The 115343-nt window shown below is 44.4% G+C and carries 103 protein-coding genes, 4 tRNA genes and 2 pseudogenes (1 of these 109 running past the window's edge); 90 read left to right on the top strand and 19 right to left on the bottom strand.

Going from position 1 to position 115343, the window contains the following annotated elements:
- On the bottom strand, positions 1-2508 hold the 5' portion of the coding sequence (locus DWY57_RS14050) for a hypothetical protein (protein ID WP_119961947.1). 765 nt of this gene lie to the left of the window's left edge; the window shows 2508 of its 3273 coding nt (coding positions 1-2508); its start codon is at positions 2506-2508; its stop codon lies beyond the left edge, outside the window.
- Between the two features lie 228 nt (positions 2509-2736).
- On the opposite strand from DWY57_RS14050, the gene DWY57_RS21555 reads away from it, so the two are divergent.
- Positions 2737-2868: a hypothetical protein gene (locus DWY57_RS21555; RefSeq protein ID WP_279387036.1), complete on the top strand. Its 132-nt coding sequence runs from the start codon at positions 2737-2739 to the stop codon at positions 2866-2868.
- Positions 2869-2985: 117 nt separating this feature from the next.
- On the opposite strand, the gene DWY57_RS14045 is transcribed toward DWY57_RS21555, so the two are convergent.
- Positions 2986-3933 carry a site-specific integrase gene (locus tag DWY57_RS14045; RefSeq protein WP_117599752.1) on the bottom strand — a complete coding sequence of 316 codons (948 nt, stop codon included), beginning with the start codon at positions 3931-3933 and terminating at the stop codon, positions 2986-2988.
- A 334-nt stretch (positions 3934-4267) separates the two neighbouring features.
- Here DWY57_RS14045 and DWY57_RS14040 point away from each other — a divergent pair, with 334 nt between their 5' ends.
- Positions 4268-7435 carry a hypothetical protein gene (locus tag DWY57_RS14040; RefSeq protein WP_119961946.1) on the top strand — a complete coding sequence of 1056 codons (3168 nt, stop codon included), beginning with the start codon at positions 4268-4270 and terminating at the stop codon, positions 7433-7435.
- 81 nt (positions 7436-7516) lie between these two features.
- A complete protein-coding gene (locus DWY57_RS14035; protein WP_008661937.1) occupies positions 7517-7858 on the top strand; it encodes a hypothetical protein in 342 nt (113 codons plus the stop codon).
- 153 nt (positions 7859-8011) lie between these two features.
- Here the strand turns inward: DWY57_RS14035 and DWY57_RS21100 are convergent, their stop codons facing one another.
- Positions 8012-8164, bottom strand: a complete 153-nt coding sequence (locus tag DWY57_RS21100; RefSeq protein ID WP_158562867.1) for a hypothetical protein — start codon at positions 8162-8164, stop codon at positions 8012-8014.
- Positions 8165-8639: 475 nt separating this feature from the next.
- Between DWY57_RS21100 and DWY57_RS14030 the strand changes: the two genes are divergently transcribed.
- Positions 8640-9593: a site-specific integrase gene (locus tag DWY57_RS14030; RefSeq protein ID WP_117967188.1), complete on the top strand. Its 954-nt coding sequence runs from the start codon at positions 8640-8642 to the stop codon at positions 9591-9593.
- Positions 9594-9957: 364 nt separating this feature from the next.
- Positions 9958-12651: a hypothetical protein gene (locus DWY57_RS14020; protein WP_243634689.1), complete on the top strand. Its 2694-nt coding sequence runs from the start codon at positions 9958-9960 to the stop codon at positions 12649-12651.
- Between the two features lie 216 nt (positions 12652-12867).
- On the opposite strand, the gene DWY57_RS14015 is transcribed toward DWY57_RS14020, so the two are convergent.
- Entirely contained in the window at positions 12868-13491 is a 624-nt protein-coding gene (locus DWY57_RS14015) for an HU family DNA-binding protein (protein ID WP_117967131.1), read from the bottom strand.
- Positions 13492-13494: 3 nt separating this feature from the next.
- Positions 13495-13641, bottom strand: a complete 147-nt coding sequence (locus tag DWY57_RS21095) for a hypothetical protein (RefSeq protein WP_155517626.1) — start codon at positions 13639-13641, stop codon at positions 13495-13497.
- Between the two features lie 250 nt (positions 13642-13891).
- Here DWY57_RS21095 and DWY57_RS14010 point away from each other — a divergent pair, with 250 nt between their 5' ends.
- Positions 13892-15982, top strand: a complete 2091-nt coding sequence (locus tag DWY57_RS14010) for a BT4734/BF3469 family protein (protein ID WP_119961944.1) — start codon at positions 13892-13894, stop codon at positions 15980-15982.
- Here DWY57_RS14010 and DWY57_RS14005 read toward each other — a convergent pair.
- The 6 genes from DWY57_RS14005 to DWY57_RS13980 all read right to left on the bottom strand — a co-directional run bounded on the left by DWY57_RS14005 (position 15979) and on the right by DWY57_RS13980 (position 26780).
- A complete protein-coding gene (locus DWY57_RS14005) occupies positions 15979-16440 on the bottom strand; it encodes a low molecular weight protein-tyrosine-phosphatase (protein WP_005825832.1) in 462 nt (153 codons plus the stop codon). The genes DWY57_RS14010 and DWY57_RS14005 overlap by 4 nt on opposite strands.
- Before the next feature lie 21 nt (positions 16441-16461).
- The gene (gene priA, locus DWY57_RS14000) at positions 16462-18927 is read right to left on the bottom strand and encodes a primosomal protein N' (protein WP_119961943.1); all 2466 of its coding nucleotides are present in this window, start codon (positions 18925-18927) and stop codon (positions 16462-16464) included.
- Positions 18928-19389: 462 nt separating this feature from the next.
- Positions 19390-22419, bottom strand: a complete 3030-nt coding sequence (locus DWY57_RS13995; protein ID WP_119961942.1) for a cell surface protein — start codon at positions 22417-22419, stop codon at positions 19390-19392.
- Between the two features lie 434 nt (positions 22420-22853).
- A complete protein-coding gene (locus DWY57_RS13990; RefSeq protein WP_119961941.1) occupies positions 22854-23807 on the bottom strand; it encodes a site-specific integrase in 954 nt (317 codons plus the stop codon).
- Positions 23808-23940: 133 nt separating this feature from the next.
- The gene (locus tag DWY57_RS13985; RefSeq protein WP_117600992.1) at positions 23941-24714 is read right to left on the bottom strand and encodes a hypothetical protein; all 774 of its coding nucleotides are present in this window, start codon (positions 24712-24714) and stop codon (positions 23941-23943) included.
- Between the two features lie 5 nt (positions 24715-24719).
- Positions 24720-26780, bottom strand: a complete 2061-nt coding sequence (locus DWY57_RS13980) for an HDIG domain-containing metalloprotein (RefSeq protein ID WP_117600993.1) — start codon at positions 26778-26780, stop codon at positions 24720-24722.
- A 97-nt stretch (positions 26781-26877) separates the two neighbouring features.
- On the opposite strand from DWY57_RS13980, the gene gltX reads away from it, so the two are divergent.
- Positions 26878-28404 carry a glutamate--tRNA ligase gene (gene gltX / locus DWY57_RS13975; RefSeq protein WP_119961940.1) on the top strand — a complete coding sequence of 509 codons (1527 nt, stop codon included), beginning with the start codon at positions 26878-26880 and terminating at the stop codon, positions 28402-28404.
- A 31-nt stretch (positions 28405-28435) separates the two neighbouring features.
- The gene (locus tag DWY57_RS13970) at positions 28436-29656 is read left to right on the top strand and encodes a glycosyltransferase N-terminal domain-containing protein (protein WP_117600995.1); all 1221 of its coding nucleotides are present in this window, start codon (positions 28436-28438) and stop codon (positions 29654-29656) included.
- Positions 29657-29745: 89 nt separating this feature from the next.
- On the opposite strand, the gene DWY57_RS13965 is transcribed toward DWY57_RS13970, so the two are convergent.
- Together DWY57_RS13965 and DWY57_RS13960 are read right to left on the bottom strand one after the other, a co-directional pair.
- The gene (locus DWY57_RS13965) at positions 29746-30258 is read right to left on the bottom strand and encodes a gamma carbonic anhydrase family protein (RefSeq protein ID WP_117600996.1); all 513 of its coding nucleotides are present in this window, start codon (positions 30256-30258) and stop codon (positions 29746-29748) included.
- Positions 30259-30261: 3 nt separating this feature from the next.
- Positions 30262-32055, bottom strand: a complete 1794-nt coding sequence (locus tag DWY57_RS13960) for an aminopeptidase P family protein (RefSeq protein ID WP_117600997.1) — start codon at positions 32053-32055, stop codon at positions 30262-30264.
- Positions 32056-32334: 279 nt separating this feature from the next.
- Between DWY57_RS13960 and rpsU the strand changes: the two genes are divergently transcribed.
- The 51 genes from rpsU (at position 32335) to DWY57_RS13700 (ending at position 66934) form a co-directional block, all read left to right on the top strand.
- On the top strand, positions 32335-32526 hold the full coding sequence (rpsU, locus tag DWY57_RS13955; protein ID WP_005825735.1) for a 30S ribosomal protein S21: 192 nt from the start codon (positions 32335-32337) through the stop codon (positions 32524-32526).
- 73 nt (positions 32527-32599) lie between these two features.
- Entirely contained in the window at positions 32600-33484 is an 885-nt protein-coding gene (locus tag DWY57_RS13950) for a tyrosine recombinase XerC (protein ID WP_117966499.1), read from the top strand.
- Between the two features lie 18 nt (positions 33485-33502).
- On the top strand, positions 33503-33802 hold the full coding sequence (raiA, locus tag DWY57_RS13945; protein ID WP_117600999.1) for a ribosome-associated translation inhibitor RaiA: 300 nt from the start codon (positions 33503-33505) through the stop codon (positions 33800-33802).
- Between the two features lie 93 nt (positions 33803-33895).
- Positions 33896-33969, top strand: a tRNA-Thr gene (locus DWY57_RS13940).
- Between the two features lie 124 nt (positions 33970-34093).
- A tRNA-Tyr gene (locus tag DWY57_RS13935) sits at positions 34094-34176 on the top strand.
- Between the two features lie 17 nt (positions 34177-34193).
- A tRNA-Thr gene (locus DWY57_RS13930) sits at positions 34194-34265 on the top strand.
- 50 nt (positions 34266-34315) lie between these two features.
- A complete protein-coding gene (tuf, locus tag DWY57_RS13925) occupies positions 34316-35500 on the top strand; it encodes an elongation factor Tu (protein WP_117601000.1) in 1185 nt (394 codons plus the stop codon).
- 56 nt (positions 35501-35556) lie between these two features.
- A tRNA-Trp gene (locus DWY57_RS13920) sits at positions 35557-35629 on the top strand.
- A 215-nt stretch (positions 35630-35844) separates the two neighbouring features.
- Complete coding sequence (gene nusG, locus DWY57_RS13910; protein WP_005825724.1) at positions 35845-36387, top strand: transcription termination/antitermination protein NusG; 543 nt, start codon at positions 35845-35847, stop codon at positions 36385-36387.
- 57 nt (positions 36388-36444) lie between these two features.
- Positions 36445-36888 (top strand): 50S ribosomal protein L11, encoded by a 444-nt coding sequence (gene rplK, locus DWY57_RS13905; protein WP_005825722.1) that lies wholly within the window; start codon positions 36445-36447, stop codon positions 36886-36888.
- A gap of 15 nt (positions 36889-36903) precedes the next feature.
- Positions 36904-37602: a 50S ribosomal protein L1 gene (gene rplA / locus DWY57_RS13900; protein WP_005825721.1), complete on the top strand. Its 699-nt coding sequence runs from the start codon at positions 36904-36906 to the stop codon at positions 37600-37602.
- 15 nt (positions 37603-37617) lie between these two features.
- On the top strand, positions 37618-38139 hold the full coding sequence (gene rplJ / locus DWY57_RS13895) for a 50S ribosomal protein L10 (RefSeq protein WP_005825719.1): 522 nt from the start codon (positions 37618-37620) through the stop codon (positions 38137-38139).
- A gap of 61 nt (positions 38140-38200) precedes the next feature.
- Positions 38201-38578 (top strand): 50S ribosomal protein L7/L12, encoded by a 378-nt coding sequence (gene rplL / locus DWY57_RS13890; RefSeq protein WP_004291279.1) that lies wholly within the window; start codon positions 38201-38203, stop codon positions 38576-38578.
- Positions 38579-38683: 105 nt separating this feature from the next.
- Positions 38684-42496, top strand: coding sequence for a DNA-directed RNA polymerase subunit beta (gene rpoB / locus DWY57_RS13885; RefSeq protein ID WP_119961939.1), 3813 nt, complete (start codon positions 38684-38686; stop codon positions 42494-42496).
- Between the two features lie 108 nt (positions 42497-42604).
- Positions 42605-46900 carry a DNA-directed RNA polymerase subunit beta' gene (gene rpoC / locus DWY57_RS13880; RefSeq protein WP_117601002.1) on the top strand — a complete coding sequence of 1432 codons (4296 nt, stop codon included), beginning with the start codon at positions 42605-42607 and terminating at the stop codon, positions 46898-46900.
- Positions 46901-47171: 271 nt separating this feature from the next.
- Entirely contained in the window at positions 47172-47483 is a 312-nt protein-coding gene (locus tag DWY57_RS13875; protein ID WP_117601003.1) for a DUF3467 domain-containing protein, read from the top strand.
- A 117-nt stretch (positions 47484-47600) separates the two neighbouring features.
- Positions 47601-48002, top strand: coding sequence for a 30S ribosomal protein S12 (gene rpsL / locus DWY57_RS13870; protein ID WP_005825712.1), 402 nt, complete (start codon positions 47601-47603; stop codon positions 48000-48002).
- Positions 48003-48158: 156 nt separating this feature from the next.
- Complete coding sequence (gene rpsG, locus DWY57_RS13865) at positions 48159-48635, top strand: 30S ribosomal protein S7 (RefSeq protein ID WP_005825710.1); 477 nt, start codon at positions 48159-48161, stop codon at positions 48633-48635.
- 57 nt (positions 48636-48692) lie between these two features.
- Entirely contained in the window at positions 48693-50810 is a 2118-nt protein-coding gene (gene fusA, locus DWY57_RS13860; RefSeq protein ID WP_117601004.1) for an elongation factor G, read from the top strand.
- A gap of 87 nt (positions 50811-50897) precedes the next feature.
- Entirely contained in the window at positions 50898-51203 is a 306-nt protein-coding gene (rpsJ, locus tag DWY57_RS13855; protein WP_004291244.1) for a 30S ribosomal protein S10, read from the top strand.
- Between the two features lie 19 nt (positions 51204-51222).
- Positions 51223-51840, top strand: coding sequence for a 50S ribosomal protein L3 (gene rplC, locus DWY57_RS13850; protein ID WP_117601005.1), 618 nt, complete (start codon positions 51223-51225; stop codon positions 51838-51840).
- On the top strand, positions 51840-52466 hold the full coding sequence (gene rplD / locus DWY57_RS13845; protein ID WP_005825707.1) for a 50S ribosomal protein L4: 627 nt from the start codon (positions 51840-51842) through the stop codon (positions 52464-52466). The genes rplC and rplD overlap by 1 nt, the downstream gene beginning before the upstream one ends.
- Before the next feature lie 16 nt (positions 52467-52482).
- Positions 52483-52776 (top strand): 50S ribosomal protein L23, encoded by a 294-nt coding sequence (gene rplW, locus DWY57_RS13840; protein WP_005825706.1) that lies wholly within the window; start codon positions 52483-52485, stop codon positions 52774-52776.
- 5 nt (positions 52777-52781) lie between these two features.
- The gene (rplB, locus tag DWY57_RS13835) at positions 52782-53606 is read left to right on the top strand and encodes a 50S ribosomal protein L2 (RefSeq protein WP_117601006.1); all 825 of its coding nucleotides are present in this window, start codon (positions 52782-52784) and stop codon (positions 53604-53606) included.
- A gap of 20 nt (positions 53607-53626) precedes the next feature.
- Positions 53627-53896, top strand: a complete 270-nt coding sequence (rpsS, locus tag DWY57_RS13830; protein WP_002558070.1) for a 30S ribosomal protein S19 — start codon at positions 53627-53629, stop codon at positions 53894-53896.
- Positions 53897-53932: 36 nt separating this feature from the next.
- Positions 53933-54343, top strand: a complete 411-nt coding sequence (gene rplV / locus DWY57_RS13825) for a 50S ribosomal protein L22 (protein WP_004291236.1) — start codon at positions 53933-53935, stop codon at positions 54341-54343.
- Positions 54344-54348: 5 nt separating this feature from the next.
- Complete coding sequence (gene rpsC / locus DWY57_RS13820; protein ID WP_004291235.1) at positions 54349-55080, top strand: 30S ribosomal protein S3; 732 nt, start codon at positions 54349-54351, stop codon at positions 55078-55080.
- Between the two features lie 21 nt (positions 55081-55101).
- On the top strand, positions 55102-55536 hold the full coding sequence (rplP, locus tag DWY57_RS13815; protein WP_004291234.1) for a 50S ribosomal protein L16: 435 nt from the start codon (positions 55102-55104) through the stop codon (positions 55534-55536).
- Between the two features lie 5 nt (positions 55537-55541).
- A complete protein-coding gene (gene rpmC, locus DWY57_RS13810; protein WP_117601007.1) occupies positions 55542-55739 on the top strand; it encodes a 50S ribosomal protein L29 in 198 nt (65 codons plus the stop codon).
- Entirely contained in the window at positions 55736-56005 is a 270-nt protein-coding gene (gene rpsQ, locus DWY57_RS13805; RefSeq protein WP_005825701.1) for a 30S ribosomal protein S17, read from the top strand. Before rpmC ends, rpsQ begins: the two co-directional genes overlap by 4 nt.
- A gap of 2 nt (positions 56006-56007) precedes the next feature.
- Positions 56008-56373: a 50S ribosomal protein L14 gene (gene rplN, locus DWY57_RS13800; protein WP_005825700.1), complete on the top strand. Its 366-nt coding sequence runs from the start codon at positions 56008-56010 to the stop codon at positions 56371-56373.
- A gap of 20 nt (positions 56374-56393) precedes the next feature.
- A complete protein-coding gene (gene rplX, locus DWY57_RS13795) occupies positions 56394-56714 on the top strand; it encodes a 50S ribosomal protein L24 (protein ID WP_117601008.1) in 321 nt (106 codons plus the stop codon).
- Positions 56714-57271, top strand: a complete 558-nt coding sequence (rplE, locus tag DWY57_RS13790) for a 50S ribosomal protein L5 (protein ID WP_117601009.1) — start codon at positions 56714-56716, stop codon at positions 57269-57271. The genes rplX and rplE overlap by 1 nt, the downstream gene beginning before the upstream one ends.
- Before the next feature lie 4 nt (positions 57272-57275).
- A complete protein-coding gene (gene rpsN / locus DWY57_RS13785) occupies positions 57276-57575 on the top strand; it encodes a 30S ribosomal protein S14 (RefSeq protein ID WP_005825697.1) in 300 nt (99 codons plus the stop codon).
- Positions 57576-57630: 55 nt separating this feature from the next.
- Positions 57631-58026: a 30S ribosomal protein S8 gene (gene rpsH / locus DWY57_RS13780; RefSeq protein WP_004291226.1), complete on the top strand. Its 396-nt coding sequence runs from the start codon at positions 57631-57633 to the stop codon at positions 58024-58026.
- A 15-nt stretch (positions 58027-58041) separates the two neighbouring features.
- Entirely contained in the window at positions 58042-58611 is a 570-nt protein-coding gene (gene rplF, locus DWY57_RS13775) for a 50S ribosomal protein L6 (protein ID WP_005825696.1), read from the top strand.
- Between the two features lie 20 nt (positions 58612-58631).
- A complete protein-coding gene (gene rplR / locus DWY57_RS13770; RefSeq protein ID WP_005656518.1) occupies positions 58632-58976 on the top strand; it encodes a 50S ribosomal protein L18 in 345 nt (114 codons plus the stop codon).
- Positions 58977-58981: 5 nt separating this feature from the next.
- Positions 58982-59500, top strand: coding sequence for a 30S ribosomal protein S5 (rpsE, locus tag DWY57_RS13765; protein ID WP_005825693.1), 519 nt, complete (start codon positions 58982-58984; stop codon positions 59498-59500).
- A gap of 11 nt (positions 59501-59511) precedes the next feature.
- The gene (rpmD, locus tag DWY57_RS13760) at positions 59512-59688 is read left to right on the top strand and encodes a 50S ribosomal protein L30 (RefSeq protein WP_004291222.1); all 177 of its coding nucleotides are present in this window, start codon (positions 59512-59514) and stop codon (positions 59686-59688) included.
- A 30-nt stretch (positions 59689-59718) separates the two neighbouring features.
- On the top strand, positions 59719-60165 hold the full coding sequence (gene rplO / locus DWY57_RS13755) for a 50S ribosomal protein L15 (RefSeq protein ID WP_005825692.1): 447 nt from the start codon (positions 59719-59721) through the stop codon (positions 60163-60165).
- Between the two features lie 4 nt (positions 60166-60169).
- Positions 60170-61513 (top strand): preprotein translocase subunit SecY, encoded by a 1344-nt coding sequence (gene secY, locus DWY57_RS13750; RefSeq protein WP_005825690.1) that lies wholly within the window; start codon positions 60170-60172, stop codon positions 61511-61513.
- Positions 61514-61526: 13 nt separating this feature from the next.
- Positions 61527-62327: a type I methionyl aminopeptidase gene (map, locus tag DWY57_RS13745; RefSeq protein ID WP_117601010.1), complete on the top strand. Its 801-nt coding sequence runs from the start codon at positions 61527-61529 to the stop codon at positions 62325-62327.
- Between the two features lie 9 nt (positions 62328-62336).
- On the top strand, positions 62337-62555 hold the full coding sequence (gene infA / locus DWY57_RS13740; RefSeq protein ID WP_002558052.1) for a translation initiation factor IF-1: 219 nt from the start codon (positions 62337-62339) through the stop codon (positions 62553-62555).
- 9 nt (positions 62556-62564) lie between these two features.
- Complete coding sequence (ykgO, locus tag DWY57_RS13735; RefSeq protein WP_002558051.1) at positions 62565-62681, top strand: type B 50S ribosomal protein L36; 117 nt, start codon at positions 62565-62567, stop codon at positions 62679-62681.
- A gap of 34 nt (positions 62682-62715) precedes the next feature.
- On the top strand, positions 62716-63096 hold the full coding sequence (rpsM, locus tag DWY57_RS13730) for a 30S ribosomal protein S13 (protein ID WP_005941839.1): 381 nt from the start codon (positions 62716-62718) through the stop codon (positions 63094-63096).
- Between the two features lie 11 nt (positions 63097-63107).
- Positions 63108-63497 carry a 30S ribosomal protein S11 gene (rpsK, locus tag DWY57_RS13725; protein WP_002558049.1) on the top strand — a complete coding sequence of 130 codons (390 nt, stop codon included), beginning with the start codon at positions 63108-63110 and terminating at the stop codon, positions 63495-63497.
- A 117-nt stretch (positions 63498-63614) separates the two neighbouring features.
- Positions 63615-64220, top strand: coding sequence for a 30S ribosomal protein S4 (gene rpsD, locus DWY57_RS13720; RefSeq protein ID WP_005825685.1), 606 nt, complete (start codon positions 63615-63617; stop codon positions 64218-64220).
- 11 nt (positions 64221-64231) lie between these two features.
- Entirely contained in the window at positions 64232-65224 is a 993-nt protein-coding gene (locus tag DWY57_RS13715; RefSeq protein ID WP_117601011.1) for a DNA-directed RNA polymerase subunit alpha, read from the top strand.
- A 3-nt stretch (positions 65225-65227) separates the two neighbouring features.
- A complete protein-coding gene (rplQ, locus tag DWY57_RS13710) occupies positions 65228-65731 on the top strand; it encodes a 50S ribosomal protein L17 (protein WP_117601012.1) in 504 nt (167 codons plus the stop codon).
- Between the two features lie 140 nt (positions 65732-65871).
- Entirely contained in the window at positions 65872-66285 is a 414-nt protein-coding gene (locus tag DWY57_RS13705; RefSeq protein ID WP_117601013.1) for a hypothetical protein, read from the top strand.
- A 109-nt stretch (positions 66286-66394) separates the two neighbouring features.
- A complete protein-coding gene (locus tag DWY57_RS13700) occupies positions 66395-66934 on the top strand; it encodes a hypothetical protein (protein ID WP_005833536.1) in 540 nt (179 codons plus the stop codon).
- A 40-nt stretch (positions 66935-66974) separates the two neighbouring features.
- Here the strand turns inward: DWY57_RS13700 and DWY57_RS13695 are convergent, their stop codons facing one another.
- Positions 66975-68873 carry a MutS family DNA mismatch repair protein gene (locus tag DWY57_RS13695; protein WP_009037299.1) on the bottom strand — a complete coding sequence of 633 codons (1899 nt, stop codon included), beginning with the start codon at positions 68871-68873 and terminating at the stop codon, positions 66975-66977.
- A 126-nt stretch (positions 68874-68999) separates the two neighbouring features.
- On the opposite strand from DWY57_RS13695, the gene DWY57_RS13690 reads away from it, so the two are divergent.
- Entirely contained in the window at positions 69000-69644 is a 645-nt protein-coding gene (locus tag DWY57_RS13690) for a DUF6563 family protein (RefSeq protein WP_034532588.1), read from the top strand.
- 11 nt (positions 69645-69655) lie between these two features.
- Positions 69656-70108, top strand: coding sequence for a DUF6078 family protein (locus DWY57_RS13685; protein WP_009037297.1), 453 nt, complete (start codon positions 69656-69658; stop codon positions 70106-70108).
- Between the two features lie 229 nt (positions 70109-70337).
- Here the strand turns inward: DWY57_RS13685 and DWY57_RS13680 are convergent, their stop codons facing one another.
- Together DWY57_RS13680 and DWY57_RS13675 are read right to left on the bottom strand one after the other, a co-directional pair.
- Entirely contained in the window at positions 70338-70958 is a 621-nt protein-coding gene (locus DWY57_RS13680; RefSeq protein ID WP_119961938.1) for a lysine exporter LysO family protein, read from the bottom strand.
- The gene (locus DWY57_RS13675; RefSeq protein WP_117601015.1) at positions 70955-71233 is read right to left on the bottom strand and encodes a LysO family transporter; all 279 of its coding nucleotides are present in this window, start codon (positions 71231-71233) and stop codon (positions 70955-70957) included. Before DWY57_RS13675 ends, DWY57_RS13680 begins: the two co-directional genes overlap by 4 nt.
- 549 nt (positions 71234-71782) lie before the next feature.
- Here DWY57_RS13675 and DWY57_RS13670 point away from each other — a divergent pair.
- Together DWY57_RS13670 and DWY57_RS13665 are read left to right on the top strand one after the other, a co-directional pair.
- The gene (locus DWY57_RS13670) at positions 71783-72451 is read left to right on the top strand and encodes a vitamin B12 dependent-methionine synthase activation domain-containing protein (protein ID WP_117601016.1); all 669 of its coding nucleotides are present in this window, start codon (positions 71783-71785) and stop codon (positions 72449-72451) included.
- A 13-nt stretch (positions 72452-72464) separates the two neighbouring features.
- Positions 72465-73964: an ASKHA domain-containing protein gene (locus DWY57_RS13665; protein ID WP_165853610.1), complete on the top strand. Its 1500-nt coding sequence runs from the start codon at positions 72465-72467 to the stop codon at positions 73962-73964.
- Between the two features lie 6 nt (positions 73965-73970).
- On the opposite strand, the gene DWY57_RS13660 is transcribed toward DWY57_RS13665, so the two are convergent.
- Positions 73971-74867 (bottom strand): AraC family transcriptional regulator, encoded by an 897-nt coding sequence (locus tag DWY57_RS13660; RefSeq protein WP_119961937.1) that lies wholly within the window; start codon positions 74865-74867, stop codon positions 73971-73973.
- Between the two features lie 128 nt (positions 74868-74995).
- Between DWY57_RS13660 and DWY57_RS13655 the strand changes: the two genes are divergently transcribed.
- The 24 genes from DWY57_RS13655 to DWY57_RS13540 all read left to right on the top strand — a co-directional run bounded on the left by DWY57_RS13655 (position 74996) and on the right by DWY57_RS13540 (position 110504).
- On the top strand, positions 74996-76087 hold the full coding sequence (locus DWY57_RS13655; RefSeq protein ID WP_119961936.1) for a uroporphyrinogen decarboxylase family protein: 1092 nt from the start codon (positions 74996-74998) through the stop codon (positions 76085-76087).
- Between the two features lie 34 nt (positions 76088-76121).
- Positions 76122-79136, top strand: coding sequence for a TonB-dependent receptor (locus DWY57_RS13650; protein WP_165853609.1), 3015 nt, complete (start codon positions 76122-76124; stop codon positions 79134-79136).
- A gap of 12 nt (positions 79137-79148) precedes the next feature.
- Positions 79149-80666, top strand: a complete 1518-nt coding sequence (locus DWY57_RS13645; protein ID WP_207214629.1) for a RagB/SusD family nutrient uptake outer membrane protein — start codon at positions 79149-79151, stop codon at positions 80664-80666.
- A gap of 17 nt (positions 80667-80683) precedes the next feature.
- Positions 80684-83602: a hypothetical protein gene (locus DWY57_RS13640; RefSeq protein WP_119961935.1), complete on the top strand. Its 2919-nt coding sequence runs from the start codon at positions 80684-80686 to the stop codon at positions 83600-83602.
- 86 nt (positions 83603-83688) lie between these two features.
- Complete coding sequence (locus DWY57_RS13635) at positions 83689-86055, top strand: hypothetical protein (protein ID WP_119961934.1); 2367 nt, start codon at positions 83689-83691, stop codon at positions 86053-86055.
- Positions 86056-86133: 78 nt separating this feature from the next.
- Positions 86134-86565, top strand: a complete 432-nt coding sequence (locus DWY57_RS13630) for a hypothetical protein (protein WP_119961933.1) — start codon at positions 86134-86136, stop codon at positions 86563-86565.
- Positions 86566-86652: 87 nt separating this feature from the next.
- On the top strand, positions 86653-88224 hold the full coding sequence (locus tag DWY57_RS13625; RefSeq protein ID WP_117601023.1) for a sodium/solute symporter: 1572 nt from the start codon (positions 86653-86655) through the stop codon (positions 88222-88224).
- A 20-nt stretch (positions 88225-88244) separates the two neighbouring features.
- Complete coding sequence (locus DWY57_RS13620; RefSeq protein ID WP_117601024.1) at positions 88245-88913, top strand: corrinoid protein; 669 nt, start codon at positions 88245-88247, stop codon at positions 88911-88913.
- A gap of 20 nt (positions 88914-88933) precedes the next feature.
- Positions 88934-89938, top strand: coding sequence for a uroporphyrinogen decarboxylase family protein (locus DWY57_RS13615; protein ID WP_117601025.1), 1005 nt, complete (start codon positions 88934-88936; stop codon positions 89936-89938).
- Complete coding sequence (locus tag DWY57_RS13610) at positions 89935-91791, top strand: glycoside hydrolase family 97 protein (RefSeq protein ID WP_117601026.1); 1857 nt, start codon at positions 89935-89937, stop codon at positions 91789-91791. The genes DWY57_RS13615 and DWY57_RS13610 overlap by 4 nt, the downstream gene beginning before the upstream one ends.
- Positions 91792-92404: 613 nt before the next feature.
- Positions 92405-93064: a lipocalin family protein gene (locus tag DWY57_RS13605; protein WP_119961932.1), complete on the top strand. Its 660-nt coding sequence runs from the start codon at positions 92405-92407 to the stop codon at positions 93062-93064.
- 137 nt (positions 93065-93201) lie between these two features.
- Entirely contained in the window at positions 93202-95184 is a 1983-nt protein-coding gene (locus tag DWY57_RS13600) for a urocanate hydratase (protein WP_061412542.1), read from the top strand.
- A gap of 147 nt (positions 95185-95331) precedes the next feature.
- Positions 95332-96222 carry a glutamate formimidoyltransferase gene (gene ftcD / locus DWY57_RS13595; protein ID WP_035450371.1) on the top strand — a complete coding sequence of 297 codons (891 nt, stop codon included), beginning with the start codon at positions 95332-95334 and terminating at the stop codon, positions 96220-96222.
- Positions 96223-96285: 63 nt separating this feature from the next.
- Entirely contained in the window at positions 96286-97539 is a 1254-nt protein-coding gene (gene hutI, locus DWY57_RS13590) for an imidazolonepropionase (RefSeq protein ID WP_117601028.1), read from the top strand.
- A 50-nt stretch (positions 97540-97589) separates the two neighbouring features.
- Positions 97590-98219 (top strand): cyclodeaminase/cyclohydrolase family protein, encoded by a 630-nt coding sequence (locus DWY57_RS13585; RefSeq protein ID WP_117601029.1) that lies wholly within the window; start codon positions 97590-97592, stop codon positions 98217-98219.
- On the top strand, positions 98216-99712 hold the full coding sequence (gene hutH, locus DWY57_RS13580; protein ID WP_117601030.1) for a histidine ammonia-lyase: 1497 nt from the start codon (positions 98216-98218) through the stop codon (positions 99710-99712). The genes DWY57_RS13585 and hutH overlap by 4 nt, the downstream gene beginning before the upstream one ends.
- Positions 99713-99867: 155 nt before the next feature.
- Positions 99868-100530 carry a TetR/AcrR family transcriptional regulator gene (locus DWY57_RS13575; RefSeq protein ID WP_117601031.1) on the top strand — a complete coding sequence of 221 codons (663 nt, stop codon included), beginning with the start codon at positions 99868-99870 and terminating at the stop codon, positions 100528-100530.
- A gap of 27 nt (positions 100531-100557) precedes the next feature.
- Positions 100558-101916: a TolC family protein gene (locus DWY57_RS13570; protein WP_117601032.1), complete on the top strand. Its 1359-nt coding sequence runs from the start codon at positions 100558-100560 to the stop codon at positions 101914-101916.
- Positions 101917-101953: 37 nt separating this feature from the next.
- Entirely contained in the window at positions 101954-102970 is a 1017-nt protein-coding gene (locus DWY57_RS13565; protein ID WP_117601041.1) for an efflux RND transporter periplasmic adaptor subunit, read from the top strand.
- A 102-nt stretch (positions 102971-103072) separates the two neighbouring features.
- Positions 103073-106243 carry an efflux RND transporter permease subunit gene (locus tag DWY57_RS13560; protein ID WP_119961931.1) on the top strand — a complete coding sequence of 1057 codons (3171 nt, stop codon included), beginning with the start codon at positions 103073-103075 and terminating at the stop codon, positions 106241-106243.
- A 51-nt stretch (positions 106244-106294) separates the two neighbouring features.
- Entirely contained in the window at positions 106295-106588 is a 294-nt protein-coding gene (locus tag DWY57_RS13555) for a PG0541 family transporter-associated protein (RefSeq protein WP_005825638.1), read from the top strand.
- 122 nt (positions 106589-106710) lie between these two features.
- Complete coding sequence (locus tag DWY57_RS13550; protein ID WP_117601034.1) at positions 106711-108090, top strand: SGNH/GDSL hydrolase family protein; 1380 nt, start codon at positions 106711-106713, stop codon at positions 108088-108090.
- The gene (locus DWY57_RS13545) at positions 108038-109009 is read left to right on the top strand and encodes an SGNH/GDSL hydrolase family protein (protein ID WP_242496947.1); all 972 of its coding nucleotides are present in this window, start codon (positions 108038-108040) and stop codon (positions 109007-109009) included. The genes DWY57_RS13550 and DWY57_RS13545 overlap by 53 nt, the downstream gene beginning before the upstream one ends.
- Positions 108996-110504: an MBOAT family protein gene (locus tag DWY57_RS13540; protein ID WP_117601036.1), complete on the top strand. Its 1509-nt coding sequence runs from the start codon at positions 108996-108998 to the stop codon at positions 110502-110504. The genes DWY57_RS13545 and DWY57_RS13540 overlap by 14 nt, the downstream gene beginning before the upstream one ends.
- Here the strand turns inward: DWY57_RS13540 and DWY57_RS13535 are convergent, their stop codons facing one another.
- Together DWY57_RS13535 and DWY57_RS21350 are read right to left on the bottom strand one after the other, a co-directional pair.
- On the bottom strand, positions 110505-112172 hold the full coding sequence (locus DWY57_RS13535) for a beta-N-acetylhexosaminidase (RefSeq protein ID WP_117601037.1): 1668 nt from the start codon (positions 112170-112172) through the stop codon (positions 110505-110507).
- Between the two features lie 84 nt (positions 112173-112256).
- Positions 112257-112379 (bottom strand): annotated as a pseudogene (locus tag DWY57_RS21350) (AraC family transcriptional regulator); the annotation flags it as partial.
- Here DWY57_RS21350 and DWY57_RS13525 point away from each other — a divergent pair.
- The 3 genes and pseudogenes from DWY57_RS13525 to DWY57_RS13510 all read left to right on the top strand — a co-directional run bounded on the left by DWY57_RS13525 (position 112352) and on the right by DWY57_RS13510 (position 115329).
- Positions 112352-113571 (top strand): annotated as a pseudogene (locus DWY57_RS13525) (TolC family protein). The pseudogenes DWY57_RS21350 and DWY57_RS13525 overlap by 28 nt on opposite strands.
- A gap of 185 nt (positions 113572-113756) precedes the next feature.
- On the top strand, positions 113757-114476 hold the full coding sequence (locus DWY57_RS13520) for an SGNH/GDSL hydrolase family protein (RefSeq protein ID WP_117601038.1): 720 nt from the start codon (positions 113757-113759) through the stop codon (positions 114474-114476).
- Between the two features lie 244 nt (positions 114477-114720).
- The gene (locus DWY57_RS13510) at positions 114721-115329 is read left to right on the top strand and encodes an HU family DNA-binding protein (RefSeq protein WP_117601039.1); all 609 of its coding nucleotides are present in this window, start codon (positions 114721-114723) and stop codon (positions 115327-115329) included.
- The last annotated feature ends 14 nt before the right edge of the window (positions 115330-115343 follow it).

The following is a 115343-nucleotide window of genomic DNA, read 5'->3' as shown; positions in this document are numbered from 1 at the left end:
GATAGTGGCAGCCAAATCGTTAGATTGTATATAATCATTAATTCCTGCATCCGTTCTACCGATGTTGCTGTTGTCACCTACAACTTCGTCTTTTGCTGTACCTTTAGTCTTATACCACAATTGAGTTTGGTCATCGCTTGTGACAAAGTCTTTCAAATGCGGATAAGTAGTCAGGTCTTTCATACGTGTTTCGTCAAAGATAAACTTAACCTCTGCACACTCACGAATATACTGGATGAATTGGGCCAAGTTGGCTGGTTTTTCTTTGGTCGGTTTATATACAAAGCCATTAACCAAGTGAGCTTCGATGTGGCTATAGTCTTTAAGCTCACAACCGTCTGGAGTACCCGGATATACATGCGGGTCTTTCTGTGTTCCACCGTCATTTGCAGTAGTGTAAACAATCGGATTCACATTGAAGACACCTTCGCCCTTACCATTCTTCCAGAAAGTACCTTGGTATGCAAACTTCTGTGCAGGAACAACAATTGTCTGCTTGATGTCATCATTCAAACCAGTTCCGTCAACGTACTTAACATCAATTTCAAATGTAGAAGCATAAGTCTTGTTTGCAGCATTGTAAGCCAATGTACCAACAGTCTTCGGATTCATAGCCCAAACCAAGTTGAAAGAAGTATTGTCCTCAGCATCCTGCAAGAAACCGAATACAAGTTCTTTGTTGTTATTGATGAGTTCACCGCCGTCTTTACCAACTTTATTTGCTCCTTCTTCCCAGTCATTCAAAGCATCTGTAGACTCTGCCAATGTGCTGAGGTCAATCTTCTTACCATCTTTTCTAAGTTCAAGGATTTCGATGTCCTTGTAGATGCTATGGAACTGAGTTTTACTCATACTCTGTCCACCATCGAACTTAACCATATGATAGATCTTCTCGTTCATTTCCTTAGAGAACAGCTGCTGGAACATGTCATGACAAGTTACAGTGTCGTTCGGGAATGTGATAGCAGCAATAGTCTGATCCTTTTCACCAGTCCAACAGATCTTAATGTAGCGAACTGCAATCATGTTACCGTTATTCTTATCCCACAACTCTGCGCGAATGATAGGCTCACGACCGATAGAAGTTTTGGAATATTCGTTGTCTCCCAACTCTACGTCATAAACTTCAGACTTCAGAGTATAACCATCAGACAAGATACGGCCGAATTCCTGCTCGTCTGTCTTGCGGTCACCCTGTAGATATTTGGCTTTTGCCAAAGCAAAACGGAACTCCAGACCATAGTCGGAGTAGTTGCTCAATTCCTTGTGGCTACCATGTTCGTTTTCTGCATAAGTATAGCATACTGTTACCAGTGTTCTCAAATCAAGCGGTTCGTCATATGCTTGTTTAACATCAACCAATACATCATTACCTGATTTGTACAAGCAGATAGAGTCATGATAGTGTACATACTTACCATCTTGTGTTTCATCAGCAAAGTTACCAATGATAGCTTTGTTAAAGTCAATCTTCTTGTTAGCCAGATAAGGGAATACTGTAGATTCTTCGATACGGCTGTATTCAGAACTTACATATACTTCTTCACCAGCCTTCTTTTCGTCATCAGTCAGGTTCTTGTCAGCAATAGGAGCTTTCAAGGAAGCCATCCAGAATGTCTCAAGCTTATCTGCTCCATGTGCTTCACCTGATGTACCGATATTTTCGTTCAGATATTCTTTATTCTTCTTATATTGTACAGTCAAAACACCGCCATCAACAGTATAATCAACAACTTCGAGAGGGGCATTCTCCAGAATTTCCGGAGTAGACTTAGTTACATTTTGAGATTTGATACCTTCGAACAACGGAAGTTTAATATCATCTTTCAACACACCGATGCTTGGACTCATCTTATAGCTTACCTCATTCTTTTCTGTAGAAATATTAAGAGTTTTGGCATTAGCTACAGCTTTATGGTCTACCATAGGCGTACGGGGATGATTTCCCGGTACCACATCATTCTGATGATCTGTTACAGCGGCATAAACCTGCGGAGTATACTGCAATGACAGTAATTCAATAGAAGGGATACCATTGATGTGTGTAGTCGGAATCAGTGTGAGGCTTGTCAAACGATGACCAATCAAGGTCATCACTTCTACGCTCAATTTTTCAACCTTAGTTGCGAGTTCCTTCAAATCTGCATCGGAGATGAAATCTTTCTGTAATTCTGCCTTCAGATCTGCAATCTTTTTGTCTACAGCATCCAGAGAAGCCAACTTGTCGATTTGCTTCTGTAGAGCTGCATCAGCATCCTCCAAAGCTTTCTTCAAGGCTGCAATGTCTTCAGAAGAAGCCCCACCTTGTCCTGCTTTGTCCAGTGCTTCTTGTGCTGCTGTTTTAGCATTAGAAGCTTCAGTTTTGGCTTCAGCGATAGAAGTCTCCAAAGTACTTACTTTAGAGTTCAATTCATCAAGTGAAGCTTTCTTGTCCAATTGTCCCTGCAAGTCCTTGATGTCGTCATCATAGTCCTTACAAGACGTGAAAGTTCCTGCAGTACCAGCCATTAAGACACTGAACAAGAATATACTTATGTTTATAATTGAAAACTTTAAATTTATAAATTTTAAAAAATAAAGAGTGAATAATCTCGCATATTTGGTATTACTTTCTCTTATTTTTTTTGTTAAAATTTTCCGTTACTTCGCAGGTAACGGGAATCTATATTTAATCAATTATATAAAAAGATGTTTAATACAGTTTCGATACATCTATAATTGTTTATAATATTTTAAATGAATAAAGATAAGGAGGGGCTTATAGGTGGAATTCTTATAATAGGACTAAGAAATAAGATTGAGGTGAAAGAGACTCAAAAGGTTTGCAAGGCAGGGGAAAATATAAAGTCTTATTTTGTAGTACTTTGACATAAGAAAAGGTGGCTGAGAAACAAACAAGGCGATCCTTCCCTTCAAGAGAAGTCTCTTGCGGGAGGAATAAATAAGTACATATTTAGACTATTCTATCAATAAAAAGCAAAAAAACTATGCCGACATTCCATTGCTTTTCACAAAAGAAATTACCTTCTCATTTGCCTCATCAATCTTCTTGTCGTTGAAGGGTTTGAGATAGGTTTCAGTAACATTTATCGATGAGTGTCCCATCGCTTCGGAAATAATTCCAGGGTGAATCTCGCAATAATATGCCATTGTAGCCCATGTGTGTCTTGCCGAATACGAGCTAAGATGTGAACTCATGTTTAAATGTGTTTTTAAAGTTGATAACTGATAGTTAAAACGTCTCAGAGCTGATTGATACTCTTTATAAGCCGCTTCGGTACCCTCCTTGCTATGTAATATTGGAAATAAATAAGGTGAGTTTTCGTCCTTATTGGACACCATGCGTACCAACTGCAAGGCTTCAGGGGACAGAAGTACCCGCAAGGTGTGACCAGTTTTTCTTCTACGATAGGATAATACGTTACCTTGCAAGTCTTTCTTACGCAAAAAAGCCAAATCGACAAACGGAAGACCACGCATCATAAACATAAACACGAATAGCATTTTTGCTTTTTGAAGTCTCGAGGAGGGAATCCTTTTGGACAAATCCATCTCTGTCTCGCAAACTAAAGCTCCTATATCCGAAGCTTCCAATGCTCTTTTCTTGTCCGCTTTAGTTCCCGTATACACATGTTCAAACAACCTGGGAATATAACGGACATATCGTAAATCTACAGCTCGGTTATAAGCCGAACGGATGACTTTCATATAGGTGGAAACGGTATTCCAACTACAATCCCGTTGGCGCAGGTACATTTCAAAACGTTTTAAAACCACTGAATTCAGTTTGCGCAGATGCAAATTCTGATAGTTGTTGAATACGGAAAACACATTCAATGTGGATTGGTAAATATGGGCTGTTCCCCATCTTCCATTTTTCCGAAGCTCTCCAATAATAGTTGACAGCATTTCTTGTAAGGTAATCTCTTTCATCTTCAATTTTAATTATACAATTCTTATTTATAATATGTATAAGGGTAACTCCTCTGTAATACAGAACACACGTACAAATACGCTAATAGCTGGGGCAACAACAATTCCATTAACAAAAAAGTGCGCTTAAATGCAGATTTTTCGATTAATTATAAAAAAACAGCATTATTATTTGCTCATTTATAGAAAAACGATTATGTTTGCACGGAAAATTCCTCCGTTACCTGCGAAGTAACGGAAAATTTTAACAAAAAAAATAAGAGAAAGTAATACCAAATATGCGAGATTATTCACTTTTTATTTTTTTAAATTTATAAATTTAAAGTTTTCAATTATGAACAAAAAGTTTCTAAGTGTGATCCTGTTCAGTGCCTTAATGGCTGGTACTGCAGGAACGTTCACGTCTTGTAAGGACTATGATGATGACATCAAGGACTTGCAGGGACAACTGGACAAGAAAGCTTCACTTGATGAATTGAACTCTAAAGTAAGTGCTTTGGAGACTTCTATCGCTGAAGCCAAAACTGAAGCTTCTAATGCTAAAACAGCAGCACAAGAAGCACTGGACAAAGCTAAAGAAGCATTGGACAAAGCAGGACAAGGTGGATCTTCTTCTGAAGAAATTGCAGCCTTAAAAGCCGCTCTGGAGAAAGCGCAGGCAGACTTGCAGAAGCAAATTGACAAAATGGCCTCATTGGAGACTGTGGACAAGAAAATTGCAGATTTAAAGAAAGAGCTTGAAGGAGGCTTCGTTACAGACGAAAAATTACAAGCTTTGGCTGCAAAGGTTGATGCCCTGACCGCTGAGGTGGTTAAATTGATTGGACACCGTCTGACTAGTCTAGCTCTGATCCCGACTCAGCATATCAACGGTATTGCTGCTATGACTTTTACCACTTTGCAGTATACTCCTCAGAAGTATGAGGCAATGCCTACACATACGTCTGATCCTTCGGGCCACACTAACCGTCCTGTGTTAGACCACAAAGATGCCGGTACAGCCCGTTACATCGCTACTGAGAAGAATAAGGCTTATTTCCATGTAAGCCCGAGTGTAGGTGTTCGTACTCAAGATATCCTGACTCCGTCATTTGACTGCATCAAGTCTGAAAATATAATGACAAAGAATGCTGACGGTACAACAATTACAAACAATAGCCCGATCGAAGTTACAGGTCACAATATTGACAAGGAAGGTGTACTGGAAGTTACATTCAAAAAACATTCTGATTTCTTAGGTCAACAGCTCTCTACCACTAAGGAAGGCAATAAGGAGAAATTCTATATGGCTTCTTTGAAAGCTCCTATTTCTGCAGAAAACTATACAGAAGACGAAGCTAAGGATGTTGAAGCTGGTACTATTGATGGCGTTTATGTAAACTCTGAATATGCTCGTATTGAAGAGCTTATCAAATTGCCGTATTTGGCTAACAGCAGAACTGATTTTGGAAAAACCATAACAGGTGAATTCGCAGACGAAATACAGAATGATGGAAACGGTGATTTCTATGTTCACTATCATGACTCAGTATGTCTGTATGAATCAAATGCAAATGCTTTAGTTGACTATTACCAAGCTTATGACCAACCTCTTGATTTAAAGAAATTGGTAAAAGTTTGTGTTAGTGACAAAGCCAATGATCATGCCGCACATGAGGATTTGGTAGACTACAAGGACTATGGTCTGACATTCCGTTTCCGTCTGGCAGAAGCCGCTTATATTCCTGAAAACGACAATGACAACAAGACTGACCAACAAAAATTTGCAGAAATCGATTCTCCGATGAATGGTAAAATGTCTGCTAAAGTATATGACATCTCTGGATCTGCAACAGCCGTAGGTCGTGAGCCTATTGTTTGCGTAGAATTGATCGACTCTGTAAATGGCAATGCATTGGTTGCTCAACGTTACTTGAAGGTTAAATGGACAATGGAAGGAAAAGAACTGGCAGTTCCGTTCAACCCGGTATTGTTCTCTTGTAAAGTTAAGAACCTTGTCGATACAGAAATGATGAATACCATGATTTACGACAAGGCTAAAGAAGGTGGTATGACAAAGAACGAATTCCATGCTATCTATACTGAATTCATTGTAGGTGAGGGAGCTGGTACAGCTAAAGATTTGAAAGATCCGGAAGAAGGCGTTGAGTCTCACAATATTTTGTGGACATTAAACGAAGAAGATCTTGGTGTGTTCTGGCCTGGTCAGCAAGAGAAGACGTTCACGAAGACTGTTATCTACAAAGATCCTAAGGGTATCAATGCTGATATTACCGTTGTGATGACAAGAACTGTCTATATGCCTGCTTTAAATGTATGGGGCCACATGGGTACATACTGGAAAGGTGAAAAGGAATATAAGATATTCAACATCAACCCGATCGTTTATGGAACCAAAGAATCTAATCCGGCATGGAATGTTGTTGACGGTACTAACCCGACATGTAACATCTATACTGACTTGTTGAACGGTTTCTTGGATGACAGAGGTGTGAAACCTACTGAAGGTGCTGCTGGCGCTATCTATTATACAGATAAGAATGTAGCTAATACGAAGTTCTATTATCCTGCTTTTGGTCCGATGCAACCTGACCACACTATGCTTGAAAATGCTAACGGCATTTACTATGCAGAAGAAGGCGTAAGATTCGTATTCGATAAGGCAAGAATCGCCAACTATACTTATATTTGGAACGATGGTACTGAAGTGAAGGCTGAGTTGAGAAACAATGATACAGAATTGTGGATTAAGGGAGAATTAGCAGCAACAATCGTAAATCACAAGGCTAACCTTTTGAACGCAGACGAGCTGACGTACAACATCAAGTTGCAAGAAGCTGTTCCTGATCATGCTGTTACAGATTTCACTAATCAACCGACAGAAGCTGCTAAGGCATTGGTTGGTAAGATGGTTCCCATCAACTTGGTTGCTGATCTCTGCAATAATGCAAAGAATGTAGGCATTGTTAAGCAATACGAAGCAAATATTATTGAGCCGTTGCAAGTTAAGAAGGGCGAAATCGACAACTTCGTTGACGCCAAGAACGAAGGTAGCTCAATTGATGTAACTGGTGCATTCACTTACTACTCTTGGAATGACAACAAGCAGATTGTGGAAAACACAACTGGTCTGCCAAAAGCATTGTATGACTTCTATCAAGTAAGAGAAGCTGTTTGGCCGTTGAAGGCTGGTTCTGACAATATTCTGGATGTTACTAAGATCAAGACTAACTTGAAACTGACTGACGGTAACTTGGAACCAGAAGAAGGTTATACAAATGGTAAGTTGCCTGCAAACATTGAAATCAGATATGAAGAAAAAGATATCGATGGTGACGGTGACAAAGAAAAAGTCTTGACTTATTACAACTATAGCGGTACTCCGGTTAACAAAGCTTATAAGCTGTTTATCCCGGTTGAATACGGTTATAAGTGGAAAACTCTCATCAATGTTTATGAGATTACTGTAGCTCCTAACTCTGGAACTCCTGGTACACGATAAGTAAAGATCGTTAGATACTGATATATTAAAGGGTATTCCTTAATGGGATACCCTTTATTGATTAAATAAAAACAGATGAAGATGAAAAGATTTATTTATTCTTCAATGCTCTTGATGGGTATCTGTGTGTTAGTAGCCTGTACCGGAAAAAGCAGTAGCCATCCCTTTGGCGGCACTTTTTTTACGGAAGAAGGAGTACGCTTTGAACTTAAAGCGGATTCAACCACACTTATCCAGTTTAACGACTCGCTGACTTATGAAGGTACTTGGCAAGTCTGTAAAAGTGCAGATAATTTGGAATATGCTACAATTGAGTTTGCCGGATATCCTGCTTACTATTTCCTGAAAGACGGGAAGCTCTATCGTAGTGAACGGGAAATGCGCAATGACGTATTGGGCAGAAGAATCAATTACCCAAAATGATATAAGCTAGATATTCCATACTAGAAACGGCTATTTCCATTTTCCTTCTTAGGAAAACGGAAATAGCCATCTTTGTATATATCGACAAGAAAGAAAGGAGCATCCAGTTCATACTCTTCGTTGCGTATCACATATCTTGTTGCCCAAGCAGCTTTAAACTGCCAAAGGCAGTACTTGGAGAATCAATGCCGACACCTTGTAGAAAAGGAAGACTGGAACCCTCATCTCTACAGCTAAGCCTATCAATACCTTCTTGTCTGTTTCATCCATTGACGGCTGAAATGAAACTTCTATGCCATCTGTCATGGATTGGTTGAAATGGTGGGAATAAAATGAAAGTGAGTGATGAGATACTCCAGGCGTTCCATAGGATATTGCTGAAGCATAATCCACAATAATCGTGCGGCAAAGTCGGCAGTGCCTGTTACCAACTGCAGGTTCAACTGAAAAACGGGACGTGACAATCCTTTCGTTACTTTGGTCTTGCCGAAACGTCGTGGACTAATAAATATCAGGCGATTTTCACTTGCAAGTATCTCTCTTACTCTTCCCTATTCCGCTACTCTATCCGTAAAGTATTCACCGTCTACAATGGTACTGAATTTAAATGGATTATTCATATTGCGATTTTTTTTCAATGCGACTTTTTTCGCAAATATAAGAAATATATTTGGGGGCATTCTGAAAGACTGGCTAAAATGAAAAATACATTATAAGCTTCTGTTTTTCTTCATTTTATTGTATATACTTGTAAGATAAACTCTTTATAAATAAATTGGAAATGAGCAGAAATGAAATTACCTTACAAGAAATGTTCTCCTCAGTCATCGGGGAACTCCGGGAAGGCGGCAGATGGGGGACAGCACACATCTACCAATCAGCGATGAATGCATTCTCGGCATTCACCAAATGGCAACCAATGCCCATGCGCAAGCTGAGCCCAACCGTACTGAAGAGGTTCGAAAACTACCTCAGGCAGAGGAACTGCAGTTGGAACACCGTGTCCACCTACATCAAGACGGTACGCTCGGTGTATCATCGGGCGGTGGACAGAAAGTACATACGGTATGTACCCAGACTGTTCGAGCATGTGTATACCGGCACACGGGCAGACAAGAAGAAGGCGCTCAAGGCATCCGACATCAGCAGCCTGGTAAGGGAGACGGAAAGGAGCCTGCAAGGAGGGACGCTCCCAAACGCACAGCAGAGAACAAGGATTTTCTTCGTACTCATGTTCATGCTCAGGGGCATACCCTTTGTGGACCTGGCGTACCTGCACAAAAGGGACCTGCAGGGGAATGTACTGTCTTACAGAAGGCGGAAGACGGGACGGGCACTGACCGTGTCACTCACACCCGAAGCCATGCAGATGGTCAGGATGGTGGCGGACAGGAACCCCGACTCCCCCTATCTGTTTCCCATCCTGCAGAGCGAGGAAGGTACGGAAGCCGCATACCGGGAATACCAGTCGGCACTCAGGGCATTCAACCAGCGTTTGGCAGTACTCAGACAGTGTCTGGGAATGCAGTCGGCACTCAGCACCTATGCGGCCAGACATACCTGGGCCACAATGGCTTACCATTGCGAGATACACCCCGGAATCATATCGGAAGCCATGGGGCACTCCTCCATTACGGTGACGGAAACCTATCTGAAGCCTTTCAGCAACAGAAAGATTGACGAGGCCAATCAAAGGGTAATTTCTTTTGTAAGAAGTGGAGCGTGTATGGTGTAAAAGACGTTACTTCTTTTGATAGGATAGAATAGATTTGTCGCACATTTTCCGGAATCTTCAAACAGAGTTTTGAGGAACGGAATGGTGCTGTCTTTACGGAGCTCACATCGGTTCTATCAATATGCTATTATTCAACCTTTTGAGCTAAAAAATACACACTTCCATTTTTTGAAGACCTCATTTCATTACTTTCCCATTGTCACTTTTCTGGACTTCCAATCCTCTTTCCAATATCCCAACGAACAGATTTTTACTATTCTGGACAAGCCCCACCTATTTTCTCCTTATTCCCTGATTATTAACGAAATTAACAAGATTTCATTACCTGCGAAGTAACGGAAAAAATCATGTAATCAACAGCTATGTGAAAGGGAATGAAAATGAGAGATTATTCACTTTTTTATTTTTTAAATTTATAAATTTAAAGTTTTCAATTATGAACAAGAAGTTTCTAAGTGTGATCCTGTTCAGTGCCTTAATGGTTGGTACTGCAGGAACTTTCACGTCTTGTAAGGACTATGATGATGACATTGATCAGATCAACGATGAGTTGACTGGTATCAAGGCTTCAATCAGCGACTTACAGGCAAAAGTGGGCGATGGTAAGTTTGTTACCAACGTTGTGAAAAATGGTGATGGTATTACAATCACTTGGAGTGATAATACTACTAGCACCATTGGAACCATTAAAGGCGATAAAGGGGATAAGGGTGATGCTGCTACAATCACCATCGATCCAGTTACTAAAAATTTCATCATCAACAACGAAGATACCGGTATTTGCTCTGAAGGTAAGAATGGAGTAAATGGCATCAATGCTAAAGCTCCTTCTATCAGTAAGGAAACCGGTAATTGGGTGACTTACGAATGGGATGCTGAAAAGAATGACTATGTCGGCACTGATACTGGCATTTCTGCCATGGGAGCAAGTACTTATGTCGTAGATAAGACCAGCTATTGGGAACTGCACGTTGCAACAAGTGAAAATGGTGAAGGCGAACCTGCTGTCATCAAATTACCCAAAGCCGCATCTATTACAAGCTTGAAAGCGGTTTCTATTAATGACGGTAAGATTGAAGCTGCTAATGTTACAATGAGCTATGGTAAGGCATTGGGTGCTGATGTGAAATTTAATAATGTAACATATAAGAAAGACGCTATTTTGCTTTCACAGACTAGTACATTAAGTGCTATTGTAAATCCTCAGGATGCCGATGCCACTAAATATGCTTATGTTTTGTCCGATTCAAAAGGTAATATGCCTTTCAAGGTGACTAATCCGGTAGCTAACATGACTGAAGATGCATTGACTCGTGCAGCTTCAGTGAACAAGGGTGTATTCGATATGACTGTAGAGTATCTTTCTACAGCAAATTGTGGTAAATCTGCAGGAACTTATGCTTTAACGACTGAAACTGCCGATGGTTTGGTCGCTTCCACATATGATGTAAAAGTGACAGAAAAGGCTGTTAGTGCAATTTCTGTAACTAGCCTGAAAGCTCTTTCTGTTGACATCAATAAGGAACTTGATTTAATCGGATGCTTCAAAAATACTGCTGTTGCTACTGTTGATGGTACTGCTGTTGCCGATTTGACTCCTTATATCGTTGATTACTATTTTGAAATTGCCGATAAGACTGCTGCAGCAAATCTTGGTGCAACTATATCTGGAAATACGATTAAGGCTGAAAAGGCTGGTAGTCTTAATATTAAAGTAAATTATCTGTTAGTAAATGGAACTGTTGCAGAAGCTGCAACTGCCAAGACTATTACAGTAACCTTTAAATATGTTGCTCCTTCAACAACTTTAGGTGATGTAGAATGGACAGTAAATAAAACTAATGCTGATTTCTTCTTGCCATTGGGTGATATTCAAGCAGCTTTGGCTGGTTCAACTGACACTGACCTGCCTTCTGTTGCAAAGGTTGGAAGCATTACTTGGGCAGACGGCAAGGCTCTTACTGAAAAGACAATCACAGTAAACGGTGTGAAATATGGTAAGGATGGAACTGCATTCGATGAAAGCTGGATTACAACAATTGATGCAAGCACTCTTTATGTTAAAAACAGTGCAGGTCAATATGTTTCAGCGGCTGGCTCTAAGATTCAGACCCCGTTGTACATCAAGTTCAGTTTCGATTACACTAAAGCATTCCCAGCAGAAGAAAGCTATCAAATTGTATTGGGCTTGAAGAAGAAGGGAGCCACAGTAAACGCCTTTGAAATTCCTGTTAAGGTTACTATCAAGTCTCCGGCTGAGTCAGCTGTAACTCCGTTCAGCAGACTGTCTGCTTACTTCGTTGGTGACAACGCTGTAGCTTACGGTTCAGCAGATGGTACAGATGTTACTTATAACTTGTTCAAGCTGTACAAAGACATGGGTGCTGAAAAGACCAATGTAGCGTTTACTGAAACGCTTCACGAAATTGATGGACACACTTGTACACCATGGATTACAACAACCGGTGTTGCGGGTGATATCAGCGTTAAGGTATACGACAATGCTCAGAATGCAGACAACAGAGACAATGTTTACTCAACTCGTGAAATCCAGGCTGCTTACACTGTATTCGGCAACGTTCACATCGCTAAGATTGTAGATAAATTCAACTTGACAGTTAAGTCTGAAATCAAGGAAGGTGCCTTGGAAGCTACTGCAGCTGCAAATGCTTCTGGCAATGGTGTTAGTCCTATCAAGGTTAGCTTGAAGAACATCACTGCTAAGGATGTTTACGGAGAGGCTTATAACTTGACTCAGATGTATAAGAAATCAGGTGCTAATTATGTAGCGGATACAACTGAGCCTATGGATAGTAGAATCCAAAGCGTGAGAGTTGTTTTGGCTGATGACAATGCCAAAGAATATCTGGCTATTGAAGACCATAGTGGAAGTCAGTTTGCTCCGACTGAGACTGATGCTTACTCTTACTTCTCAGTAGTGAAGAAGAGCGCAGAAACTGCATTGCAGAACGATGTTCCATGTAAGGTTTCTCTCGTTGTACTTGATAAGTGGGGTGCTACCACAACCACTACTGTAACAATTACTTTGAAGAAGTAAGATATATAGTACATAGATAGACTTGAGGGTATTCCGATAAAACGGAATGCCCTCTTTTTTTCTCCAGAAATTTATTTTCCATCACTTTGCTTCCACACTTCCACCCACCTCCTGCATCCCCCTATCCATCGGCATTTGAGCTGCTGTGGAAGCAACAAAAAAGGTGGAAGCAAATTTTGCTTCCACCTACTCAAAACGCTATAGTTTTACCGTAACCTACTCGTCTCTACCATAATACCCCGTGCAAGGTACATAAATCGGTTGGTTGAGTTTTCCTGCATTCTCGAGTTTGCCTTCGCTGCGAAGCAGGCGAATATGAAGCTGTGCCGTAGAGCGCATCATTCCGCAGAGGCTCTGAAAATCACTGCGCGTAAGGAACTGATGCGTAGAGAAGTAGCTCGTCAGCCGCCTGTCAATCTCCTTGTCACTCAGTTTTTGGGAATGCTCATTCAGCCCCAGTGGTTTAGCTTTGATAGCGCCTATCTCATTCTTCAGTACCTGGTCGGCACGAAACTTGATGCCCTTCAGCTTAATCTTGGTGGTTTTACGTTTGGTCGCAGCGGTCACCGGCTCCGTGCTAGTCAGTACGGGATGAAAGTAACCGATACCGTCCAGATGCACCTGCCGCCCCTCGGCAAGGTCTTCCCCCATGACGTGCGACAAGGCATCCAGCACCGCCGAAACATCAGTCTTCGTCAACGAACAGCGTTCCTGAATCCGACGTCTCAGTTCGGCAGTACTGGTAGAGCCGTTCAAGCGGATGCGCGGATGAAGTATCTTTTCTTCCCGCTGTTTGTCTTTAGGTTCCGGGAGCTCATACCAATCGAATAAAATTGCCATAGTTCAATGTCTTTTAAGTTGTTGTACAATACGTTCGCGCCCTATGCGGAATAGGTGCGGGTTACGTACTTCATCCGTAAAAGCTTTGGGAAGAGAAACGCCTAACGACCATGAACAGCTCTGCTTACGGTCGTCAAGCGATTGCTTCATGGCCGTAAGCAGAGCTGTTCATGGTCGTTAGGCGTCATCTATTCCCTATACAAAAGTAGACAAACAAAGGGAGAAAAACAAAGGAATGCCTATGTTTTAAAAAAGAAATCCAAAGGTTTCCGATACCACGCTGTATAGTTTGTGGAAGCAGGGATTTATTTAATAATTATTCTACTGAATACTTGTTTTCCGCCTTCTGATATCGTATCTTTACGAGAATTATATTTACTTAAACAAGCTGACAAACAGAATGAAAATTACCTTGATTAGAGCAGAAAAAGAGAGCGGAAAGGAAGCCCTCAGCACCCTGGAAGTGGATGCACTGATTAAAAAACTGAAAACCGAAACCAAAGCCGGACATGTATCGACCCTCCGGGCCATCCTTCCTCAACTGGAGGGTACTTGCGCCCAATACGAACATATAGACAAACTGCCACGCATCTACCCTGCCGTGGAATATAGCCGTACGCAAGAGGGAGAACGGCAGATGAAGAACTATAACGGACTCGTACAACTGGAAGTAAACCGTCTGTCGGGCATTGCCGAAGCGGAATATGTAAAGCGACAAGCCGCCCTGCTGCCACAGACCTTTGCCGCTTTCTGCGGTTCCAGCGGACGGAGTGCCAAGATATGGGTATTGTTTGCCCTGCCCGACGGCACAACGCCGAAGCGGGAGAGCGATGCCGCCTTGTTTCATGCCCACGCCTACCGTATGGCGGTGAAGTGCTACCAGCCCTTATTGCCGTTTGCCATTACATTGAAAGAACCTTCCCTTACACAGAGTTGCCGCATGACTCTGGATGGATATCCTTACTACAATCCTGCCGCTGTGCCTTTCTGCTTGGAACAACCCCTCGGCATGCCCGAGGAAGAGAACTTCCGGCAACGAAAACTCGCAGAAAAGAACCCGCTGTTGCGGCTGCATCCGGACAGTAAAGCCTCGGACACCTTCGCCATACTCTTCGAATCGGCCCTTGACCGTGCATTTCGCGAATTGGACGGCTGGAAACGGGACGAGGATTTACGGATACTGCTGGTGCCTCTGGCCGAACATTGTTTCAAGGCAGGCATCCCCGAAGAGGAAGTAGTCCGCCAGACATTGATGCACTATTACCGGGAAGCGGATGAATTCATTGTTCGTCAAACGATTCATAACCTATATCAAGAGCTTAAAGGCTTCGGGAAAAAGAGCAGTCTGACGCAAGAGCAGGAGAGCGTTTTCCGGCTGGAAGAGTTTATGGGCCGCCGGTATGAGTTCCGCTACAACACCGTTCTGGATGATTTGGAATACCGTCAGCGCGACTCCGTCCATTTCTATTTCAAGCCTGCTGACCAGCGTGCCCGCAGTACGGTCTCCATGAATGCCCTGAAGGAGGGTATCCGCGTATGGGACCGCGACATCAACCGTTTCCTTACTTCAGACCATGTGCCACTCTATAATCCCGTCGAAGAATACCTTTACGATACCGGCCGCTGGGACGGGAAAGACCGCATCCGGGCGTTGGCTGACCTCGTCCCGTGCCACAATCCTCATTGGCGGGAGTTGTTCTACCGCTGGTTCCTAGGCATGGTGGCACACTGGCGTGGAATGGACCGGCAACACGGAAACAATACTTCTCCTCTGCTTGTCGGTTCCCAAGGGTTCCGGAAATCCACCTTTTGCCGCATTTTGCTGCCACCGGAGCTGCGTTTCGGCTATACGGACAGCATTGACTTCAAGAGCAGGCAGGAAGCGGAACGCAGCCTGGGACGCTTTCTGCTCGTCAACATCGACGAGTTCGACCAAATCAACATCAACCAGCAGGGCTTTCTGAAGCATCTGCTGCAGAAACCGGTTGCCAACCTGCGCAAACCCTACGGCAGCACCATCCGGGAGATGCGGCGGTATGCCTCCTTCATCGGCACCAGCAACCAGAAGGACTTGTTGTCAGACCCCAGTGGCAGCCGCCGTTTCATCTGCATTGAGGTCACCGGCCCCATTGATACGAATGTCACCATCAACTACCGCCAGCTCTATGCACAAGCTCTGAATGCCGTAGCCAAAGGTGAGCGCTACTGGCTGGATGATGCCGATGAAGCCATCTTGAAGCGGACGAACCGGGAATTTGAACAGCTCACCCCACTGGAACAACTCTTCCACAGCCATTTCCGTGCGGCAGAAGAGGATGAGGAGGGGCAATGGATGATGCCCATGCAGATTCTTTCCGCCTTGCAGACAAAGACGCGGGACCGTCTGGCAATCAACAAGGTTGCCGTATTCGGGCGGACGCTCAAGAAGCTTGAAATACCGAACAAGAAGTCACGGCAGGGGACACTGTATCATGTAATGCCGCTGGATTAAATGCTCTGCAGTAACCCGGCACAAGCATCCTCCAGAATGTCCAGCACATACTCAAAACCTTCGGAACCGCCGTAGTAGGGGTCCGGTACATGGTCGGCATGGGTAAACTTTGTACAGTATTCCGTCATGCGGTGTATCTTGCTCCATTCGGCGGTTGAAGGGGCGCGGTCTTTCAGGTCGTCGATGTTGCGGTCGTCCATACCGATAATCAGGTCGAAGTTGTAAAAATCCTCGGTACGTACGGGGCGCGAAAGATGCGTCAGATTGTATCCACGGCGGGCAGCATGGGCACGCATCCGGCTGTCCGGCAGTTCGCCCTGGTGATAAGACAGAATGCCTGCAGAATCGATTAAAAACTCATCCGCACGTCCGGCTTCTTCTACCAGATGCTTCATGACTCCCTCTGCCGAGGAGGAACGGCAAATGTTGCCAAGGCAAACGAAAAGTATCTTCTTCATATTTCTATAGTTACGAGTTATTTACATCGGGTCTACATCATAATACACTATCAGCGACTTGAAGCGGTCTTCCGCTACCATCTCCTTTTGCACCTGGACGAGCAGTTCGCGGGCACGGGCCATCGGGGCATTGGTTTCTATCTTCAAGACAATCTTTCGGATGAACAGGGTCTGTACGCGTGCTACGGGCGGCTTGTCCGGTCCCAGTACCCGGTTGCCAAAGACGGTGCGGAGCTTGGCGGCCATAGTCTGTGCCATGAGGTCGAGCAGGGTCTCGTTCCGGTTCTTCAGGTAGACATACACCAGGCGGTAGTAGGGCGGGTAGTGGAACATCTGGCGTTCGGCAAGCTGCCCGCCTACCATGGCTTCGTAGTCGTTGGCAATGACTTGCGGGATGATGGGATGGTCGATGCTTTTGGTTTGTAGCACCACCCTGCCGCGCTTGTTCTTCCGTCCGGCGCGTCCGGCAACCTGCGCCATCAGCTGGAAGGCGCGCTCGTAGGCGCGGAAGTCGGGATAGTTCAGCATGGTGTCGGCATTGAGTATGCCCACAATGCTGACGTGGTCGAAGTCCAGACCCTTGGACACCATTTGTGTGCCTATCAGGATGTCCGTCTTGCCTTGCTGGAAATCGGAGATGATGCGCTCGTAAGCGGTACGGGTGCGGGTGGTGTCCAAGTCCATACGGGCTACTCGAGCGTCGGGGAAAAGGGCTTTGATGTCATCTTCTATTTTCTCCGTGCCGAAGCCGCGGTTGCGCAGGTCAGTGCCCTCGCAGGCGGGGCAGATGCGGGGCAGTTGGTAGGTGTAGCCACAGTAGTGGCAGGTCAGTTGGTTCAGCCCCTTGTGGTAGGTGAGGCTGACGTCGCAGTTCTTGCACTTGGGTACCCAGCCGCAGGTGTTGCACTCTATCATGGGGGCGAAGCCGCGGCGGTTCTGAAAGAGGATGACTTGTTCTTTCTGTTCCAGCGCTTCGCGGATGTATTGCAGGAGCAGTGGAGAGAATGGACCTTTCATCATCTTCTTGCGGTGCAGTTCCTTAATGTCTACGGGGATAATCTCCGGCAGTTGTATCTCTTTATAGCGTTCTTTCAGTTCCACGAGGCCATACTTACCGGATGTGGCATTGTGCCAAGTCTCTACAGAAGGGGTTGCCGTACCCAACAGAGTTTTGGCGCCGTACATGGAGGCGAGTACAATGGCTGCATTGCGAGCATGATAGCGAGGGGCGGGGTCTTGCTGCTTGTAGGTGTTTTCGTGCTCCTCGTCCACAATCACGAGACCGAGGTTGCGGAAAGGAAGGAAGACGGAGGAGCGGACGCCGAGAATAATGTCATAGTCTGCTTCCGACAGCTGCTTCTGCCAGATTTCCACCCGTTCGGCATCGGGGAACTTGGAGTGATAGATGCCCAGTCGGGAGCCGAATACGCGTTGCAGGCGCTCTGTGATTTGTGCAGTGAGAGCTATTTCGGGCAGGAGATAGAGCACTTGCTTTCCTTGCCGGATGGTTTCTTCTATCAGATGAATATAGACTTCGGTCTTGCCGCTTGCCGTGACGCCATGCAGCAGGCAGACGTTCTTGCTTTGAAAATTCTCTAAGATGGAGTGATAAGCGCGTTGCTGGTGCTCGTTCAGCGGGTTGACGGGGATGACTTCTTTGAGGAGTGTTTTGTCTATGCGGCCTATTTCCTGCTGGTAGACTTCGAATACACCACGGTCCACAAGACCGTTGAATACGGCAGGGATGGCGGAGGTGCGTTGCAGCAGTTCGGCTTTGGAGACTTCTTTTATATCTCGTCCGCTGAGGTAGCCGGAGAGTTCCAGGTACTTCATCAGCAGGTCCAGTTGCTTGGGGGCACGGCGCTGCAACTCGTCGAAGAAGATGTGCAGGCGGTGTTCGTTGCGGGCGGCAGTGGTAAGGCGCACTCGGTTTTCGGTCTTAGGCTTATAGGTACGGCGCAATTCTTCCTTTACGAAGATGGCCTCTTTGTCGAGCAGTGACTTGATGACAGAAAGTATGTTCTTGATGCCGGTCTCTTTCTCCAGTTTCGTCACGCATTGCTCCGGGTCGGCAGAGAGCATATCCAGTATCTTCTGTTCCTTCTCCGGCAGGCGGACGTCGGACTCGAAATCGGGGTTGTACTCTACGATTGTTTCGCTTTCCAGCTTCAGGCCGGAGGGTAGGGCGGCTTTGTAGACGTCTCCTTGTGTGCAGAGGTAGTAGTCGGAGAGCCATTCCCAGAACTTGAACTGCCGCGGGAGCAGTATGGGGCGGGCATCCAGCAAGGCGGACACTTCCTTTACTTCGTATTCGGTGGGGGCACAATAGTGCACGTTGCGCACGATGGCTGTATAGTATTTCTTCCGTCCGAATGGCACTACCACCCGGCAACCGGTCTGCACTTCATCCGCCCACTCGTCGGGCAGGGAGTAGGTGAAGCAGCTGTGCAAAGGCAAAGGCAATATGACGTCGGCAAACTTTTTCATCGCGGGGACAAAGATAGTGGAAAGTGGAGGGAGAATGAAATGAACGGGGGCATTTTTTATGCTGAGGAGGGGGAGGAGGCTGTTGTGGATTTGGGATGAAGATAAGGGGGGATATGGGTATTGCAGATTTTATGGGTAGGATGGGTGTAGAAGTATGGGGAAACTGGTGCAAGTGTTTTATAAACTTTGTTCGATGTATTAAAATAAGAATGAGTTAGTTATGGTAAAACTATGGCGTCTTGAATAGGTGGAAGCAAATTTTGCTTCCACTTTTGGGAGTTACTTCCACAGCGGGGTAAATGCCGATGGACAGGGGGATGCAGGAGGTGGGTGGAAGTGTGGAAGCAAAGTAGGGAGAAAAAAGTAGGAGAAAACAAAATTGTTTTCTCCTACCCTCATAAAGTACGGAAGCTTATTTTTTCAGTTAGGCTTCTCTTTCATCAATTACTAAGAATGAAAAAATTATTTCTTAATAACGAAGTATGGATATTCCTCAGGATTTTCGTGTCCGAAGAAGTCTACCATTGTGAACTTCAAGGTTGCAATAACATCAGAAGTCGGTGGATTTTGTCCCAATCTTGAAACAAATACAAATTCTTGAGTAACCGCATCAAATGTTACAGTAAAGTATTCGTCATCCACATTGTTAGAAGCCAAGTGGCATTCTTTGATATTTGCAGCAACAAAAGTAGGCGCGTAATCTATATCACCTTTCTTGAACTTCAGAATATTAGCAAGAGCAATTCTTGTTTCAGAAACGTTATAGATTAAGGATTCCTTAATTGGATTCTTCTTGTCATCAAAGTTCTTCCATTCAGAAGTGAAACCTTCACCACATACAAGTCTCAGTTTGAAGTTCTGGGCAGCCGGGGCTTTTACAGTGTAAGAGTAGTCTGCCGTTTCTGATGAAACATTGCTGTACTTATAGGATACGGTTACATCGTACATCTTTCCTTCTGGTTTATCTGCAAACAGAGCTGCTGCTTTATCCTTGTCATTGTTTACATCGAGATAGAATCCATATCTAGCAGCACTTGCCTTATCAGAGTAGAATACAATCTGCTTTTCTGCGCAAGTGAATGTATAGTTGAAGTCGATGATTGCGTTGGTAGGATCAGAAACGCCATTGAATGCTGTACCCAGATTATGGATAGTAGTATTCCAGTTAGCTTCTGTTACTTCAACAACCTTTGCGCCTTCTTTGTCAAGTTGGTTGGCCTTAGCAGAGAATGCAGCAGGGAATTCTGGCATCTTCTTGGTTATTTCAATGGCAACTTTCTTAACTATTACATTCTTCTTACTATCGGTAAAGTTGAAATACATCTTATAAGTACCATTATCCTTGAACTTATTCAAATTATCCTTCAATGAAATAACTAACTTGCCTTCCTGTCTGTCGAAGTTTTTGACGAAATTTTCATTGTCATTCGGATTATTCTCTATGTCAAATATCAAATTACCTTCCTCATATTCATTATATTTATCTTCAAACAGTTTCAGAAGTTCTTCGTCCAAATCAATCTCAACATCACGTTCGTAATCACCATCAGGAGCATTCCATACCGGTACGTAATCAGCCTTCAACGTAGTAGTCATAGCATCGATGTCGCCTACTGCTACATAGAATGCCTTACCGTCCGGGTCAACCAAAGAACCGTTATTATTTACTGCATATACGCGGAAACCGATAATGTCACCATCAGCCTTCTCTGCATTGATAGACATTTCAATCTTACGGTTTGTCGTAATTGTATTCAGTCCTTCGATATCTGCCTCATAAGAGTTCCATGCCGTGATTTCAGACGGAGCACTTTCTACGGCACGTTGCGCGTCGAGCACTACATAGAAACCATAGATACCACTGATATCCTCATCACTATAACTCAATTCTACGGTAAACTTTTCACCTACTTTTGTAGAGAAGAAAGATTCGCTAGAACCTTCTTTGTCACGGTTATCGCCACCCCTCCAAAGGTCTTGGTCTCTCCATCTGCCATATTTAGTAGTAGCATCAATAGATACATAAGAGCCGTTTTCCTCTATACGGTTTCCGTTTCCATCAACATTCCATTTATAGTCATAGAACAGCTTTTTGCTTGCATCAGCAGTTAAAGTTCCATCTTCAGCATACTGGAAACGGTTACGCAGATCATTCACATCCTTGTCGTTGACCTTGAAATTCAGTTCATACTGCGGTGTATATACAGAACCCAGTGTCAATTCATAACCGGTTGTCACACTACGTTCCACGTCGCCCGGTTTGTCTGTTACTGCTACTGCGTAGAGAATATCCTTCAGTTTCTTCACCGGTTCGTCTTCAGCGTTGCCGCTCTTATAGTCAAACTTTGCAGCTTTCAGCAAATTCTCTTCTGTATAGTTATCCTTGTTCAACTTGAATACGACTTTCCACAGACCATTAGAAGATACACCTCTGGTGGTTACTGTGCCTTTAAACTGCTCCACTTTCTCAACAGTCACCAGTTCATCTAGATTGCCCAGTGCAGAATTGACAAATGAAATCTGTCCTTCGGTCAAGGTGGCATTAGCCGGTGACACACGAATCAATACAGAGTCGCTGATGAATGCTCTTTCACCTTTTTTGAACTCCTTTTGATTAATGATTTCATAAGAATTTGCCTCTACTTCGTCGGAGCTGCCTTTACCAAACACACGGTCTTCTACAGCTTCAGCAGTACGCAAATCCATTATAGAAGGCTCACCTTCAATAATATTGTCAGTTTTGCTGCCGAATGAATAATTCAACAATTCTACATGAGTAACAGCTTTACTGAATGCAGCAGAAATCAAGTCTAATTTAGCGCCTACAACTTCTGTTACTTGTGCTGCAATTTTTGCAGCCATTTCTTCTGTCAGCTCGCCAGCTTGCAATTTTTCCAAATCAGCTTTTAAAGCAGCAATGGCAGCATCGTTGGTTCCTTTATATTCATCCAAAGCGGCAATTTGTGCTTCAATGGCAGCTTTGTTCTTACCAATCTGTTCTGCATTGGCAGCGACATCAGCTTTCAAGGTAGTGATGCTGCTCTGCAAAGCTACATCTGCTGCTGCCAATTTTTCCAATGTTGCTTCAGTAGTAGTTTTGAACTGTTCCAAAGTCTGGATTCTACCTGAAATTTCAGCCAGTTTTTCTTCTATTGCTGCTATACCGGCTTTGTCGGCCTCTTGCAACTCGGCTTTGACTTTTTCCAATTCAGCCTTTGCTGCAGCAATAGCAGCTTCTTGTGCTGCAAGGGCAGCCTTTGAAGCCTCGTCTTTTGCAGCAGCGATTTCACTCTGCAAACCACTTTGTGCAGACTGCAAATTGCTGATTGAGCTCTCTACAGCAGTAATCTTGGCACTCAGACCATTTTGACCGTCGATTTGTTCCTGCAAGTTGTTGATGTCATCATCGTAGTCCTTACAAGACGTAAACGTTCCTGCAGTACCAACCATTAAGGCACTGAACAGGATCACACTTAGAAACTTCTTGTTCATAATTGAAAACTTTAAATTTATAAATTTAAAAAATAAAAAAGTGAATAATCTCTCATTTTATATTCCATTCCTATATCCGTTTTGTTATATGATTTTCCGTTACTTCGCAGGTAATGAAATCTTGTTAATTTCGTTAATAATCAGGGAATAAGGAGGGAATAGGCTGATTTTGTTCAGAATAGTAAAAATCAGTCCGTTAGGATATTGGAAAGATAATATATAGTCTTAATCCCCAACATCATAGAAAAGCTACAATAGAAATTATGAAGTGAAAAAGTGCCTAATTTTCAATCAAAGCTTCTATCTTTCAGTTTATTGCTTACGTTGGGAATTTTTTTGTAAAGTCGATATCAATCCGTTCCTCAAAACTTTGTTTGAAGATTATAAAAAAAAACAACAAGTTTGCTCTACTTCCTTAAAAGAAGTAATCTCTTTTATACTGGATATCCTTCGTTTTTTACAAAAGAAATTACCTTCTGATTGGCTTCGTCAATCTTTCTGTTGCTGAAAGGCTTCAGATAGGTTTCCGTCACTGTGATGGAGGAGTGCCCCATGGCTTCTGATATGATTCCGGGATGTATCTCGCAGTGGTAAGCCATGGTGGCCCAAGTATGTCTCGCGGCATAACTACTGAGTGCCGACTGCATTCCCAGACACTGCCTGAGCACTGCCAAACGTTGGTTGAATGCCCTGAGTGCCGACTGGTATTCCCGGTATGCCGCTTCTGTGCCTTCCTCACTTTGTAATATGGGGAATAAATAAGGAGAGTCCTTGTCCTTGTTTGCTATTATTCTCACCATCTGCATGGCTTCGGGTGTGAGTGACACGGTTAGTGCCCGTCCCGTCTTCCTGCGCCTATAAGACAAGGTGTTTCCTTGTAAGTCCCTTTTGTGCAGATACGCTAGGTCTACAAAAGGAATCCCTCTTAGCATAAACATCAATACAAAGAAAATTTTTGTTTTCTGTCGGGTGTTGGGAGAATTACCGGCCTGCAGGTTCATCTCTGTCTCTCGCACCAAAGAGCCTATGTCGGAAGCTTCGAGCGCTTTCTTCCTATCTGTCCGTGTACCGGTATACACATGTTCAAACAGTCTGGGTACATATCGCACCAGCTTTCTGTCCACTGTCCGGTTGTAAACCGAGCGTATTGCTTTAATATAGGTGGACACCGTATTCCAACTACAATTCCTCTGCTTGAGGAAGTTTTCGAATCTCTTCAGTACGGTCGGGCTCAGCTTGCGCATGGGCACCGGTTGCCATTTGGCGAATACCGAGAATGCATTCACCGTTGACTGGTAGATGTGTGCTGTTCCCCACCTGCCGCTTTCCCGGAGTTCCCCAATGACTGAGGAGAACATCTCTTGTAAGGTAATTTCATTTCTGCTCATTTTCAAATTATTTATAAAAAGGTTTATCCTGCAATTATAAATAAATTGAGAGCAAGTGCAAAGGCATCATTCTGAAATCTGCGAAACGGGAATGATGCCGTATCCGGCAGCTTATTTGTTGGCTAACGTCTGTTTAGTGGCTGATATACGTATCCTGGAAGAACCGTTTGTTGTCGTTTAGGCTGCAAGTGGCATCCACTCCGGCTTGTTGCAGGCGTTCGGTAATCTCATTCAGCTTTTTCCTCGAAACCCTTCCGATATAAAACAGACGATAGCGGTAATCGTTGTCCAACAATTCCATGACGTGCGTGAAATTCTGTTCGCGGGCAAAGTCGAAGTTTACTTTTCTTAGGTTTTGGTACGGATAGCGGATGTTCCTGCCTACGCTGTGTATGATGAGGCCGTCATTGTCCAGCGTCAGGTAACAGAAGCGGGTCATCAGCATGCTGATGAAAAAAAGACTTAATGCAAACGAAATGATAGCCGGGATGAAGCCCCACCATACGTTGCCACTGACGGAATAATATCCCAAGATAAGGGACACTAGGAATAAGACAAAGAACCAGAACATATAGAGTGACGGGCGCTGGTATGTTTCTGTGGGAATCTTTGCGGCTGTCCGTTCCCTCGGTGCGTAGTTGTCGAAGGGGATTTCTTGGGAGACCAGGTAGCGGATGACCGAGGAAGGGTGACGGAAAGGAGGCAGATAGATTGCTTTTTCTTTCCCTTCCTTTAGATGTAAAGTCAGTATGCCCGGACCGTATTTGTCTTTTGCAGCCAGGTTGCTTTTGCGGGGAACCTGGTGGTAACGCTTCATGAAACTGAAACTCTTGATTTGGTGCAGTCCGATGTGCTGGCTTTGCAGCAGTTGTTCGGCTCTTTTCTGTTCTTTACTGGTCACTTCCATAGTTCTTATTTTTTAAGTTCGGGATAACTGATGCGGGTATGGTATATAGTCTTCAGCTTCTCCTTGAATACGTTCTTCACGGTGGCGATATCCTTGAAGGTGATGGGGCATTCCTTGAAATAGCCTTCTGCCACTTGCGAATCGATAATCTTGTCTACCAGGTTGCTGATGCTCTCTTCCGTATATTCGGGCAGACTGCGTGAAGCGGCTTCCACCGAATCGGCCATCATCAGGATAGCCTGCTCTTTGGTGAACGGGTTGGGACCGGGGTAAGTGAATGCCTCCTCGTTGGGGGCTTCACCGGGGTGTTCGTTTTTCCAGGAGATATAGAAATACTTCGTTTTTCCACGACCATGGTGAGTGGTGATGAAATCCTTGATTACTTTGGGGAGATTGTTCTTCTCGGCCAGCTTCAGCCCGTCCGTCACATGGCTGATGACGACTTGGGCACTTTGCTCATAGCCCAGATTCTTGTGCGGATTGACTCCGCCCGACTGATTCTCGGTGAAGAACACCGGATTCTCCATCTTGCCGATGTCATGATACAGCGCTCCGGTACGTACCAGCTGGCTTTTGGCTCCGATGCGGTTGGCCGCTTCTGCCGCAAGGTTGGCAACCTGCATGGAATGCTGGAAGGTGCCGGGAACTGTCTCGGACATGCGGCGCAGCAGGCTGTTATTGATGTTGGACAATTCGACCAGGGTGACATTGGAGGTAAAGCCGAACGTCTTTTCCACCAGGAAGAGCAGGGGATAGGTGAACAGCAGCAACACTCCGTTGATGACGAAATAGGTGTACATGCTTCCGTTGATTTTTGTCAAGTCGTTTTCTGTAATCAGCTCAAAAGCAAAGTAGACGGCAGCGTAGGTCAATATGACGAGGAAGGCTGTTCGGAACAGTTGCGACCGTTGTGAAAGCTCCCTCAGACTGAAGATGGCAACCAGTCCCGCCGAGAGTTGCAGAAGAATGAATTCATGCGGATAGCGCAGGCAGATGGAGCATATCAGTATGGTGGTGACTTGTGCGATGAAGGCCGTGCGTGAGTCGAGGAACACCCGGATGATGACCGGCAGCATGGCATACGGGATGATATAGACATTGAATATGTTGTTGGCAACCATGATGGCCGTCACCACGCAATAGAACATGATGAGGGCGAAGAGCAGGGAGAGGCTGCCCTTGCGCTTGTAGTAATCTTTACGGAACAAGTCGAGGTAGAGCATGAAACACAGCATGAAGATACTGGCAAACAGTACCTGCCCCGCCAGCATCAACCGTTTTTGCCCGATGGACTCACTGCGTTTGATGGATTCTTTCCGTAGACTTTCAAGGATGTTGTATGTCTCCTGGCTGACAATCTCGCCGCGGTCGATGATTTTCTGTCCGCTCAGTACGATGCCGTTGGCCCATGAATAGTTGTCGAGCATCTCCTTCTTGGCGGTCTCTGTCCGCTGCTCGTCATAGGTTAGATTAGGAAACAGATATTCGTTCAGCGAGCATTGCCGTAGAATGTCCGGGCGGTAGTGGGCGGTATCGGCCGTGAGTATATAGTTATAGGCATCCTTCACCGAATATACCTTGTTGATGTCCTGCTGGTTGGCCAGTTTGTCGTTAATGACCATGATGGCGGTTGTGCTGTCCTTATGCAGTTGGTTCAACTCTTCGGTGGAAACGATGCCGGCGCGATATACTTCAGAGAGTTTCCTTTCCAGAAAGCGGACGTAGTCGGTGGAGGGAAGCAGGCCGCGCAGGTGGGTCTGATAGTCTGCCTTCAACTTGGCGAGCACACTTTTCTCAATGCTTTTGTCCAGCTGGAAATACGGCTGGAAGGCGGCGAGGATACTGTCCTGCTCGCGTTTCACCACTTCGTCGGCCTTATAGATGGGGAAGTCGAAGGTGGCCATGAGCTGTCCGTACTTCCAGGGCTTGTCAATGTCGAACTGGTAGTTGAATTTACCGTCACGTGGCAGAAAATAGACAATAATCCCCACAGTGCCGATGAATATCAGTGCTCTGTATAGCAAATCTCTGAGTGAGAACTCTTTTTGGGTATTGAAATAACTCATATCGGCTGAAATTTTTGCGAAAAGTACAAAAAAAAACATTAGTGTGGAAAAAAAGGTTTAATTTTGCCGTCTAAAATATTCATAAGTAAGGTAGATTATGACAGAAAGAAAGGTCAGAGTCCGTTTTGCCCCGAGTCCTACGGGGGCGTTGCACATCGGCGGTGTGCGTACAGCTTTATACAATTATCTCTTTGCGCGTCAGCATGGAGGAGATTTGATATTTCGTATTGAAGATACTGATTCCAACCGGTTTGTACCGGGTGCGGAAGAATATATCCTGGAGTCTTTCAAGTGGTTGGGCATCCCGTTTGACGAGGGCGTGAGTTTCGGTGGAGACCATGGCCCGTACCGTCAGTCGGAACGTCGGGAAATATACAAGAAGTATGTTCAGATTCTGCTGGAGGCCGGAAAAGCCTACATCGCTTTCGATACTCCTGAGGAGCTGGAAGTAAAGCGTGCGGAGATTGCGAATTTCCAGTACGATGCTTCTACCCGCATGCAGATGTGCAATTCACTGACCCTTCCTAAAGAAGAGGTAGACGCGCTGATTGCTGCCGGTAAGCAGTACGTGGTGCGTTTCAAGATAGAGCCGAACGAAGATGTGCATGTGAACGACTTGATTCGTGGGGAAGTGGTGATAAACTCTTCCATTCTTGATGACAAGGTTCTTTATAAATCGGCAGATGAACTACCTACTTACCATCTGGCCAATATTGTGGACGACCATTTGATGGAAGTGTCCCATGTGATACGTGGTGAGGAATGGTTGCCTTCCGCACCGTTGCATGTATTGCTCTACCGTGCCTTTGGGTGGGAGGATACCATGCCTGCCTTTGCGCATTTGCCCTTGTTGCTGAAGCCCGAGGGTAACGGCAAATTGAGTAAGCGTGACGGCGACCGTCTGGGCTTCCCGGTTTTCCCGTTGGAGTGGCATGACCCCAAGTCGGGAGATGTCTCTTCAGGTTACCGCGAATCTGGTTATCTGCCCGAAGCGGTCATTAATTTCCTGGCTCTGCTGGGCTGGAATCCGGGCAATGACCAGGAACTGATGTCTATGGATGAATTGGTGAAATTGTTTGATTTGAGCCATTGTAGCAAGTCGGGTGCCAAATTCGACTATAAGAAAGGTATCTGGTTCAACCATGAGTACATCATGATGAAACCGGATGCGGAGATAGCTTGTCTTTTCAGGCCGGTGCTGGAGTCTAACGGCATAGACGCCTCCAACTATAGCGACGAGTTCCTTACGAAAGTGATTTCACTGGTGAAGGGACGCGTCAACTTCGTAAAGGAACTGTGGGACCAGACCCGTTTCTTCTTCGTAGCTCCCACGGAATATGCGGCAAAGGATGTGAAGAAACGTTGGTCGGAAGATACTCCCCGCATCATGGCTGAATTGATGGATGTGCTGCGCGGTATCGGGGATTTCTCCTCCAAGCCTTCCGAAGATATTGTGATTGGCTGGATTACCGAGCGTGGCTATCACATGGGAAATGTGATGAATGCCTTCCGCTTGTCAGTGGTGGGCGAGTGTAAAGGTCCGCACATGTTCGACATTACCGAGCTGATTGGCAAGGAAGAGACGTTGGTCCGTATACAGCGTGCTGTTGATGCTTTAAAGTGAATAAATCTTCTTCATCCTTAATCCATATAGTATGCTATATGACTTGGCAATAGCCATCTACGATATTCTGGTGCATCTGGCTGCTCCATTTAGCCGTAAGCCCCGAAAGATGATGAAGGGACACTGGGTGGTTTATGAACTTCTCCGGCAGCAGTTGGAGAAGGACGTGCGCTATATATGGTTCCATGCCGCTTCTTTGGGGGAGTTCGAGCAGGGACGGCCGTTGATTGAGAAAATTCGTGCCAAATATCCGGATTACGGTATTCTGCTGACTTTCTTCTCGCCGTCGGGCTATGAGGTCCGCAAGAATTATAGGGGGGCAGACGTTGTCTGCTACCTGCCTTTCGACAAGCCTCGAAATGTGAAGAAGTTCCTGGATATCGTGAATCCCTGCATGGCATTCTTCATCAAGTACGAGTTCTGGAAGAACTATCTGGACGAACTGCATAAGCGTCGTATTCCGGTGTACAGCATTTCCTCCATTTTCCGTCGCGGGCAAGTATTTTTCAAGTGGTATGGCGGTACGTACAGACATGTGCTGCGCGACTTCGACCATTTGTTTGTGCAGAATGAACGCTCCAAACGCTATCTGGCGAAGATAGGCATCAGCCGTGTCACGGTGGTGGGGGATACCCGTTTTGACCGTGTGCTGCAGATTTGTGAGGAAGCTAAGCGTCTGCCTTTGGTGGAGCTTTTCAAGAACAATACGATGACTTTTGTGGCAGGAAGCTCTTGGCAGCCGGACGAGGATTTATTTATTGAATACTTCAATCAGCATCCGGAGGTGAAGTTGATTATCGCTCCGCATGTCATCGACGAGAACCATCTGGTAGAGATTATCCGTAAACTGAAACGCCCTTATGTGCGCTATACCCGTGCCAACGAGAAGAATGTCCGTAAGGCCGATTGCCTGATTATTGATTGCTTCGGGCTGCTCTCTTCCATTTACCGCTATGGCGAGATTGCCTATATCGGAGGTGGTTTCGGAGTGGGAATCCACAATACCCTTGAGGCTGCAGTTTATGGCATTCCGGTGATTTTCGGACCGAAGTATCAGAAATTTCAGGAGGCCATCCAGTTGCTGGAGACAAAAGGCGCTTTCTCGGTGAAGGATTATGAGGAGCTGAAAACTTTGCTCGACCGTATGCTGACAGATGAAGTCTTTTTGCGCGAATCAGGCATGAATGCAAGCAATTATGTGACCAGCAATGCCGGTGCGACGGATAAGATAATGAGTATGATAAACTTTTAGAAGAGTAAAGAGTGATAACGATAGGGCGATAAAGGTGATGGAATGGCATCCCTTTATCGCTCTGTTTTTTAGGGGGGCCTTGCCTCCCTTTATTTGTACCAGTCGGAATACATCAGATAGTTGTGTGCAATCTTCTGGTTCAGCTCCTTGGCCTGCTTCGGGTCCACTTTCTTGATGAACTTGGCGGGGACTCCTCCCCAAATGCTTCCCGGCTCGATGACCGTATTACTCAATACCAGGGAACCGGCGGCGACAATGGCCCCTTCGCCCACTACTGCGTGGTCAAGGATGGTGGAACCCATCCCTACCAAAGCATAGTCCTTGATGGCAGCTCCGTGGATGGTCACGTTGTGCCCCACGGATACGTGGTCTCCTATCTCTATGGTCGATTTCTCGTACAAGGTATGGAGTACGCTTCCATCCTGGATATTTACTCCGTTTCCTATGCGGATTGAATTTACGTCACCTCGCAGCACGGTGCTGAACCAGATGCTGCAATCCCGTCCCATCTTGACGTCACCAATGATAACCGCATTGTCCGCCAAAAAACAATTCTCCCCGATTTCGGGAGTGAATCCTCTTACTGATTTTATTAATGCCATTTTTTAGTGATTAGTAGTTAGGTTACTGCATGCTTCCTTCAGCCATTCCCGTTCTTCTTCGTTCAGGCTTGGCGAAAGTTTCTCGTATACATGCTGGTGATAGTTGTCCAGCCATGCCGTTTCCTCTGCCGTCAGCATCTCTTTGATGATACCTTTCTTGCAGATGGGGCAGAGGGTAATGGTTTCGAATTTCAGGTAATTTCCGAACATGCCTTCACGGTCCTTCACGGTCAGCATCAGGTTTTCTGTGCGTATTCCATGACTTCCGGCTTTATAGACGCCCGGTTCGTTGGAAGTGACCATTCCCGGCCGGAGGGTTACCGGATTCTCGTTCATACGGATGCTTTGCGGACCTTCGTGCACATTGAGGAAATGACCTACGCCGTGTCCGGTACCATGCAGGAAGTTCATGTGGTGCTGCCATATCGGCATGCGGGCCAGTACATCCAGTTGCGCTCCTCGCGTACCTTCCGGGAAGACAGCCATGGCAAGGTTGATATGTCCTTTCAGTATCAGGGTGTAGTCCGTCTTCTCTTCTTCGGTCAGTTCCCCCAGTGCGATGGTGCGGGTGATGTCGGTAGTGCCGTCCAGGTATTGCGCACCCGAGTCCAGGAGCAGGAATCCCTCGGGTTTCAGTGGCACGTCCGTTTCCGGAGTGGCTTCGTAGTGTACAATGGCTCCATGCTCCTTGTACCCGGCAATGGTGTCGAAGCTTTCCCCCATGTAGAGTGGCTGTGCGGCACGGAATTCGTGTAGTTTCTTGTCTACGCTGATTTCTGTCTCGTTGCCTGCGGGAACGGCCTCCTCCAGCCATTTCAGGAATTTCACCAGTGCCACTCCGTCGCGTTGCATGGCTGCGTGGATGCCGGCTATTTCCCGGTCATTGCGGACTGCTTTCAGCAAGGCTATCGGTGAGCGCTCGTCAAGTACCCGGCAGGAAGGGGGGAGGGCAGAATAAACGGCATAATTCGTCCTTCCCATGTCGAGCATGATGCTGCCGTCCGGTATTTTTGTCACAAAGGATTCGGTGTCCTCATAAGCGTGGATGGTGACGCCGGCTTCTTCCAGATAGGCTGAAAGCTCTTCCGTTACTTTCTCGGGCTGGATGAAAAAGTGTGTTTCTTGTTCGTTGATTATCAGATAGCTCACTACTACGGGGTTGCAATGCACATCGTTGCCGCGTATGTTGAGTGCCCATGCTATCTCGTCCAATGCCGACACCAATAATACGTCTGCTTCGCTTTTCTTCATTTCCCGGCGGATATCAGCCAGTTTGTCCGGGCAGCTTTTCCCGGCGTATTTCATCTCGTGGATAAAGGCGGGTGCTTCGGGCATGGGAGGGCGGTCTGTCCATATCTCATTCATCGGGTCGGCAATGCTCTTTATGGTGATGTCGTTTTTTGCCAAATCCTCTTGCAGGGCTATGGCTTGTGTGGTGGAAAATACCTTTCCGTCTATACCTACAACTGAATTCGCTGTAAGGTTCTCCCGCAGGAAATCGAGGATGCTGGGCGTTTCGGGCAACATTTCCTTGTATAAGTCGATGCCGCTGCCTTCCAGCTGCTGCTCGGCTTGGAGAAAATAGCGGGAATCTGTCCACAGCCCCGCCTTGTCGGTGGTAATCACTACCGTGCCTGCCGAACCGGTAAAACCTGATATCCATTCTCTTGATTTCCAGTACGGTGCTACGTACTCGCTTAGGTGCGGGTCGGTACTGGGGATAATGAAAGCGTCTATGCCTTCTCTTTTTAACAATGCCCGTAAAGCATCTATACGTTGATTGATTGTCTGAGCCATATTTTTATAAATGTAATTAAGTAGGCGTGTAAATGAGTTTATAATCTCTCCATTCTCTGCTTTCAAAGTTACACATTCTCTTTTAAAAAATTGCCATGCTTCACGGATTTTAGCGGATTGGCTCAATAAAAACATCTTTCCCTCTGCTCATTCGTTTGATAATTAGGAATTATGGGTAATTTTTTTGCAGAAAGTTTTGTGAATAAAGAAAGTATGTGTAATTTTGCCGCTCAATTTGATCGTGAGATTTTTAAACCATTAACATTTAATTAAAAGAAAATGATTGTAGTACCTGTAAAAGAAGGCGAAAACATTGAAAAAGCGCTGAAGAAATTCAAAAGAAAGTTTGAAAAAACTGGCACAGTTAAGGAATTGAGACGCAGACAACAGTTCGATAAACCGTCTGTGACTAAAAGACTTAAGAAAGAACGTGCTGTTTACGTTCAACAACTTCAGCAAGTAGAAGATTAATAATTCGTAAATTCCTTTGAATTATTGAATTCTTTTTCATACATTCGTTGCATGATTTTAGATATGTAGCGATATGTTGTTGACAGATTCTTTTCTTGACTATCTTCTGTACGAGCGGAACTATTCCAAAGGTACGATTGAGTACTATCGGACGGATATTCTTGAACTGCAGAGGTTTGGAGAAGAAATGTGGGGGGACTTGACTCCATCGGATGTAGATGCAGAACTTGTTCGTGAATGGATTGCTTCCTTGATGGACAAAGGACTTGCTTCTAATACGATAAACCGAAAGCTGAGCTCTATCCGGACATATTATAAATTCCTTTTGAGGAGAGGTGAGGTTGCGGTAGATCCGTTACGAAAAGTTACGGGGCCCAAAAAGAAAAAACCGCTTCCAGTATTTCTGAGAGAAGGTGAGATGGATAGGTTGTTGGATGATATGGATTTTGGTGAAGGTTTTGAAGGGTGTCGCGACCATATGATTGTTGAAATGTTCTATGCTACCGGCATGCGACTTTCAGAATTGATAGGGTTGGATGACAAAGATATTGATTTTTCGGCTTCTCTCGTTAAAGTGACAGGAAAGCGGAATAAGCAACGTCTTATACCTTTTGATGAGGAGCTGGGGCGCTCGATGAGGGAATATGTCAATGTGCGGAATGAGGCTGTTCCGGTTCGCTCGGATGCTTTTTTTATCCGGAAGAATGGAAAGAGGCTTTACCGCGGTATCGTAGCATGCCTTGTGAAACGAAACCTTTCGAAGGTAGTGACTGTAAAAAAAAGAAGTCCCCACGTGCTGAGGCACACCTTTGCAACGGCTATGCTGAACAATGGTGCTGATTTAGGTTCGATAAAAGAACTCCTCGGGCACGAGAGTCTGGCGACAACGGAAATTTATACGCATACTACTTTTGAAGAGCTTAAAAAAGTGTATAATCAGGCTCATCCCCGAGCCTAAAGTAAAAAGGAGGTAAGTATGGAAGTAAGAATTCAATCGATTCACTTTGATGCGTCAGAGCAATTGCAGTCTTTCGTTCAAAAGAAAGTTGCTAAGTTGGAGAAATTTTACGACGATATAAAGAAAGTAGAGGTGTCATTAAAGGTAGTAAAACCAGAAACAGCCGAAAATAAAGAAGCCGGAGTGAAAGTGTTGGTTCCCAATGGTGAGTTTTATGCAAACAAGGTTTGTGATACGTTTGAAGAAGCGGTAGATTTATGTCTGGAAGCTTTGGGAAAACAGCTGGTTAAGTACAAGGAAAAGCAACGGAGCAAATAATTTTCCGCTAAAATTTTGCGGGTAAAAAATAAATGTCTAAATTTGCAGCCGTTTCGCTCACGCTATGAACGTTACGGTTGCATTTTTTAGCTTGCCTCTTTAGCTCAGTTGGCCAGAGCACGTGATTTGTAATCTCGGGGTCGTTGGTTCGAATCCGACAAGAGGCTCGCTCAAGGATGAGTGGAATAAGTCTTTCTTCACGAGGTGGAGGTGATATGAAAACGGAAATCGTTCGGGTAAAGTTTACTCTGCGATGATTTAGTAAGGAAAAGAGTTCTTTTTATAATGTAGGGGCAAATACCAGAGTGGCCAAATGGGGCAGACTGTAAATCTGCTGGCTTACGCCTTCGGTGGTTCGAATCCATCTTTGCCCACAACTCTTATTCTCCTTGCTGTTATAGCTCAGCGGTAGAGCACTTCCTTGGTAAGGAAGAGGTCCCGGGTTCAAGTCCCGGTAACAGCTCACAAAAATGTAAAAGCTGATTATTAATCAAATAAATAACAAGTAAAGCTATGGCTAAAGAGAAATTCGAACGTACCAAACCGCACGTAAACATTGGTACAATTGGTCACGTTGACCACGGTAAAACCACGTTGACAGCTGCTATCACTACAGTGTTGGCAAAGAAAGGTCTTTCTGAACTGCGTTCTTTCGATTCTATCGATAACGCTCCTGAAGAAAAAGAAAGAGGTATCACTATCAATACTTCTCACGTAGAGTATGAAACGGCTAATCGTCACTACGCTCACGTAGACTGCCCGGGTCACGCTGACTACGTAAAGAACATGGTAACTGGTGCTGCTCAGATGGACGGTGCTATCATCGTAGTTGCTGCTACTGATGGTCCGATGCCTCAGACTCGTGAACATATCTTGTTGGCTCGTCAGGTAAACGTACCGAGACTGGTTGTATTCATGAACAAGTGTGATATGGTAGACGACGCTGAAATGTTGGAGCTCGTTGAAATGGAAATGCGTGAACTGCTTTCAGCTTACGAATTCGATGGCGACAACACTCCGTTTATCCAGGGCTCTGCTCTTGGTGCGTTGAATGGCGTTGAAAAGTGGGAAGAGAAGGTTATGGAGCTGATGGAAGCTTGTGATACTTGGATTCCTCTGCCTCCGCGTGATGTTGACAAACCGTTCTTGATGCCGGTTGAAGACGTATTCTCAATCACTGGTCGTGGTACTGTAGCTACTGGTCGTATCGAAGCTGGTGTTATCCATGTAGGTGACGAAGTTGAAATCCTTGGTTTGGGTGAAGACAAGAAGTCAGTTGTAACTGGTGTTGAAATGTTCCGCAAGTTGCTGGATCAGGGTGAAGCTGGTGACAACGTAGGTCTGTTGCTCCGCGGTATCGACAAGAACGAAATCAAACGTGGTATGGTTCTTTGTAAGCCCGGTCAGATTAAACCTCACTCTAAGTTCAAAGCTTCTATCTACGTTTTGAAGAAAGAAGAAGGTGGTCGTCACACTCCGTTCCACAATAAATACCGTCCTCAGTTCTATCTGCGTACTATGGACTGTACAGGTGAAATCACTCTTCCGGAAGGAACTGAAATGGTAATGCCTGGTGATAACGTAGAAATCACTGTAGAACTGATCTACCCGGTAGCATTGAACGTAGGTTTGCGTTTCGCTATCCGTGAAGGTGGTCGTACGGTAGGTTCTGGTCAGATTACTGAAATTCTTGACTAATAACCAATATAATCTTAATCAGTTCCCGGTATACATCGGGAACTGATTATGTACAAACGGGAGTAGCTCAGTTGGTAGAGCACCGGTCTCCAAAACCGGGTGTCGGGAGTTCGAGCCTCTCCTCCCGTGCTAATATTTTTGAAATGAAGAAGATTGTAGCTTATTTTAAAGAAACTTACGACGAACTTGTTCATAAAGTGTCGTGGCCTACGTATTCTGAACTTACTAACAGTGCAGTAGTTGTTTTATATGCTTCCCTACTAATTGCAGTGGTAGTATTTGCGATGGACTTCTGTTTCCAGCATCTGATGGAATTTGTTTATCCACATTAAAAGTAAGAAGAAATGTCTGAGATTGAAAAGAAATGGTACGTTTTGCGTGCTATTAGCGGAAAAGAAGCTAAGGTAAAGGAATACCTTGAAGCTGATATTAAAAACAGCGACCTTGGTGATTACGTATCTCAGGTATTGATTCCTACCGAAAAGGTATATCAGGTTCGCAATGGTAAGAAAATTGTGAAAGAGAGAAGTTATCTCCCTGGTTACGTTTTGGTGGAGGCTGCTCTGGTGGGTGAGGTTGCTCATCATCTGAGAAATACTCCTAATGTGATAGGGTTCTTGGGTGGTTCGGAAAAACCCGTACCTCTGAGACAGTCGGAAGTGAATCGTATACTTGGTACGGTTGACGAATTGCAGGAATCAGGTGAAGACTTGAGTATCCCGTATGTAGTCGGCGAGACTGTAAAGGTGAATTACGGTCCGTTCAGTGGATTCAGTGGAATCATTGAAGAAGTGAACACCGAGAAGAAGAAACTGAAGGTCATGGTCAAGATATTCGGACGGAAGACTCCGCTCGAATTGGGCTTTATGCAAGTTGAAAAAGAATAGTGCAGGTGTTACGCTGTAGTATTCTTCATTAATGTTTATATATAAATCAATTAGAAAATGGCTAAAGAAGTTGCTGGACTAATCAAATTACAGATTAAAGGAGGCGCGGCAAATCCATCTCCCCCAGTAGGACCTGCTTTGGGTTCCAAGGGTATCAATATCATGGAGTTTTGCAAGCAATTCAACGCCAGAACCCAAGACAAAGCAGGAAAGATTCTTCCTGTGATTATCACTTACTACGCAGACAAGTCTTTCGATTTTGTAATCAAGACTCCTCCCGTGGCTATCCAGTTGTTGGAAGTGACGAAGCAAAAGAGTGGTTCTGCTGAGCCTAACCGTAAGAAGGTTGCCGAGATTACTTGGGAACAAGTTCGTACGATTGCTCAGGACAAAATGGTTGACTTGAACTGTTTCACTGTAGAAGCTGCCATGAAAATGGTTGCCGGTACAGCTAGAAGTATGGGTATCGCTGTAAAAGGGGAGTTCCCGGTTAATAATTAATAAACTTCAATTAGAATGGGTAAACTGACAAAAAATCAAAAGTTGGCTGCAGAAAAAATTGAAGCAGGGAAAGCATACTCTCTCAAGGAAGCTGCTCAGTTGGTAAAAGAAATCACTTATACCAAGTTTGACGCTTCTCTGGATATCGACGTACGTTTGGGCGTTGACCCGCGTAAGGCCAACCAGATGGTGAGAGGTGTTGTATCACTTCCTCACGGTACTGGTAAGGTTGTACGCGTTTTGGTGCTTTGTACACCAGATGCTGAAGCTGCTGCAAAAGAAGCCGGAGCTGACTATGTTGGTCTTGACGAATATATTGAAAAGATCAAAGGTGGATGGACTGATATTGATGTGATTATCACTATGCCGTCCATCATGGGTAAGATTGGTGCACTCGGTCGTGTGCTCGGTCCTCGTGGATTGATGCCTAACCCCAAGAGTGGCACTGTAACTATGGATGTTGCTAAAGCTGTAAGAGAAGTAAAACAAGGTAAAATCGACTTCAAGGTTGACAAGAGCGGTATTGTTCATACTTCTATCGGTAAAGTTTCATTTAGCGCTGAGCAAATTCGCGACAATGCGAAAGAATTCATCTCTACTTTGAATAAATTGAAACCGACTGCAGCCAAGGGTACATATATTAAGAGTATTTATCTTTCTAGCACGATGAGTGCGGGCATCAAGATTGACCCGAAAACAGTAGAAGAAATCTAATAAAACGGAGTAATAATGAGAAAGGAAGATAAAAGTACGATTATTGAGCAGATTGCTGCTACAGTGAAGGAATACGGTCACTTCTATTTGGTGGATACCACTGCCATGAATGCTGCTACAACCAGCATGTTGAGAAGAGAATGTTTCAAAGCTGACATCAAATTGATGGTAGTTAAGAATACATTGCTTCACAAGGCATTGGAAAGCCTGGAAGAAGACTTTTCTCCGCTTTATGGTTCTCTGAAAGGTACAACTGCCGTAATGTTCAGCAACGTTGCTAACGCACCGGCCAAGTTGATCAAAGATAAGGCTAAGAATGGTATTCCCGGACTGAAGGCTGCATATGCAGAAGAAAGCTTCTATGTTGGTGCTGACCAGTTGGATGCTCTCGTAAGTATCAAGAGTAAGAATGAAGTTATTGCCGATATCGTTGCATTGCTGCAGTCACCGGCCAAGAATGTTATTTCTGCTCTGCAATCAGGTGGTAACACCCTCCACGGAGTTCTCAAGACTCTTGGTGAACGTCCCGAAGCGTAAATTTCGGAAAAAGAATTATATCAATTTATTTAGTATTTAAACAATTAAAAATCATACAAAAATGGCAGATTTGAAAGCTTTTGCAGAACAATTAGTTAACTTGACAGTAAAAGAAGTTAATGAACTTGCAACAATCCTGAAAGAAGAATATGGTATTGAACCTGCTGCTGCAGCTGTAGCTGTTGCTGCTGGTCCTGCAGCTGGTGGTGCTGCTGCCGCAGAAGAAAAGACTTCTTTCGACGTAGTATTGAAGAGCGCTGGCTCAGCTAAACTTCAGGTAGTTAAAGCCGTTAAGGAAGCTTGCGGTCTTGGCTTGAAGGAAGCTAAGGACATGGTAGACGGTGCTCCTAGCGTAGTAAAAGAAGGTTTGGCTAAAGACGAAGCAGAATCATTGAAGAAAACATTGGAAGAAGCTGGAGCTGAAGTTGAACTTAAATAACATTAGCCTGTAAATCAGGTAATTCGGTTAGGAACCCTTCGTGAAAAGGGTTCTTAACCTTTTTGTGTATATATTTAAAATTAAGTTCTACAAATCCATTAACAGATGTCTTCAAATACTGTAAATCAAAGAGTTAATTTTGCTTCGACTAAGAATCCGCTTGAATATCCGGATTTTCTGGAAGTACAATTGAAGTCATTCAAAGACTTTCTACAACTGGACACCCCACCCGAGAAGCGTAAGAACGAGGGACTGTATAAAGTATTTGCTGAAAACTTCCCCATTGCCGATACAAGAAATAATTTTGTTCTTGAGTTTTTGGACTACTATATTGATCCGCCGCGCTATACCATTGATGAATGTATAGAGCGAGGGCTTACATATAGCGTGCCTTTGAAGGCAAAATTGAAATTATATTGTACCGACCCCGACCACGAAGATTTTGACACGGTCATTCAGGACGTGTTCCTAGGTCCCATTCCTTACATGACGGATAAGGCGACATTCGTCATCAACGGTGCGGAACGTGTGGTTGTATCCCAACTTCACCGTTCACCGGGCGTATTTTTCGGACAGAGCGTACATGCCAACGGTACCAAGTTGTACTCAGCCCGTATCATCCCGTTCAAGGGTTCGTGGATTGAGTTTGCCACCGACATCAACAACGTCATGTATGCCTACATTGACCGTAAGAAGAAATTGCCGGTTACTACTTTGCTGAGAGCCATCGGTTTTGAGAATGACAAGGACATTCTCGAGATCTTTAATTTGGCGGAAGACGTGAAGGTAAACAAGACGAATCTCAAGAAGATGGTGGGACGTAAGTTGGCCGCACGTGTGTTGAAAACATGGATTGAGGATTTTGTAGACGAAGAAACCGGTGAAGTTGTTTCCATCGAGCGTAACGAAGTCGTTATCGATCGTGAAACTGTAATCGAGCCGGAACATGTTGATATTATATTAGAGTCGGGTGTTCAGAATATCCTCGTACACAAGGAAGAACCGAACCAGTCTGACTATTCTATTATATATAATACTCTGCAGAAGGACCCGAGTAACTCGGAAAAAGAAGCTGTACTCTACATCTACCGCCAGCTGCGTAATGCAGACCCAGCCGATGATGCCAGTGCACGCGAAGTTATCAATAACTTGTTCTTCTCAGAAAAGAGATATGACCTGGGTGATGTAGGCCGTTATCGTATCAACAGAAAGTTGAACTTGACGACCGATATGGACGTGCGTGTCCTTACCAAGGAAGATATTATCGAAATTATCAAATATCTCATCGAGTTGATTAACTCGAAAGCGGATGTGGATGATATCGACCACTTGAGCAACCGTCGTGTGCGTACAGTGGGCGAACAGTTGTCCAATCAGTTTGCCATCGGTCTGGCACGTATGTCGCGTACTATCCGCGAACGTATGAACGTCCGTGACAATGAAGTCTTTACTCCTATTGACCTGATTAACGCCAAGACAATCTCTTCCGTTATCAATTCATTCTTTGGAACGAATGCTTTGTCACAGTTCATGGATCAGACCAACCCGCTGGCCGAGATTACTCACAAGCGCCGTATGTCTGCCCTGGGTCCTGGCGGTTTGTCACGCGAACGTGCAGGCTTCGAGGTTCGTGACGTACACTATACTCACTACGGGCGTCTTTGTCCTATCGAGACTCCTGAAGGTCCGAACATCGGTTTGATTTCTTCACTCTGCGTATTTGCGAAAATCAACGAGCTCGGCTTCATTGAAACTCCGTACCGTAAGGTGGCAGATGGTAAGGTTGACCTTTCTGACGAAGGTTTGGTTTACCTCACCGCAGAAGAAGAGGAAGCCAAGATTATTGCGCAGGGTAATGCTCCTTTGAACGATGACGGTACTTTTGTACGTGATAAAGTAAAATCCCGTCAGGATGCCGACTATCCGGTGGTTCCTCCTTCCGAGGTGGAATTGATGGACGTATCTCCCCAGCAGATTGCTTCTATTGCAGCTTCTTTGATTCCGTTCCTGGAGCATGATGACGCCAACCGTGCATTGATGGGATCAAACATGATGCGTCAAGCTGTTCCTTTGTTGAAGAGCGAAGCTCCGATTGTAGGTACTGGTATCGAACGTCAGCTGGCACGCGATTCCCGTACGCAGATTACTGCCGAGGGTGACGGTGTGGTTGAATTCGTGGATGCAACGACTATCCGTATTCTGTACGACCGTACGGAAGAGGAGGAATTCGTAAGCTTCGAGCCTGCATTGAAAGAATATAATATCCCGAAATGGCGCCGTACCAACCAGAACATGACGATTGACCTCCGTCCGATTTGCGAGAAGGGCCAGCGCGTTACTGCAGGTCAAATTTTGACAGAAGGTTATTCAACCGAAGACGGAGAGCTTGCATTGGGTAAGAACCTGCTGGTTGCTTACATGCCGTGGAAGGGCTATAACTATGAGGATGCTATTGTACTGAACGAACGCGTGGTTCGTGAGGACCTTTTGACTTCTGTACACGTGGAAGAATATTCTTTGGAAGTTCGTGAAACGAAGCGTGGTATGGAAGAGTTGACTTCTGACATTCCCAATGTAAGTGAGGAAGCGACTAAAGACCTTGACGAAAACGGTATTGTTCGTGTGGGTGCCCGCATCGAGCCGGGGGATATCCTTATCGGTAAGATTACTCCGAAGGGTGAATCAGATCCTTCTCCGGAAGAGAAACTGCTCCGTGCCATCTTCGGTGATAAGGCCGGTGATGTGAAGGACGCTTCTTTGAAAGCTTCTCCTTCTTTGAAAGGTGTTGTTATCGGTAAGCGTCTGTTCTCTCGTGTTATTAAGACTCGCAGCTCCAAGCTGGCCGACAAGGCTCTGCTGCCGAAGATTGACGACGAATTCGATGCCAAGATAGGTGATCTCAAGAAAGTATTGATAAACAAACTGTTGAAGCTTACAGAAAACTATACATCGGAAGGTGTGAAGGATTACATGGGTGCCGACATAATTTCCAAAGGCGCCAGATTCTCTGCTTCCGACTTCAGTGATTTGGACTTCACTGCTGTTCAGTTGAGCAACTGGACGAAGGATGAACATACCAACGGACTGATTCGTGCGTTGGTGATGAACTTCATCAAGAAGTATAAGGAACTCGATGCCGAGTTGAAGCGCAAGAAGTTTGCCATTACTATCGGTGACGAGTTGCCCGCAGGTATCATTCAGATGGCCAAGGTATACATTGCCAAGAAACGTAAGATTGGTGTCGGTGACAAGATGGCTGGTCGTCATGGTAACAAGGGCATTGTTTCCCGCGTGGTACGCCAGGAAGACATGCCGTTCCTTGCTGACGGTACTCCGGTAGACATCGTGCTGAATCCGTTGGGTGTGCCTTCACGTATGAACATCGGTCAGATATTCGAGGCCGTTCTCGGTCGTGCCGGAAAGAACTTGGGCGTGAAGTTTGCCACTCCTATCTTTGACGGTGCATCTTTGGACGATTTGAACGAATGGACCGATAAGGCCGGCTTGCCCCGTTACGGCAAGACAACGCTGTATGATGGTGGTACCGGTGAAGCATTCGAGCAGCAGGCTACGGTAGGTGTGACCTACATGCTGAAGCTCGGTCACATGGTTGAAGACAAGATGCACGCACGTTCCATCGGTCCGTACTCACTCATTACGCAACAGCCGTTGGGTGGTAAGGCACAGTTCGGTGGTCAGCGTTTTGGAGAAATGGAAGTTTGGGCTCTCGAAGCATTCGGTGCCGCACACATTCTGCAGGAAATCCTGACTATCAAGTCTGATGACGTTGTAGGACGTTCCAAGGCTTATGAAGCAATCGTGAAGGGTGAGCCGATGCCTGCTCCGGGTATCCCCGAGTCACTGAACGTATTGCTGCACGAGTTGAGAGGTTTGGGCTTGAGCATCAACTTAGAATAATGGATAATTGATAATTGAGAATGGATAATGCAAGTTACCATTCTCAATTATCGGTTTTCAGTTTTTCAATTTCAATTTTCCATTGTCAATTATCAATTAAATAAATTTATGGCTTTTAGAAAAGATAACAAGATAAAGAGTAATTTCTCGAAAATCTCTATCGGTTTGGCTTCTCCTGAGGAAATCCTTGAGAATTCGAGTGGTGAAGTTTTAAAGCCTGAAACCATCAACTATCGTACGTATAAGCCCGAACGCGACGGATTGTTCTGCGAGCGCATCTTTGGTCCTATCAAGGATTACGAGTGCCATTGCGGTAAGTACAAGCGTATCCGTTACAAAGGCATCGTCTGCGACCGTTGTGGTGTGGAAGTGACTGAAAAGAAAGTGCGCCGTGAGCGTATGGGACATATCCAGCTCGTTGTGCCCGTGGCTCACATTTGGTATTTCCGTTCACTTCCCAACAAAATCGGTTACTTGTTGGGCCTGCCCACCAAGAAACTGGATGCCATTATCTATTACGAGCGTTATGTTGTCATTCAGCCAGGTGTACTGTCCGACGAAGTGGCACAGTACGACTTGCTGGAAGAAGGAGAATACCTGGACTTACTGGAAAAGTTGCCGAAAGACAACCAATTCCTCGAAGATTCAGACCCCAATAAGTTCATTGCCAAGATGGGCGCGGAAGCTATCTACGATTTGCTGTCACACCTCGATCTTGACTCTTTGTCTTACGAACTGCGTAATCGTGCCGGAAGCGATGCTTCACAACAACGCAAGACCGAAGCCCTGAAACGTCTTCAGGTAGTTGAGTCGTTCCGTGCATCACGTGGACGCAACAAGCCTGAGTGGATGATTGTACGCATTGTGCCGGTTATTCCACCCGAACTTCGTCCGTTGGTTCCGTTGGATGGAGGGCGTTTCGCAACTTCTGACTTGAACGATCTTTACCGTCGTGTCATCATCCGTAACAATCGTCTGAAGAGATTGATTGAAATCAAGGCTCCTGAGGTGATTTTACGTAATGAAAAACGTATGTTGCAGGAAGCTGTCGACTCTCTGTTCGACAACTCTCGTAAATCGAGTGCTGTGAAGACTGACGCTAACCGTCCGTTGAAGTCACTTTCTGACAGTTTGAAGGGCAAGCAAGGACGTTTCCGTCAGAATTTGTTGGGTAAGCGTGTCGACTATTCCGCACGTTCTGTAATCGTTGTAGGTCCAGAGTTGAAAATGGGTGAATGCGGTATTCCAAAACTGATGGCAGCTGAGCTTTATAAGCCGTTCATCATCCGTAAGCTCATTGAGCGCGGTATCGTGAAGACAGTAAAGAGTGCCAAGAAGATTGTAGATCGCAAGGAACCTGTTATCTGGGATATTCTGGAACACGTGATGAAGGGTCATCCGGTGCTGTTGAACCGTGCTCCGACACTTCACCGTCTCGGTATTCAGGCATTCCAGCCCAAGATGATCGAAGGTAAGGCAATCCAGCTGCACCCGTTGGCATGTACGGCGTTTAATGCCGACTTCGACGGTGACCAGATGGCCGTTCACTTGCCGCTGAGCAACGAAGCGATTCTGGAAGCACAAATGCTGATGCTCCAGTCACACAATATATTGAACCCTGCTAACGGTGCTCCTATCACTGTGCCCGCCCAAGATATGGTACTCGGTTTGTACTACATCACTAAGTTGCGCAAAGGTGCCAAAGGTGAGGGGTTGACATTCTACGGTCCAGAAGAAGCACTGATTGCCTATAATGAAGGTAAGTGCGACATTCACGCTCCGGTAAGCGTCATAGTGAAAGACGTTGATGAGAATGGCAACATTGTGGACAAGATGATGCACGATACCTCCGTGGGCCGTGTCATTGTCAACGAAATTGTTCCGGCAGAAGCAGGATATATCAATACGATTATCTCCAAGAAGTCACTCCGCGATATCATCAGTCACGTAATCAAGGTGTGTGGTGTTGCCAAGGCAGCCGACTTCCTCGACGGGATCAAGAACCTCGGTTACTACATGGCCTTCAAGGGTGGTCTGTCGTTCAACTTGGGGGATATCATCATCCCGGAAGAGAAGGAAGCATTAGTACAGAAAGGTTATGATGAAGTAGAGCAGGTAATCAATAACTATAACATGGGTTTCATCACCAACAACGAGCGTTACAATCAGGTAATCGATATCTGGACACACGTGAACTCAGAGTTGTCCAACATCTTGATGAAAACCATTTCAAGCGACGACCAGGGTTTCAACTCTGTATACATGATGCTGGATTCCGGTGCCCGTGGTTCTAAGGAACAGATCCGTCAGCTCTCCGGTATGCGTGGTTTGATGGCAAAGCCCCAGAAAGCAGGTGCCGAAGGCGGTCAGATTATTGAAAATCCGATTCTTTCTAACTTTAAGGAAGGTCTGTCCGTGTTGGAATACTTTATCTCTACTCACGGTGCCCGTAAGGGTCTTGCCGATACCGCTTTGAAGACGGCTGACGCCGGATACCTGACCCGTCGTCTGGTTGACGTATCGCACGATGTGATTATTAATGAAGAAGACTGCGGCACGCTCCGCGGATTGGTTTGTACAGCATTGAAAAACAATGACGAAACCATCGCCACTCTGTATGAACGCATCCTCGGTCGTGTATCCGTACATGATATTGTTCATCCTACAACTGGCGAACTGATTGTGGCTGGCGGTGAGGAAATTACCGAAGACATTGCGCAGAAGATTGAAGATTCCCCGATTGAGAGTGTTGAAATCCGTTCCGTATTGACCTGCGAATCCAAGAAGGGTGTTTGTGCCAAGTGTTACGGACGTAATCTGGCTTCCAGCCGCATGGTTCAGAAAGGTGAGGCAGTCGGCGTAATTGCTGCACAGTCTATCGGTGAGCCGGGTACACAGTTGACACTGCGTACATTCCATGCCGGTGGTACGGCAGCCAATATCGCTGCCAACGCAAGTATCGTGGCTAAGAACCCTGCCCGTTTGGAATTCGAAGAACTCCGTACGGTAGACGTTATTGACGAAGCAGGCGAACCTGCAAAGGTAGTGGTAGGCCGTCTGGCTGAAGTGCGTTTCGTGGATGTCAACACGGGTATTGTTCTTTCTACCCACAACGTACCTTACGGTTCTACGCTCTATGCTGCTGACGGTGAAATGGTAGAGAAGGGCAAGATGATTGCCCGTTGGGATCCGTTCAACGCAGTTATCATTACCGAAGCTACCGGTAAGATTGAATTTGAAGGCGTTATTGAAAACGTGACTTATAAGGTAGAGTCTGATGAATCTACCGGTTTGCGCGAAATCATCATCATTGAGTCTAAGGATAAGACGAAGGTGCCTACCGCACACATCATGACAGAAGACGGCGAACTGATCCGTACATACAACTTGCCGGTAGGTGGCCACGTGGTGGTTGAGGACGGTCAAAAGGTAAAGGCCGGTGAAGTTATCGTGAAGATTCCGCGTGCCGTAGGTAAAGCGGGTGATATCACGGGTGGTCTTCCCCGTGTCACTGAGCTGTTTGAGGCACGTAACCCGTCTAATCCTGCTGTGGTTTCAGAAATCGACGGTGAGGTTACCATGGGTAAAGTGAAACGCGGTAACCGCGAAATCATCGTTACTTCCAAGACCGGCGAAGTGAAGAAGTACCTCGTACCGTTGTCCAAGCAGATTTTGGTTCAGGAGAACGACTATGTACGTGCCGGTACTCCGTTATCAGACGGTGCTATCACACCTGCGGACATCCTGGCCATCAAAGGTCCTACAGCCGTGCAGGAATATATCGTGAACGAGGTTCAGGACGTTTACCGTCTGCAGGGTGTGAAGATTAACGATAAGCACTTTGAAATCATCGTACGTCAGATGATGCGCAAGGTGGAAATTGACGAGCCGGGTGATACCCGCTTCCTGGAACAGCAAGTTGTTGACAAGATGGAATTCATGGAAGAGAACGACCGTATCTGGGGAAAGAAGGTGGTAGTGGATGCTGGAGATTCCCAGAGTTTGCAGGCTGGTCAGATCGTGACGGCCCGCAAGTTGCGTGACGAGAACTCCATGTTGAAACGCCGCGACTTGAAACCCGTGGAAGTGCGCGACGCTGTACCTGCGACTTCTACTCAGATTCTTCAAGGTATCACCCGTGCTGCATTGCAGACTTCAAGCTTCATGTCGGCTGCTTCCTTCCAAGAAACGACGAAGGTGCTGAACGAGGCTGCCATCAACGGAAAGGTGGACCGTCTGGAAGGTATGAAGGAGAACGTAATCTGCGGTCACCTGATTCCTGCCGGTACCGGACAGCGCGAGTTCGAGAAGATTATTGTTGGCTCCAAAGAAGAGTACGACCGTATGCTTGCTAACAAGAAGACGGTACTTGATTATGCTGTAGACGAGAAAGTAGAGGGATAACCTTACAACGTCAATATAATTCTATTAAATAGAGAGAGGGAATATTCTATAAGAAGGAGTATTCCCTCTCTGTTTTATCTTTGCCTCTTCCTTCTGTACTGCAACGCTTCTGCATGTTTGTTATAGTGCTACTGCAAAACGATTGTAGTGGCTTGCTTCTTTTTCTGGACGGATTATTATGTGTCTTTTGGGGACTTAAATGTATATCGTCCGAAAAAAAAGAGTACTTTTGGTCTATCTTTTAAGAACATTTTAAAAATAATTGTGCAACATGGAAAATCAAGAAAACAACAACGGTCAACTTCAGATAGAATTGAAGGAAGAAGTGGCGCAAGGTACATATGCCAATTTGGCTATTATAACTCATTCCAGTTCGGAATTTATTCTCGACTTTATTCGCGTGATGCCTGGAATGCCAAAGGCTGGTGTGCAATCGCGCATAGTTTTGGCACCCGAACATGCCAAGCGTTTGCTGCGTGCACTCGAAGAGAATATTGGGAAATACGAACGCTCTTTCGGACCGATTCACATGCCGGACGAACAAACATTTCCGCCTCTTCCCAACATCAAGGGTGAAGCGTAAAATTAAAAAAAAACTTGTAGTGCATTGATTATTCAAAACTTATTAGTATCTTTGCAGCCCAAAAGTGTATAGTTCTGAATTAATATAAACAATAATATATAACTAAAAACAATTAAAATGCCTACAATTCAGCAATTAGTAAGAAAAGGACGCGAAGTGCTGGTGGAGAAATCAAAGTCTCCAGCCTTGGACTCTTGTCCTCAAAGACGTGGCGTTTGCGTGAGAGTGTATACAACCACTCCGAAAAAACCGAATTCAGCTATGCGTAAAGTAGCTCGTGTACGTTTGACCAATGGTAAAGAGGTGAACTCTTATATTCCGGGGGAAGGTCACAATTTGCAAGAACACTCTATTGTATTGGTACGTGGTGGCCGTGTAAAAGACCTTCCGGGTGTGCGTTATCATATCGTACGTGGTACTTTGGATACTGCAGGTGTTGCAGGTCGTACACAAAGACGTTCCAAATACGGCGCAAAACGTCCGAAACCGGGTCAAGCAGCTCCTGCTAAGAAGAAATAATCTGGTGGCCTGATACCCAAAAACAGAAAAATTAAAAGTAATAACTTACGTTTTAGTTTGTTGGAAATGCTAAAGGTTGAGTAAATTCTCCGGAGGGAGAGTTGAAGAAGACAGAAGTAAACAACCAAGAACGAAAAACATTATTCTTTCAGACAAATGAGAAAAGCAAAACCGAAAAAACGCGTTATCCTTCCGGATCCCGTGTTCAATGATGTAAAAGTTTCCAAGTTCGTGAATCATTTGATGTACGATGGAAAGAAGAACACTTCTTATGAAATCTTCTATGCTGCGTTGGAAACAGTGAAGAATAAAATGCAGAACGAAGAGAAATCCGCTCTTGAAATTTGGAAAAAAGCTCTGGATAATGTGACTCCTCAGGTGGAAGTGAAGTCTCGCCGTGTGGGTGGTGCTACTTTCCAGGTTCCTACAGAAATCCGTGCTGACCGTAAGGAGTCAATTTCAATGAAGAACTTGATTATCTTTGCACGTAAGCGTGGTGGCAAGTCAATGGCTGACAAGTTAGCCGCTGAAATCATGGATGCTTTCAACGAACAGGGTGGTGCTTACAAACGTAAAGAAGACATGCACAGAATGGCAGAAGCTAACCGTGCGTTTGCTCATTTCAGATTCTAATACTATAAGAGACTAACCAATTAGAAGATTAAAAACTTAAAGTAAGGGAATTAGAAAATGGCAAAGCATGATTTACATTTGACACGTAATATCGGTATCATGGCCCACATCGATGCCGGAAAGACAACGACCTCTGAACGTATTTTGTTTTACACGGGTTTAACCCACAAAATCGGTGAGGTGCACGATGGTGCCGCTACAATGGACTGGATGGAGCAAGAACAGGAACGTGGTATCACTATCACTTCTGCTGCTACTACCACTCGTTGGAAATATGCCGGTGATACTTATAAAATTAACTTGATTGACACTCCGGGACACGTTGACTTTACCGCTGAGGTAGAGCGTTCTTTGCGTATTCTTGATGGCGCCGTTGCTGCTTACTGTGCAGTAGGTGGTGTTGAACCGCAATCTGAGACAGTTTGGCGCCAAGCTGACAAATATAACGTACCGCGTATCGCTTACGTTAATAAGATGGACCGTTCGGGCGCTGACTTCTTTGAAGTAGTTCGCCAAATGAAGGATGTTTTGGGAGCTAATCCGTGTCCTATCGTCGTCCCTATCGGTGCTGAGGAATCTTTCAAAGGCCTGGTAGACCTTATCAAAATGAAAGCTATCTATTGGCATGATGAAACAATGGGCGCTGACTATACAGTAGAGGAAATCCCTGCAAATCTGGTAGACGAAGCTAACGAATGGAGAGATAAGATGCTCGAAAAAGTGGCTGAGTTTGATGATGCTTTGATGGAGAAATATTTCGATGATCCTTCTACCATTACAGAAGAAGAGGTTTTGAGAGCTCTCCGTAACGCAACAGTGCAAATGGCTGTCGTTCCGATGCTTTGCGGTTCTTCATTCAAGAACAAAGGTGTACAGACATTGCTTGATTACGTTTGTGCATTCTTGCCTTCTCCGCTGGATACAGAGAATGTTGTCGGTACAAATCCCGAAACTGGTGCTGAAGAAGATCGTAAACCGAGCGAAGACGAAAAGACTTCTGCTTTGGCATTTAAGATTGCAACTGACCCGTATGTAGGTCGTTTGACTTTCTTCCGCGTTTATTCCGGTAAGATAGAGGCTGGTTCTTATATCTATAACTCTCGTTCTGGTAAGAAAGAACGCGTATCCCGTTTGTTCCAGATGCACTCAAACAAGCAGAATCCGGTAGAAGTTATCGGTGCTGGTGATATTGGTGCTGGCGTAGGTTTCAAGGATATACATACTGGTGATACATTGTGTGACGAAACTGCACCGATTGTATTGGAATCTATGGACTTCCCGGAACCAGTAATTGGTATCGCTGTTGAGCCTAAGACTCAGAAAGATATGGATAAGCTGTCAAATGGTTTGGCTAAGTTGGCTGAAGAAGACCCGACGTTCACAGTTAAGACTGACGAACAGACTGGTCAGACAGTTATCTCTGGTATGGGTGAGCTCCACTTGGATATTATTATCGACCGTCTGAAACGTGAGTTCAAGGTTGAATGTAACCAAGGTAAGCCTCAGGTTAACTACAAGGAGGCTATCACTAAGACAGTTAATTTGCGTGAAGTTTACAAGAAGCAGTCTGGTGGTCGTGGTAAATTCGCTGATATTATCGTGAATATCGGCCCGGTTGATGAAGACTTCAAGGAAGGTGGATTGCAATTCGTTGACGAAGTGAAGGGTGGTAACATCCCTAAGGAATTTATTCCGTCTGTACAGAAGGGCTTCACTACTGCTATGAAGAACGGTGTGTTGGCTGGTTATCCGCTGGATTCACTGAAAGTAACTTTGATTGACGGTTCTTTCCACCCGGTTGACTCTGACCAGTTGTCTTTCGAAATCTGTGCTATCCAGGCATATAAGAACGCTTGTGCTAAGGCGGGTCCGGTATTGATGGAGCCTATCATGAAGCTGGAAGTTGTTACTCCGGAAGAAAACATGGGTGATGTTATCGGTGACTTGAACAAGCGTCGTGGCCAGGTGGAAGGTATGGAATCTAGCCGTTCCGGTGCACGTATCGTGAAGGCAATGGTTCCGCTGGCAGAAATGTTTGGTTACGTAACAGCATTGCGTACCATCACTTCTGGTCGTGCAACTTCTTCAATGGTATATTCTCACCATGCCCAGGTTTCCAACTCTATTGCCAAGGCAGTATTGGAGGAAGTGAAAGGCCGTGCTGACTTAATCTAAAAAAAACTTGAAGTCCCGTAGGCTAGCGAATGACTCTTAGCCTGCGGAACTTCATCTTATATAACTATTTAATAACTAAAAACAGTAATGAGTCAAAAAATTAGAATCAAACTGAAATCTTACGACCACAACTTGGTTGACAAGTCAGCTGAGAAAATTGTAAGAACGGTGAAGACAACGGGCGCTATCGTTAGCGGTCCGATTCCTCTTCCTACGCACAAGCGTATCTTTACCGTGAACCGTTCGACTTTCGTTAACAAGAAGTCGCGTGAACAATTCGAACTCTCTTCTTACAAGAGACTGATTGACATCTATAGCTCAACAGCTAAGACAGTAGACGCTCTGATGAAGTTGGAGTTGCCGAGTGGTGTGGAAGTAGAAATTAAAGTGTAAGTATTAAAAATTAAGTGAAATGCCAGGATTATTAGGAAAAAAAATCGGAATGACATCCGTTTTCAGTGCCGAGGGTAAGAATGTACCATGCACTGTTATCGAAGCAGGTCCTTGTGTTGTTACTCAAGTGAAAACTGTAGAAAAGGACGGTTATGAAGCTGTTCAGCTGGGCTTCCAAGATAAGAAGGAGAAGCACACTACAAAGCCTTTGATGGGGCACTTTAAAAAAGCTGGAGTAACTCCCAAGAAACACTTGGCTGAGTTCAAAGAATTTGAAACAGAGTTGAATCTGGGTGACACTGTTACTGTAGAACTGTTCAATGACACAACTTTTGTTGACGTTGTAGGTACCTCTAAGGGTAAGGGGTTTCAGGGTGTGGTAAAGCGCCACGGTTTCGGTGGTGTAGGCCAGACTACTCACGGTCAGCACAACCGCGCTCGTAAGCCGGGTTCTATTGGTGCTTGTTCTTACCCCGCAAAAGTATTCAAGGGAATGCGCATGGGTGGACAGCTTGGTGGCGACAGAGTAACTGTTCAAAACCTGCAGGTATTAAAGGTAATCGCGGAGCATAATCTTCTTTTGATTAAGGGGTCTGTTCCTGGTTGCAAAGGTTCAATCGTAATAATTGAGAAATAATGGAAGTTAACGTATATAACATTAAAGGTGAAGACACTGGGAGAAAGATTACGTTAAACGAGTCTATCTTCGGAATTGAGCCCAACGACCACGCTATCTACTTGGATGTTAAACAGTTTATGGCTAACCAGCGTCAGGGTACACACAAGTCAAAGGAAAGAAGCGAAATCAGTGGTTCTACTCGTAAAATCGGTCGCCAGAAAGGTGGCGGTGGTGCACGTCGTGGTGACATGAACTCACCGGTACTTGTTGGTGGTGGACGCGTATTCGGTCCGAAACCGAGAGATTACTACTTTAAATTAAACAAGAAAGTAAAGGCTCTGGCTCGTAAGTCAGCTTTGTCATACAAGGCTCAGAACAACGCGGTTGTAGTGGTAGAAGACTTCTCTTTTGAAGCTCCGAAGACTAAAGATTTCGTTGCAATGACAAAAAATCTTAAAGTTTCTGACAAAAAGCTGCTTGTGATTTTACCAGAAGCAAATAAAAACGTATATTTGTCGGCTCGTAATGTAAAGGGTGCTAATGTGCAGACTATCTCAGGGTTAAATACTTATAGAGTATTGGACGCTGGGGTTGTTGTGTTTGCTGAAAGTGCACTTTCTGCTATCGACAATATCTTAATGTAAAAAGGAGGCTTAAATAATGGGAATTATTATTAAACCGTTAGTGACAGAGAAGATGACTGCAATTACTGATAAGACGAATAATCGTTTCGGCTTTATCGTGCGTCCTGAAGCTAATAAACTGGAAATTAAGAAGGAAGTTGAAGCCCTTTACAACGTTACAGTAGTTGATGTGAATACAATGAAGTATGCCGGCAAAAACAAGAGCCGCTATACTCGTGCCGGTATCATCAACGGACGTACGAATGCGTTCAAGAAAGCTATCGTTACGTTGAAAGAAGGAGATACTATTGATTTTTATAGCAATATTTAATAAAAATGGCAGTACGTAAATTTAAGCCCACAACACCGGGGCAAAGACATAAAATTATTGGTACTTACGAAGAGATTACTGCACGGGTACCAGAAAAGTCTCTTGTATTTGGTAAGAAATCTTCAGGTGGTCGTAACAATGAAGGTAAGATGACTATGCGCTACATCGGTGGCGGTAGTAAGAAGATTATTCGTATCGTAGATTTCAAGAGAAATAAAGACGGTGTGCCTGCAGTGGTTAAAACAATTGAATATGATCCGAATCGTTCGGCTCGTATTGCTTTGTTGTTTTATGCAGATGGAGAAAAAAGATATATTATTGCTCCCAACGGATTGCAAGTTGGTATGACTTTGATGTCAGGTGAGGCTGCTGCTCCGGAAATCGGAAACGCACTTCCACTTCAGAATATTCCGGTCGGTACTGTAATTCACAACATCGAATTACGTCCGGGACAAGGCGCTGCCTTGGTTCGCTCGGCCGGTAACTTCGCTCAGTTGACTTCCAGAGAAGGTAAGTACTGCGTTATCAAGTTGCCTTCAGGGGAGGTTCGTCAGATCCTCAGTACTTGTAAGGCTACTATCGGTAGTGTAGGTAACTCAGATCATGGATTGGAAAGTTCGGGTAAAGCTGGACGTTCTCGCTGGTTAGGACGTCGTCCGCGTAACCGTGGTGTTGTTATGAACCCGGTTGATCACCCGATGGGTGGTGGTGAAGGACGTGCTTCAGGAGGACACCCGAGATCTCGTAAGGGATTGTATGCTAAGGGTCTTAAGACAAGAGCTCCGAAGAAACAATCGTCTAAGTATATTATTGAGAGAAGAAAGAAGTAATCTGATTAATTGAGTAAATTATGAGTCGTTCATTAAAAAAAGGTCCGTATATTAACGTTAAGCTTGAGAAGAAAGTGCTTGCCATGAATGAATCGGGCAAGAAAGTGGTAGTTAAGACCTGGGCCAGAGCTTCAATGATTTCGCCTGATTTCGTAGGCCATACTGTTGCAGTTCACAACGGAAATAAATTTATTCCTGTTTATGTTACCGAAAATATGGTAGGACACAAGTTGGGAGAATTTGCTCCAACTCGTACTTTCAGAGGACACGCTGGTAACAAGAAAAAATAAAACAGGATTTATCTGAAATAATAAAGTAATAATATAATGGGAGCAAGAAAAAAAATATCGGCTGAAAAAAGAAAAGAAGCCCTTAAGACCATGTATTTTGCGAAATTGCAAAATGTTCCTACTTCCCCCCGTAAAATGCGTCTCGTGGCTGACATGATTCGTGGGATGGAGGTGAACAGAGCACTCGGCGTTTTGAAGTTCTCTTCAAAAGAGGCTGCCGCAAGAGTGGAAAAGTTGCTGCGCTCTGCAATTGCTAACTGGGAGCAGAAAAACGAACGTAAAGCTGAAAGTGGCGAGCTGTTCGTAACCAAGATTTTTGTTGATGGTGGTGCCACACTCAAAAGAATGAGACCGGCTCCGCAGGGTAGAGGTTACAGAATTCGTAAACGTTCAAACCACGTAACGTTGTTCGTTGGTTCTAAAAGTAATAACGAAGATCAAAATTAAGGTAAATGGGACAAAAAGTTAATCCAATAAGCAACCGTTTAGGAATTATCAGAGGATGGGATTCCAATTGGTATGGTGGAAAGAATTACGGCGACTCTCTGCTGGAAGATAGCAAGATTCGTAAATATTTGAACGCTCGTCTGGCAAAGGCTAGTGTGTCAAGAATTGTAATTGAACGTACACTGAAACTCGTGACTATTACCGTTTGTACTGCACGTCCGGGTATCATTATCGGTAAAGGTGGCCAAGAAGTTGACAAGTTGAAGGAGGAGTTGAAGAAGGTTACGGATAAGGATATTCAGATTAATATCTTCGAAGTTAAAAGACCTGAGTTGGATGCTGTTATCGTGGCTAACAACATTGCCCGTCAGGTTGAAGGCAAAATTGCCTACCGTCGTGCCATTAAGATGGCCATTGCCAATACAATGCGTATGGGTGCGGAAGGTATCAAGATTCAGATTTCAGGACGTTTGAATGGTGCAGAAATGGCTCGTTCTGAAATGTATAAGGAAGGAAGAACTCCGTTGCACACTTTCAGAGCAGATATCGACTATTGTCATGCAGAAGCATTGACTAAGGTTGGTCTTCTCGGTATTAAAGTTTGGATTTGTAGAGGTGAAGTTTATGGTAAGAAGGAGTTGGCTCCGAACTTTACGCAAAGCAAGGAAAGTGGTCGTGGAAGCAATAGCGGAAACAATGGCGGAAAGAACTTCAAAAGAAAGAAAAATAATCGCTAACGAATTTGATTTTTAGGAATTATGTTACAACCGAAAAAAACAAAATTCAGAAGACAACAAAAAGGCCGTCAAAAGGGTAATGCCCAAAGAGGAAACCAGTTGGCTTTCGGATCTTTTGGTATTAAGGCCTTGGAAACGAAATGGATTACAGGCCGTCAGATTGAAGCTGCGCGTATTGCAGTGACAAGATATATGCAACGTCAAGGACAGATTTGGATTCGTATTTTCCCCGACAAGCCTATTACCAGAAAGCCAGCTGATGTGCGTATGGGTAAAGGTAAGGGTGCACCGGAGGGATTCGTTGCCCCAGTTACACCGGGTAGAATTATTATCGAAGCCGAAGGAGTATCTTATGAAATCGCTAAAGAGGCTTTGCGCTTAGCTGCACAGAAGCTTCCTATCACAACCAAGTTTGTGGTTAGACGTGATTATGATATTCAAAATCAAAATGCGTAAGGAGTATGAAAATAGCAGAAATTAAAGAGATGCCTACCAACGACTTGGTAGAAAGAGTTGAAGCAGAAGTAGCTAATTACAACCAAATGATTTTAAATCATTCTATTTCTCCTTTGGATAATCCTGCTCAGATCAAACAATTACGCAGGACTATTGCGCGTATGAAGACTGAATTACGCCAAAGAGAACTTAACAATAAATGATGAGCTTGATGGAAGCAAGAAATTTAAGAAAAGAAAGAACTGGGGTTGTGCTGAGCAACAAGATGGATAAGACCATTACAGTAGCAGCTAAGTTTAAGGAGAAACACCCCATATATGGTAAGTTCGTTAGCAAGACGAAGAAGTACCATGCTCATGATGAAAAGAATGAGTGCAATATCGGCGATACTGTACACATCATGGAAACTCGTCCTTTGAGCAAGACTAAGAGATGGAGATTGGTAGAAATAATTGAAAGAGCTAAGTAATTATGATACAAGTAGAATCCAGACTTACAGTATGTGATAATAGTGGGGCAAAAGAGGCTCTCTGTATCCGTGTTTTGGGTGGTACAGGTCGTCGCTATGCTTCAGTAGGGGACGTGATTGTCGTTTCTGTTAAGAGCGTTATCCCTTCAAGTGATATTAAAAAAGGTGCAGTGTCTAAAGCTTTGATCGTACGTACTAAGAAAGAAATCCGTCGTGCTGATGGCTCTTACATACGTTTTGATGATAATGCTTGCGTGTTGTTGAACAATGCAGGTGAAATTAGAGGTAGTCGTATTTTCGGTCCGGTAGCTCGTGAACTTCGTGCTACTAACATGAAAGTTGTGTCACTCGCTCCTGAAGTACTTTAATATTGTAAAAGATTTGAGTAATGAGTAAATTACATATTAAAAAAGGCGATACAGTTTATGTAAACTCCGGTGAAGACAAGGGTAAGACTGGTCGTGTATTGAAGGTTCTTGTTGATAAAAACCGCGCAATCGTTGAAGGTATCAACATGGTGTCTAAGAGCACAAAACCGAATGCTAAAAACCCACAAGGTGGCATTGTGAAGCAGGAAGCTTCTGTCCACTTGTCAAACTTGAACCCCGTTGATCCAAAGACTGGTAAAGCAACGCGTGTTGGTAGAAAAGTAAGTGCTGAAGGCACTTTAGTGCGTTATTCTAAAAAATCAGGAGAGGAGATTAAGTAATGAGTAATACTGCTAGCCTTAAGAAAGAATATGCAGACCGTATTGCGCCTGCATTGAAATCACAGTTCCAGTATTCTTCTTCTATGCAGATACCCGTACTTAAGAAGATTGTTATCAATCAGGGTTTGGGTATGGCTGTTGCTGACAAGAAGATTATTGAAGTGGCAATTAATGAAATGACTGCTATCACTGGTCAGAAAGCCGTGGCAACCATTTCTCGTAAGGATATTGCAAACTTTAAGTTGCGTAAGAAAATGCCGATTGGTGTTATGGTAACTCTGCGTCGTGAGAGAATGTACGAATTCCTTGAAAAGTTGGTTCGTGTAGCTCTGCCTCGTATTCGCGACTTCAAGGGTATTGAAAGTAAGTTCGATGGTAAGGGTAACTATACTCTTGGTATTCAGGAACAAATCATTTTCCCTGAAATTAATATCGATAGTATTACTAGAATTCTCGGAATGAATATTACCTTTGTAACCTCTGCGCAAACAGATGAAGAAGGGTATGCCTTGTTGAAGGAATTCGGTTTACCGTTTAAAAACGCTAAAAAAGATTGATAATATGGCAAAGGAATCAATGAAGGCACGTGAAGTAAAGCGTGCTAAATTAGTAGCCAGATATGCCGAGAAGAGAGCTGCGTTGAAGCAAATCGTTAGAACTGGTGATCCTGCTGAAGCTTTTGAAGCTGCACAGAAATTGCAGGACCTGCCTAAGAATTCTAATCCGATTCGTATGCACAACCGTTGCAAGCTGACTGGTCGTCCTAAAGGATATATCCGTCAGTTTGGTATCTCCAGAATCCAGTTCCGTGAGATGGCTTCTAACGGTCTTATTCCCGGTGTAAAGAAAGCAAGCTGGTAATTTTGTTTTTTAAATATTGTCAGGGTAGGCCTGATTAATTTAATTTATTTTTTATATGACTGATCCAATAGCAGATTATTTGACGAGGTTGCGGAACGCTATTCAAGCGAAGCACAGAGTTGTGGAAGTTCCGGCTTCAAATTTGAAAAAAGAAATCACTAAGATTCTTTTTGAAAAGGGCTACATTCTTAATTATAAGTTTGTAGAAGATGGTCCTCAAGGTACAATTAAAGTTGCCTTGAAGTATGATCCGGTAAACAAGGTTAACGCTATCAAGAAGCTGGAGAGAATCTCTTCTCCGGGTTTGCGTCAATATACCGGTTATAAAGACATGCCGCGTGTTATTAATGGTTTGGGTATTGCTATAATATCTACTTCCAAGGGTGTAATGACCAACAAAGAAGCCGCTGAACTAAAGATTGGTGGTGAAGTTTTGTGTTATGTATATTAATAGGAGGAATTAGCAATGTCAAGAATAGGAAAATTACCCATTAGTATTCCCGCTGGAGTAACAGTTACTCTGAAAGATGACGTGGTTACCGTTAAGGGACCCAAAGGCGAAATGAGCCAATATGTAAATCCTGCTATCAATGTTACCATCGAAGACGGTCATGTTGTTTTGGCTGAGAATGAAAATGCAATGCTGGATAATCCTAAGCAAAAGCATGCATTCCATGGATTATACCGTTCATTGGTACACAACATGGTTGTTGGTGTATCAGAAGGATATAAGAAAGAATTGGAACTTGTCGGTGTAGGTTACCGTGCCTCTAACCAGGGAAATATCATTGAACTGGCTTTAGGTTATACTCACAGTATCTTTATACAGTTGCCTCCTGAAGTTAAAGTTGAGACTAAGTCTGAAAGAAACAAGAATCCTTTGATTATATTGGAATCTTGCGACAAGCAGTTACTTGGTCAAGTTTGCTCTAAAATACGTTCTTTCCGTAAGCCTGAACCGTATAAGGGTAAGGGTATTAAGTTTGTTGGCGAAGAAATTCGTAGAAAGTCTGGTAAATCAGCTGGTGCTAAATAATCATTTAAATTGATATTATTATGACAACAAAAATAGAAAGACGAATTAAGATCAAATATAGAGTACGCAACAAAATTTCAGGTACTACTGAATGCCCGCGTATGAGTGTATTTAGAAGTAACAAGCAAATCTATGTTCAGATTATCGACGACTTGTCCGGTAAGACATTGGCTGCCGCTTCTTCTTTGGGTATGACTGAAAAAATGCCTAAGAAGGAACAAGCTGCTAAAGTAGGTGAACTGATTGCGAAAAAAGCTCAGGAAGCAGGTATTACTACTGTTGTTTTCGACCGTAATGGTTACTTGTATCATGGGAGAGTAAAAGAGGTGGCTGATGCTGCCCGTAACGGTGGACTTAAATTTTAATCATTATGGCAGGACTTAATAATAGAGTTAAGATTACAAACGATATAGAGCTGAAAGACAGATTGGTTGCTATTAATCGTGTAACCAAAGTAACCAAAGGTGGTAGAACTTTTAGTTTCTCTGCTATTGTGGTAGTAGGAAACGAAGAAGGCATCATCGGTTGGGGCCTTGGTAAAGCTGGTGAAGTAACCGCTGCTATTGCCAAAGGTGTTGAATCTGCAAAGAAAAACCTGACAAGAGTGCCTGTACTGAAAGGTACAGTTCCTCACGAACAGTCTGCAAAGTTCGGTGGCGCTGAAGTATTTATTAAACCGGCTTCTCACGGTACCGGTGTTGTTGCTGGCGGTGCAATGCGTGCCGTATTGGAAAGTGTTGGTGTAACAGACGTTTTGGCTAAGTCAAAAGGTTCTTCCAACCCGCACAACTTGGTAAAGGCTACTATCTTGGCATTGAGTGAAATGCGCGATGCTCGTATGGTTGCCCAGAACAGAGGAGTTAGTATGGAAAAAGTATTTAGAGGATAAGGAGGAAGAATATGTCGACTATAAAGATTAAACAAGTTAAAAGTAGAATTGGTGCTCCTGCTGATCAGAAGAGAACTCTTGATGCACTGGGGCTTCATAAGTTGAATCGTGTGGTTGAACACGAATGCACTCCTTCAATTCTTGGAATGGTGGATAAGGTTAAACACTTGGTTACCATTGTTAAGTAATTATTTGTTGAATATAAAACGAATTACAATATGAACTTAAGTAATTTAAAACCTGCAGAGGGATCTACTAAAACAAGAAAGAGAATTGGACGTGGTCCGGGTTCTGGCTTGGGAGGTACTTCTACTAGAGGTCATAAAGGAGCTAAATCAAGATCTGGATACTCTAAGAAAATCGGTTTTGAAGGTGGTCAGATGCCTCTTCAACGTCGTGTTCCTAAGTTTGGCTTTAAAAATATCAATCGTGTAGAGTATAAGGCTATCAACTTGGATACAATTCAGAAATTGGCTGAAGCAAAGAACTTGCAGACTGTAGGTATCAGTGACTTCATTGCTGCTGGTTTCATTTCTGCAAGCCAGTTGGTAAAAGTATTAGGTAACGGAACTTTGACTGCTAAGTTGGATGTACAGGCACATGCATTTTCTAAGACTGCTGTTGCTGCCATCGAAGCTGCTGGTGGACAAGTAGTAAAACTCTAATTCAATGAGAAAAGCTATTGAAACATTAAAGAATATATGGAAAATTGAGGATCTGAGACAACGGATCCTCATTACCATATTGTTTGTGGCAATCTACCGTTTTGGTTCGTATGTCGTTTTGCCGGGGATCAATCCGTCAATGCTGACACAATTGCATCAACAGACAAGCGAAGGTCTTTTAGCCTTGTTAAACATGTTTTCCGGAGGAGCATTTTCCAATGCTTCTATTTTTGCATTGGGTATCATGCCGTACATCTCTGCCTCCATTGTGATTCAGCTGCTGGGTATTGCGGTTCCGTATTTCCAAAAATTGCAGCGCGAAGGTGAGAGTGGTAGAAGAAAAATGAATCAATATACTCGTTATCTGACGATTCTTATTCTTTTGGTTCAGGCTCCTTCTTATTTGCTCAATCTTAAGATGCAGGCTGGTCCTTCTTTAAATGCTTCATTAGATTGGACTCTGTTTATGTTTACTTCTACCATTATTTTAGCGGCTGGAAGTATGTTTATTTTGTGGCTTGGTGAGAGAATTACGGATAAGGGTATCGGTAATGGTATTTCGCTGATTATCATGATTGGTATCATCGCCCGTCTGCCGCAGTCCTTATTCCAGGAATTGATTTCCCGTATGACGGACAAGACTGGTGGTCTGGTAATGTTCCTGATTGAGCTTGTTGTGTTGCTGGTTGTTATTGCATTCGCTATTCTTTTGGTTCAGGGAACTAGAAAGATTCCTGTTCAATATGCGAAGAAGATTGTGGGTAACAAGCAATATGGCGGTGCTAGACAGTATATTCCTTTGAAGGTGAATGCTGCTAACGTGATGCCTATCATTTTTGCTCAGGCTATCATGTTTATTCCTATCACTCTTGTTGGGTTCTCGAATGTGAATGATGCAAGCGGTTTCGTACGTGCATTGACTGATCATACAAGCTTTTGGTATAATTTGATTTTTGCAGTGTTGATTATATTGTTTACGTATTTCTATACTGCAATTACTATTAATCCGACTCAGATGGCTGAAGATATGAAGAGAAACAATGGTTTTATTCCGGGTATCAAGCCAGGAAAGCAAACTGCCGAGTATATTGACGTGATTATGTCACGTATTACTTTGCCTGGTTCTTTCTTCTTGGCCTTGGTTGCCATTATGCCTGCGTTTGCCGGCATATTCGGTGTGAAAGCTGAGTTTGCTCAATTCTTTGGCGGTACATCTTTGTTAATCCTTGTGGGTGTGGTGCTTGATACTCTCCAGCAGGTAGAAAGTCATTTGTTAATGAGACACTATGACGGTTTGCTGAAATCCGGACGTATTAAAGGCCGCAGTGGTAATGTAGCTGCATATTAATCTTTTTTGAAGAATGATATTTCTTAAAACAGAAGATGAAATAGAGCTGCTCCGCAGGAGTAATTTGCTTGTTGGAAAGACGTTGGCTGAGATAGCTAAGGTTATAAGGCCCGGAGTGACAACAAAAGAGCTGGATAGGGTAGCGGAAGAGTTCATCAGAGACAATGGTGCTGTTCCAACCTTTAAAGGTTTTCCTAATCAATATGGTGATCCGTTTCCAGCTTCTATTTGCACATCTGTAAATGACCAAGTGGTACATGGTATTCCGGGAGATAATGTGGTATTGAAAGACGGTGATATCGTGTCTGTTGATTGTGGTACTTACATGAATGGCTTTTGTGGCGACTCAGCTTATACGTTTTGTGTAGGTGAAGTTGACGAAGAGGTCCGCAAATTACTGAAGGTTACTAAAGAAGCATTGTACATAGGGATACAGAATGCCGTTCACGGCAAGCGGTTGGGTGATATCGGCTATGCGATACAGCAGCACTGCGAATCTAATTCTTATGGTGTGGTGCGTGAGTTTGTGGGTCACGGAATAGGCAAGGAAATGCATGAAGATCCTCAGGTCCCCAATTACGGAAAACGTGGTTATGGGACAATGCTGAAGAAAGGCTTGTGCATTGCCATTGAACCGATGATAACTTTAGGTAACCGACAAATACTCATGGAGCGTGATGGCTGGACGGTGAGGACAAAAGACCGCAAGTGTGCAGCTCATTTTGAACATACGATAGCAGTCGGTGCTGGTGAAGCTGATATATTGTCATCATTCGAGTTCATTGAAGAAGTATTAGGAGATAAAGCAATTTAAGAAATTAATATGGCAAAGCAATCTGCAATAGAACAAGATGGAGTTATAGTTGAAGCATTGTCTAATGCAATGTTTCGTGTTGAATTAGAAAACGGACATGAGATTACTGCACATATTTCCGGTAAGATGCGGATGCATTACATCAAAATCCTGCCAGGGGATAAAGTAAGAGTCGAAATGTCTCCTTACGATTTATCGAAAGGAAGAATTGTATTTAGATATAAATAAAATTAAGATATGAAAGTAAGAGCATCCTTAAAGAAACGTACGCCAGAGTGTAAGATCGTTAGACGTAATGGCCGTTTGTATGTTATTAACAAGAAAAATCCTAAGTATAAACAACGTCAAGGATAATATTATTATTTTTGCAAAAAAAATAATTTAGTATATGGCTATAAGAATAGTTGGTGTCGATTTGCCTCAAAACAAGAGAGGTGAAATTGCGTTGACCTATGTATATGGTATAGGTCGTAGTAGTTCAGCAAAAATTTTGGATAAAGCAGGTGTTGACAGAGACCTGAAAGTAAAAGACTGGACGGATGATCAGGCTGCCAAGATTCGTGAGATCATTGGTGCAGAGTATAAGGTTGAAGGTGATCTTCGTTCTGAAGTTCAATTGAACATTAAGCGTTTAATGGATATCGGTTGCTATCGTGGTGTTCGTCATCGTATTGGTCTTCCAGTAAGAGGTCAGAGCACAAAGAACAATGCCCGTACTCGTAAGGGTAGAAAGAAAACCGTTGCTAATAAGAAAAAAGCTACTAAATAATAATTGTTGATATGGCAAAAAAAACAGTTGCAGCAAAAAAGAGAAATGTGAAGGTTGATGCTAATGGACAGTTGCATGTTCATTCATCTTTTAACAACATTATTGTTTCTCTGGCAAACAGCGAAGGTCAGATCATTTCTTGGTCTTCTGCCGGAAAGATGGGTTTTAGAGGTTCAAAGAAGAACACTCCCTACGCAGCACAGATGGCTGCTCAAGATTGTGCTAAGATAGCATACGATCTTGGCTTGAGAAAGGTAAAAGCATATGTGAAGGGCCCGGGTAACGGACGTGAGTCTGCTATTAGAACTATCCACGGTGCAGGTATCGAGGTTACTGAAATCATTGACGTAACTCCGCTTCCGCACAATGGTTGTCGTCCTCCGAAAAGACGTAGAGTTTAAAATTTACCTTTAATAGAAGTGAGACTTGATTTTGTTATTGGATTGTAAACTTTCTCTCTGCAATCGCGGCTGCAACAAACCCAAGTTCATGAATAAACAATTAAATATTTAAAAGAAATGGCTAGATATACTGGACCAAAATCAAGAATAGCCCGTAAATTCGGTGAAGGTATCTTTGGAGCAGATAAAGTATTGTCAAAGAAAAACTATCCTCCCGGACAGCACGGTAATTCCAGAAAGAGAAAGACTTCTGAATACGGTGTTCAACTTCGTGAGAAACAGAAGGCTAAATATACTTATGGCGTTTTGGAAAAACAATTCCGCAACTTGTTTGAGAAGGCTGAGACTGCTAAAGGTATTACTGGTGAAATCCTTCTCCAATTGTTGGAAGGTCGCCTTGACAATATCGTATTCCGTTTGGGTATTGCTCCTACTCGCGCAGCTGCTCGTCAGTTGGTGAGCCACAAGCACATTACTGTAGACGGTGAGGTTGTGAATATTCCTTCTTATGCAGTAAAACCGGGTCAGGTGATCGGTGTTCGTGAAAGATCCAAATCATTGGAAGTTATCGCTAACTCACTGGCTGGTTTTAACCATAGCAAATATCCTTGGTTGGAATGGGATGATAACTCTAAGGTTGGCAAATTGCTGCATGTACCTGAAAGAGCAGACATTCCTGAAAACATTAAAGAGCATTTGATCGTAGAATTGTATTCTAAATAATAATTAATTTCATGGCGATATTAGCATTTCAAAAACCTGATAAAGTATTAATGTTGGAAGCGGACTCTAGATTCGGAAAATTCGAATTTCGTCCGTTGGAGCCCGGTTTCGGTATTACCGTGGGTAATGCACTGCGCCGCATCCTGCTTTCTTCATTGGAAGGTTTTGCTATCACTACTATCAAGATAGACGGTGTTGAGCATGAATTTTCCAGTGTTCCGGGGGCAAAAGAGGATGTTACTAACATTATCTTGAATCTGAAACAAGTGAGATTCAAGCAAGTAGTTGAAGAATTCGAGAGTGAGAAAGTAAGTATTACGGTCGAGAATTCAAGTGAATTTAAAGCAGGTGACATAGGTAAGTATTTGACTGGATTTGAAGTGTTAAATCCTGAATTAGTTATTTGTCATTTAGATTCAAAGTCAACTATGCAGATAGATATTACGATCAACAAAGGTCGTGGTTATGTTCCTGCTGACGAAAACCGCGAATATTGCACCGATGTGAACGTAATTCCTATCGATTCTATTTATACTCCGATACGTAATGTGAAGTATCAGGTAGAGAACTTCCGTGTAGAGCAGAAGACCGACTACGAGAAACTGGTACTTGAGATTACTACCGACGGTTCCATTCATCCGAAAGAAGCCCTGAAAGAAGCAGCAAAGATTCTGATTTATCACTTCATGCTTTTCTCTGACGAGAAGATTACGCTGGAAACAAATGATGCTGACGGCAATGAAGAGTTTGATGAAGAAGTATTGCACATGCGTCAGTTGCTGAAGACCAAGCTCGTTGATATGGATCTCTCTGTACGTGCCCTCAACTGTCTGAAGGCTGCAGATGTAGAGACTCTTGGTGACTTGGTACAATTCAACAAGACGGATTTGCTGAAATTCAGAAACTTCGGAAAGAAATCGCTTACCGAGCTTGATGATTTGCTGGAAAGTCTGAATCTGTCGTTTGGAACTGATATTTCTAAATATAAATTAGATAAAGAATAAAAAATGAGACATAATAAGAAATTCAACCATTTGGGTCGTACTGCCTCTCATAGAAACGCTATGTTGGCTAATATGGCGTGTTCTTTGATTAAGCACAAAAGAATCACTACGACCGTTGCAAAGGCTAAAGCTTTGAAGAAGTTCGTTGAGCCTTTGATTACAAAGGCTAAAGATGATACAACTAATTCCCGTCGTGTTGTATTTAGCAATTTGCAAGACAAGTATGCTGTAACTGAACTGTTTAAAGAAATCTCTGTGAAGATTGCTGATCGTCCGGGTGGTTACACTCGTATTATCAAGACTGGTAACCGTTTGGGTGACAACGCAGAAATGTGCTTCATTGAACTCGTTGACTACAACGAAAATATGGCTAAGGAAAAGGTTGCCAAGAAGGCTACTCGTACCCGCCGTTCAAAGAAAGCCGCTGCTACTGAAGCTGCTCCTGCTGCAGAAACATCTGCACCGGTTGCCGAAGCTCCTGCTGCTGAGGAAGCTAAAGCTGAATAATTCAACTATTCTTTTTATATATAGAAGCCGTTCCAATTTGTTTGGAACGGCTTTTTTTTCCTATAAATCATCCAAGAAACATTAAAAGATGTGTGCACAAAACAAATTCCTGGTAGAAACTGTTATATTTGCACATAGATATGGCTAAATTCTTAAGATTCATAGGATTCATGGTGCTTGCATTGGCTTTATGGCAGACTGCAAGCGATGCATTTGCAAATAAAGCGGCAAGTGGGGGGAATGTTGTGAGTGAGAATACTATTGCCGTACATGAGCAGACTGATGCCTATATTGCGATGCCTCAATTACCTTATCTGCCGGATGCAGAGCTGGCGGGCATGGGTGGACAATTACATTCGCTGACGTACTCCCGTATACAGCGTATTTCTACCACGGAATATATATTTTCTTTAAAGGACTGGATTGACAAACTGGCCCAGCGAGCGGCTGTTTTGTCTCTGCATCGTGAGAAACTCTATGATGCCACTGCCTATTATCGTTGCCAGCCGGTGTGCGAATATTACATTTTCACACTAAGGCGTATTCTCATTTAGTGTTTTATTGAATCTTCCTTTTTCCCTTGTGTATGGTCAGACTATGTGTTTTTGCAGGGGAATACTGTATTTTCTATTTCTAATAAATTCATTAAAACATATTATAATTATGGCAACTCAAACTATTGACGCAACTCTTTTTGCGTCTTCACATCCCGATATTGTAAAGCGTACCAGTGTTTCAGGACTTATCTTTTCAGTAGCTATGCTGCTGGTCGGTGTTTTTATTTTTGCATCCATTTTTGAGATGAGTGATAAATCTTCCACTCTCAGCATGGCTTTGATGGTGCTGGGTACGGCATTCGTCTTGCTTGGCGTGTTCCGTCTGTTTTGGAAATCGAAGGAAGTGGTCTATTTGCCGACGGGCAGTGTGACCAAGGAACGCAGTGTTTTCTTCGATTTGAAATATTTGGGCAAACTTACAGATATGATTGAGAATGAACAGCTGAATGGCGAGACTGAAATAAAAAGTAGCGGCAGTGGAAATGTGCGCATGGATGTCATGATTTCGCAGGACAATAAATTTGCGGCTGTACAGTTGTATCAGTTTGTGCCTTACACGTATACTCCGGTAACTTCCGTACGCTACTATACGGGTAGCGATGCGGTTGCAGTATCTACTTTCCTGGAGAAATGTAAAACAGCATAATCAGTCAAAGAGTTAGACTTGACTTTAACTGTGGTGGGGATTAGTCGGCAACGGCAATCCCCATTTTTTTCATCAGGAAGCAGGCGTTCATATTCTGGGCGATGCCTGGGCGCAAGCGGTAGGAGAAGGTCAGTTCATTGTCTGTAATGTCTGCTTCGAAGCGATAGTTGCGGATGTCATCGGGGAAGAGGTCGATGAGTGTTCCCAGCAGCAGGTCGTGGGTGGCAATGATGCCATTGGCCTGCAAAGTCATGAATTGCTTGATAAGGGAAAAGGAGCCTTTCTGCTTGTCCATGGAGTTGGTACCTTTCAGAATTTCGTCGAGGATGATGAAAAGCTCCTCACCAGCCTGCAGCTTGTCTATGATGAGTTTCAGACGTTTGAGTTCGGCAAAGAAGTAGGACTCGTTGTCGTTCAGTGAATCCGAGGTACGCAGGCTAGTGATGAGCCGGGCCGGGCATATTTCCATTTGGCGAGCACAGACGGGGGCGCCGATGCAGGCAAGGAGGTAATTGATGCCCACCGTACGCAGATAGGTGCTTTTCCCTGCCATGTTGGCGCCGGTGACGATGATGAAAAACGGTCGTTTCACCATGTCGATGTCATTGCGGACACAGCGGTCACGGTTCATCAGCGGATGGCCCAGGGCTTCGGCACGGAGACGGAAGGAGGAAGGGGCATTGATGGGTGCTTCCGTTTCAGAATTGCTTTCTTCTTCTTTATTTAGGTTTCCTTTTCCCTTTCTTTCCGCTTGAACTATCTTTGGGTAAATATAGTCCGGATGATTATAGGCAAATGTTGCCAGTGAGTTGAGCGCATCCATTTGTCCGATGGCATCGAGCCACCCGGGCAGTTCAGCGGCATATTGCTCTTTCCAGGCTTCAATGCGCATGATTTGACGCAGTTCCCAGAAGAAGAGGCCGTTCAGAATGACGTACATAAAGACATTGTTGCGTTGGTCGAGTTCATCCATGAGCTTGTTCAGCCTGCTGATGGAGTGGGAGGCTTTCCGTTTTTCTCCGTCAATCTGTTGTCTTATCTCTTTGAGCAGGGTGGCTTGTGCAGGCTGCTTTTCCATGAGGTGGAGCAGGGCGGCGTAGGTGGAGAGAATTTGCAGTTTTTTGCCATAGATGGCCTGCATCTTGGTGACTTTGCCAGTGAAGCCGAAGCCGGCGATGACGAAGCAGGTCCAGATGATGCCGTAGATACTTGCGGACAGAATTCCTGCCATGACGAGTGCGAGGCAGATGAGGTTGGCTCCCGTCACCAGTACCGGCAGGAGGCGCAGTAATTTCCGGCTCCGGAAGATGCTCGGACTTTCCGCCCATTGGCACAGTTCTGTTTCATCGGCGGCTTTTCCTTTGTACAGCAGGCCGAGGATACGGAAGCGCTGACGGAATTTCAGTTCCGGAGCCAGTTCACTGACGGCTTCTTGTCGGCGGATGATTTCTTCCTTTCTCTCGAGATGTTTCCCCAGCCAGTGGGCGAGGCGGTGTTTCCCGGGCTGTGTGCAGGTACGGTTGATGTACTGGAAAAGGGAATGCGGACCGAAAACATCCAAATCATAGGTGTAGAGATGGGTGGGGTCGATGTATGCTTCGCCGTCATCGAAAGAAGACGTATCGTAATCCAGAGCGGCGAGTTCCTGCTCGTTGATTTCCATCTTCTTTTCTAGATAGTCCTTGCGATGGAACAGCCGGTTGTGGTATTTCATTAAAAATAGGAACGGCAGTAGGGTGATGAGGGCAATGCAGGCCAGTATACCCCAGCTCTCGCTCCAGAAATAGATAATTCCTACTACTCCTGCCACAAATAGCAGCAGGCGCAGGCTGCCGATGCGGTAAATCTTCTGTTGTACTTTATTCAGTTCTTGTCTTGCCTCTTCTGCCGTGTTGCGGTAGACGGCGCTGATTTTATCTATCGTATTTATTTGCTCCATACATGTTAAGTTTAAGGCAAAGATATACATTTCCAATTGTTTTTTCCGCGATTTTTTGTCTACTTCCGATAAAAAATGTACCTTTCGCTCACTAAAACAAAGTTTCAGAAAAGAGGAGGTTGGGATATGAAGAAGAGTTGGTTGTTAGGCGTTCTGATGTTGCTGGCGGTTTTGCCGGTGGGGGCGCAACAGGTAATGTATTCCAATCTGAAAGAGTTGGTGGAGAACCGTGGCGATACGGTTACCACACTGAAGATTGAGAAGCGTACAAAGAACCAGATTTACCTCATGGGCGGTGCCGATTATCGTATTACGGTAGACGACAATCCCGGTCTTTGCCGTTATTTGAAGTCCCGTTGTTATGCTGTACGGGTAGATACCTCGCTTTATGTCAATTGCCGTAAGATGCGCTATAAGCGTTATCGCTTCGGGCAGTGGTATGCACCTGCCATGTGGCTCGGCGGCAAGGTTTACTTCTGTGCACAGCCTGTGGGACAAGCAGCCACCAGTACCATGACTCCCGATGATGCCACACGATTGGGCGGTGAAGTGGGAGACGCCATCAATGCTTCGGGACTGGTGCATGCCCGCGTCTATTACGAACTGAATCCCGAAACCGGAAAGTCCGAGTTCGTGGGACGTGAGCGAATGATGCAATTGCTTGCCGGATACCCGACACTGCACGCCGAATTCGAGAAAGAAACAAGCGAGTCGGCAGAGGTCATCGGCAAGTATCTGCGTGCACTCCGTCCATTAATCACTAATCATTAATCATTAATAAGATGATATTATTGCAAGACGTGCCCGATGGGTACGAATACTGCTTTGCGGGTAACGGAAAGTGCCCCAAAGCCTCTTCCTGCCTGCGGGCGATAGCGGCACAACTGTTGTCCGAGAGTGAAGGCCCCCAGCCACAGTCCGTTCGTGCGGTGAATCCTTTTTATGTCGGCAGCTTGTCCGGGTCCTCCACTTGTGCCCGTTACCGCTCCAGCGAGCAGCTGCACTATGCCCGCGGTATGACACGCCTTTTCGACGAAGTACCCACCAAGCTGCTTTTCACCGTGCGCCATCGCGTGATGGGATGCTTCTCTTGCGAACGCTATTACTATCATTGCCGCAAGGGCGAGCGCCCTATCTCTCCCGAAGAACAGCAGCGGATAGCCCGGGTATTCAATGCGGTAGGCATAGGCACCAAGCCTAAGTTCGACCACTACGAGTATGCGGTAGCTTGGTGACCGGCTGCAAAGTCACTGCACACCTTTTGCAGCGTCACTGCAAACCCGTTGCAGTCGCGCTGCAAAGCAGTTGCAGTATCACTGCAAATAGGTATGCAGTGATGCTGCAAACGGTATGCAGTGGCACTGCAAAATGCATGCACTCACTTTGCAGTGAGAAGTCGCTGTTGTTCACGTTGTTACAGTATGAATACAATGAGGCCTTATCTCCCTCTTTTCGGCCTGCTGTTTACAGATTGCAGAAGAAGGATACGAATACCGGTACACTCATATCAATTAATATTCCGTGGAATATAGCGATAGGAATCACGTCCTTTCCGGAATATTGGGTGATGAAGGGTAGAAGTACATCCATCGAATTGACCCCTGCCGCCGATATAGGTGCCAGTTTGCCGAAATATTTCCGGATGAGCGGTGCACCCAGCAAAGCCATCATTTCACGGAAGATATTGGCAAGCAGGGCGATGGTGCCCAGCTCCGTGGCGAGTTGCAGGCCTATGGAAGGTTCCTTGAATTGCGTAATCAGAATGGAGGAAAGCGAATAATAAGCAAATCCGCTACCCACCGCCATGCAGTCGAACACACTCCATTGGCTCAACAGCAGACTGGCGAAGGCGGAGAACAACAGCGTTCCCACAATGGTGGCCATCGGCACCAAAAGCATTTTGGGCCGCAGGCTCTTGACCAGCTCCTTCAGTTTCTTGTTGCTCCCGATGCCGATGCCCACCTGGAACATCAATGCATAGAGCACATACATGGATAAGTCGTGCAGGTCGAACTGAAAATCATTGGCTACTCCCATCAGGCAGCCGGCACAGAAAAATGCAACAACCGTCAAACTTCCCTTCATCTCTTCTCTCCTTTCTTGAAAAATAGGTGAAACACCATCAGTGAGGCCAGCATGCTGCCTGTAATGCTCAGTGAGGCCAGTACGGCGGCCTGCCACCCGAATCTTCCCAGATTGTCAACAATCAGACGGTTGGAGCCGGTGGATACACCGAGTACAAAGAGCAGCAGTAAGATGGTGAGCGAGGCGCTTTTCTCCACTTTTTGCAACATTTGTACGTTACGCATCAGGTATCCGATACCGATTCCTATAAACATGATAGATATAATTGTAAACATAAGTTTTCTTCTTCTTTTTGGTGAATACATAGGTTAGTCCGGTTTTTCCGAATGGAAACCCCATACACGGCATTTCTCCCTCCTTTTCTCGGTAAGGGAAGTGCAAAATAGTAAAATGTAAATTGCAGGGTAGTTAAATGAATCCGCTGAACCAATGTACGTGCACTATGAAATGGCCGCATAAGGTCTTGTTGCCCCATGCAGCATTGCGCGTATTGTATGTTGTAGTTAAGTACTGGTTCATATCGTTTTTGAATTTCGGTACAAAGATAGTGACGTTTTGAATAATTTCCAAATAAATATTCATAATTTGTTCGAAAGTGGAATAGGATAACTGGAACCATATCATCGTTTTGCAACAATCTTGAAAAATGGAGGATGGGCTATCATTTTGCTTAAGTAATATATCTATAAAGATACTATGAACTTGAAGACAACTAGGAAAAACGTCTGAACATCAGTTAGCAAATATTCTATCATTACCGGCAAATATATGCAATGCTTGATATCTTTTTTTGAGCGTTATTTGCAATAATCAAATATGTCATCATGAAAAGTCTTTTTTATTTTAGTCCTCATATATCTGTCAGTAAAGCTGATATGTTACATGCAATGCCTCATATCGAAGAAATTCTGGCTAATGTGGATGAATTGGAGCAAACAATTCATGAAGCACAAAATATGTTGTCTCCCTATTGTGTCTATGCTGTTTATAAAGATGTTAATCTTTTCAATGATTATATTCAAGTTGGTAATATTATTCTGCATTGTGGAAATAAAATTGTTCATCTACTTCAAAATAGTAGTCAAGCAGCCATTGCTGTATGTACAGTAGGTCAGGAGATTACTTATCACTATCAATATTGTATTGAAAAAGCGGATTATCTGAAAGCTTATATATATGATATTATTGCCAACATAGGTGTAGACAAAACAATGGAAGAGTTGAAAAATAGTTTGCGGCAGGAACTCCTCCAACAAGAGTTGGCGATAACATCTAATTTTTGTCCAGGATATTGTGACTGGGATATAAAAGAACAAGAGAATTTATTGTCTTTGATTCCTGCTGAAAGATGCCCGGTCACGCTTACGGCTTCTTCGTTAATGCAACCCATAAAGTCACTAAGCTCCATTATAGGCATAGGTAAGGATGTTAAGTATAAAAAGAGTAATTGTAGTATTTGTAATTTGTCTCAATGTGCCTACAAACACCAATAAAAAATTGAAGAATATGCATAAAGTTTGTTTAGAGCCAATAGGAAAAGAACTTGAGGTAAATCACAATACTCCTCTCCGTGATATTGTTGCTGAATTGGGTCTTGAATTTCCATGTGGAGGAAATGGCTTCTGTGGAAATTGTAAAGTAAGGATAATGGCTGGAGATATTGAAGTGAGCGAGCAGCATGCCCGAATGTTGCAAAAAAAAGGATTGTCTTCTCAATGGCGCTTAGCGTGTTACAGCCATGTCACAGAGGACGTGACATTGTATATAGACCAGTGTGAATGTATTGTTCAGACAGATCAGACCTTATTCCCGGTGCAGCCCGAAGATGGATATGGTATTGCTGTTGATCTAGGTTCGACAACTATCGTTACACAACTTATCAATCTCTATAACGGGCATATTGTGGCTGTGTCTACCTCCCTCAATCCACAAAGTGCCTATGGCGCCGATATAATATCTCGCATCTCCTATGCCTTGTCTTCAGAAGAACATTTGCAGCAACTGTGCCAACTTGTACGGCATGCTATAAAAAAACTTATTTTGGAAATGGTTGGTGACCACTATTACGATATACGTAAGGTAGTGATATCCGGTAATAGTGTCATGTATAGTCTATTCTGTGCACTGGATGTTTCTACGCTCGCTGTATATCCATTTCAATCTCGGCAAAATGATATGCAGGAGTTTACTCCGCAAGATTTAGACTGGCCTTTGCCTTCGGGATGCCATATCTGTTTTCTTCCCAATATCGGTCATTTTGTTGGAAGCGATATTCTTTCAGGTATTGAGGCCATCCAAATGCATACGAAAAAGAAATTTCAAGCATTGATAGATTTAGGGACTAATGGAGAGATAGCAATAGGTAATAGGGAAAAGATTCTTTGTGCCTCGACTGCTGCTGGTCCTGCTTTTGAGGGGATACATATCTCTCAGGGAATGAGGGCCTCTGCTGGAGCTATTTATCAAATAGACGAACATAATAATTGCCCTAAGATTATAGGCAATGGTAAAGCGATAGGTATTTGTGGAAGTGGGTTGGTAGACGCCATGTATTTATTTCTGAAGCAGCGGAAAATAGATACTTCAGGAGCTATTACCAGAGGTGTCCCTTTTTTAGCTGTAGCCGGCAAAATAGGTATAACAGACAAGGATATACGGGAATTTCAGTTGGCAAAAGCTGCCATTTGTACTGGTATTGAAATTCTTACAAAAGAATTGAATATATCAATAGATGACATAGAGCATTTGTATATAGCAGGAGGATTAGGTAACTATTTAGACATTGACAAGGCGATAGCTATAGGCCTTCTTGAGATTAAAGACAAAGTAAAGGTTATTAAAGTGAATAATTCTGCTCTATTAGGTACCCGGATGTTTTTATTTCAAAATACGATTCATGACAGAACGACCATTCTGAATATTGCACAGCACTGCTCTTTGGAATCGCACGTGAACTTTCAGGATATTTATTGTGAGAAGCTTTTTTTTCCTGACTTATCAGAATAACCGTTTTCAAGTCAGATTTATTGTATTCTCTTCACGGTTTAGCAGTTTACAATATTCGCTGGGAGTTTTACCTGTAATACCTTTAAACTGTCTGTTGAAATGCGACAAATTATTGTATCCGCAATCATATGCTATCTGGCTGATAGCTATATTTTTATTCATTAATAATTTTACTGCGTATGAGATACGCAATTCAGACAAGTAACTGAACAATGTTTTTCCAGTATTTTTTTTATAATAACGGCATAGCGCACTCGCATTCATACCTACGTGTCGGGCTATATCTTCCAAACTAATGTTTTCTTGATAGTTTTTATTCATATAATTATAGGCACGTTTTATTACCACATCATTTTCATCCATTGCTTGGCTTCCTCTGTATTGTGCACTGGCGAGAAAGGTATAATCGCAGTTTTTCGATAATTCATATAATATCTTATATAATTCTACCAGTTTTTCAAAATTATCATAAGATGGCAGTTTCCTGAAATGTTCCTGAACTTTCAGTTGTGTTTTTCCAGTAAACAATAATCCTTTTTGGGATTTGCTTAACAATAAATGTATGGAATCGAATTCCGGTATTTTTGTGTATTCTGAAGGAAAAATATCCGTGTTAAATTGGGAGTAAACGGAGCTGGATACCAGCGTTGTATTTTTTTCATAATATTCATCAGCACTTAACCATAAATGGGGTAAGTTCTTGCCAATCAACATAAAATCTCCAGGAGACATTTTGCGTACGGTGTCGCCCACAAAGGTAAGTCCTACTCCTTTTTCTATCAGGATCAATTCATATTCAGGATGTATATGCAAAGGGGCAGCGAAATATGCGTTATGATAAGACACCGCACAAAAAGAAGAGTTGACAGGTTTTACCACATTCTCAAAAGAAACTGTATTCATAGCACTATTTTATTTTAATACATGGTTAATGCAAATATAGTATTAGTTAATGCAAATATATATAAATAAAAAGATAAGTTCAATTGATAACTTTGCCAAAAAAGATTAATAATTAATGTTTTAATACTATGACACCTAAAGAAAGAGTAATCAAAGCCTTCAATCATGAGGAAACGGATCGTCCTCCTTTTCAGGCAACCTTTACTCCAGAGTTTGCTGAAAGATTACGTAAAGAGTTCAAATTGCCTGAAATGTTTACTGAACCTCATCACCGCCAATGGTATGGATATGACTTGGAAATTTTGACTGGACAAGATGCGTTGCAAGCCGGAGTGGGATGGTTCACAAATTACTACCTTAAAAAGGAGGCTTATACGGATGAATGGGGCGTTAAATGGAAAATAGATCCCTATGCCACTCCGTTCGGTATCGGTCATTATACTAATATAGAAACAAATCCTTTGCGTGATAATGATGAAGCTGCTATCAGTTATAAAGCTCCGGATCCCGACCGCCCGGAATTATATACCCATGTAGAGCGACTGATTAAGGAATATGGAAGCGAGTATTTTATTATAGGTAGAATACATTGTACCATCTTCGAGTCGGCATGGGCACTGCGAGGATTAGATACTCTGATGACCGACTTTTATATAAATCCGGATTTAACCAATCATCTTCTTGATGAAACATGCAACTATCATAAGGCAGTGGCATGTAACATGGCACGTTTAGGAGTGGACATGATTTGGTTAGGAGATGATATGGGAGCACAATCATCTCTGATGATAGATCCTGAGCTGTGGAGAGAGTACTTCAAACCTCGAATGGCAAGTATTATCCAAGCAGCCAAAAGCATCAATCCTAAATTGAAAGTGGCCTATCATACGGACGGCTGTAATTATGATATTATTCCCGAATTGATAGAAATAGGGTTGGATGTACTAAATCCTATCCAAACCGAGTGTATGGATCCGGAAATTCTTCAAAAAAAGTATGGTGAACAACTTTGTTTCTTCGGTGGAATAGCTGTACAGTCGACTTTACCTATGGGCACAGCGGAAGAAATACGTAAAGAATATCAGTGGCTAAAAAATTCCATAGGTAAAAATGGGGGATGGTTATGTGCTCCTACCCACCATGTTCAATTGGATACTCCTATTGAGAATTTCTTTGCCATGCTCCAAGCTATTGGTATACCAGATAATAGGCGACGATAATCTATTGTATAATTACCTTAAACCATTTTGTATCATGAAACACATTATTATGATGCTTTTACTTTCATTTTCGGCAGTGTTAATCCATGCGCAGGAATATCGGGTAAAAGGGCAAGTGAAAGATGCCAACGGAGAAACTATAATTGGTGCCTCCGTTCGGGAAACTGGAACTACAAACGGAACAATTACTGACCTAAACGGCGAGTTTTATCTTACTGTAAGGAAAGGAGTGACGATTGAAATCTCTTACATTGGTTATGAATCTCAAACTATGGTTGTAAACAATGCTCATCCGCTGGAAATTATTCTTAACCAAGAATCCTTGTTACTTGACCAGGTGGTTATTGTGGGAACTACCATGAATAAAAAGGATTTGACTGGTGCCATTTCTCATGTCACAACCAAGGATATTGAGAATATTCCGGCTACAAGCATCAACCAAGCGATTCAAGGTAAAATGACCGGTGTGCAGGTCAGAATGAGTGACCCACGCCCTGGAGGCTCTACCAGTATTCAGGTTCGTGGAAACAACTCTATTCAGTACGGTACCAGCCCTATTTACGTAGTGGATGGTGTTGTGATGGAGGGAGGATTTGATTTGATCAATCCTAATGATGTGGCCAGTATAGATGTACTTAAAGATGCATCAGCTACTGCTATATATGGTTCGCGTGGAGCCAATGGAGTTGTGCTCATTACGACTAAAAAAGGCAAAGGTCAAAAAAGTCAAATAGAATATAATGGCTGGGTTGGGATACAGGAATTTGCTAATAAAATGGATTTAGTCGGTACGAAAGATTTGTATCAGTTACGTGAAGATGCTGTGTTTAATCATTTGAAAGCCAATAATCCGGCATTGTCGGATGCGGAAATACAAAATCAGATACATGCTTCTGGTAATCCATATTTTGGAGAGTACGAAGATAAAGCGTATCGGGATAATCAGACTTATAACTGGTTGGATGAGGTTACACGGACCGGTTTCCAACAAAATCATAATATATCTTTCGCTAATTCCTCAGATGGAAACTCTACTTACATAAGTTTCGGATATACGAACCAAAAAGGGTTAATTGATGTTTCTCAGTATAAACGCTATTCTGGTAAGATAAACACAGAACAACGTTTAAAGAAATGGCTTAAAATAGGTACAGCTACTTCTTTTAATCGTTCAGAGGATGACCGTGTAGAGGGGCAATTATTCTCTAATGCACTTTATGCCAATCCGATGTTGCCCATTTCCAAGGAACCGATGGTGCTTAAATGGGGAAATGTGGACGACTTAGATGCGGCCAATCCTTTGAGGAGTCTGGATGTGAAATGGACTGTGAATACAGATCGTGTTTTCTCTAATAATTATATTGACATTAATCCGATACCTGGATTGACATTCCGTTCCTCTTTCGGTATCGATATAATGAATACACGTTCAGCCTATTATCGCCCGAAATCTACTTATGAAGGAACTCGTAACGATCAAAATGGAGAGGCTAACCAGAATAAAGAGAGATGGTGCAATTGGCAATGGGACAATACAATTACTTATAACAAGTTAATTGCAGAGAAGCATAATCTTTCTGTAATGATGGGTACTTCTGCTACAAGAAATTTGTACGAAGCTTCAGCTGCTACTACTTATAATTTCCCGGTGGATGATTTCGGATATGATAATATGGGAGCAGGTGCTGGTGAGAAGTTCACTACTTCCACCGCATCTGAATATTCCTTGATTTCTTATCTGGCGCGTTTCAATTACAATTATAATCAAAAGTATGATTTGACACTTACTGCTCGCTACGACGGTTCTTCCAAATTTAGAAAAGGTAATAGGTTTGCTTTGTTTCCTTCTATTGCCGGTGCTTGGACTCTATCGGAGGAAGAGTTTATTAAGAAACTACACTTCTTTGATTTATTAAAGCTGCGTGTGGGGTATGGTATTGCTGGTAATCAGAACATTCCCGATTATAGCTATTTGAACCAATATACTCCTGATGGAAGTACAGGGAATCTTACATTTATCCGTTCCAGCGTGCTGGGTAACCCAGATTTGAAATGGGAAAAACAAAAACAATTCAATGTAGGGCTTGATTTTAGTCTGCTGAAGAACCGTTTGAATATAAGTGTTGATTATTTTCATATTCTAAATGAAGACTTATTGATGTCAAAACCGTTGGCAACCTCTTCTGGTTTTGCCAGTACGATAGCTAATGTCGGTAGGCTAAAGAATGAAGGGGTAGAAATTAGTATTTCGTCACAAATCATCAATAATAGAGATTTCCAATGGAACTTACAAGCGACTTTGTCACATGACAAGAATACCGTTGATGCTTTGTATGGCAATGTGGATGCAATATACAATATCTACTATAACGGAATACAACGTACAGGTAATCTTTTTGTCGGAGAATCGTTGAATACAGTCTATTCATATAAATTCCATAAGATATGTCAACAAGAGGATATGGACTATGTTAATGGCATTGATTATGGTGGCAAAATTGTACAACCCGGAGATATGATTCCCGTTGATGTAAATGATGATAAAATTATCAATGATGAAGATCGTATTGTAGTGGGTAAACTTGATCCTAAAATATACGGAGGATTCAGTACTGAATTTTCCTGGAAAGATATCACCTTGAGCGGAGTTTTCAATTATTCAGTTGGTGCAAAACGTATTTCCAACTTATATGAAACAATGATGAATGGAACCGGTTCTAATATTGCACATAAGGATATCTTAGACAGATGGACACCTGACCATACAAATACTGATATTCCGAGAGCCTTTTATGCCAGTGGACGCTACAATTATAATGATGTAGACTGGGGGATTCAAGATGCTTCATTCTTGCGTTTGTCAACTTTGTCTTTGAGTTATAATTTCCCTCAGAAGTTAGTACGGAAAATGTCGATAGACAAACTCAGAGTCTATTTTACAGGAAGCAATCTTTTCTGCCTTACAAACTACAAAGGATTTGATCCTGAAGGTGGGGATAGTTATCCTACTGCCAGAATGTATGTCTTTGGACTTAATTTCAGTTTTTAAAAAATTACTATTATGAAAAACAAACTATATACCGCACTTCTCGGTGCAACATTACTGATAGGAATGCTCTGTTCGTGCAGTGACTTTCTAAATAGTGATCCAAAAACATTCCTTAAGGAAAACGAGGTTTATAGCTCATGTGATCGTATAGAGCCATTGGTATCGGGGCTTTATATGAATTGGCGGGCACAACAAAAAGACCGGTTATATCTACTGCCAATGATGGGTAATGACGAAAGTGCTGAAAGTGAAGCACAGATTGTATGGGAATCGCAACAAGCCGGACTGGATAAATATAATGGAGAGTTAAATTCCCGGCATTCATTACTGACTCAATATTGGAACCAATACTGGGGAGTAATATCCAGTGCTGCCGAAGTTATCAATGGTGCTCAGTATGTGCAAGATGACTTGGAGAAAAGAGATATTCTGAAAGCGGAGGCCTGCTTTATACGTGCAACTCAATATTTTTCACTGGTTCAATATTGGGGTGCTGTTCCTATTATTGACTATTCCCGCCAGATTGAATTAGGAACCCGGCGCCAGCCTATCGCTGATGTCTGGCAATTGATCATCAATGATCTGACTTTTGCGGCAGAACATCTGGAGAAAAGTGTGGAAGATAAGAATAGAGTAACCAGTGGTGCCGCCAAAGCCTTATTGGGTAAGGCTTATTTGCATGCTGATCCGTCTACTGGTTTAAGGGATTATGGGAAAGCAGCAGCTTTATTTAAAGATGTTATTGATAATCATGGCTATCAACTTGTTGGAAATTTTGCAGACTTATTTGATTGTAATAAGCCCAATACGACAGAGTCGATTTATGAATTTCAGTTCTCGCATATCTATCCTAACCAGAATCAGATTCAATATCAGTTAGGTTCTCGTGCTTGTACCCATCAAGGAAGTTATTGGGGAGGATATGAAACAATCTTGCCTACTGAGTATTGTCTAAATATTTTTGAAGAAGGTGACCAACGTTTTGAAGCCAGTATACGCAAAGAAGTGCTTTTTAATGAGGCAGGACAACCGGTAAACTGGGTATTATATCCTGAGGAATTGGGACCTCATATTAAAAAGTACGAAGACCCCCGGGCCAGTAATAATACATGGCAAAGCGGAAAAAATGTATTTTATCTCCGTCTGGCTGACATCATTCTATGCTATGCAGAATGTTTGAACGAACAAGGTAACACAAACGAAGCTGTAGAGCAAGTCAATGTTGTCCGGAGGCGTGCCTGGGGAGGTGTATTGCCTGATGATAAAGTATGGAAGACCACTATGGGGCAAAATGAGTTTAGAGAAAAAATTCTTGATGAGCGTATGCGTGAACTATGTTTTGAGAACTGGAGGCGTATGGACTTGCTGCGTACCGGTAAATTGGTAGAGTATGTAAGAAGCCGTAATCACTGGGCAAAAGCTGAAGGAAAAATTCAGGATTATCATCAATTATATCCGATTCCTGATACTGAAATCAAAAATAATGATGATATTACTCCCGAAGAACAAAACCCGGGATATGTTAACTAATATAAAATTTCCTGATTATGAAAGTTATATATCTATTTTTTATATGTATACTTATGATATCTTGTGCTCCGGAAGGAGCACAAGTTTATATCAGTACAGATGTAGCCAACATAGAAAATGAACAAGTAAAAGTTTCATTTGATCTTAAAAACGGCTATCTCCAAATAATAAATAAACAGGAAAATAGAGTAATAGTGGACAGCGCATGCTTTTCTGCTAATCAATATTATTCTACAGATTTTAGCTTATTTAAAGCACATGCTGAGGATACGCATACTGGTAAAAAGTTATTTGTTACAGCTTGTAGTCCGGAAATAGACCTTACTGTAGAAAGCACGGTCATGAATAATTCTCCGGAAATTAAATTTAATATGCAGATTTTTAATCATCGAGATGTTCCACTTCATATCAAACAATGGTCACCGGTACGTGGTGGCCGCTTGTTCGCTTCACTCGGTGATGTTGAAGAATTCCATATCCTCGACGGAAATGCGGGGGGGGAACCTACGTGGACTTATCAACAATTGCCGGTGTATTGTCGGAATAACATGCTTGTCACAGCAAAGTCTGGCAACAAACGGCATACATTTGTTGCAGGTGGATTGACCTATCAAGAATATGAGAAATTCGTAGAGGTAACATCTGCTGCTCCCCGCCGAGAACAACTGGAGAAACTATATCCGGAGATGTCTCTGTTTGCATACATGAATGTTCCAGTTATGCGGGAAGATGGTCTGGATACCTATATTAGTTTAGGAAAAGGATATGATTATGAGCAACCGTCTGCTCCGGCATTTGAGATTCGGAAAGCTGTATATGACAGTCAAGAAATCATAGTGAATTTGATGAATCCGGAAAAAGGGAAAAAATACGCTATGGGAGTCGCCATTAGTAGTGATAGTAATAATCGTAAAGAATCTCTCTGGGCAGACAATGGGCCAGGAAGTATTGCCTATGAATTAAGTGGGAAGATTTCAATAGACAACTTTAATGAGGGAGGGAAGTCTACTCAGGTTATAGTGAACTTGCCGCAAGAATTGACGGATAAAGGTAATGTCAGGTTACTTCTCAAGAAGGATGAAGGTCCTAATGCTGTACTAAATGAGGTTTGGGCCTATGAAGGACATATCTCGGGCAATGATTCAGGAAAAGCATCTACTTTTAATTATGTGCCAAATAAGGCTGGTGATTTCAGAGTGAGTTTATTTGCCCAAGATCCATTAGGGAAGCTGATTGACAGTCAGCAGAACTATTCATTCAAAGATAAGTTCTATTTAGATATTACTACTCATAGCCACTTTGAAGCATTGGAGAAATATGCCTTTGCTGTGAAAAACGAACAAGGCATAAACATAAATTACTACGACTTTCCCTCTGTCTGTTTGTGGTATGCCATGCATCCGTACTATGGTATGGGTCCCGGTATGAATAGTTCAAAAGGCGCGGTGGAAGAAATGGAACGAATCTCTCGAAGTGGTTTTCTCAAATATGCAAAAGCTGCCGTTCGCCTGGTGCCTGATTGCTATGAAGTGAATAATGAGCAAGGCTGGTGGGACGATAAGCATTTCCAAATGCATGGTAGTGGAAATGCTGTTCCGGGAGAGGTAAACGTGAAGCAACATTATGAAAAGCCCTATGAAACCACGGTCAAATGGGCTACAGCGGTTGAGAGACTTGGAGGCATTCCTTTATTATATGTACAGACTGGTAAGCGCTCGCAAGATTATGCTGAAGCATATCCAGAACACATGTTATTTAATCAGTCCGATGCTTACATTCCTGATTTCACTTGGACGGTTGGCGCAAAGGCTAGTTATGACTTTACAGATAAAGGATTTGTTACCCACATGAAAGAAGTGTACAAAAACTTTAAGGAAGGTGGCTTAAAGGGATTGATGTTCGATTATACTAATACGGGATGGCCGCAATACGGGGGACTGGATGATCCCTATAGTACAGCTGCTGCTGCCTATCGGAAGATATATGAATTGGCGTATGAGGGAATGGGAAAGGATAGTTATATACATGAAAGATGTTTAGAGCGTGGTAGTGATATAACATTGGGTACAGTATCTTCCCAGCGTATCTGGGGGGATACGGATGATGTAACTCCTGAAATGGTTATGCGCGGTGGACTCAGATGGTATAAAAACCGGGTAGTGGTGAGTTATGATATGGATGCAAAAAATTTGCTCAAAGCTAAACCTGTAAATCATCCGGATGGAAGGCACAAGTTGTTGACTATGTGTTATGTTACAAGCGCCCGATTACTGTTGGCTAATAGCTTTGAACGCTATGATAGTCTCACTTTATGGGACTTGGGAAGGATTTATCCTTTCCACCATACTGCACAAAGTGCACGTCCTATTGACATGTTGCAGCAAGACATTCCACATATTTATGATTTTAAAGTAAATGAGGATTGGCATCAAGTTACCTTTTATAACGACCAGAATGACAAAGAATTGAAAATAACAGTAAATCTCTTTGACCCACAAGAAGAAGGAGGGCTGGGACTTGATTCTGTTAAAAGCTATTATGCTTATGATTTCTGGAATGATTGCTTTTTAGGGAAATTGGCGGGTAAGGAGTTACAACAAGTTCTTCGACCCGGTGAAGCTCGGATGCTATCTATTCGTGCTGTTGCCGATAATCCGCAAGTTGTATCGTGTAATCGTCATATTATGCAAGGATATTTAGAATTGGAAGATATAAGTAGCACGAATGAATTACTGGAAGGAAAAATCATGTTGCCTAAGGATGAATTTGTGGAGATTGCCATTGCCTTAAATGGTAAGGAGATAAAGAATGCAATTTGTAATGAAGCACAGTTACAAATACTGCCTATATCAGAAAATCTCGTGAAACTTCAATTCTATTCTATCAAAAATCAGCAAGTGGCATGGAAAGTCCACTTTCAACCTTCGGAAAGATAACTGCACAATAGCTCGTTTGTCAGTGATTATAAACATCATTGATAAACAAGCTATTTTTTATAGTATTAAAAACAGTACTGTGAAATATGAAAAACTTATTCTGTATTTTATGTATTCTGTTTACTTGTCAACGGGGATTTTCCACAAATAATGTATTAGAAAACGAATATTATAAACTTATTTTTGACATTGATACGGGGAGTTATACTATTATTGATAAGATACATAAAGAGGTATGCTTGGAAAATGCTTATTACCAATTGAATCAGTGGAAAAGTAATGACCCATTGTTCTCTCATGAAATCAAAGAGAAAACAGCTTCTTCCCTTTATATTGTCAGCAAATCTATGCAGAGTCCTGAATTACATCTAAGAATAGTTCTGGAAAGTGGCAATTTTTTCTCATTCCAATGTGGAGTGAGAAATACAACAGGAAATTTTCTTCGCTTATTGCATATTAGTCCTACAGCAGGAGGAAGTGTTTATCCCTATCAAGAGAAGGCAGACAACTTGAATATATTAGATGGTTTTGGAGGGGGAGAGCCTGATAGGATTAGTAAACAGATACCAGTATATAGCCGCAACAATATAATGATTCATTGGGAAGAAAACCAGATTCCGTATAGTATTGTAGCGGGTGGATTGACCTATACAGATTACGAAAAGTTTGTGACAGTGGAGAACTCGGAGAGTCGACGTACACAGTTACAGAAGGAACATCTCTTAAAAGCATACTTGGATTTGGGCTTTGTTCAACAAGACGGTTTTCAAGAAGTATTAAGAATGGGTACTGGGGAACCTCTTCGTTATGATTTGATAGATGATGTTTTACATACCGCTATTTATGGATGGAACTTTGTGCTCGTGGAGGCACTTCAACTTAATCCTGATAAGGACTATTACTGTGGTATCAGTTGGTGTGATAATGGATATACAACCGAACAATCGATATATGCAGATAATGGCCAGAATGCCTTGCCTCGAGCATTTACAGAATTCAAACCATTGGAATATTACTTTACAGATTCTTTGGTAAAATGTTTGGTCCCTGCTACTCGAATTCCTAATATTGCCAATTGGGAATCGCCTGAACAGATTTTTTTCCCGTTACCTAAAGATATTTATAAGGATGGGGCATGCCGGTTGCTTATAAAGCATAATAAAGGTCAAAAGGCTGTTGCTTCCGAACTGTTTTTATGTGAGGGTAAATTGAATACCGTTTCAAAAACCGAATACGCTGTTTCATCTTCCCATTCCAAAAGTATGTTACTTAATCTTTATGCCTATGATGAAGTTGGAAAGGGAATAAAATCTGATGAGACCTATCTACCAGAAGACCGGTTTTATCTTGATTTTTCAGAATCACATCCCTTTGAGGCATTGGAGAAATATGCTTTAAATGTAAAAGAGGCACAAAAGGTATCTCTTTCCTATTATCCATTTCCTACTACCTGCATGTGGTACGCCTATGAGAAGCAATATGGAAACACAGGGCTGGATGGTACTTCATCGGCATGTGTTACTGAAGTAAAGAATATCAAAGAAACTGATATGCTCAATTACTCTCCTTTAGGTATAAGATTGGTTCCGGTTTCCTTGGGGTGGTTTGATGATGTACATTCACTTTATGGAACATACTCCAAACCTTATGAAACCACCCGGAAATGGGGGGAAGCTTTGCTGAAGGATAGATGCATTCCTTTCTACTATTTTACCAACGTGCGTATCCCTCATGAGCATAATGATTATGCAGACATTTATCCACAACACATGCTGTTTAACCAAAGCAGGGCCTATATTCCTTGTTTTGATTTCATGCAAAATGCTTGTAGCGGATACGATTATACAGATCCCGGTTTTATCCGCCACTTGACAGAATATGCGTATCCACGTCTGAAAGCGGCTGGCATAAAAGGGGGAATGTGGGACTTCCCCTATACTACTTGGCCGAAATTTGGAGGGATGGAAGACAGTTGTTCTACGGCAGCTGCGGCCTATGTAAATGTATATAGGGTAGCCCGGAAAGGATTAGGGAAGGGAGCTCTTTTGCAGGAACGAAATTTGGATAGGGGGGCTGATGTTACTTTAGGTAACATTTCTTCCCAACGGACAGAAGGAGATACAGACTTGTTTTCTGCTTCTATGGCAACAAAAATTGGATTAAGATGGTACAAAAACCGAATTTTGTTTAATTATGATGCCGATGCTAAGAATTTGCTTAAAGTCTTTCCGGACAATGTAGATGGTAGGAGAAAAGTATTGACGATGTCCTATGTGGCAGGGAGCCGTTTGCTACTGGCCAACAGTTTTAAACAGTTAAATAAAGGAATTATCCATGACTTGACACGCGTGGTACCTTTTCATCAGTCTCCTGTGAGTGCTCGTCCTTTAGACATGTTTATCCGTAAGAATCCTCAGATTTATGATGCTATAATTAATAGAGGATGGCACTAACTGACTCTTTATAATACGAATGATTTAGAGTCTGATACGATTACTGTTGATTTGGGAGGAGAGAATCGAAAAGGCGGAATGGAATTGGATAAACAAAAGGAATATCATATCTATGATTTTTGGAATAGGAGGTATCTGGGCATATATAAAGGAGATGGCAGTTTGAGACAAGTCATGCGTCCTGGTGAGGCGAGAATGTTGTCTGTTCGCGAAGCTTTGCCATATCCGCAGATTATTTCCACAGATCGTCATCTGATGCAAGGATTGATAGAACTACGTAATATACATTGGAGTCAAGACACTCTTTCAGGAGAAATTCTATTGACAAAGGGAGATGCAACAATAATCACTGTTGCTTTGAATGGATGGAAGACTGTTGAAATAGCTTCTGCAGAGGTATTCTCAGAATCTCCACAATTCATGCAAATTCGGCTTACGTCTCAAGATTCAGGATATCATTCTTTTTGTATAAGGTTTAAATATATACCAAAATATAATATCAGCAAATAAAGTATTAGAAACGGCAAAAATATAGTCGTAAATATATAATAAATTCTTCCATCTTTGCAAAGTACACAATAAAAGAGTTAACCTATTATGAATACATTCTCAATATTAGACTACGCAATCTTTATTGGCTATGCCTGTGTGATTATGTTTATTGGATTATTTGTCAGTCGTACTAAAAAAGGACAGGCAAAAAGTTCACAAGATTATTTTTTAGCCAGTAGATCATTGGCATGGTGGGCCATTGGTGCTTCTATCATTGCTTCAAATATTTCGGCAGAACAGTTTATCGGGATGTCCGGTTCCGGCTTTGCTATCGGTTTGGGTATTGCATCGTATGAATTTATAGCGGCGGCTACACTAATCATTGTAGCTGTATTTTTCCTCCCTATTTACTTGAAGGCTAATATTTATACTATGCCTCAATTCTTGGAAATTCGCTATGACAAGCGTGTTAAAACTATAATGGCTTTTTTCTGGTTGCTGGTGTTCATCTTTGTCAATCTTACTTCAATTCTTTATTTGGGTGCATTGGCTATCAACAAAATCATGGAAATAGATATGTTCTGGAGCATTTTTTCTCTGGCTCTTTTTGCAGGTATATATTCAATATATGGAGGTTTGAAAGCAGTTGCTATTACCGACCTTGTGCAAGTTGTATTTCTTATAGGTGGCGGTTTGTTGACGACCTATATATCATTGGATTATTATTCCGGTGGACAAGGGGGAGTTGTTGGTTTCCAGATGCTTTTAGAGAATGTACCTGAAAAATTTGATTTGATATTAGATAAAAACAATCCTAACTATTCCTATTTGCCGGGAGTGGGAGTTATTTTGGGAGGCCTTTGGGTAAGTGCGCTGTATTATTTCGGTTGCAATCAATATATTATACAACGAGCACTTGCTGCCAAAAATCTTCATGAAGCTCAGTTGGGATTACTATTTGCCGGTTTCTTGAAAATCATTCTTCCGCTTATCGTTGTTATTCCTGGAATAGTGGCTTTTGCTTTGGAAGCTCCCATAGATAAACCTGATCAGGCTTATCCGTGGCTAATGCATAGTTTTATTCCTTCTGGCATTAAAGGGATAGCGTTTGCAGCATTGGTAGCTGCTGTGGTCAGTTCATTGGCATCGATGATTAACAGTATCTCTACTATTTTTACCATGGATATCTATAAAGAGTATGTTACCCGAAAAGAAACCAGCGAAAAGAAACTTGTAAATATAGGACGTCTTTTTGGCATATTCAGTTTGATTATAGCAGTCTGTATAGCTCCACTGTTAGGTACATTGGAACAGGCTTTTCAATTCATTCAGGAATTTACAGGGTTTGTAAGTCCGGGAGCACTGGCTATTTTTATCCTCGGTTTTTTCTGGAAAAAGGCAAGTGCGAATGGAGCTATTGCGGCTGCTATCGGTACTTTTGTATTCTCCTTACTGATGCTCTACTTGTTTCCTGAAATATCGTTTATTAACAGGATGGGCTATGTGTTTTTACTGTGTGCTCTCATTATTGTTATATTCGGTTTGGTTTGCCCCAATACGAAATTGGCTAATACAATCGAGCTCAATGCGAAATTGTTCCGTACTACTACTCTATTCAAAATATTGAGCATTCTTATTCTGGCAATACTGTGTGTGATCTATTATATTTTTTGGTGAAAAATTAAATTATTAAAACTATGGACGAATTACTTAGCAAAATCTCGGAATGTGTTGAATTGGGTAAAATTAACCAAGCCACTCCCTTCCCCCCTACAATGAAAGGTCAACCGGGAGCCGATGAGCTCACTTTGCAGGCGCTGAATGCAAATATTTCTCCCTCTGATATTTTGACTAAAGGATTGATTGTTGGGATGGAAAAAATAGGAGTAAAATTTAAGGCTAATCAAGTCTTTGTCCCTCAGGTCTTAATGAGTGCAAAGGCCATGGGAACGGCCATGAAACATCTGAAACAGTTTTTTAATGATGGAAGCGTACAACGTAAGGGGAAATTCATTATTGGAACTGTGGAAGGCGATTTACATGACATTGGCAAAAACTTGGTGTCGATGATGGTAGAGGGCAATGGTTACGAAGTGATTGATCTGGGAGTAGACGTAAAGGTCGAGAAATTTCTGGAGGCCATCCGGGAAACTCCAGATGCGTATGTCGGAATGTCTGCTTTGCTCACTACTACGATGACTAATATGGCTCAGATAAATGCGGCTATAAAAGAAGAGTTCCCTAATACTGTAACTTTTATAGGAGGAGCACCGGTTACTCCGGAATTCGCCGAGCAGATTGGCGCCAATTACTATACAGATGGGCCACAGGAATTGGTTGAGATTCTAAATAAACTCAGTGCATAATTTTAAACAGTAACGAATTTATGGCTAAATGGATTGATCAAATCATGCAAAGTGAAAACCGGATTGCTGTGCCAATTATGACCCATCCGGGTATTGAAGAAATCGGTAAAAGGGTTATAGATGCTGTTACCGATGGAGAAACACATTATCAGGCGATTAAGGCTCTTGCCGATAAATATGAAACAGGGGCTTGTACTGTTATAATGGACTTGACGGTTGAAGCGGAGGCATTTGGTTGCCAGATTGGATTTGCGGAAGATGAAGTGCCTAATGTTGTGAATCGTTTGGTATATGACAGTGCTTCGATTGAAGCATTGCCTATACCGGAGATGACTCAGGGACGCTTGCCCGAATATCTGAAGGCCAATAAGCTCGCTGTAGAAAATATTACGGACCGTCCGGTGCTTGCTGGCTGTATTGGGCCTTATTCATTAGCAGGGAGATTATATGATATGTCCGAGATTATGGTGGCAATCTATATAGAGCCGGACACAATTCATGTTTTACTTGAAAAATGTACAGCCTTTATATTAGATTATTGTCGGGAACTAAAAAGGATTGGTGTTCAGGGGGTTATAATGGCAGAACCCGCAGCTGGATTATTGTCCAATGAAGATTGTCAGGCGTTTTCCACTGATTATGTACGGAGAATTGTAGATGCTCTGCAAGACGATGGCTTCAGCATCGTTCTGCATAACTGTGGCAATAAAGGACAATGTACCCAGGCAATGATAGCTAGCGGAGCTGCCGGACTTCACTTTGGTAATGCCATTGATATGCAAGAAGCTCTGGAAGAGTGTCCGTCTGATGTGTTGGTAATGGGAAATCTAGATCCTGTTGGCATATTTAAACAAGCGACTCCGGAAGCGGTATATAGTGCAACGACCGCATTGCTTAGGGAAACGAGAAAATATAAGAACTTTGTAATATCATCAGGATGTGATATCCCTCCACATACTCCAGATAGTAACATACAAGCTTTTTTTGAAGCAGTTAATAGGTATAATCTATCATATAAATCATGAAAATTCATCTTATATTTTTTCTTTATATTATTGTGCACATTTGTGTAGCATGTGCTCCTGATATGGTTGTTTCGTCTCCCGATGAACAGAATTCAATCTCGCTGAGCTTAGATTCTCAAGGAGTATTGAATTATCAAATCAAGTCCGGTGATGATATTCTCGTCAGCCAGTCTGTCATCGGGCTATTGGCTAAAGACGAGAGCTTATCTTTCAATAACGGGTTGGAATTGGTTGAGGCTTGTTCGCGTGTGATTGATGAGAAGTATAATTTGCCCACAGGAAAATGCTCCTCTTATACCAATTATGCGAATGAAAAAACATTCCTTTTCCGTAATTCATCTGGTAAAGAGCTGGAACTTACATGCAGGGCATACAATGATGGCGTTGCTTTTCGATATAAAGTTATTGCGGACTCTATAGCAATTCTGAATGAGACTACCGATATAAACTTGCAACCAGGAGTTAAGACTTGGATGATGGATTGGATAAGACATTACGAGAACTATTATCCGGAGCGGATGATTGATACGATCTGTTATTCGACTGAATTTCTATATCCCGTGCTCGTACAGCAATCTTCCAAATGGATGCTGATGACGGAAGCCGCCGTGTATGATATTCCGGCAATTCATCTCACAAAGAAGCCTTATTCAAATACTTTTCAATTAGCTTTTGCCAAAGAGGACTCTTTGTTTACCGTCCGAGATGATTTTCAATCCTCTTGGAAGGCTTTTATAATTGGAAGTGAGCTTGGGGATATCGTTGAATCTACACTTGTGGAGAATTTGAATCCTCCTTGTTCTTTGGAGGATACTGATTGGATAACTCCAGGAGTGGCTGTTTTTCCTTGGTGGGGTAATTATTTGGCAAACAGCTACATTGATACACTGAAAAGATACGTAGATTTGGCAGAGGAGATGCAGTGGGAATGGTTGGAATTTGATGTTTCTCTGATTAATACCCCATTGCGAGCTTCGAAAGAATGGGAGAGTGTTGGTTGGATACCTGAATTGACAGAATATGCTAGGCAGAAAGGTATTAAAGTGTACGGTTGGGATGAAATTAAAACATTGGATAATGCAAAGGGACGAGATTATGTTTTTCAGCGATATAAAGAAATGGGTATTGATGGAATAAAGATAGATTATATTGATTCCGATTCACAATATGCCATGAAATTCAGAGATACAGTATGTGCAGAGGCGGTAGCACAGCGGCTGATGGTTAGCTTTCATGGGGAGACTTTGCCACGTGGACATCGTAGGAAATATCCCAATATCATGACTAATGAGGCTGTGAAAGGTGCTGAATATTATACTTTTACAGGCCATCCATGTGCTAATTCACGTCATAATTGCACGCTGCCTTTTACACGAAATGTGGTTGGTCCAATGGATTATACTCCTGTGACTTTTACCATTCGCAAAGAAAATCCACGAACAACTACTTATTGTCACGAATTAGCATTGGCATATGTGTTTGAGTCAGGATGGATATGTATGGCAGATCGCCCAGAAGCTTATTTGAAATCACCTGCACGACCTATTTTAGAAAAAATAGAAGCTGCTTGGGATGAAAGTCTCTTTATAGATGGATATCCGGGAGAATATTTCTGTATAGCACGTAGAAAAAATAAGAAATGGTTTATTGCAGCTATAACTAATGAACAATCACGAATTTTACGAATTCCGTTATCCTTTCTTGAAAAAGGTAAACATCATTTTGTGATTTATTCGGATGAAAAAGGAAATGAAATGCATTCCTGCTCAGTTTTATCCACCCAAAAAAATTCAGAAGAATATCTTGATATATCATTATTATCTAATGGAGGAACAGTAATAGACATTGACTGATTCATTCTTGTGTGTTGAAAAGTCTAAGGAGTTATTCCTTTGTTTCAGGATTACCCTCTCCCTATCCTTCTCCTTGTTTTTCCTCTTCATAGACGAATAGCCAAGGAGTAGATAGGGAGTCGTTGGTTTTATCTGCATGATATAGCCTTTTTCCCGAGGATGTAATTAATTCATTGGGCCATGTGCTAGTACTATATACTAAGGTGGTGGTGATGGGAAGGAGTATCCTTTATGTCATCATATGCAAAAATGAGTAAGAAAATCTTGGATAGTGGATGAAGATAGGAGAAAAGAGCAATATATTCAATTCAATAGAAAAAGTAGGCGAATGATTAGAGTAGGCACTAATAGATACTTTTCATAAGCCAGCAAGTTGAAGTACTTTATATGGATTGAATGTCGTAACCATCTTCTGAAAGTTTGTTTAATCTGATAATTGTTTTTTGGTGTAAGTATTTGGATTTTCTGTGTGTGTACTAAATCCTCAATATTTGTTTCGTGAAAAGATTCTTTGATGCGTGGAAGCTCCCGTAAAAACATTATTTTTGCAGGAACATAGAGGAAATACAAGAGTTCCTTTGTTTAGAAATATAGTTTTAAAAAGAAAAGAGACATGAAAAGATTGAGAGATTTAACTGCTGTTCTTGGCATGGTTGCTTTGAGTGCTTGCAACAATGCCTCCATTGAAGGCTCCTGGGTGGAGCCGGTTCCGGGAATGCCCGGCATGCAACAAGGTTTCGTTCTTGATGGGGACGGAAGCGCCTCTTCCATTAACATGGCCACCTTGAAATATGAGGCATGGAAAAAAGTAGGAAACCGGTTGTTACTTTCAGGTACCAGCATCGGCAATCACCAGAATATTTCTTTCACGGATACGCTGACAATAGAAAAACTGACGCAGGACAGCCTGATTCTCAAAAGAGGAGAGTTGCTCTTGAAATATGCCAGGAACAATGAAGCACTGAATCAAGAAACAATACCTGCCGCGGTGCTTACCCCTGCCAAGAAACTTTTGTCAGTAAAAGGCGAGCTGGTCGTCGGCCATGAAGTGCGTTCCTTCAAAGCCGAAGGAGATTCTGCCGATTATTGGATTGTGGATGAGACCGGAGAACTCATGCAAAAATATGATGATATGACGAAAGGAGTTAAAAACGGAAAACCGGTATACGTAGAGTTGGAAGTAATCGATATGGGCAAAGCCGATGACGGATTTGCCGCCGATTATGAAGGTGTCTATCAGGTAATGAAAATCAATAAAATGGCTTTAAAATAGAATTCCTCTTTGTTGGTTTCTGACTAAAAGATAAATAATCCCGGCATTCCGTTGCGAATGTCGGGATTTATTTCTATATTGCGGCAAATATAACCCTTGTGGGCTGACACTTTGTAAATCCTTAATCTTTATAGGACATGGAGATAACCTTAAGTAAAACATTGCCTTCCTATCCTTCCTTTGTCGAGGGTATCCGGCGGGCACCCGACCGTGGCTACACCCTTACCCCTGCGCAGACGGCTACGGCATTGAAGAACGCTTTGCGCTACATCCCCAAAGAGCTGCACGAAACCCTCGCTCCGGAGTTCATGGAAGAACTGCGTACACGTGGACGTATCTATGGCTACCGCTACCGCCCGCAGGGCGACCTCAAAGCGAAACCCATCGACGAATACAAGGGGAACTGCATTGAAGGCAAGGCATTCCAGGTGATGATTGACAATAATCTTTGTTTCGACATCGCCCTTTATCCGTATGAATTAGTTACCTATGGTGAGACGGGACAGGTCTGCCAGAACTGGATGCAATACCGGCTCATCAAGCAGTACCTCGAAGTGTTGACGCGCGAACAGACACTGGTCATCGAAAGCGGACATCCGTTGGGGCTTTTCAAGTCCAAGCCCGAGGCGCCCCGTGTCATCATTACCAATGCGCTGATGGTGGGGCTCTATGATAATCAGAAGGACTGGCACACCGCTATGCAGATGGGCGTTGCCAACTACGGGCAGATGACTGCCGGCGGCTGGATGTACATCGGTCCGCAGGGCATCGTGCACGGCACGTTCAACACGTTGCTGAATGCAGGCCGTCTGAAACTGGGCATTCCGCAAGATGGCGATTTGCGCGGACGCTTGTTTGTTTCTTCCGGTCTGGGAGGCATGAGCGGTGCGCAGCCCAAAGCTGCCGAGATGGCAGGGGCGGCGGCAATCATTGCCGAGGTGGATGCTTCCCGCATCGAAACCCGCCATACCCAGGGCTGGGTGGGACACGTTACAGATTCTCTGGAAGAAGCCTTCTCGCTGGCTCGACAAGCCATGGACGAGTGTCGCCCGGTTTCTGTGGCCTATCACGGCAATGTCGTCGATTTGCTGGAATATGCGGTGCAGAAGCAGTTGCACATAGATTTACTTTCCGACCAGACTTCCTGCCATGCCACCTATGAGGGCGGTTACTGTCCTGCCGGACTGACGTTTGAGCAGCGTACCCATATGCTGCACGAGAATCCGTCGAAATTCCGGTGTCTGGTGGATGCTTCCTTGGAGCGTCATTTCAAGGCTATAAAAAGGCTGGTGGAACACGGCACGTACTTCTTCGATTATGGGAACTCCTTCATGAAAGCCGTCTACGATGCCGGTGTGAGCGAAATTGCTCGGGACGGAGATGATAAGAACGGCTTCATCTTTCCCAGCTATGTGGAAGACATAATGGGACCGGAACTGTTTGATTATGGTTATGGTCCGTTCCGCTGGGTGTGCCTCAGTGGAAAACATGAAGACTTGGTGAAGACCGACCGTGCGGCGATGGAATGTATCGACCCTACACGTCGCGGGCAAGATTTGGATAACTACAATTGGATTCGTGATGCGGAGAAAAACAACTTGGTGGTAGGCACGCAGGCTCGTATTCTTTATCAGGATGCCGTGGGACGTATGAATATAGCTTTGCGCTTCAATGAAATGGTGCGTAAGGGAGAGGTCGGCCCCATTATGTTGGGACGCGACCATCACGATGTCAGCGGTACAGACTCTCCATTCCGTGAAACATCCAATATCAAGGACGGCAGTAATGTCATGGCAGATATGGCGGTGCAGTGTTTTGCTGGAAACTGTGCGCGTGGTATGAGCTTGGTGGCCTTGCACAATGGAGGTGGCGTAGGTATCGGAAAAGCCATCAACGGCGGTTTCGGCATGGTGTGCGACGGCAGTGACCGGGTAGACGAAATCCTGCGTTCCGCTATGTTGTGGGATGTGATGGGTGGTGTGGCCCGCCGTTCGTGGGCACGCAATCCGCATGCCATGGAGACGAGCGAGGAGTTTAACCGTACGCATGCAGACGGCTATCATATCACGATGCCGTATGTGGCTGATGAGAAGTTGGTGCAGAAAGTGGTGAAGGAGTAAGTAAAGTGATGATTTCATTTTTTAGACGCGGATAACGCGGATTTTTTCTTTCAAAAGAATCCCGACGTCTCTGTATTCCGATAAAAAGAATTCGCGTCATCTGCGTCTGAAAAATCAGAGTATATATATTTTTTTTTAAAGAGCATTATGAATAAGATTATGGAATGCGTCCCCAATTTCAGCGAAGGGCGCGATTTGCAGAAGATAGATAAGATAGTAGCTCCTTTTCGGGGCAAACAAGGTGTGAAACTGTTGGATTACAGTAACGATGAAGACCACAACCGCCTTGTGGTGACCGTAGTGGGCGAGCCGGAACCGCTTCGTGATGCTGTGCTCGAAGCTATCGGCGTGGCGGTAGAGCTGATAGACCTCAATCACCATCAGGGACAGCATCCTCGTATGGGTGCTGTAGATGTAGTACCTTTTATCCCCATCCGGAATGTGACGATGGAAGAAGCCGTTGCCCTCTCGAAAGAAGTGGGCAAGGAGGTTGCAAAACGTTACAATCTTCCCGTCTTCTTATATGAAAAGTCTGCTTCTGCCCCTCATCGGGAGAATCTGGCTGCTGTTCGTAAAGGGGAGTTCGAAGGTATGGCCGAGAAGATAAAGCAACCGGAATGGCATCCCGACTTTGGACCGGCTGAACGTCATCCCACTGCAGGCACAGTAGCTATCGGTGCCCGCATGCCTTTGGTGGCCTATAACATCAACCTCAATACTCCCAGTCTGGAGATAGCCCATGACATTGCTAAGAAAATCCGTTTCATCGGCGGCGGACTGCGTTATTGCAAGGCAATGGGAGTGGAGTTGAAAGACCGCGGCATCACGCAGGTATCCATCAACATGACGGACTATACCCGCACCGCCCTCTACCGTGCTTTCGAACTGGTGCGTGTGGAAGCCCGCCGCTACGGTGTCAGCATTGTGGGCAGTGAGATTATCGGTCTGGTGCCGATGGAGGCCTTGATAGATACAGCGTCCTACTATCTGGGATTGGAGAACTTCTCCATGGAGCAAGTTTTAGAAGCACGAATGTAACCGAATTAAATAGTACTAACTTAATTCCCCTCCCTACGGGGGAGGGGTTAGGGGAGAGGCTTTATGACAGAGAACCTTATTATATTCAATGCCCGTGTCGTGACCCCCCTCGGTTTTTCCGCCCGTCGCGGCAGCGAGATGGAGCAACTGAGCATCATCGACAATGCTACGGTGGAAGTGACCGACGGTGTCATCACCTACGTCGGTCCCAACCGTGGAGAGGAGCGTGACGGCTATTATCAGCACTACTGGCATTACAATGCCCGCGGCAAGTGTCTGCTACCCGGCTTTGTGGACTCGCACACACATTTTGTGTTTGGTGGCGAGCGTGCCGAGGAGTTCTCCTGGCGTTTGAAGGGAGAGAGTTACATGTCCATCATGGAACGTGGAGGAGGCATCGTGAGTACGGTGAAGGCTACCCGTGCATGCAATTTCATCCAACTGCGCAGCAAGGCGGAGGCCTTTCTGAAGCAGATGAGTGCTATGGGAGTGACTACCGTAGAGGGGAAGAGCGGCTACGGTTTGGACAAGGAAACCGAACTCCTGCAGCTTCGGGTGATGCGTAGCCTTAATAATGACGAGCACAAGCGTGTAGACGTTGTCTCCACTTTTCTCGGCGCACATGCTGTGCCTGCAGAATACAACGGGCGGACGGACGAATACGTGGACTACATTATCCGCGAAGTGATGCCCGTAGTGGTTCATAATAATTTGGCAGAGTTCTGCGATGTCTTCTGTGAGCAGGGTGTTTTCTCCATCGAACAGTCTCGTCGCCTTTTGCTAGCAGCCAAGGAAATGGGACTTGCCTTGAAACTCCATGCCGATGAAATTGTACCATTAGGTGGTGCTGGACTGGCTGCTGAACTTTCTGCCGTCTCTGCCGACCATCTGCTGCATGCTTCGGATGCGGACATCCGCGCCATGGCCAATAAAGAAGTTGTGGCGACCCTTCTTCCGCTGACAGCCTTTGCTTTGAAGGAACCCTATGCCCGTGGACGCGAAATGATTGATGCCGGTTGTGCCGTGGCTCTTGCCACCGACCTCAATCCGGGCAGTTGTTTCTCCGGTTCCATCCCCCTGACATTTGCCTTGGCGTGCATTTATATGAAAATGAGTGTTGAAGAGGCCATCACTGCCCTGACCTTGAACGGTGCAGCCGCCTTGAACCGTGCGGACAGCATTGGTAGTATCGAGGTGGGCAAAAAAGGGGATTTTGTAGTCCTCGATACGGACAATTATCATTTTTTGCCCTATTACGTCGGGATGAATTGTGTCAATACCACCGTGAAGAACGGAGTTCTTTATCCGGGACTTTAGAGCTCCTTGAACATTAATATTTAATCCTTAATCCTTAATAATTTATTACCATGTTAGTTGATTTGACAGTAAAGGAATTTTTGAATAAAGTGGCGGGTAGTGATCCCGTCCCCGGTGGCGGTAGTATTGCCGCTTTGAACGGTGCCATTGCTTCTGCTCTTGCCGCTATGGTTGCCAACCTCACCATCGGCAAGAAAGGTTATGAACTTCACGAAGAGCTGATGCGCCATGTCTCCGGAGTTGCCTTGCAGCAGAAGGGAGCTTTTGTGGAAGATATAGACCGCGACTCTGAGGCCTACAACAAGGTGTTTGCCTGCTTCAAGATGCCGAAAGCTACGGATGAGGAAAAAGCGGCGCGCAGTGCTGCCATTCAGGAGGCTACCAAGTTTGCTGCCCTTGTTCCCATGCAGGTGGCACGCAATGCGTATGAGTTGATGACAGTCATCATGGATATAGCCCGCATGGGCAATCGCAATGCCGTTACGGATGCTTGTGTAGCCATGATGTCTGCCCGTTCGGCTGTGCTGGGCGCACTGATGAATGTACGCATCAACCTGGGTTCGTTGAAGGACAAGGAGTTTGTGTCCAAGCTCCAAAGTGAAGCCGATGAATTGGAACACTTGGCTTGTGCGAAAGAAAAGGAATTGTTGGACGAAATCAATCAAGAGCTGAAAGTATGAACAATGTCTATTACGTAGGTTCCGGTGAGCTGACCTTCGACCTCATCGAACGCATCATTAATGAAAACTTGAAACTGGAGCTGGCTCCGGAAGCCAAGCTGCGGATACAGAAGTGCCGCGATTATCTGGACAAGAAGATTGCGGAGTCGGAAGAACCCTTGTATGGCATTACCACCGGTTTCGGCTCGTTGTGCAGCAAGAGCATTTCGTCGGACGAGCTGGGTACCTTGCAGGAGAATCTCATCAAGAGCCATGCTTGCAGTGTGGGCGAGGAGATACGTCCCGTCATCATCAAGCTGATGATGTTGCTCAAGGCGCATGCCCTCTCTTTGGGGCATAGCGGTGTGCAGGTTATTACCGTGCAGCGTATCCTCGACTTTTTCAATAACGACGTGATGCCTATTGTGTATGACCGTGGTTCACTGGGCGCCTCCGGCGACCTGGCTCCTCTGGCCAACCTCTTCCTGCCGCTTATCGGTGTGGGCGATGTTTATTATAAAGGAAAGAAGCGCGAGGCTATCAGCGTGCTCGACGAGTTCGGCTGGGAACCGGTGAAGCTGATGAGTAAAGAGGGATTGGCATTACTCAACGGCACCCAGTTTATGAGTGCCAACGGTGTCTTTGCCATTCTCAAAGCCTTTCGTCTCTCCAAGAAAGCCGACTTGATTGCCGCCCTTTCCCTGGAAGCTTTCGACGGACGTATCGATCCCTTCATGGACTGTATCCAGCAGATTCGTCCACACAAGGGACAGATAGAAACGGGTGCCAACTTCCGCAAGCTATTGGAAGGCAGCGAGCTGGTAGCTCGTCCCAAGCAGCATGTGCAAGACCCTTATTCGTTCCGTTGCATCCCTCAGGTGCATGGGGCAACGAAAGACGCCATCCGTTACGTGTCTTCCGTTCTGCTGACGGAAATCAATTCCGTGACTGACAATCCCACTATCTTCCCCGATGAGGACCGTATCATTTCGGGCGGTAACTTCCACGGCCAGCCGCTTGCCATCTCCTACGACTTTCTCGGCATCGCCCTGGCAGAACTGGGCAATATATCCGAGCGGCGCATCGCCCAGCTTATCATGGGGTTGCGCGGACTTCCGGAATTCCTTGTTGCCAATCCAGGTCTGAACTCCGGTTTCATGATTCCGCAATATGCCGCCGCATCTATGGTGAGCCAGAACAAAATGTACTGCTATGCCGCCAGCAGCGACTCCATCGTTTCCTCCAACGGGCAGGAAGACCACGTCAGCATGGGTGCCAATGCAGCTACTAAGCTTTATCGCATTATGGATAATCTGGAGCATATCCTTGCCATCGAACTGATGAATGCCGCTCAGGGCATTGACTTCCGCCGTCCGGCAAAGACTTCTCCCGTTTTGGAGCGTTTCCTGCACGAATACCGCAAGGAAGTTCCCTTTGTGAAGGAGGACATCGTGATGTATAAGGAAATCCATAAGACAGTCGCTTTCCTCAACCGGACAAAGTTTGATTATTAGGAACTTCCCAATAAATCTGCCAGAAACATAATAATTATTAATCTGTTAACAATAAGAAAGGAAACTTAATTGGCGAATTGAGTTTTCTTTCTATATTTGTCTCGTTTTATTCCGATAATGAATAAAAATAGTTTTAGTTTAGAAAGGGAAGAAAAATGGGCGAACACACGAAGCATTCAACATCACGGGTGGAACTAAGGGAACGTATCATTCTGGCCGCTGTAGAATTATTTACAACAAATGGAATAAAAAGTATCACGATGGATGAGATTGCAGCATCTTTGGGTATCTCTAAGCGCACTCTTTACGAAGTTTTTCCGGATAAGGAAACCTTGCTGGAAGAATGTATCCTGAAGTCCCAGAAGGATGGTGATATTTTTGTGAAAGAAGTCATAGAGACTTCCAACAACGTATTGGAAGTTTTGTTGAGATGTTATCAGTGGAGCATAGAGCGTTTTCATGCCACGAACAAGAAGTTTTTTGAGGATATCAAGAAATATCCCAAGGCTTATCAGTTGATGAAGAACAACCGGAACCGGAGCTCGGAAGATACCGTGAACTTTTTCAAAGAGGGCGTGAAGCAAGGCATTTTCCGTGATGATGTGAATTTTGCTATTATCAATCTGCTTGTGCGCGACCAGCTCGATTTGCTGATGAATTCGGACATCTGCAATGAGTATTCTTTCCTTGAAGTGTACGAATCTATCATGTTCACTTTCTTGCGCGGTATCTCTACGGAGAAGGGTGCCCGTGTCCTGGAGGACTTTATCTGCGAATATCGCAAGAATCAGGTAAAGCCGGATGAAACGAAGGAGTAGTTTTAATAAATAATCTATTTTTGATTTATGAAGATGCAGAGATTTTGGGTAGGCAGAGCACTACTGTTGGCAGTTGCTGTGCTGTATGCCGGCGGCTATGTGCGCGCACAAGAGACAAAGGATACCCTGACCCTGACCCTTGACCGTGCCTTGGAGATTGCTTTAAGCGACAATCCTACCATAAAGGTGGCGGAGGAAGAAATTGCTTTGAAGAAAGTGACTCACAAGGAAACCTGGCAGAACTTGCTTCCGCAGGCAAGCATTGACGGTACGTGGAATCATACCATCAGTGCGGCACAGATGAATCTTGGCGGACAGTCGTTCAAGATGGGTATGGACAATTCGAATACGGTAAGCGGGGTGCTGAATATCAGTTTGCCCATATTCGCCCCTAGCGTATATAAGGCCATGTCGATGACGAAGACAGACATTGAACTGGCTGTGGAAAAGTCACGGGCTTCTAAGCTGGACTTGGTGAACCAGGTAACTAAGGGTTACTATCAGCTGATGCTGACGCAAGACTCCTACGATGTGTTGCAGAAGAGCTATAAGCTGGCAGAAGACAACTACAACATTGTCAATGCCAAGTATCAGCAGGGTGCCGTCAGTGAGTTCGATAAAATCAGTGCCGAGGTGCAGATGCGCAGCATTAAGCCGAATGTGATTTCGGCGGGTAATGCCGTGACGTTGTCCAAGTTGCAGTTGAAGGTACTGATGGGAGTAACGGCCGATGTGGATATAGAGATTGCCGATAATCTCGGCAACTATGAGACGGAGCTGTTTGCCAATGAACTGAATCAGCCCGCTGCCAATCTGAACAATAATACGACGATGAAGCAGTTGGACTTGAACCGGAAGATGCTCAATCAGAACATCAAGTCACTCCGTACCAACTTCATGCCTACTTTGGGTATGAACTATTCTTACCAGTACCAGTCACTCTACAACGAGGATTGGAACATCCTCGATTATAATTGGAGCGGAAGTTCCGCACTGATGTTTACGCTGAGTATTCCTTTGTATAAGGCAAGCAATTTCACCAAGCTCAAGTCCAACCGTATTCAGATACGTCAGTTGGAGCAGAACCGTCTGGACACAGAGCGCAAGCTGAACATGCAGATTACCAGCTATCAGAACAATATGGCTGCCAGTTCAGAGCAGGTTGTCAGCAACCGCGAGAATGTGATGCAGGCACAGAAAGCTGTGCAGATTGCCGGTAAACGCTATGAGGTAGGTAAAGGTACAGTGTTGGAGCTGAACACTTCGCAAGTGCAGCTTACGGAGGCTGAACTGACTTACAATCAGTCCATCTATGATTATCTGGTTGCGAAGGCTGACCTTGACCAAGTACTGGGAAAGGATTATATTGCAGGGAACGAAGAATGAAGAACTAAGAATGAAGAATAGAAATAAAAACAACGATATGAAAAAAGGTTTTCAATGGATGGTCCTGCTGGTGGTTGCCATGCTGGGGGCATGTAGCGGAGGTAGTGATAAAGCTGCTGCTGAGAAGGTGGACGAGAAACCGAAGGTGAAACTGGCCGAGGTGTCGTCCCGTCCCGTAGAACAGATTCAGGAATACACCGCTACGGTGGAAGCCGAAGTGAAAAACAATATTGCTCCCTCTTCTCCGGTGCGTATAGACCGCATTTTTGTGGAGGTGGGCGACCGCGTGTCGAAAGGCCAGAAGCTGGTCAGCATGGATGCTGCCAGTCTGAAGCAGATAAAATATCAGCTGGACAACCAGCAGATAGAGTTCAAGCGTATTGACGAGTTGTATAAAGTAGGCGGTGCCTCCAAGTCGGAGTGGGATGCCGCCAAGATGAATCTCGACATCCGTGAGACTTCCTATAAGAATCTCTTGGAGAACACCTCGTTGCTCAGTCCCATTAATGGAGTGGTGACGGCACGTAATTACGATAACGGAGATATGTATGGCGGTGGAGAGCCGGTACTGGTAGTGGAGCAAATCACTCCGGTAAAACTATACATCAACGTATCCGAAGGCTACTTTACCAAAGTGAAGAAGGGCGCTCCCGTATCTGTGAAAGTGGATGTCTATGGTGACGAGGAGTTCGAAGGCAAAATCAGCCTTGTTTATCCTACCATCAACCCGGCTACCCGTACTTTCCCGGTAGAGATACAGCTTGTTAACCGTGACCAGCGTGTACGTCCGGGAATGTTTGCCCGTGCCACGCTGAATTTCGGAATACGGGACCACGTGGTCGTTCCCGACCTGGCCATTGTGAAGCGTGCCGGTTCAGGCGACCGCTATGTCTATGTCTACAAGGACGGCAAGGTGTCTTATAATAAGGTAGAACTTGGCCGTCGTATGGATACGGAGTATGAGTTGATTTCCGGTGTAGACAATAACTCTCAAGTTGTTATTGCCGGGCAGTCTAAATTAGCCGATGGTGTGGAAGTCGAGGTAGAAAAATAATATGGTAATGTGGTAATGTGCTAATATGCTAATGTGCCGATGTAGCTACATTGCGCAGCCAATTAGCATATTAGCACATTGGCAAATTAAAGAATTAATCTTATGAGTTTATACGAAGGAGCGGTTAAGAAACCGATTATGACCTCGCTCTGCTTCCTGGCAGTGGCTATATTTGGTCTGTTCTCTCTGTCGAAATTGCCGGTAGACCTTTATCCGGATATCGAGACCAACACCATTATGGTGATGACTACCTATCAGGGTGCCAGTGCCTCGGACATTGAGAACAACGTGACTCGTCCGTTGGAAAACGTGCTGAACTCGGTCAGTAATCTGAAGCATATCACTTCCCGTTCGTCGGAGAATATTTCCGTGATTACGCTGGAGTTTGAGTATGGATATGACATAGACGTGCTGACGAACGACGTGCGTGATAAACTGGACATGGTGAGCTCCATGCTGCCCGATGAGGTCGAAACTCCCATCATCTTCAAGTTCAGTACGGATATGATTCCTATCCTGCTGCTCTCCGTGCAGGCAGAGGAGAGCCAGCCGGCTCTTTATAAAATATTGGATGACAACGTGGCGAATCCCTTGGCGCGTGTGCCAGGTGTGGGTACGGTGTCTATTTCGGGTGCCCCCAAACGTGAGGTCAATGTATATTGCGACCCCAATAAATTGGATGCCTACAGCCTCTCAGTAGAAACTATCAGCTCTATTATCAGTGCCGAAAACCGGAATACGCCGGGCGGTACGTTCGATGTGGGTAACAATACCTATTCGCTGCGTGTGGAAGGTGAGTTCAAGGATCCCAAAGAGATGGAGAACATCGTGGTAGGTACGCATAACGGTGCTTCCGTCTATCTGCGCGATGTGGCAAAAGTTGTGGACTCTGTGGAGGAACGTGCACAGAAGACGTATAGCAACGGTGTGCAGGGCGCCATGATTGTGGTGCAGAAACAATCGGGTGCCAATTCTGTAGCCATTTCGCAGAAGATAATTGATATGTTGCCGCAGTTGCAGAAGTCACTGCCGAGCGATGTGAAGCTGGGGATCATTGTCAATACTTCCGAAAACATTCTGAATACGATAGACAGCTTGGAGGAAACCATTATGTACGCTATGCTGTTCGTTATCTTGGTGGTGTTCGTTTTTTTGGGGCGTTGGCGTGCCACGGTCATTATTTGTATCACCATACCGATGTCATTGGTTGCCTCGTTCATCTATCTGGGTATCATCGACGGCGGTTCACTGAATATCATCTCGCTCTCTTGTCTCTCCATTGCTATTGGTAACGTGGTGGACGACGCCATTGTGGTACTCGAGAATGTAACGACCCATATTGAACGGGGTTCCGAACCGAAGCAGGCAGCGATACATGCCACGAACGAGGTGGCCATCTCCGTAATTGCATCTACGCTGACTATGATTGCGGTATTCTTCCCATTGACGATGGTAAGTGGCATGTCCGGTGTGCTATTCCGTCAGTTGGGATGGATGATGTGTGTGATTATGACGGTTTCCACAGTTTCAGCCTTGTCATTCACTCCGATGATGTGTGCGCAGCTTCTGCGTTTGCAGAAAAAGCAGAGTAAGATGTTCCTTACGCTCTATACGCCGATTCAGCGTGCGTTGGACGGTCTTGACGTGTGGTACCAGAACCGGTTGAACTGGGCTGTGCGCCATCGTCTGACGGTTATGGCAGGCTGTGCCGCATTTTTTGTGGCAAGTCTGTTCTGTGCCAAGTACATAGGTACCGAGTTCTTCCCGGCAGCAGACAATAGCCGCATCGGTATCAACCTTCAGTTGCCCATCGGGGCCCGTGTGGAACGTGCGGAAGCGTTGGCTTCGGAACTGACAAACAAGTGGATGACGCGCTACGGAGATATGATGAAAGTTTGCAACTACACTGTGGGGCAGGCGGACTCTGACAATACGTTTGCTTCCATGCAGGACAACGGTAGTCATATCATTAGTTTCAATATCAGTCTGGTGAGTCCGGGAGACCGTGACGTGACACTGGAAACCGTTTGCGACGAAATGCGTGAGGACTTGAAGGGGTATCCCGAATTGGACAAGGCGCAGGTTATTCTGGGCGGTAGCACAGGCGGCATGAGCGCCCAGGCAAGTGCCGACTTTGAGGTTTATGGTTACGACTTCACCGCGACGGACAAAGTGTCAGCCGAACTGAAAGAGAAATTGTTGCAGGTGAAAGGTGTGAGTGAAGTGAATATCAGCCGTCAGGATTATCAGCCCGAATATCAGGTGGACTTTGACCGTGAGAAGCTGGCATTGCATGGCTTGAATCTTTCTACTGCCTCCAACTATCTGCGTAATCGTGTAAATGGTGCTTTGGCATCTTATTATCGCGAAGATGGTGACGAGTACGACATCCGTGTGCGTTACGCTCCCGAATTCCGTACAAAGATTGAAGATTTGGAGAACATCCTTATTTATACGCCTTCCGGTGAGGGTATCCGCGTGAAAGACCTCGGCAAAGTAGTCGAGCGTTCTGCTCCTCCTACCATCGAACGTAAAGACCGTGAGCGTATTGTTACTGTATCTGCGGTTATTTCGGGAGCACCTTTGGGCGATGTGGTGGCCAATGGTAATGCTATAATTGATAAGATGGACCTACCAAGTGGTGTTTCTATCCAGATTTCGGGTTCGTATGAGGACCAACAGGATTCATTCTCCGACTTGGGAACGCTGGCTGTATTGATTGTTATTCTCGTATTCATTGTGATGGCAGCTCAGTTTGAGTCTTTGAGTTATCCGTTCATCATCATGTTTTCCATTCCATTTGCATTCAGCGGTGTGTTGATGGCATTATTCTTTACGGGAACCAATTTGAATGTGATGTCGCTTTTGGGTGGAATCATGTTGATTGGTATTGTGGTGAAGAACGGTATCGTACTCATCGACTACATCACGCTTTGCCGCGAACGTGGTCAAGCGGTGCTTCACTCTGTAGTCACGGCAGGCCGCAGCCGTTTGCGTCCGGTATTAATGACTACACTGACCACTATCCTCGGTATGGTGCCGATGGCTGTAGGGCAGGGTGAAGGTGCCGAGATGTGGCGTCCGTTGGGGGTTGCCGTAATTGGCGGTCTGACGGTATCTACCATTCTGACATTGATTCTTGTCCCTGTACTCTATTGCTCGTTTGCAGGTGTTGGTATTCGGCGCACACGTAAGAAGATTAAGAAAGACCGTGAGCTGAATGATTATTACCAGTTGCATAAGGAGAAGATGACGAAACCACGTAAACAATGATTAATCATTATCCGTTAATCATTAAACATTAATCACTAAACATTATATAGCGTGAAATCAGTATTTATAACATTCGACCAAGCGTTCTTTGAACGTATCATGGCATTGCTTGATCGTCACAACTGCCGCGGCTTCAGCTATTGGCAGCAAGTACAGGGGCGTGGCAGTAAGACGGGAGAACCGCACTATGGCAGCCATGCCTGGCCCAGTATGTGTTCCGCCATCATCACTATCATAGATGAGGCTAAGGTGGCTCCGCTGCTCGAAGCGCTCCATCGGATGGACAAGGAGACCGAGCAACTCGGACTCCGTGCTTTTGTTTGGAATATCGAACAGACCATTTAATCGGGTCTGCTCTGTCTATAACCGTTATCCCCGGAGAAAAAATCTTGTTTCTTCGGGGATAATTCTTTTTTGTCCGGAGAGATTTTTCAACCTATATCTATATCTTTGCGTCCACATTAGGTATGGAAAAGAATTCATTGAAATATACGGGTCTGTTGGCGTTTATCGTATGGGGTGCATTGTTGCTGATGCATCTGTTGCCAAGTATTACGATGGGTGGCCGTGTGCTGAGGCGTGTGGATATCTTGGGGGACGTGCGTCGTCCTTCCAAGCCGGTGAGTGAGCCGGACAGCCTGCTGCCTCCGCCCCCGAAGGTGAAGCCCGCCTTTGTGGACACCTGCCGTGCGGGCATGACGTGCATTGAAGATTACAGTGATTCTACCGTGCGTGGCATGACGCGGTTCTATCAGGCACTCGACGAGCTTGCCAAAGCACCCCGTCCGGTTCGTATCGCCTACTTCGGCGACTCCTTTATCGAAGCGGATATTCTGACGGCTGATTTACGCGAGATGCTTCAGCAGAAATATGGCGGTTGCGGAGTAGGTTTTGTCACCATTACGTCCATGACCAGTGGCTTCCGCCCTACAGTGCGTCATTCCTTCAGCGGATGGGAGAGTCATTCTGTCATGGACTCCGTGTTCTTTGACCGTAGCAAGCTGGGAGTCTCCGGACATTACTTTATTCCGAATACCGGTGCTTATGTGGAACTGCGGGGGCAGAAGAACTATGCCTCCCGTCTGGACACCTGCCAGCGTGCCAGTATTTTTTTCTATAACCGTGGCACAACCACCCTTTCTGTCCGCGTCAATCGTGGCGAAGCAACTACTGAGACTTTTGAGCCGATTGATGATTTGCAGGAGATGACGGTAGAGGGAAATATCGGTTCTGTCCGTTGGACGGTGGAAAGTGCGGACTCCACCTTGTTTTATGGCCTTGCCATGGACGGTACTTCCGGCATTGTGCTGGATAACTTCTCACTGCGTGGCAGCTCCGGCCTCTCCCTCCGTTCTGTTCCCGTGTGGATGATGCGCGAGTTCAACGAACAGCGTCCTTACGATTTGATAATCCTGCAGTACGGACTGAATGTGGCTACAGAGCGCGGACGGAATTACGACAAGTACATTGCCGGCATGCAGACAACGGTGCAGCATCTCAAGGAGGCCTTTCCGCAAGCAGCCATCCTCATAGTCAGCGTGGGCGATAGGGACTATAAGACCGAAGAAGGAGAGCTGCGTACCATGCCTGGCATCAAGAATCTGGTTCGTTATCAGCAGAATCTGGCAGCGGATGAGGCTGTCGCTTTCTGGAACATGTTCGAGGCCATGGGTGGGGAAGGCAGCATGGCAGACATGGTGCATGCCAAGCCGTCGCTGGCCAATTATGATTATACGCACATCAACTTCCGTGGTGGAAAGCATCTTGCGGGATTACTTTATGAGTCTTTGATTTATGGCAAGGAACAGTATGACAGAAGGAGGGCCTACTATGAAGAGGAGCCATAAGGAGGATTTACGATTGTACGATTTACGATGTATGATTTGCTGCGCGGTGCTGGTACTGATTGCGGCGATACGGCCGCTCCATGCACAAGACATACTGCCAGGCAGCCTTTCGTGTCATACCGGTGGAGCGGATTGTGATACTCTCTGCCTCTATTCCCAACGTACGGATACGGTGTCTGTCCCTTTGATAACTTTTCCCGCCGCATTCCGGCAAATGAAGGAGAATGTACTTACCGACAGTCTGGGTATTCTTAATCCTTTCTGGGAGAAGTTGCGTCTGTCCCGGCTGGGCGCTTCCGCTGATACGCTTCGCATCGTACATGTGGGCGACAGCCATATACGCGGCCATATCTTCCCCCGTACCACCGGTGCGTTGATGCAGGACACTTTCGGGGCAGTCTCTTATACCGATGTAGGTATCAACGGTGCATTTTGTACTACTTTCACCCGTCCGGACCGTATTGCTGATATTGCGGCTCTACATCCCGACCTGCTTATTCTTTCCTTCGGGACGAACGAAAGCCATAACCGCCGTTACAATACAATGTTGCACTATCGCCAGATGGATGACCTTGTACGCATGCTTCGCGAGAAACTGCCGAATGTACCGATGTTGATGACCACTCCTCCGGGCTCTTACGAGAGTTTCCGGCAGCGTCGCCGTCGTCGGACCTATAAGATTAATCCGCGTACTGCCGTTGCCGTGCAGACCATCCGCCGCTATGCCGATGAAAACGGATTGGCGGTATGGGACATGTACGAAATACTTGGCGGTATCCACCGTGCCTGCCTCAACTGGCAGGAAGCCGGATTGATGCGTCCGGACCATGTACATTATTTGCCGGACGGTTACCGCCTGCAAGGCGAGCTGTTCTGCCAGGCCTTGTTAAAAGCTTATAACGATTATGTGGAATATTGAAGAATTTTTATCCGGATTGAATATAGACTTGGACCGTTTGCGCGATGTCTTCACTTATGACCCGCAAGCCCCGATGATATTCAGCAGTGGTATTTTCCTCTGGCTGTTTGTCGCTTTTATATTGGTTTATCTGTTGTTGCAACGCCGGACGACGGCGCGTTTGCTGTTTGTCACCTTGTTTTCCTATTACTTCTATTATAAAAGTAGTGGCACTTATTTTTTCCTGCTTGGACTGGTGACGGTCTGTGACTTTTTCATTGCACGTTTGATGGCACGCGAGGCTATTCCCTGGCTACGTAAGGCATGGGTTGTGTTGAGTCTGTTCATCAATTTGGGATTGTTGTGTTACTTCAAGTACACCAATTTCCTGGGCGAAACTTTTGCCTCGCTGACGGGAGGAACGTTCACGGCAATGGATATTTTCCTTCCGGTGGGCATCTCTTTTTTCACTTTTCAGTCGTTGAGCTATACGATAGATGTGTATCGTCGCCAGATAACGCCTCTGGGCAGTTTATTGGATTATGCTTTTTATGTTTCCTTCTTTCCCCAGTTGGTGGCGGGGCCTATTGTACGTGCCCGTGATTTCATTCCGCAAATCCGCCGTCCACTGTTTGTCTCCAGGGAGATGTTCGGGCGTGGAATCTTCCTCATCGTGAGTGGACTCTTCAAGAAAGCGGTCATATCGGACTATATCAGCGTCAACTTCGTAGAGCGTATCTTTGATAATCCTACTCTTTATTCGGGGGTGGAGAATCTGATGGGTGTCTATGGCTATGCCTTGCAGATTTATTGCGACTTCTCCGGTTACAGTGATATGGCTATTGGCATTGCCTTGTTGCTGGGTTTCCATTTCAATATCAACTTCGATTCTCCCTATAAGTCCGCTTCCATTACGGAGTTCTGGAGGCGGTGGCACATCTCGCTTTCCAGTTGGTTGCGCGACTATCTTTATATCTCTTTGGGAGGCAACCGGAAGGGGAAAATCCGCCAGTACGCCAATCTCATCATTACCATGTTCCTGGGTGGCTTGTGGCATGGAGCTTCGTGGAATTTTGTCCTTTGGGGGATGACGCACGGTGTTGCGCTTGCAGCCCACAAGTGCTGGATGACGCTCACCGGACATAAGAAAGGTGCGGAAAGCCGTGGCATTCGCCGGTTCTTCGGGGTGCTTATTACTTTCCATTTTGTTTGTTTCTGCTGGATATTCTTCCGTAATGCGGAGTTTTCCACATCAATGGATATGCTGAGGCAGATATTCACTACTTTCCGTCCGCAACTCTTCCCGCAGTTGGTGGCAGGCTATTGGGAAGTGTTCGCATTGATGGCATTGGGATATTTTCTGCATTTTGTGCCCGACAGTTGGGAACGTGCCTGCACAAAAACAGTAATCCGCCTTCCCTTGTTGGGAAAGGCGGTACTGGTGCTTGCTGTAATCTATCTGGTCATTCAGATGAAAAGTTCGGAGATACAGCCGTTTATTTATTTCCAGTTCTGATTACTTCTTCTCGGTAGCAGTGGAGTCGGCCTGCTGTCGGAAGGGTTCCCGGTAGTTGAGCCCGTCTCTCCGGTAGAGGCTGATGAGTCCGGCCAGTCGGGTAGTGAAGTTTGTATAATCTTTCTTTTCCTGTTGTGTCCATTGTACTTCGGCAAGGGCGGCCATACGGGGGAGAACCATATACTCTACCTGCTCGCTGGTCGGGATGTATTCTGTCCAAAGGTTGGCTTGTGCGCCGAGTATGTGCTTGGCTTGTTCTTCGGTCAGTGAGGCGGTAGGATTCAGACTGTATACTTTTTCCAATGGGACAAAGCCTCCGATGGCAAATGGTTCGTGCCGGGTATCCTCACTTTGGTAATAATCAAAGTAGCAATAGTCGTTGGGTGTCATTATCACGTCGTGTCCCAGTTGGGCCGCTTTGATTCCTCCTGCCGAGCCACGCCATGACATAACAGTTGCGTTAGGAGCGACGTCGCCTTCCAGAATCTCATCCCAGCCGATAATCCGGCGTCCTTTACTATTGAGGAACTTTTCGATACGTGTCATGCAATAACTCTGCAGACGGTCTTCGGCTGTATGGTTCTTGTCGGATTTCAATTTTTCGGTTCTGATACGCGCCTGGCATTTGGGACACTTTTCCCAACGGGTGCGGGGAGCTTCGTCACCGCCGATGTGGATGTATTTGGAAGGGAATATGTCAATGATTTCGGCCATGACATCTTCGAGGAACTGCATGGACTTTTCGTTGCCGATGCACAGCACATCTTCGAATACTCCCCAACGTGGACACACTTCATACGGTCCACCGGTGCATCCCATTTCGGGATAGGCGGCCAGTGCGGCAAGCATGTGTCCGGGCAGGTCTACTTCGGGGATGACCGTGATATAGCGCTCCTCGGCATATTTTACGATTTCCTTGGCTTGTTCCTGCGTATAGAAACCGCCATATCGGGTATTGTCATACTCTTCGGTATTCCGGCCGATGACGGTACGGTCGCGCCAGGCGCCAATTTCCGTCAGCTTGGGATATTTCTTTATTTCTATTCTCCAGCCTTGGTCTTCGGTGAGGTGCCAGTGAAAGGTATTCATATTGTGAAGTGCCAGTAAATCTATGTATTTCTTGATGAACTCAATGGGGAAGAAGTGGCGGCCCACATCGAGGTGCATGCCTCGGTAGCTGAAGCGGGGTTCATCCTGGATGCTGCCGGCAGGCAATAGGATAGAGGTGGCTTTGGTTTCGGCAGGGATTGATTTACGCAGGGTTTGTATACCGTAGAACACTCCGTTCTCGGTCTGGCCGTTTAGGGTCACCCGGTCGGCTTTGACGGTCAGCACATAGCCTTCCCGGTTGCGGATAGCCGGATCCAGTCCTAATGTGATGGCGCCTTTGGGCGCTTCGCTCCCCGGGGCAAGGGCTTCTGTCTGGAGGGTGTGGCCGGTGGACTGGCTGATATATTCAGCCAGAAACTCAGCATTACGTTTCAAAAGTTCATTGTTTTCGGGGTAGGCGATGATGGTACCGGCATTCAGGTTGAAGGGAGATTCCTGACTCAAGGCAACTTCCTGGGGCAGGGGGATGACTTGATAGTTGGCTGTTGTTTCTACCCCGCATGAAGAGCAGGCCAGGACGAGGGTACCTGCAAGGAGCATGTGTGTAAGTTTTCTCATGGCATTGAATTGATTAAATTAGTGTCTGACAAATATACGCAAAAAATACTAAAGAGGTAGAGGATAAGGGGGATTTATGTATGCTTATGCTTCAGTTCTCTTTGCTCTATACTCCTTGGGTGACATTCTCGTGTGTTTCTTGAAATATCGTCCGAAAAAAAACTGGTCGGGAAAACGGTATTTGTCGGCAATCTCTTTCAGTATTAGCTGTCGCCGGCTTGGTACTGACCAGTTGCGGCATCTATACCAAATACCAGCGCCCGGAGGACATCACAACCGATGGACTTTATGAACACGATTTGGACGGGCAAAGTTTGGATAGCCTGAGTCTGTTTGCGGCATCGGACACTGTCTCCATCGCCTCCCTTTCCTGGCTCGAGCTTTTTACGGACACGCAATTATAGTCGCTCATCGAGCAAATCTTGCAAGGCAACACCGACTTGCTTTCCGCCCAGCAATGCATCAGGGAGGCAGAAGCCACGCTGATGTCGGCCAAACTTTCGTACCTGTCTTCGTTTATGCTCACTCCGCAGTGTGGCGTCAGCAGTTTCGACAATTCCAAAGGTTCGTGGACCTATTCCGGTATTGCCTCGGCAAGTTGGAGAGTCGATATTTGGGCTAATTTGACCAGTGCCATGCGCTGCTCCAAAGCGCTCTACCTTCAAAGTTTGGAGTACGAACAAGCCGTCAGCACTTCGCTGATAGCTATGTGGCCAACCTTTACCTTGCTGATACTTGACGAGCAATACCGCATTTCCGAAGAAACAGCCGCCAGTTGGCGCGAAAGTGCACGCACCATGCGAGCCATGATGGCTGCAGGCATGACGAACGAGGCGAGTGTTTCGCAATCCGAAGCCAACTGTCGCCCAGGTGGAAGCTTCGCTGCTCGACCTCCGGCAGCAGGTAAGGGAAATGCCGCCCGTTCTGCTTTCTACCCCTCCATCACCCTGAGCGGTACAGCTGGCTGGACCAACTCGGCAGGAAGCATGATTGTCAATCCCGGAAAACTTCTTCTGTCTGTCATCGACTCGCTGACACAACCCTTGTTCAACAAAGGGCTGAACGTGGCACAGCTCAAGATGCCAAAGCACAGCAGGAAGAAGCCAGGCTCGCTTTTCAGCAAGTTTTGCTTAATGTCGGCAGCGAAGTGAACAATGCTCTGACCCAAGTGCAGGTAGCCCGTGGAAAGACGGAGCTCTGCACAAGGCAGATAACTTCACTGGAAACTACCGTCCGCAGCACCCGGTTACTGATGCGGCACGGCACCTCCACCTATCTGGAAGTGCTCACTGCCCAGCAGGGGCTACTCTCTGTCTAACTGACACAGGTAGCCCACCGCTTTGATGAAATACAAGGTATCATCAACCTCTATCAAGCCCTCGGTGGAGGGCGGGAGTAAAATATACTCTTTCTCATCTTCATTCTCTTGCTCCTCTATCAATCCGGCATTTCCTTTTTTGTGGAAATCCGGCGGTAGAGGAACTTTCATATAAGCGGGCTATGGCAAAAAAACTACGGTCTCCTGCCGTCAAACCGGGACAAACTTTATAACTTTGCGGCATACGACATAAAAATCTATTGATTATGAACTGCAAATCCTTGTTTTTTCTGGCTATTTTCTCCCTGCCCCTTATATCAGGGGTGTTTGCTCAAAAGAAAGTTTCTATTCTTGGCGATTCCTATTCCACTTTTTACGGTCATGTCTCTCCTGCCGCCAATCTCTGCTGGTATGGAGTTCCCGGCGAAAAGAAAGAGAATGATGTGACAAAGGTGGAGGAAACCTGGTGGTACCGTTTCATCCATGAGCACGGCTTTCAGTTGGAACGCAACAATTCCTATTCCGGCTCCACCGTCTGTCATACCGGTTACGAGAAAGCCGATTACTCCGACCGTTCTTTTATCACCCGTATTCACAACCTCGGCACCCCCGACATAATCCTTGTTTTTGGCGGTACCAATGACAGCTGGGCAGGTGCCCCCATTGGCGCATACCAATATGATGGCTGGACGAAAGCCGATTTGTATAGCTTCCGTCCTGCCTTTTGCTATCTGCTTGCATCTCTCAAGCAGCTCTATCCTGCGGCCAGGATTTATAATATTACCAATTCTGAATTATCCGAAGAGGTAACTGATTCCATGGATGAAATTTGCCGGCACTATGGCATCGAGAATATTCGTTTGCACGACATTGATAAACAATGGGGGCATCCTTCTGTGCAAGGAATGCAGAGTATTGATGCTCAGGTTTGGGAGTCTGTCTCCCCGATATTGGAGGCTTCTGTTTCTTTGCCTGCCAAGAACTAAAGACAGACCCATTGGGAGTTATCCTTTTCTATCCTAGATGCTAATCTTTCCACTGCCGTATTCTTTTCTTTCCACAGCTGTGGAAAGAAAAGAATACGGCAGTGGAAAGAAAGTAAAATCCTTGTGGCAAGAAAAATAATTAGTACCTTTACTGCCAGCTTCTGCCGATTTCGAGAACATTTCTTCCCCAAGTTTGCTGCAAGTTTCCCTCAATTCTCTATAAACCATTAATTTAAATTATTTTATGAGTGCTTATTATGACCTTTATGAAACGCCCGTCCCCGAAGGCGAGGAACCGAAGTCGCTACATGCCCGTGTCTGTTCCAAGGGAACCATTTCCGGTAAAGAGTTCATGGAACGGGTTTTTCGTGAAGAACATATGCCCCACGCCATGGTTGTGGGTATTGTGCAAGCTATCACCACTACGCTTGGAGACTGGCTGGCAAAGGGCTATACGGTGGAGATAGAGGGACTTGGCTTCTTCAGCACCACGCTGAAGTGTACCCATCCGGTGATGAATAAGAAAGAAGTACGTGCGGAGTCGGTCAAGATGTCCACGGTGAAATTCCGTCCCAGCATCGAATTCAAACGTTATGTGGCAGGTAAGATGGAGTTGGAACGTGCGGATAAACGCTTCTTTCCGGATAAACCGAAAGCAATGGGCGACATGGCTGCCCGTGAAAAAAGCATGATGGACTTTCTGGAGGCTAATATCTGTATCACTCGTGCAGAATATTCCCGCCTTGTCCACGTCACCGCCCGCCGGGCTTCGAGGGATTTGCAGACATTTATCGATTCCGGCGTGATTCGCAAGCGCGGTGCCTGTCGTTCAGTGGTCTATGTCAAGGTATGAATTGGAGCTTGTAT

This window comes from Bacteroides sp. AF25-5LB, from assembly GCF_003602965.1.
In the GTDB taxonomy this organism is placed as follows: domain Bacteria; phylum Bacteroidota; class Bacteroidia; order Bacteroidales; family Bacteroidaceae; genus Bacteroides; species Bacteroides uniformis.
The sequence above is the reverse complement of the archived record's forward strand: the minus strand, read 5'-3'. Positions and strand labels throughout refer to the sequence as shown.

Coding starts and splice junctions, on each gene's coding strand:
- DWY57_RS21555 (WP_279387036.1), top strand. CDS start 2,737: ATGAATAAAGATAAGGAGGGGCTTATAGGTGGAATTCTTATAATAGGA.
- DWY57_RS14045 (WP_117599752.1), bottom strand. CDS start 3,933: ATGAAAGAGATTACCTTACAAGAAATGCTGTCAACTATTATTGGAGAG.
- DWY57_RS14040 (WP_119961946.1), top strand. CDS start 4,268: ATGAACAAAAAGTTTCTAAGTGTGATCCTGTTCAGTGCCTTAATGGCT.
- DWY57_RS14035 (WP_008661937.1), top strand. CDS start 7,517: ATGAAAAGATTTATTTATTCTTCAATGCTCTTGATGGGTATCTGTGTG.
- DWY57_RS21100 (WP_158562867.1), bottom strand. CDS start 8,164: ATGACAGATGGCATAGAAGTTTCATTTCAGCCGTCAATGGATGAAACA.
- DWY57_RS14030 (WP_117967188.1), top strand. CDS start 8,640: ATGAGCAGAAATGAAATTACCTTACAAGAAATGTTCTCCTCAGTCATC.
- DWY57_RS14015 (WP_117967131.1), bottom strand. CDS start 13,491: ATGGCAATTTTATTCGATTGGTATGAGCTCCCGGAACCTAAAGACAAA.
- DWY57_RS21095 (WP_155517626.1), bottom strand. CDS start 13,641: ATGAAGCAATCGCTTGACGACCGTAAGCAGAGCTGTTCATGGTCGTTA.
- DWY57_RS14010 (WP_119961944.1), top strand. CDS start 13,892: ATGAAAATTACCTTGATTAGAGCAGAAAAAGAGAGCGGAAAGGAAGCC.
- DWY57_RS14005 (WP_005825832.1), bottom strand. CDS start 16,440: ATGAAGAAGATACTTTTCGTTTGCCTTGGCAACATTTGCCGTTCCTCC.
- priA (WP_119961943.1), bottom strand. CDS start 18,927: ATGAAAAAGTTTGCCGACGTCATATTGCCTTTGCCTTTGCACAGCTGC.
- DWY57_RS13995 (WP_119961942.1), bottom strand. CDS start 22,419: ATGAACAAGAAGTTTCTAAGTGTGATCCTGTTCAGTGCCTTAATGGTT.
- DWY57_RS13990 (WP_119961941.1), bottom strand. CDS start 23,807: ATGAGCAGAAATGAAATTACCTTACAAGAGATGTTCTCCTCAGTCATT.
- DWY57_RS13985 (WP_117600992.1), bottom strand. CDS start 24,714: ATGGAAGTGACCAGTAAAGAACAGAAAAGAGCCGAACAACTGCTGCAA.
- DWY57_RS13980 (WP_117600993.1), bottom strand. CDS start 26,780: ATGAGTTATTTCAATACCCAAAAAGAGTTCTCACTCAGAGATTTGCTA.
- gltX (WP_119961940.1), top strand. CDS start 26,878: ATGACAGAAAGAAAGGTCAGAGTCCGTTTTGCCCCGAGTCCTACGGGG.
- DWY57_RS13970 (WP_117600995.1), top strand. CDS start 28,436: ATGCTATATGACTTGGCAATAGCCATCTACGATATTCTGGTGCATCTG.
- DWY57_RS13965 (WP_117600996.1), bottom strand. CDS start 30,258: ATGGCATTAATAAAATCAGTAAGAGGATTCACTCCCGAAATCGGGGAG.
- DWY57_RS13960 (WP_117600997.1), bottom strand. CDS start 32,055: ATGGCTCAGACAATCAATCAACGTATAGATGCTTTACGGGCATTGTTA.
- rpsU (WP_005825735.1), top strand. CDS start 32,335: ATGATTGTAGTACCTGTAAAAGAAGGCGAAAACATTGAAAAAGCGCTG.
- DWY57_RS13950 (WP_117966499.1), top strand. CDS start 32,600: ATGTTGTTGACAGATTCTTTTCTTGACTATCTTCTGTACGAGCGGAAC.
- raiA (WP_117600999.1), top strand. CDS start 33,503: ATGGAAGTAAGAATTCAATCGATTCACTTTGATGCGTCAGAGCAATTG.
- tuf (WP_117601000.1), top strand. CDS start 34,316: ATGGCTAAAGAGAAATTCGAACGTACCAAACCGCACGTAAACATTGGT.
- nusG (WP_005825724.1), top strand. CDS start 35,845: ATGTCTGAGATTGAAAAGAAATGGTACGTTTTGCGTGCTATTAGCGGA.
- rplK (WP_005825722.1), top strand. CDS start 36,445: ATGGCTAAAGAAGTTGCTGGACTAATCAAATTACAGATTAAAGGAGGC.
- rplA (WP_005825721.1), top strand. CDS start 36,904: ATGGGTAAACTGACAAAAAATCAAAAGTTGGCTGCAGAAAAAATTGAA.
- rplJ (WP_005825719.1), top strand. CDS start 37,618: ATGAGAAAGGAAGATAAAAGTACGATTATTGAGCAGATTGCTGCTACA.
- rplL (WP_004291279.1), top strand. CDS start 38,201: ATGGCAGATTTGAAAGCTTTTGCAGAACAATTAGTTAACTTGACAGTA.
- rpoB (WP_119961939.1), top strand. CDS start 38,684: ATGTCTTCAAATACTGTAAATCAAAGAGTTAATTTTGCTTCGACTAAG.
- rpoC (WP_117601002.1), top strand. CDS start 42,605: ATGGCTTTTAGAAAAGATAACAAGATAAAGAGTAATTTCTCGAAAATC.
- DWY57_RS13875 (WP_117601003.1), top strand. CDS start 47,172: ATGGAAAATCAAGAAAACAACAACGGTCAACTTCAGATAGAATTGAAG.
- rpsL (WP_005825712.1), top strand. CDS start 47,601: ATGCCTACAATTCAGCAATTAGTAAGAAAAGGACGCGAAGTGCTGGTG.
- rpsG (WP_005825710.1), top strand. CDS start 48,159: ATGAGAAAAGCAAAACCGAAAAAACGCGTTATCCTTCCGGATCCCGTG.
- fusA (WP_117601004.1), top strand. CDS start 48,693: ATGGCAAAGCATGATTTACATTTGACACGTAATATCGGTATCATGGCC.
- rpsJ (WP_004291244.1), top strand. CDS start 50,898: ATGAGTCAAAAAATTAGAATCAAACTGAAATCTTACGACCACAACTTG.
- rplC (WP_117601005.1), top strand. CDS start 51,223: ATGCCAGGATTATTAGGAAAAAAAATCGGAATGACATCCGTTTTCAGT.
- rplD (WP_005825707.1), top strand. CDS start 51,840: ATGGAAGTTAACGTATATAACATTAAAGGTGAAGACACTGGGAGAAAG.
- rplW (WP_005825706.1), top strand. CDS start 52,483: ATGGGAATTATTATTAAACCGTTAGTGACAGAGAAGATGACTGCAATT.
- rplB (WP_117601006.1), top strand. CDS start 52,782: ATGGCAGTACGTAAATTTAAGCCCACAACACCGGGGCAAAGACATAAA.
- rpsS (WP_002558070.1), top strand. CDS start 53,627: ATGAGTCGTTCATTAAAAAAAGGTCCGTATATTAACGTTAAGCTTGAG.
- rplV (WP_004291236.1), top strand. CDS start 53,933: ATGGGAGCAAGAAAAAAAATATCGGCTGAAAAAAGAAAAGAAGCCCTT.
- rpsC (WP_004291235.1), top strand. CDS start 54,349: ATGGGACAAAAAGTTAATCCAATAAGCAACCGTTTAGGAATTATCAGA.
- rplP (WP_004291234.1), top strand. CDS start 55,102: ATGTTACAACCGAAAAAAACAAAATTCAGAAGACAACAAAAAGGCCGT.
- rpmC (WP_117601007.1), top strand. CDS start 55,542: ATGAAAATAGCAGAAATTAAAGAGATGCCTACCAACGACTTGGTAGAA.
- rpsQ (WP_005825701.1), top strand. CDS start 55,736: ATGATGAGCTTGATGGAAGCAAGAAATTTAAGAAAAGAAAGAACTGGG.
- rplN (WP_005825700.1), top strand. CDS start 56,008: ATGATACAAGTAGAATCCAGACTTACAGTATGTGATAATAGTGGGGCA.
- rplX (WP_117601008.1), top strand. CDS start 56,394: ATGAGTAAATTACATATTAAAAAAGGCGATACAGTTTATGTAAACTCC.
- rplE (WP_117601009.1), top strand. CDS start 56,714: ATGAGTAATACTGCTAGCCTTAAGAAAGAATATGCAGACCGTATTGCG.
- rpsN (WP_005825697.1), top strand. CDS start 57,276: ATGGCAAAGGAATCAATGAAGGCACGTGAAGTAAAGCGTGCTAAATTA.
- rpsH (WP_004291226.1), top strand. CDS start 57,631: ATGACTGATCCAATAGCAGATTATTTGACGAGGTTGCGGAACGCTATT.
- rplF (WP_005825696.1), top strand. CDS start 58,042: ATGTCAAGAATAGGAAAATTACCCATTAGTATTCCCGCTGGAGTAACA.
- rplR (WP_005656518.1), top strand. CDS start 58,632: ATGACAACAAAAATAGAAAGACGAATTAAGATCAAATATAGAGTACGC.
- rpsE (WP_005825693.1), top strand. CDS start 58,982: ATGGCAGGACTTAATAATAGAGTTAAGATTACAAACGATATAGAGCTG.
- rpmD (WP_004291222.1), top strand. CDS start 59,512: ATGTCGACTATAAAGATTAAACAAGTTAAAAGTAGAATTGGTGCTCCT.
- rplO (WP_005825692.1), top strand. CDS start 59,719: ATGAACTTAAGTAATTTAAAACCTGCAGAGGGATCTACTAAAACAAGA.
- secY (WP_005825690.1), top strand. CDS start 60,170: ATGAGAAAAGCTATTGAAACATTAAAGAATATATGGAAAATTGAGGAT.
- map (WP_117601010.1), top strand. CDS start 61,527: ATGATATTTCTTAAAACAGAAGATGAAATAGAGCTGCTCCGCAGGAGT.
- infA (WP_002558052.1), top strand. CDS start 62,337: ATGGCAAAGCAATCTGCAATAGAACAAGATGGAGTTATAGTTGAAGCA.
- ykgO (WP_002558051.1), top strand. CDS start 62,565: ATGAAAGTAAGAGCATCCTTAAAGAAACGTACGCCAGAGTGTAAGATC.
- rpsM (WP_005941839.1), top strand. CDS start 62,716: ATGGCTATAAGAATAGTTGGTGTCGATTTGCCTCAAAACAAGAGAGGT.
- rpsK (WP_002558049.1), top strand. CDS start 63,108: ATGGCAAAAAAAACAGTTGCAGCAAAAAAGAGAAATGTGAAGGTTGAT.
- rpsD (WP_005825685.1), top strand. CDS start 63,615: ATGGCTAGATATACTGGACCAAAATCAAGAATAGCCCGTAAATTCGGT.
- DWY57_RS13715 (WP_117601011.1), top strand. CDS start 64,232: ATGGCGATATTAGCATTTCAAAAACCTGATAAAGTATTAATGTTGGAA.
- rplQ (WP_117601012.1), top strand. CDS start 65,228: ATGAGACATAATAAGAAATTCAACCATTTGGGTCGTACTGCCTCTCAT.
- DWY57_RS13705 (WP_117601013.1), top strand. CDS start 65,872: ATGGCTAAATTCTTAAGATTCATAGGATTCATGGTGCTTGCATTGGCT.
- DWY57_RS13700 (WP_005833536.1), top strand. CDS start 66,395: ATGGCAACTCAAACTATTGACGCAACTCTTTTTGCGTCTTCACATCCC.
- DWY57_RS13695 (WP_009037299.1), bottom strand. CDS start 68,873: ATGGAGCAAATAAATACGATAGATAAAATCAGCGCCGTCTACCGCAAC.
- DWY57_RS13690 (WP_034532588.1), top strand. CDS start 69,000: ATGAAGAAGAGTTGGTTGTTAGGCGTTCTGATGTTGCTGGCGGTTTTG.
- DWY57_RS13685 (WP_009037297.1), top strand. CDS start 69,656: ATGATATTATTGCAAGACGTGCCCGATGGGTACGAATACTGCTTTGCG.
- DWY57_RS13680 (WP_119961938.1), bottom strand. CDS start 70,958: ATGAAGGGAAGTTTGACGGTTGTTGCATTTTTCTGTGCCGGCTGCCTG.
- DWY57_RS13675 (WP_117601015.1), bottom strand. CDS start 71,233: ATGTTTACAATTATATCTATCATGTTTATAGGAATCGGTATCGGATAC.
- DWY57_RS13670 (WP_117601016.1), top strand. CDS start 71,783: ATGAAAAGTCTTTTTTATTTTAGTCCTCATATATCTGTCAGTAAAGCT.
- DWY57_RS13665 (WP_165853610.1), top strand. CDS start 72,465: ATGCATAAAGTTTGTTTAGAGCCAATAGGAAAAGAACTTGAGGTAAAT.
- DWY57_RS13660 (WP_119961937.1), bottom strand. CDS start 74,867: ATGAATACAGTTTCTTTTGAGAATGTGGTAAAACCTGTCAACTCTTCT.
- DWY57_RS13655 (WP_119961936.1), top strand. CDS start 74,996: ATGACACCTAAAGAAAGAGTAATCAAAGCCTTCAATCATGAGGAAACG.
- DWY57_RS13650 (WP_165853609.1), top strand. CDS start 76,122: ATGAAACACATTATTATGATGCTTTTACTTTCATTTTCGGCAGTGTTA.
- DWY57_RS13645 (WP_207214629.1), top strand. CDS start 79,149: ATGAAAAACAAACTATATACCGCACTTCTCGGTGCAACATTACTGATA.
- DWY57_RS13640 (WP_119961935.1), top strand. CDS start 80,684: ATGAAAGTTATATATCTATTTTTTATATGTATACTTATGATATCTTGT.
- DWY57_RS13635 (WP_119961934.1), top strand. CDS start 83,689: ATGAAAAACTTATTCTGTATTTTATGTATTCTGTTTACTTGTCAACGG.
- DWY57_RS13630 (WP_119961933.1), top strand. CDS start 86,134: ATGGAATTGGATAAACAAAAGGAATATCATATCTATGATTTTTGGAAT.
- DWY57_RS13625 (WP_117601023.1), top strand. CDS start 86,653: ATGAATACATTCTCAATATTAGACTACGCAATCTTTATTGGCTATGCC.
- DWY57_RS13620 (WP_117601024.1), top strand. CDS start 88,245: ATGGACGAATTACTTAGCAAAATCTCGGAATGTGTTGAATTGGGTAAA.
- DWY57_RS13615 (WP_117601025.1), top strand. CDS start 88,934: ATGGCTAAATGGATTGATCAAATCATGCAAAGTGAAAACCGGATTGCT.
- DWY57_RS13610 (WP_117601026.1), top strand. CDS start 89,935: ATGAAAATTCATCTTATATTTTTTCTTTATATTATTGTGCACATTTGT.
- DWY57_RS13605 (WP_119961932.1), top strand. CDS start 92,405: ATGAAAAGATTGAGAGATTTAACTGCTGTTCTTGGCATGGTTGCTTTG.
- DWY57_RS13600 (WP_061412542.1), top strand. CDS start 93,202: ATGGAGATAACCTTAAGTAAAACATTGCCTTCCTATCCTTCCTTTGTC.
- ftcD (WP_035450371.1), top strand. CDS start 95,332: ATGAATAAGATTATGGAATGCGTCCCCAATTTCAGCGAAGGGCGCGAT.
- hutI (WP_117601028.1), top strand. CDS start 96,286: ATGACAGAGAACCTTATTATATTCAATGCCCGTGTCGTGACCCCCCTC.
- DWY57_RS13585 (WP_117601029.1), top strand. CDS start 97,590: ATGTTAGTTGATTTGACAGTAAAGGAATTTTTGAATAAAGTGGCGGGT.
- hutH (WP_117601030.1), top strand. CDS start 98,216: ATGAACAATGTCTATTACGTAGGTTCCGGTGAGCTGACCTTCGACCTC.
- DWY57_RS13575 (WP_117601031.1), top strand. CDS start 99,868: ATGGGCGAACACACGAAGCATTCAACATCACGGGTGGAACTAAGGGAA.
- DWY57_RS13570 (WP_117601032.1), top strand. CDS start 100,558: ATGAAGATGCAGAGATTTTGGGTAGGCAGAGCACTACTGTTGGCAGTT.
- DWY57_RS13565 (WP_117601041.1), top strand. CDS start 101,954: ATGAAAAAAGGTTTTCAATGGATGGTCCTGCTGGTGGTTGCCATGCTG.
- DWY57_RS13560 (WP_119961931.1), top strand. CDS start 103,073: ATGAGTTTATACGAAGGAGCGGTTAAGAAACCGATTATGACCTCGCTC.
- DWY57_RS13550 (WP_117601034.1), top strand. CDS start 106,711: ATGGAAAAGAATTCATTGAAATATACGGGTCTGTTGGCGTTTATCGTA.
- DWY57_RS13545 (WP_242496947.1), top strand. CDS start 108,038: ATGGCAAGGAACAGTATGACAGAAGGAGGGCCTACTATGAAGAGGAGC.
- DWY57_RS13540 (WP_117601036.1), top strand. CDS start 108,996: ATGTGGAATATTGAAGAATTTTTATCCGGATTGAATATAGACTTGGAC.
- DWY57_RS13535 (WP_117601037.1), bottom strand. CDS start 112,172: ATGAGAAAACTTACACACATGCTCCTTGCAGGTACCCTCGTCCTGGCC.
- DWY57_RS13520 (WP_117601038.1), top strand. CDS start 113,757: ATGAACTGCAAATCCTTGTTTTTTCTGGCTATTTTCTCCCTGCCCCTT.
- DWY57_RS13510 (WP_117601039.1), top strand. CDS start 114,721: ATGAGTGCTTATTATGACCTTTATGAAACGCCCGTCCCCGAAGGCGAG.